Annotated in this window: 105 protein-coding genes, 3 pseudogenes and 2 riboswitches (1 of these 110 running past the window's edge); of the genes and pseudogenes, 44 read left to right on the forward strand and 64 right to left on the reverse strand. The window is 44.3% G+C overall.

Translation table 11 applies throughout. The annotated features are described in order from the left end of the window. Nucleotides 1-257 precede the first annotated feature (257 nt). The 9 genes from NFS43_RS00005 to gloA2 form a co-directional block, all read right to left on the reverse strand. Entirely contained in the window at nt 258-1508 is a 1251-nt protein-coding gene (locus tag NFS43_RS00005; RefSeq protein WP_251548569.1) for an exo-beta-N-acetylmuramidase NamZ family protein, read from the reverse strand. A 63-nt stretch (nt 1509-1571) separates the two neighbouring features. After that, nucleotides 1572-3644 carry a glycoside hydrolase family 3 protein gene (locus tag NFS43_RS00010; protein WP_251548571.1) on the reverse strand — a complete coding sequence of 691 codons (2073 nt, stop codon included), beginning with the start codon at nt 3642-3644 and terminating at the stop codon, nt 1572-1574. A gap of 44 nt (nt 3645-3688) precedes the next feature. After that, nucleotides 3689-5362 carry a serine hydrolase domain-containing protein gene (locus NFS43_RS00015; RefSeq protein ID WP_251548573.1) on the reverse strand — a complete coding sequence of 558 codons (1674 nt, stop codon included), beginning with the start codon at nt 5360-5362 and terminating at the stop codon, nt 3689-3691. Nucleotides 5363-5825: 463 nt separating this feature from the next. After that, nucleotides 5826-5972, reverse strand: coding sequence for a hypothetical protein (locus NFS43_RS00020; protein ID WP_251548575.1), 147 nt, complete (start codon nt 5970-5972; stop codon nt 5826-5828). 98 nt (nt 5973-6070) lie between these two features. Continuing rightward, nucleotides 6071-6235: a hypothetical protein gene (locus tag NFS43_RS00025; protein ID WP_251548577.1), complete on the reverse strand. Its 165-nt coding sequence runs from the start codon at nt 6233-6235 to the stop codon at nt 6071-6073. 55 nt (nt 6236-6290) lie between these two features. Then, nucleotides 6291-6375, reverse strand: a riboswitch (cyclic di-GMP riboswitch). 193 nt (nt 6376-6568) lie between these two features. Next, a complete protein-coding gene (locus tag NFS43_RS00030) occupies nt 6569-7744 on the reverse strand; it encodes a toxic anion resistance protein (protein WP_251548579.1) in 1176 nt (391 codons plus the stop codon). Next, a complete protein-coding gene (locus NFS43_RS00035) occupies nt 7741-8397 on the reverse strand; it encodes a 5-bromo-4-chloroindolyl phosphate hydrolysis family protein (RefSeq protein WP_251548581.1) in 657 nt (218 codons plus the stop codon). The genes NFS43_RS00030 and NFS43_RS00035 overlap by 4 nt, the downstream gene beginning before the upstream one ends. A 250-nt stretch (nt 8398-8647) precedes the next feature. Continuing rightward, nucleotides 8648-9154: a TM2 domain-containing protein gene (locus NFS43_RS00040; protein ID WP_251548583.1), complete on the reverse strand. Its 507-nt coding sequence runs from the start codon at nt 9152-9154 to the stop codon at nt 8648-8650. A gap of 141 nt (nt 9155-9295) precedes the next feature. Continuing rightward, nucleotides 9296-9682, reverse strand: a complete 387-nt coding sequence (gloA2, locus tag NFS43_RS00045; RefSeq protein ID WP_251548585.1) for an SMU1112c/YaeR family gloxylase I-like metalloprotein — start codon at nt 9680-9682, stop codon at nt 9296-9298. Nucleotides 9683-10015: 333 nt separating this feature from the next. On the opposite strand from gloA2, the gene zupT reads away from it, so the two are divergent. Continuing rightward, nucleotides 10016-10825 carry a zinc transporter ZupT gene (gene zupT / locus NFS43_RS00050; protein WP_251548587.1) on the forward strand — a complete coding sequence of 270 codons (810 nt, stop codon included), beginning with the start codon at nt 10016-10018 and terminating at the stop codon, nt 10823-10825. A 17-nt stretch (nt 10826-10842) separates the two neighbouring features. On the opposite strand, the gene NFS43_RS24570 is transcribed toward zupT, so the two are convergent. From NFS43_RS24570 to NFS43_RS00060, 3 genes and pseudogenes are all read right to left on the reverse strand, one after another. Further along, nucleotides 10843-11124: a magnesium chelatase subunit ChlI family protein gene (locus tag NFS43_RS24570; RefSeq protein ID WP_420910283.1), complete on the reverse strand. Its 282-nt coding sequence runs from the start codon at nt 11122-11124 to the stop codon at nt 10843-10845. Between the two features lie 117 nt (nt 11125-11241). Continuing rightward, nucleotides 11242-12356, reverse strand: a pseudogene (locus tag NFS43_RS24500) (YifB family Mg chelatase-like AAA ATPase); the annotation flags it as partial. A gap of 628 nt (nt 12357-12984) precedes the next feature. Next, nucleotides 12985-13425: a ferritin-like domain-containing protein gene (locus NFS43_RS00060; RefSeq protein WP_251548589.1), complete on the reverse strand. Its 441-nt coding sequence runs from the start codon at nt 13423-13425 to the stop codon at nt 12985-12987. A gap of 36 nt (nt 13426-13461) precedes the next feature. On the opposite strand from NFS43_RS00060, the gene NFS43_RS00065 reads away from it, so the two are divergent. After that, nucleotides 13462-13635, forward strand: coding sequence for a hypothetical protein (locus NFS43_RS00065; RefSeq protein WP_251548590.1), 174 nt, complete (start codon nt 13462-13464; stop codon nt 13633-13635). A gap of 4 nt (nt 13636-13639) precedes the next feature. Here NFS43_RS00065 and NFS43_RS00070 read toward each other — a convergent pair whose 3' ends face one another. Further along, nucleotides 13640-14185, reverse strand: a complete 546-nt coding sequence (locus NFS43_RS00070; RefSeq protein WP_251548592.1) for a GbsR/MarR family transcriptional regulator — start codon at nt 14183-14185, stop codon at nt 13640-13642. 352 nt (nt 14186-14537) lie between these two features. Between NFS43_RS00070 and NFS43_RS00075 the strand changes: the two genes are divergently transcribed. From NFS43_RS00075 to NFS43_RS00085, 3 genes are read left to right on the forward strand one after another with little or no spacing between them, the layout of a single operon-like run. Continuing rightward, entirely contained in the window at nt 14538-15806 is a 1269-nt protein-coding gene (locus NFS43_RS00075; RefSeq protein WP_251548594.1) for a quaternary amine ABC transporter ATP-binding protein, read from the forward strand. A gap of 1 nt (nt 15807) precedes the next feature. Next, the gene (locus tag NFS43_RS00080; RefSeq protein ID WP_251548596.1) at nt 15808-16659 is read left to right on the forward strand and encodes an ABC transporter permease; all 852 of its coding nucleotides are present in this window, start codon (nt 15808-15810) and stop codon (nt 16657-16659) included. Further along, complete coding sequence (locus NFS43_RS00085) at nt 16659-17561, forward strand: glycine betaine ABC transporter substrate-binding protein (protein ID WP_251548598.1); 903 nt, start codon at nt 16659-16661, stop codon at nt 17559-17561. The genes NFS43_RS00080 and NFS43_RS00085 overlap by 1 nt, the downstream gene beginning before the upstream one ends. Before the next feature lie 42 nt (nt 17562-17603). Here the strand turns inward: NFS43_RS00085 and NFS43_RS00090 are convergent, their stop codons facing one another. The 3 genes and pseudogenes from NFS43_RS00090 to NFS43_RS00100 form a co-directional block, all read right to left on the reverse strand. Beyond that, nucleotides 17604-19559: a bifunctional 2',3'-cyclic-nucleotide 2'-phosphodiesterase/3'-nucleotidase gene (locus NFS43_RS00090; RefSeq protein ID WP_251548971.1), complete on the reverse strand. Its 1956-nt coding sequence runs from the start codon at nt 19557-19559 to the stop codon at nt 17604-17606. A gap of 121 nt (nt 19560-19680) precedes the next feature. Further along, nucleotides 19681-20372: pseudogene (locus NFS43_RS00095) on the reverse strand (efflux RND transporter permease subunit); the annotation flags it as partial. Between the two features lie 81 nt (nt 20373-20453). Beyond that, a pseudogene (locus tag NFS43_RS00100) lies at nt 20454-20600 on the reverse strand (hypothetical protein); the annotation flags it as partial. Nucleotides 20601-20934: 334 nt separating this feature from the next. On the opposite strand from NFS43_RS00100, the gene NFS43_RS00105 reads away from it, so the two are divergent. Then, nucleotides 20935-22233 carry an NCS2 family permease gene (locus tag NFS43_RS00105; protein ID WP_251548601.1) on the forward strand — a complete coding sequence of 433 codons (1299 nt, stop codon included), beginning with the start codon at nt 20935-20937 and terminating at the stop codon, nt 22231-22233. A 36-nt stretch (nt 22234-22269) separates the two neighbouring features. On the opposite strand, the gene NFS43_RS00110 is transcribed toward NFS43_RS00105, so the two are convergent. From NFS43_RS00110 to NFS43_RS00120, 3 genes are all read right to left on the reverse strand, one after another. Next, complete coding sequence (locus NFS43_RS00110) at nt 22270-22731, reverse strand: hypothetical protein (RefSeq protein ID WP_251548603.1); 462 nt, start codon at nt 22729-22731, stop codon at nt 22270-22272. A 200-nt stretch (nt 22732-22931) separates the two neighbouring features. After that, nucleotides 22932-24476 (reverse strand): MFS transporter, encoded by a 1545-nt coding sequence (locus NFS43_RS00115; protein ID WP_251548605.1) that lies wholly within the window; start codon nt 24474-24476, stop codon nt 22932-22934. A 1-nt stretch (nt 24477) separates the two neighbouring features. Further along, nucleotides 24478-25779, reverse strand: a complete 1302-nt coding sequence (locus tag NFS43_RS00120; protein ID WP_251548607.1) for a glycoside hydrolase family 28 protein — start codon at nt 25777-25779, stop codon at nt 24478-24480. Between the two features lie 104 nt (nt 25780-25883). Here NFS43_RS00120 and NFS43_RS00125 point away from each other — a divergent pair, with 104 nt between their 5' ends. Beyond that, nucleotides 25884-26873 carry an AraC family transcriptional regulator gene (locus NFS43_RS00125; RefSeq protein ID WP_251548609.1) on the forward strand — a complete coding sequence of 330 codons (990 nt, stop codon included), beginning with the start codon at nt 25884-25886 and terminating at the stop codon, nt 26871-26873. A gap of 49 nt (nt 26874-26922) precedes the next feature. Here NFS43_RS00125 and galE read toward each other — a convergent pair whose 3' ends face one another. Further along, nucleotides 26923-27894: a UDP-glucose 4-epimerase GalE gene (gene galE / locus NFS43_RS00130; protein WP_251548611.1), complete on the reverse strand. Its 972-nt coding sequence runs from the start codon at nt 27892-27894 to the stop codon at nt 26923-26925. Nucleotides 27895-28147: 253 nt separating this feature from the next. Between galE and NFS43_RS00135 the strand changes: the two genes are divergently transcribed. Both NFS43_RS00135 and NFS43_RS00140 read left to right on the forward strand, forming a co-directional pair. Further along, entirely contained in the window at nt 28148-29725 is a 1578-nt protein-coding gene (locus tag NFS43_RS00135) for an N-acetylmuramoyl-L-alanine amidase (RefSeq protein ID WP_251548613.1), read from the forward strand. A gap of 152 nt (nt 29726-29877) precedes the next feature. Beyond that, nucleotides 29878-30705: an N-acetylmuramoyl-L-alanine amidase gene (locus tag NFS43_RS00140; RefSeq protein ID WP_251548615.1), complete on the forward strand. Its 828-nt coding sequence runs from the start codon at nt 29878-29880 to the stop codon at nt 30703-30705. Nucleotides 30706-30847: 142 nt separating this feature from the next. Here NFS43_RS00140 and NFS43_RS00145 read toward each other — a convergent pair whose 3' ends face one another. Continuing rightward, nucleotides 30848-30973, reverse strand: a complete 126-nt coding sequence (locus NFS43_RS00145; RefSeq protein WP_251548617.1) for an anti-repressor SinI family protein — start codon at nt 30971-30973, stop codon at nt 30848-30850. A gap of 416 nt (nt 30974-31389) precedes the next feature. Between NFS43_RS00145 and NFS43_RS00150 the strand changes: the two genes are divergently transcribed. Continuing rightward, nucleotides 31390-31893 (forward strand): Lrp/AsnC family transcriptional regulator, encoded by a 504-nt coding sequence (locus NFS43_RS00150; RefSeq protein ID WP_251548619.1) that lies wholly within the window; start codon nt 31390-31392, stop codon nt 31891-31893. After that, nucleotides 31890-33071: an aminotransferase gene (locus NFS43_RS00155; protein WP_251548620.1), complete on the forward strand. Its 1182-nt coding sequence runs from the start codon at nt 31890-31892 to the stop codon at nt 33069-33071. Before NFS43_RS00150 ends, NFS43_RS00155 begins: the two co-directional genes overlap by 4 nt. 117 nt (nt 33072-33188) lie before the next feature. On the opposite strand, the gene NFS43_RS00160 is transcribed toward NFS43_RS00155, so the two are convergent. The 3 genes from NFS43_RS00160 to NFS43_RS00170 all read right to left on the reverse strand — a co-directional run bounded on the left by NFS43_RS00160 (nt 33189) and on the right by NFS43_RS00170 (nt 34604). Further along, the gene (locus NFS43_RS00160) at nt 33189-33404 is read right to left on the reverse strand and encodes a hypothetical protein (protein ID WP_251548622.1); all 216 of its coding nucleotides are present in this window, start codon (nt 33402-33404) and stop codon (nt 33189-33191) included. A gap of 157 nt (nt 33405-33561) precedes the next feature. After that, nucleotides 33562-33780 carry a hypothetical protein gene (locus tag NFS43_RS00165; protein ID WP_251548624.1) on the reverse strand — a complete coding sequence of 73 codons (219 nt, stop codon included), beginning with the start codon at nt 33778-33780 and terminating at the stop codon, nt 33562-33564. A 398-nt stretch (nt 33781-34178) separates the two neighbouring features. Then, entirely contained in the window at nt 34179-34604 is a 426-nt protein-coding gene (locus NFS43_RS00170) for a VanZ family protein (RefSeq protein ID WP_251548626.1), read from the reverse strand. A gap of 190 nt (nt 34605-34794) precedes the next feature. Here NFS43_RS00170 and NFS43_RS00175 point away from each other — a divergent pair, with 190 nt between their 5' ends. Next, the gene (locus tag NFS43_RS00175) at nt 34795-35367 is read left to right on the forward strand and encodes a DUF6241 domain-containing protein (RefSeq protein ID WP_251548628.1); all 573 of its coding nucleotides are present in this window, start codon (nt 34795-34797) and stop codon (nt 35365-35367) included. Between the two features lie 87 nt (nt 35368-35454). On the opposite strand, the gene NFS43_RS00180 is transcribed toward NFS43_RS00175, so the two are convergent. Further along, the gene (locus NFS43_RS00180) at nt 35455-36399 is read right to left on the reverse strand and encodes an SDR family NAD(P)-dependent oxidoreductase (protein WP_251548630.1); all 945 of its coding nucleotides are present in this window, start codon (nt 36397-36399) and stop codon (nt 35455-35457) included. Nucleotides 36400-36454: 55 nt separating this feature from the next. Then, nucleotides 36455-37024, reverse strand: coding sequence for a TetR/AcrR family transcriptional regulator (locus NFS43_RS00185; RefSeq protein WP_251548632.1), 570 nt, complete (start codon nt 37022-37024; stop codon nt 36455-36457). A 228-nt stretch (nt 37025-37252) separates the two neighbouring features. Between NFS43_RS00185 and NFS43_RS00190 the strand changes: the two genes are divergently transcribed. From NFS43_RS00190 to NFS43_RS00200, 3 genes are all read left to right on the forward strand, one after another. After that, entirely contained in the window at nt 37253-37687 is a 435-nt protein-coding gene (locus NFS43_RS00190) for a PaaI family thioesterase (RefSeq protein WP_251548634.1), read from the forward strand. 38 nt (nt 37688-37725) lie between these two features. Beyond that, nucleotides 37726-38307, forward strand: a complete 582-nt coding sequence (locus NFS43_RS00195) for a lysophospholipid acyltransferase family protein (RefSeq protein WP_251548637.1) — start codon at nt 37726-37728, stop codon at nt 38305-38307. A 120-nt stretch (nt 38308-38427) separates the two neighbouring features. Next, nucleotides 38428-39324 (forward strand): DMT family transporter, encoded by an 897-nt coding sequence (locus NFS43_RS00200; RefSeq protein ID WP_251548639.1) that lies wholly within the window; start codon nt 38428-38430, stop codon nt 39322-39324. Between the two features lie 138 nt (nt 39325-39462). Here the strand turns inward: NFS43_RS00200 and NFS43_RS00205 are convergent, their stop codons facing one another. Together NFS43_RS00205 and NFS43_RS00210 are read right to left on the reverse strand one after the other, a co-directional pair. Then, the gene (locus NFS43_RS00205) at nt 39463-40809 is read right to left on the reverse strand and encodes a S8 family peptidase (RefSeq protein WP_251548641.1); all 1347 of its coding nucleotides are present in this window, start codon (nt 40807-40809) and stop codon (nt 39463-39465) included. Nucleotides 40810-40973: 164 nt separating this feature from the next. Further along, complete coding sequence (locus tag NFS43_RS00210) at nt 40974-46811, reverse strand: lamin tail domain-containing metallophosphoesterase family protein (RefSeq protein WP_251548644.1); 5838 nt, start codon at nt 46809-46811, stop codon at nt 40974-40976. A gap of 188 nt (nt 46812-46999) precedes the next feature. Between NFS43_RS00210 and NFS43_RS00215 the strand changes: the two genes are divergently transcribed. From NFS43_RS00215 to NFS43_RS00225, 3 genes are all read left to right on the forward strand, one after another. Continuing rightward, nucleotides 47000-48136, forward strand: a complete 1137-nt coding sequence (locus NFS43_RS00215; RefSeq protein WP_251548647.1) for a HupE/UreJ family protein — start codon at nt 47000-47002, stop codon at nt 48134-48136. 217 nt (nt 48137-48353) lie between these two features. Further along, nucleotides 48354-49697 carry a UDP-glucose dehydrogenase family protein gene (locus NFS43_RS00220; protein ID WP_251548650.1) on the forward strand — a complete coding sequence of 448 codons (1344 nt, stop codon included), beginning with the start codon at nt 48354-48356 and terminating at the stop codon, nt 49695-49697. Between the two features lie 10 nt (nt 49698-49707). Next, a complete protein-coding gene (locus NFS43_RS00225) occupies nt 49708-50850 on the forward strand; it encodes a glycosyltransferase family 4 protein (protein ID WP_251548654.1) in 1143 nt (380 codons plus the stop codon). A 99-nt stretch (nt 50851-50949) separates the two neighbouring features. Here the strand turns inward: NFS43_RS00225 and NFS43_RS00230 are convergent, their stop codons facing one another. The 4 genes from NFS43_RS00230 to NFS43_RS00245 form a co-directional block, all read right to left on the reverse strand. Continuing rightward, nucleotides 50950-51627, reverse strand: a complete 678-nt coding sequence (locus NFS43_RS00230) for a uracil-DNA glycosylase (protein WP_251548656.1) — start codon at nt 51625-51627, stop codon at nt 50950-50952. A gap of 108 nt (nt 51628-51735) precedes the next feature. Beyond that, the gene (locus NFS43_RS00235) at nt 51736-52173 is read right to left on the reverse strand and encodes a CBO0543 family protein (RefSeq protein ID WP_251548657.1); all 438 of its coding nucleotides are present in this window, start codon (nt 52171-52173) and stop codon (nt 51736-51738) included. 339 nt (nt 52174-52512) lie between these two features. After that, a complete protein-coding gene (locus NFS43_RS00240) occupies nt 52513-53082 on the reverse strand; it encodes a transposase (RefSeq protein WP_251548659.1) in 570 nt (189 codons plus the stop codon). A gap of 196 nt (nt 53083-53278) precedes the next feature. Next, complete coding sequence (locus tag NFS43_RS00245) at nt 53279-54169, reverse strand: LysR family transcriptional regulator (RefSeq protein WP_338150582.1); 891 nt, start codon at nt 54167-54169, stop codon at nt 53279-53281. Between the two features lie 205 nt (nt 54170-54374). Between NFS43_RS00245 and NFS43_RS00250 the strand changes: the two genes are divergently transcribed. Both NFS43_RS00250 and NFS43_RS00255 read left to right on the forward strand, forming a co-directional pair. Further along, nucleotides 54375-54998, forward strand: coding sequence for a chromate transporter (locus tag NFS43_RS00250; RefSeq protein ID WP_251548663.1), 624 nt, complete (start codon nt 54375-54377; stop codon nt 54996-54998). Nucleotides 54999-55013: 15 nt separating this feature from the next. Then, complete coding sequence (locus NFS43_RS00255) at nt 55014-55556, forward strand: chromate transporter (protein ID WP_251548666.1); 543 nt, start codon at nt 55014-55016, stop codon at nt 55554-55556. Between the two features lie 325 nt (nt 55557-55881). Here the strand turns inward: NFS43_RS00255 and NFS43_RS00260 are convergent, their stop codons facing one another. From NFS43_RS00260 to NFS43_RS00280, 5 genes are all read right to left on the reverse strand, one after another. Beyond that, entirely contained in the window at nt 55882-56052 is a 171-nt protein-coding gene (locus NFS43_RS00260; protein ID WP_251548668.1) for a hypothetical protein, read from the reverse strand. Nucleotides 56053-56289: 237 nt separating this feature from the next. Beyond that, the gene (locus NFS43_RS00265; RefSeq protein WP_251548670.1) at nt 56290-56676 is read right to left on the reverse strand and encodes an FxsA family protein; all 387 of its coding nucleotides are present in this window, start codon (nt 56674-56676) and stop codon (nt 56290-56292) included. 89 nt (nt 56677-56765) lie between these two features. Then, complete coding sequence (locus NFS43_RS00270) at nt 56766-58058, reverse strand: WD40/YVTN/BNR-like repeat-containing protein (RefSeq protein WP_251548672.1); 1293 nt, start codon at nt 58056-58058, stop codon at nt 56766-56768. A 130-nt stretch (nt 58059-58188) separates the two neighbouring features. Beyond that, nucleotides 58189-59550 carry a PFL family protein gene (locus NFS43_RS00275; protein WP_251548674.1) on the reverse strand — a complete coding sequence of 454 codons (1362 nt, stop codon included), beginning with the start codon at nt 59548-59550 and terminating at the stop codon, nt 58189-58191. A 17-nt stretch (nt 59551-59567) separates the two neighbouring features. Further along, nucleotides 59568-59843, reverse strand: coding sequence for an ACT domain-containing protein (locus NFS43_RS00280; protein ID WP_251548675.1), 276 nt, complete (start codon nt 59841-59843; stop codon nt 59568-59570). Between the two features lie 87 nt (nt 59844-59930). Next, nucleotides 59931-60012, reverse strand: a riboswitch (glycine riboswitch). Nucleotides 60013-60536: 524 nt separating this feature from the next. Here NFS43_RS00280 and NFS43_RS00285 point away from each other — a divergent pair. The 5 genes from NFS43_RS00285 (at nt 60537) to NFS43_RS00305 (ending at nt 65595) form a co-directional block, all read left to right on the forward strand. Then, on the forward strand, nt 60537-61736 hold the full coding sequence (locus tag NFS43_RS00285; RefSeq protein WP_251548677.1) for a branched-chain amino acid ABC transporter substrate-binding protein: 1200 nt from the start codon (nt 60537-60539) through the stop codon (nt 61734-61736). A gap of 70 nt (nt 61737-61806) precedes the next feature. After that, nucleotides 61807-62793: a branched-chain amino acid ABC transporter permease gene (locus NFS43_RS00290; RefSeq protein WP_251548679.1), complete on the forward strand. Its 987-nt coding sequence runs from the start codon at nt 61807-61809 to the stop codon at nt 62791-62793. A 9-nt stretch (nt 62794-62802) separates the two neighbouring features. Further along, nucleotides 62803-64083 carry a branched-chain amino acid ABC transporter permease gene (locus NFS43_RS00295; RefSeq protein ID WP_251548972.1) on the forward strand — a complete coding sequence of 427 codons (1281 nt, stop codon included), beginning with the start codon at nt 62803-62805 and terminating at the stop codon, nt 64081-64083. A gap of 11 nt (nt 64084-64094) precedes the next feature. Next, entirely contained in the window at nt 64095-64871 is a 777-nt protein-coding gene (locus NFS43_RS00300; protein ID WP_251548681.1) for an ABC transporter ATP-binding protein, read from the forward strand. A 16-nt stretch (nt 64872-64887) separates the two neighbouring features. Then, entirely contained in the window at nt 64888-65595 is a 708-nt protein-coding gene (locus NFS43_RS00305) for an ABC transporter ATP-binding protein (RefSeq protein WP_251548683.1), read from the forward strand. A gap of 84 nt (nt 65596-65679) precedes the next feature. On the opposite strand, the gene NFS43_RS00310 is transcribed toward NFS43_RS00305, so the two are convergent. From NFS43_RS00310 to NFS43_RS00330, 5 genes are all read right to left on the reverse strand, one after another. After that, a complete protein-coding gene (locus NFS43_RS00310; RefSeq protein ID WP_251548685.1) occupies nt 65680-67740 on the reverse strand; it encodes a beta-galactosidase in 2061 nt (686 codons plus the stop codon). Between the two features lie 159 nt (nt 67741-67899). Next, entirely contained in the window at nt 67900-68736 is an 837-nt protein-coding gene (locus tag NFS43_RS00315) for a carbohydrate ABC transporter permease (RefSeq protein ID WP_251548687.1), read from the reverse strand. 1 nt (nt 68737) lies between these two features. Beyond that, a complete protein-coding gene (locus NFS43_RS00320; RefSeq protein ID WP_251548688.1) occupies nt 68738-69586 on the reverse strand; it encodes a carbohydrate ABC transporter permease in 849 nt (282 codons plus the stop codon). A gap of 97 nt (nt 69587-69683) precedes the next feature. Next, entirely contained in the window at nt 69684-70958 is a 1275-nt protein-coding gene (locus NFS43_RS00325) for an ABC transporter substrate-binding protein (RefSeq protein WP_251548690.1), read from the reverse strand. A gap of 131 nt (nt 70959-71089) precedes the next feature. Further along, complete coding sequence (locus NFS43_RS00330) at nt 71090-72082, reverse strand: LacI family DNA-binding transcriptional regulator (protein ID WP_251548692.1); 993 nt, start codon at nt 72080-72082, stop codon at nt 71090-71092. Nucleotides 72083-72335: 253 nt separating this feature from the next. On the opposite strand from NFS43_RS00330, the gene NFS43_RS00335 reads away from it, so the two are divergent. Further along, a complete protein-coding gene (locus NFS43_RS00335; protein WP_251548694.1) occupies nt 72336-72755 on the forward strand; it encodes a hypothetical protein in 420 nt (139 codons plus the stop codon). A 292-nt stretch (nt 72756-73047) separates the two neighbouring features. Further along, nucleotides 73048-73236, forward strand: a complete 189-nt coding sequence (locus NFS43_RS00340) for a hypothetical protein (protein ID WP_251548696.1) — start codon at nt 73048-73050, stop codon at nt 73234-73236. A gap of 59 nt (nt 73237-73295) precedes the next feature. On the opposite strand, the gene NFS43_RS00345 is transcribed toward NFS43_RS00340, so the two are convergent. The 4 genes from NFS43_RS00345 to NFS43_RS00360 form a co-directional block, all read right to left on the reverse strand. Beyond that, nucleotides 73296-73850 carry a DUF2812 domain-containing protein gene (locus tag NFS43_RS00345; RefSeq protein ID WP_251548698.1) on the reverse strand — a complete coding sequence of 185 codons (555 nt, stop codon included), beginning with the start codon at nt 73848-73850 and terminating at the stop codon, nt 73296-73298. Between the two features lie 5 nt (nt 73851-73855). Further along, nucleotides 73856-74176, reverse strand: a complete 321-nt coding sequence (locus NFS43_RS00350; protein WP_251548700.1) for a PadR family transcriptional regulator — start codon at nt 74174-74176, stop codon at nt 73856-73858. Between the two features lie 258 nt (nt 74177-74434). Next, complete coding sequence (locus NFS43_RS00355; RefSeq protein ID WP_251548702.1) at nt 74435-74923, reverse strand: GNAT family N-acetyltransferase; 489 nt, start codon at nt 74921-74923, stop codon at nt 74435-74437. A gap of 63 nt (nt 74924-74986) precedes the next feature. Further along, nucleotides 74987-76153, reverse strand: coding sequence for a TraB/GumN family protein (locus NFS43_RS00360; RefSeq protein WP_251548704.1), 1167 nt, complete (start codon nt 76151-76153; stop codon nt 74987-74989). 372 nt (nt 76154-76525) lie between these two features. On the opposite strand from NFS43_RS00360, the gene NFS43_RS00365 reads away from it, so the two are divergent. The 14 genes from NFS43_RS00365 (at nt 76526) to NFS43_RS00430 (ending at nt 90301) form a co-directional block, all read left to right on the forward strand. Then, the gene (locus tag NFS43_RS00365; RefSeq protein ID WP_251548706.1) at nt 76526-77317 is read left to right on the forward strand and encodes an ABC transporter ATP-binding protein; all 792 of its coding nucleotides are present in this window, start codon (nt 76526-76528) and stop codon (nt 77315-77317) included. Beyond that, nucleotides 77317-78153, forward strand: a complete 837-nt coding sequence (locus tag NFS43_RS00370) for an ABC transporter permease (protein ID WP_251548708.1) — start codon at nt 77317-77319, stop codon at nt 78151-78153. The genes NFS43_RS00365 and NFS43_RS00370 overlap by 1 nt, the downstream gene beginning before the upstream one ends. Nucleotides 78154-78183: 30 nt before the next feature. After that, nucleotides 78184-79185: an ABC transporter substrate-binding protein gene (locus NFS43_RS00375; RefSeq protein WP_251548710.1), complete on the forward strand. Its 1002-nt coding sequence runs from the start codon at nt 78184-78186 to the stop codon at nt 79183-79185. Between the two features lie 218 nt (nt 79186-79403). Continuing rightward, nucleotides 79404-80105: a 5-oxoprolinase subunit PxpB gene (pxpB, locus tag NFS43_RS00380; protein WP_338150583.1), complete on the forward strand. Its 702-nt coding sequence runs from the start codon at nt 79404-79406 to the stop codon at nt 80103-80105. After that, nucleotides 80102-81133: a 5-oxoprolinase subunit C family protein gene (locus NFS43_RS00385; protein WP_277613882.1), complete on the forward strand. Its 1032-nt coding sequence runs from the start codon at nt 80102-80104 to the stop codon at nt 81131-81133. Before pxpB ends, NFS43_RS00385 begins: the two co-directional genes overlap by 4 nt. Beyond that, nucleotides 81120-81887 (forward strand): LamB/YcsF family protein, encoded by a 768-nt coding sequence (locus NFS43_RS00390; protein ID WP_251548714.1) that lies wholly within the window; start codon nt 81120-81122, stop codon nt 81885-81887. The genes NFS43_RS00385 and NFS43_RS00390 overlap by 14 nt, the downstream gene beginning before the upstream one ends. A 23-nt stretch (nt 81888-81910) precedes the next feature. Further along, nucleotides 81911-83605, forward strand: coding sequence for an FAD-binding protein (locus tag NFS43_RS00395; RefSeq protein ID WP_251548716.1), 1695 nt, complete (start codon nt 81911-81913; stop codon nt 83603-83605). Between the two features lie 27 nt (nt 83606-83632). Then, nucleotides 83633-83944 (forward strand): 2Fe-2S iron-sulfur cluster-binding protein, encoded by a 312-nt coding sequence (locus NFS43_RS00400; RefSeq protein WP_251548718.1) that lies wholly within the window; start codon nt 83633-83635, stop codon nt 83942-83944. A gap of 12 nt (nt 83945-83956) precedes the next feature. Then, the gene (locus NFS43_RS00405; protein WP_251548720.1) at nt 83957-84811 is read left to right on the forward strand and encodes an FAD binding domain-containing protein; all 855 of its coding nucleotides are present in this window, start codon (nt 83957-83959) and stop codon (nt 84809-84811) included. Between the two features lie 24 nt (nt 84812-84835). Continuing rightward, nucleotides 84836-85795 (forward strand): substrate-binding domain-containing protein, encoded by a 960-nt coding sequence (locus NFS43_RS00410; protein ID WP_251548722.1) that lies wholly within the window; start codon nt 84836-84838, stop codon nt 85793-85795. Nucleotides 85796-85818: 23 nt separating this feature from the next. After that, nucleotides 85819-86292, forward strand: a complete 474-nt coding sequence (locus NFS43_RS00415) for a (2Fe-2S)-binding protein (protein ID WP_251548724.1) — start codon at nt 85819-85821, stop codon at nt 86290-86292. A 2-nt stretch (nt 86293-86294) separates the two neighbouring features. Continuing rightward, a complete protein-coding gene (locus NFS43_RS00420) occupies nt 86295-88508 on the forward strand; it encodes a xanthine dehydrogenase family protein molybdopterin-binding subunit (RefSeq protein ID WP_251548726.1) in 2214 nt (737 codons plus the stop codon). A 102-nt stretch (nt 88509-88610) separates the two neighbouring features. After that, nucleotides 88611-89675 (forward strand): XdhC family protein, encoded by a 1065-nt coding sequence (locus NFS43_RS00425; protein ID WP_251548728.1) that lies wholly within the window; start codon nt 88611-88613, stop codon nt 89673-89675. Beyond that, on the forward strand, nt 89651-90301 hold the full coding sequence (locus NFS43_RS00430) for a nucleotidyltransferase family protein (protein WP_251548730.1): 651 nt from the start codon (nt 89651-89653) through the stop codon (nt 90299-90301). Before NFS43_RS00425 ends, NFS43_RS00430 begins: the two co-directional genes overlap by 25 nt. Before the next feature lie 82 nt (nt 90302-90383). Here NFS43_RS00430 and NFS43_RS00435 read toward each other — a convergent pair whose 3' ends face one another. From NFS43_RS00435 to NFS43_RS24330, 7 genes are all read right to left on the reverse strand, one after another. After that, nucleotides 90384-90716, reverse strand: a complete 333-nt coding sequence (locus NFS43_RS00435; RefSeq protein WP_251548732.1) for a hypothetical protein — start codon at nt 90714-90716, stop codon at nt 90384-90386. Nucleotides 90717-90958: 242 nt separating this feature from the next. After that, nucleotides 90959-91798: a pentapeptide repeat-containing protein gene (locus NFS43_RS00440; protein WP_251548734.1), complete on the reverse strand. Its 840-nt coding sequence runs from the start codon at nt 91796-91798 to the stop codon at nt 90959-90961. A 93-nt stretch (nt 91799-91891) separates the two neighbouring features. Next, on the reverse strand, nt 91892-92341 hold the full coding sequence (locus NFS43_RS00445) for a DinB family protein (RefSeq protein WP_251548736.1): 450 nt from the start codon (nt 92339-92341) through the stop codon (nt 91892-91894). A gap of 145 nt (nt 92342-92486) precedes the next feature. Continuing rightward, nucleotides 92487-93941, reverse strand: coding sequence for a M20 family peptidase (locus tag NFS43_RS00450; protein ID WP_251548737.1), 1455 nt, complete (start codon nt 93939-93941; stop codon nt 92487-92489). A 151-nt stretch (nt 93942-94092) separates the two neighbouring features. Further along, the gene (locus tag NFS43_RS00455) at nt 94093-94854 is read right to left on the reverse strand and encodes an SDR family oxidoreductase (RefSeq protein WP_251548739.1); all 762 of its coding nucleotides are present in this window, start codon (nt 94852-94854) and stop codon (nt 94093-94095) included. Nucleotides 94855-94971: 117 nt separating this feature from the next. After that, the gene (locus NFS43_RS00460) at nt 94972-97476 is read right to left on the reverse strand and encodes a sensor domain-containing protein (RefSeq protein ID WP_251548741.1); all 2505 of its coding nucleotides are present in this window, start codon (nt 97474-97476) and stop codon (nt 94972-94974) included. 33 nt (nt 97477-97509) lie between these two features. Continuing rightward, nucleotides 97510-97644 carry a hypothetical protein gene (locus NFS43_RS24330; protein WP_277613883.1) on the reverse strand — a complete coding sequence of 45 codons (135 nt, stop codon included), beginning with the start codon at nt 97642-97644 and terminating at the stop codon, nt 97510-97512. Between the two features lie 136 nt (nt 97645-97780). On the opposite strand from NFS43_RS24330, the gene NFS43_RS00465 reads away from it, so the two are divergent. After that, nucleotides 97781-97936: a response regulator gene (locus NFS43_RS00465; RefSeq protein ID WP_251548744.1), complete on the forward strand. Its 156-nt coding sequence runs from the start codon at nt 97781-97783 to the stop codon at nt 97934-97936. A gap of 3 nt (nt 97937-97939) precedes the next feature. Here NFS43_RS00465 and NFS43_RS00470 read toward each other — a convergent pair whose 3' ends face one another. Both NFS43_RS00470 and NFS43_RS00475 read right to left on the reverse strand, forming a co-directional pair. Beyond that, nucleotides 97940-98434: an ABC transporter ATP-binding protein gene (locus NFS43_RS00470; protein WP_251548746.1), complete on the reverse strand. Its 495-nt coding sequence runs from the start codon at nt 98432-98434 to the stop codon at nt 97940-97942. A gap of 194 nt (nt 98435-98628) precedes the next feature. Further along, a complete protein-coding gene (locus NFS43_RS00475; RefSeq protein ID WP_251548747.1) occupies nt 98629-99261 on the reverse strand; it encodes an FMN-dependent NADH-azoreductase in 633 nt (210 codons plus the stop codon). Nucleotides 99262-99600: 339 nt separating this feature from the next. Between NFS43_RS00475 and NFS43_RS00480 the strand changes: the two genes are divergently transcribed. Together NFS43_RS00480 and NFS43_RS00485 are read left to right on the forward strand one after the other, a co-directional pair. Next, complete coding sequence (locus NFS43_RS00480; protein WP_277613884.1) at nt 99601-100074, forward strand: NUDIX hydrolase; 474 nt, start codon at nt 99601-99603, stop codon at nt 100072-100074. A gap of 179 nt (nt 100075-100253) precedes the next feature. After that, on the forward strand, nt 100254-101720 hold the full coding sequence (locus NFS43_RS00485; protein ID WP_251548749.1) for a sensor domain-containing diguanylate cyclase: 1467 nt from the start codon (nt 100254-100256) through the stop codon (nt 101718-101720). A 116-nt stretch (nt 101721-101836) separates the two neighbouring features. Here NFS43_RS00485 and NFS43_RS00490 read toward each other — a convergent pair whose 3' ends face one another. From NFS43_RS00490 to NFS43_RS00530, 9 genes are all read right to left on the reverse strand, one after another. Then, nucleotides 101837-103117: an FHA domain-containing protein gene (locus NFS43_RS00490; RefSeq protein WP_251548751.1), complete on the reverse strand. Its 1281-nt coding sequence runs from the start codon at nt 103115-103117 to the stop codon at nt 101837-101839. 115 nt (nt 103118-103232) lie between these two features. Next, on the reverse strand, nt 103233-103535 hold the full coding sequence (locus tag NFS43_RS00495) for a pore-forming ESAT-6 family protein (protein ID WP_251548753.1): 303 nt from the start codon (nt 103533-103535) through the stop codon (nt 103233-103235). 25 nt (nt 103536-103560) lie between these two features. After that, nucleotides 103561-103863 (reverse strand): WXG100 family type VII secretion target, encoded by a 303-nt coding sequence (locus tag NFS43_RS00500; RefSeq protein WP_251548755.1) that lies wholly within the window; start codon nt 103861-103863, stop codon nt 103561-103563. Between the two features lie 33 nt (nt 103864-103896). Beyond that, nucleotides 103897-104088 (reverse strand): hypothetical protein, encoded by a 192-nt coding sequence (locus NFS43_RS00505; RefSeq protein WP_251548757.1) that lies wholly within the window; start codon nt 104086-104088, stop codon nt 103897-103899. A gap of 17 nt (nt 104089-104105) precedes the next feature. Then, nucleotides 104106-105485, reverse strand: coding sequence for an Mbeg1-like protein (locus tag NFS43_RS00510; RefSeq protein WP_251548759.1), 1380 nt, complete (start codon nt 105483-105485; stop codon nt 104106-104108). A gap of 7 nt (nt 105486-105492) precedes the next feature. Beyond that, a complete protein-coding gene (locus NFS43_RS00515) occupies nt 105493-106248 on the reverse strand; it encodes a hypothetical protein (RefSeq protein ID WP_251548761.1) in 756 nt (251 codons plus the stop codon). A 58-nt stretch (nt 106249-106306) separates the two neighbouring features. After that, nucleotides 106307-106558, reverse strand: coding sequence for a ubiquitin family protein (locus tag NFS43_RS00520; protein ID WP_251548763.1), 252 nt, complete (start codon nt 106556-106558; stop codon nt 106307-106309). After that, nucleotides 106551-111176 carry a type VII secretion protein EssC gene (essC, locus tag NFS43_RS00525; RefSeq protein ID WP_251548764.1) on the reverse strand — a complete coding sequence of 1542 codons (4626 nt, stop codon included), beginning with the start codon at nt 111174-111176 and terminating at the stop codon, nt 106551-106553. The genes NFS43_RS00520 and essC overlap by 8 nt, the downstream gene beginning before the upstream one ends. 433 nt (nt 111177-111609) lie before the next feature. Continuing rightward, nucleotides 111610-115343, reverse strand: the 3' portion of a protein-coding gene (locus tag NFS43_RS00530) for an Ig-like domain-containing protein (protein ID WP_251548765.1). The gene runs 2188 nt beyond the window's last position; 3734 of the gene's 5922 nt are visible here — the last part of the coding sequence; its start codon lies off the right edge, out of view — the gene reads right to left on this strand; it ends in the stop codon at nt 111610-111612.

Genomic DNA, 115343 nt, shown 5'->3' on the forward strand with positions numbered 1-115343 from the left:
GCGCCTTGGACGCTTCATGACGACAGAACTTGGCCTCCGGCTCTGGTTTTTGGCGCCTTGGACGCTTCATGACGACAGAACTTGGCCTCCGGCTCTGGTTTTTGGCCTCTTGAACGCTTCATAACGACAGTACTTAAGCACGGGCACTGTTTTTTGTCCTCATAAAAATCTTTTTGAGACAGTTACCTTATAAAAAAACTCTAGAACAACAAAAAAGGCCCTCCATAAAACGAGAGCCCCCTGATTCTTCATCTGACTTAATAAAGCAAATAGCGTTCGCGGACATTCATAAATTCATCCAATGCTGGCTGCCATTCCTTTTTCATATCCTCAATTGGTTTGCCTGCTTCGATGCTGGCCCTAATCGAGCCATTGCCCACAAGGTTATCAAAAAAGGAGATACCAGCACTGTGTGGTTTACGGAACTCGAATTTGTCTGGATACATGTCATAGATGGTCTTCACAATGTAAAGCCCGGTTTCAAACGGCTTATAGGAAAGACGGTCCGTCACATGGATTTGAATCCCATGGCTTAATTGATTCATATACTTAGAGGCAGTCGGAGTAAATGAGGCAGCCCGGAAGGTGACACCCGGCAGTTTGCAGGAATTAAGTTTTGCCGCCAACTCATCACCATTAATGAACGGTGCACCAACCAATTCAAACGGTCTCGTCGTTCCTCGCCCTTCTGAAATATTTGTCCCTTCAATCAGAGCTGTTCCAGTATAAGCAATCACTGCATCCAATGTTGGCATATTAGGTGACAGCATCACGAAAGGCAAAGGAGTTTCATCGTAAAACATGCCGCGCTTCCATCCTACCATCTTGACTACCATCAAATCTGCACCGATTCCAAATTCCTGATTAAATAACAGTGCCAATTCCCCAACCGTCATTCCGTGACGAACCGGAATCGGATATTTCCCTACAAAAGAAGCATATTTCCCTTCCATCATCGGCCCTTCCACTTTCGTACCGCTGATCGGGTTCGGACGATCCAGCACGATAATCGGAATATGGTTTTCTTTCGCTGCTTCCATAGCCAGTGCCATCGTATAGATATAGGTGTAAAAGCGGGCACCCACATCTTGAATATCAAATAACAAGACATCCACATTAGCCAGCATATCTCGAGTTGGTTTTTTCGTGCTGCCATAGAGGCTGTATACCGGAAGTCCGGTTTTTTCATCGATATAGGACTCTACATCGGAACCAGCCGGGGCATCGCCGCGGACCCCGTGTTCCGGTCCGTATAGTGCTGTCAACTTTATATCCGGGTGATTATACAATGTATCTACAATACTATTCAGCTCTTGGTCAACACCCGTTGGATTGGTAATCAATCCGACCCGTTTGCCGTTGATCAATTCAAACTGGTCCTCAAGCAGGACCTCTATCCCCAATCGGAACTTCGTTTTCTTTTTCTCCTTATTATTAGCAGAAATGACTGCTGTGACAGCTGAAAGAAAAAGAAGCATTGCCATGATGCAGGAAAGCCACTTCTTCATCCACACGCCCCCCTTTTTATAAGGGCACGTTTCCCAAAAGCCTTGGATCCCCAAAAAAGCACCTTAATACCCTAATCCATGGCCAAATCCATATAGGACGCTGTGATCCTGATTGTAGATGGTAACCGGGAGTTTTCCTGATGGATTATTTTTTCCGAAAATCGTGTCCGCCGTTGCCTCGAAACTTGCCGGACGATAACTGTACTGCAAGAGCGCTGCATCCACAGTTGGATATGACATGACGTCATAAGGATTTCGGATGCCAACCGCAATGACGGGTGCATTCAGCTGAGAGATGAGCTGGTTGGTCATCAGCATTTGGCCGGCTCTCGGAGCTCTGCCATCCACACTGGAGGTATACGTCCCCACAATGATATATTTTGCATCACTTATCGAATCCAATTGTGCAGCTGATAGTTTGTTCTGGGTGTTGATATAGGTGACATTCCCATGATGTTTTTTCACTTCCTTTAGAAGTAAGTTAACGTAAAAACTGGAGCTGCCTACTACAGCGATTTTATCTCCCTTCGCAGCTTTCAGCGGAAGAACTGCGCTGTTTTTTACAAGCGTAATCGATTTTGCCGCTGCTTCTTTTTCGACCTTTTTATGTTCTTCCGATCCTACAACCTTCAAAGCGTTAGCAACCTTTTCAGCTATGCTTGGTTCGACTTCTTGTTTTACAATCGAACGGTTGAGCTTCAGCGTTAAGATGCGTGCAACCGATTCCTCGATTCTTTTTATGGAAATATCACCGCCGTTTACAGCATCATAGAGTCCCTTGGCCACCGCCTCAATCCCTACAGGCATCAGCAAAATATCGGCACCCGCTTGGACAGCCCGGATCGCAGCATCAACCGGGCCGAAGTGGGTTGTGATTGCCCCCATCTCCAGCGCGTCAGTCACGATGACCCCATTATAGCCCATCTCCTTACGCATCAGTTCGGTTAGCACCTTATAGGATAAAGTCGCAGGTATCGTAATTTCAGATCCGTCCGCTTTGGAAATTGCCTTAGTATCATCTACTTTGGGGAAGGTGACATGTGCCGTCATAATCGCGTCAATTCCTGCATCCATCGCCTTTTGGAATGGATACAATTCGACTTGTTTCAGGCGTTCCATATTGTGTGGAACCTCTGAAAGGCCGATGTGGGAATCAACAGCCGTGTCGCCATGTCCCGGAAAATGCTTGGCTGTTGCAGCCGTTCCAGCAGCATGAAGCCCTCTTATATAGGCGTTGCCTAAGTCGGCCACAAGCTGAGGGTTCTCGCTAAAGGAGCGGACAGCAATCACGGGGTTATCTGGATTGTTGTTGACATCTAGAACCGGACCAAAGTTCATGTTAATGCCAAGGGCATTGAGTTCTTCCCCGATTGCCTTCCCTGCCCGTTCAGCCATTTCTTCTGAGCGGGCCGCGCCTAAAGCCATGCTGCCGGGAAAATCAGTGCCGGTTTTCAGCCGGGTGACGATGCCTCCTTCTTGGTCAATCGAAACCAAAAGCGCGTATGTTTCCGCGGCATCCTGAAAGGCGCTGGCAAGTCTGGCTGTTTGGGCTGTGTCAATGGTATTTTCACTGAATAAAATCACGCCGCCTAAATGGTAGTCCTTGACCAGTCGGGCAATATCGTCATTCATGGCGGTCACATTTTCACCATTCCAGGTTCGGAAATCAGGCATCAGCATTTGGCCTACCTTTTCTTCTATTGTCATGTTTTTGATAGCTTTGCCAATTACGTCATAGCGGTTTCCGTGCTGTTTTTCAATAAGGATTTTATCTTGTTTTCCCTTAAATCGGAGAGTTATCTGGTCGGAGCACCGGCCGTCGCTTACAGAAATGAACACTCTCCCGCTATGGCCGGAAAGTGTCACTTTTCCATTCTTGACAGATGCGACTTTTCTGTTGGAGGACTCCCATTTCAAGTCACCAGATACCAGCATAAACTGCCCGTCATTACCGACATGCAGGGCGTTCAATTGAAGCTGATGGTCTTCCGCTTCTCTCATCACATGAGGAATGTTAAGGTCAATCACTAATTCTTTGGTATCCATTTGGGCCGCCTCCCCCGAAATCGGGATTACCGGGATGAACAATAATGCAGCTATTAGTGATGTCTTAATGGCTCTTAAAAGTTTCTTCATAATTCCCCTCCTCCTTTGCCCAAAAGTCATATAGGCGCCAATTGCTAATCTTCCCGAAGCTGCCAGTCGTTTTGGCTGAAGACTAATTTTTTGGCACCAAGCTTTGGATTTAATACATACCAACCGCGCTTATTGATCGAACCGTCCGTTTTATAGGCAAACCTTATTTTTTCTGCCTGTTTCGGGACTGATATTTGCCGGTTTTCCCAGCCGTTGCTTGTTCCGCTGAGCTCGGCAAGCCTTTTCCATTCGCCTTCTTGAAAAATTTCCACATAGCCATAATCCCATCCGTCTTCCATCATATGCCAAGTGGAAAAGGTTAATGTGGTATCCTCTTTTAAGGTTAAGCCGGCTTCCATGGTCAAGTTTACCTTGTCTCCATAGCCGGCAAACCAGGCCGAGGCCCCGCCTGGGATGGAAACCGGCAGCGCATCGGCCGCCTGGCGGGCAAACAGTCTTCTTGGCTTATTAATCGATCCCATGCTTCTGCTTGGATGAACCCGATTGGTCAGCAAGATAGCGATGGTTTTATTGTTCGGGTTGATCACAATTGAAGTACCCGTATACCCAGTATGACCAAATGAATAGGTTCCTTCTGATAGTGCATCCATGTACCAGCCTTGCCGCAGCTCCCAGCCAAGTCCGTGGTCATCTCCCCTAAAGCCTTCATTCTGATTTTCAACCAGCAATTTCACCGTTTCCGATTTCAGGATTCTTTTCCCGCCATACTTTCCTCCATTGATAAACACATGTGCCAGTCTCGCTAAATCTTCTGCGGTGGAAAATACACCCGCATGGCCCGCGACACCGCCCAGCGCCCAGGCATTTTCATCATGAACCTCGCCCCAGACAAGGCCTCTTTTCGGAACCGCTTGATATTCCGTTGCAGCAATCCGATTTTTCAAGGCTGCCGGCGGATTATACATAGTGTCCCTCATACCTAAGGGATCCGTAATATGTTCTTTGACAAACACGTCCTGCCGCTGGCCCGAGAATTTTTCAATCAGGGCGCCAATGGTAATCATATTTAAGTCGCTATATACATAGGCAGTGCCTGGCCGGTTTTTTAGTGGCTGTTGAAAAATCAGCTGCAACCGTTCTTCCCTTGTTCTGCCTTGTGAGTAGAGCGGGATCCATGAGGCAAATCCGGATGTATGGGTCAATAGCTGGCGGATAGTGACCTTGCCCTTTCCATTGGCTGCAAATTCGGGAATATAGTTGGCAATGGGGTCATCGAGCTGGAAAAGTCCTTGCTCATAAAGCTGCATAATCGCTACAGAGGTAAAAATTTTGCTAAGGGATGCCAAGTCAAAAATCGTGTCTTCCTTCATTTTAATCGGCTGGTCCATCTCCGTAAAATGGCGGTCCGTATACTGGGCGGAGAAACCGTAGGCCGTTTGTTTGACAATTTTCCCTCCTCTTGCCACAAAGGCCACGGCACCAGGAAAAAACTTTTGCGTAATGTATTGGTTTATGATGAGGTCAATTTGCTGGAGCGGTGCTTCCATCATGCCTGCGCTCCGAGCCGAGCTGGGATAAAGCATGCTGGATACTGGTATATCAGTGGAATTCCAAGTAATTACAGAATCTGGCCTCTCACTTTTGTTTTCTTTTGCTTCAATCGTTAGACGATTAGGTGAATGGACGACAGCCAACGTGCTTGAAGCTCCTATCATGGCCAGGCAAACCGTTAAGACAATAATTGCTCTGTTTCTCATAAATCCTCCTTCAACTACCTGTTTAAAGTACATGAGGTGTGAGTTTATGGCAGTGCTTTGACTTTACCAAAAGCCTAAATGGTTTACGTATAGTTGTATATTCATAAAGGAAATATTTTTAAATGCGTAGGAGCATATTGGAAAAATTCCTTATATACTTTATGGATCCACATTCCATGTCGTCATCAAGAAGTCCCAATTTCTATTCACACCGTTTTCCCCAGTTCAAGCCTGGTTATCAACAGTATTTGGCACATATCCACAAGATTATCCACATGATAACGTTTAACTGTTGAAAAATTCCGATTCGGTTAACTGTTCTGTAACTTTTATCCACTGATTTATTGTGTTTATTCACAATTTATAGTAATTTATCCCCAACACTCAGTCTTTTATCCACATTTTTTCCACACTCCAACGAAAATGGACCTGGTTTGTGGCCTAGGTCCATTGGAACAGAGGGTCATTCAGTTGGGTTTTCTTGCTGCTGCACAGAATCCTCACCGTATTGTTCCATGATCTGCTCTAGCTCACCGGTATCGCCTTTTGCATTAATGATTTCAAAGATTTGATTTAACCCTTCGCTCGTTTCATCTTGTTTGTTTTTCAAAAAAAACCCCTCCTTTACCTGCTATTAGATTGACCATTTTCCACAAAAAAATAACCTGATGTAAAAAACCACACCGGATTAACATCCGGCGTGGTTTTTTACAATCGCGAACCGATTTCTACGACTTTGCTATTATGATAGATTGCTTTTACCATTAATTTTTTCCTTAGTTCTTCACATAAACAATCTTGCTGCAGCAGTTCATGGTGGCGCTGCTGAAAGACATGATAATAATACTTGCCCTTTAATATCAATCTTAACACATGAAGCCCCTCCTCAATTGTTTGTGGTATACATAAATCGCGGAAGTTGGTCGTGTTCGGTAACTGGCTGGCGTTGTCCTTAGACAGTAGCCCCTTTAGCTTTGCGTCACCACTTTTCAATGGGTTTGCCGTTTCGTACGATTTATGTGTTTGTTAAGTCCCAATATACATAAATGAGATGAATAAGGAAAGTGCCATGCTTCCTATATTTTGACATAAATTCCATAACTATAAATGACCAAGAGACTGGGCGGATTTTTCTAACGTAATAGCCATGCGGCAGTCCTACGAAAAAAAGCCCCTCGGTGCTTTTAGTACCCGAGAGGCTTTTAATTACTTTCCTTTGATTTCCAATAATTTTAATTTTAAATCGTTTTCCATCGCAGCCAGTTCTTGTTCCGCAATCCGGCGTTTATTGCGGCCTTCCTCTTGAATCCGCAGTGTTTCTTCCAGTGTGCTGATCAGGTTTTCCTGAGTTTTCTTTAATGTTTCGATATCGACTAGGCCGCGCTCATTTTCTTTGGCGGTTTCAATTGTATTGGTTTTTAACATTTCTGCATTCTTAAGCAGCAGTTCATTTGTCGTCTTGGAAACTTGTTTTTGCGCTTCTACCGCATGGCGCTGCCGAATGAGTGTGAGCGCAATTGCCACTTGATTTTTCCATAATGGAATGGCGGTGACAATGGAGGATTGAATTTTTTCCACGAGCGCCTGGTTCGTATTTTGAATCAGGCGGATTTGAGGCGCGCTTTGGATCGTGATTTCCCGGCTCAGCTTCAAATCATGTAAACGTTTATCCAAACGGTCGGCAAATTGAATCATATCGTTCACTTCTTGAAATTTCATCTGGTCATTAGTCAATTCTGCCTGCCGTTTCAGCTCAGGAATTGTTTTTTGATACATTTCTTCGAGCTTGAGTTCCCCTGCTGCGATATACACATTCAAGGCATGGAAATATTCTTTATTGTTATCATAGAGCTGGTCAAGTAGTTTGATGTCGGATAACAGGACATTTTTGCTGCGCTCCAGCTTCACACTAATCCGGTCGATTTGCGCCCCGGTTTTTTGGTATTTCGATAGCACTTCCTGCATGGAACTGGAAATTTTTCCGAATAAACGGCCAAAAAAGGATGGTTTCTCATCCCTTAGTTCATCCGGATTCACTTCGTTCAATTTCCTCATTAAGTCACTTATGATCTCCCCGATTTCGCCGACGTCTTTTTTCTGCACATGCTCTAACATGGAATGGGAAAAAGATAATAGCTTTCCTTGGGCCTGGCTGCCATATTGGATCATTGCCTGGCGGTTGGTCGGGTCAATTTGTTCTGCCAGCTGGTAGGCCTTGGCCCGGTGCTCCTCAGGTATCACATCAATTAATTTGACTGGCTTAGCGTCTTGGCTTTGCGCAGCCTCCATCTTAGCCGGCTGAAGGCCTTCCCCGAATGGGTCGGCCAGAATATCATCTAAAAGGTTGTCTTTTTTATTCAATATTGGATTGTTTTCGCTCATTTTAACCACCTGTTCTTATCGGGAAATTTCGAATCCTTATATCTGTTAATCGAATGCTTGGCTACATCTATTTCAAAGTTTAAATGGTCGACATCGTTGGAAACGACTTGATATAAATCCTCTTCCAGCACTTTGGTCAATTCATTTAATGTTTGCTTCGTTTCGATGAGAGACTGGTTGATTTCAATGCTTTTTTTTGGTTGGGAAGCCAGGAAGCTATATTTTTCCGTTAGTTCCACAACGGAATCCAAGTGAGAAAAATAAAACGGCTCGGCCTGGTAAAACCGTTTCGGTTCCTTGGCGGCCATTTTTTGAATTTTTTTAGTAATCCGCATGATATCCATTCTCTGCTTGACAGAGGAAAGGTCACGAAAATCGAATAAGGACTTGTTTAAGCGGCGGATTTTCTTGTTGGCTTCCGCTAAGTTTTTCCGAATGTAGCGATATTCCTTCCTTGATAACTGATGTTTTTTTAAAAATTGATGGTTCATCACCATCGATAAAATCACATGGACCATTACGCCCCCAAGAATGGCATAGCCTACGGAAGGCAGAAAGTTGACGTCAAACCAAACAAAGCTGACAAACCCTGTAACGATGGTAACAGGTACTGCAACGAATGACCGAATGATAAATGCTAAAAACGGGTTCATAACAATCGACTCCTGATTCATATTCCTTTATTTCATACGAATGAACGTGATGAATGTTTCATCGATGACAGTGAAAGGAAAGAATTCCCTTTACTACTTCCACAATACACGAAAAAACTCCTGCTTACCATAGACTGCAAACGGAAAGTTTTCTAGGTCCTAAGACGTATTTACTTTTATAACAGAAAAAGGCGAGGAGCCGCAAAGTGCGGCCCTCACCCGTTTGATTTTAAAGGCTGGTTTTCCGATTTTAATAAGGCTGGTACCCGGGGTCATGTTTTCTGGCGAAATCATCCGGGTTAGAAACTAGATAGACAATTCCTTCAATGAGGCCGACAAGTCCTGGAATATAGGTCCAGCAGAATAATAAATAAATAAGCCCCCAGCCCCATCTGCCAAGATAAAATTTATGCACCCCGATACCGCCAAGCAAAATAGCAAGAATCCCTGCTGTTGTTTTACTTTTGGTGAACCTTGGGGCAAACCCGCGGCCGCCTGCGCTGGAGGAACTGGAGGAACTGGATGAGCTTGAAGCTCCCCCTCCACCTCCTGCATTCATAAACACCATGGGCTGACTCTGTTTATTGTCCTCTAACTTCTCGAGTTTCCGTTTATTTTCATCAAATAATTCATCCAAGCAGTTTTTACAATAATTTTTTCCTTTCAGTTCAGTGTTGCAGGTACTGCAAATGAATTTCCCACAGCCAACGCAAATGCCAACGGCTTCCATATCATTATGTACATAACAGGTACTCACGCGATTCCCCCCAAGGATAATAGGTATAAAAAAAAGCTAACTTACTATAATTTTACACCTAAGGGAAGCATGATTTTTTCAACAATTTGACAATATTTCAAATTTTTCCGCTCAGAACTCACCTTAGAACAATTCAGATTATTACCGTTCATACAGTTCAATCGGCAGTCCATCCGGATCACTGAAGAAAGTGAATTTTTTATTTGTGACAGGATCGATTCGAATCGGCTCGACGGCGATTCCATGTGTCGTTATTTCATCTGCCGCTTCCTGTATTTCCTCTACCTCAAAGGCTAAATGCCGCATGCCTGCCGCTTCCGGATAACTTGGACGCTTTGGCGGCTCTGGAAAAGAAAACAGCTCAATCTGATACTGCCCGTTCACTTCTAAATCAAGCTTGTAGGAATCCCTCTCAGCCCGGTAAATCTCATGGATGGGCTTTAATCCTAAAACATTGACATAGAAATCCTTAGACCTTTCGTAATCGGAACAAATAATCGCAATATGGTGGATTTTATTTAGTTTCATTGACAGCAACCTTTCCTTTAAATTTCCTCCACTATCATAACAGACTATCTCCTATGCCTGAAATATAAAGAAAAACTCCTTGCCTGTATCTTCTAAATTTCTAGACTCATTTGACTGCGAAAAAACGCTCAGGGCATCCCTGCCGTTAAAAAGAGACGTAATTTTTGCTGCATCCCTTTTTGTTTTTGATAAAATAGAAGAAAGATAAGTTTTGGTAAAATATGTTTCTCGGATGAAACTTTTCTGAACTCGAGCATATAAAAAGTATAACGTAAAAGTATTCTTAAATTGCCAATTGCATAAAAACAGGATCGCCAGAAAGGGGATACGAAGGTGTCGGAAAACCTTTTATTAGCTTTTGGACTAACGCTGTTTGCGGGCCTTGCAACCGGAATTGGCAGCCTTCTTGCGTTTTTTACGCACCATACCAATACAAAGTTTCTCTCCATCACCCTGGGATTCTCGGCCGGAGTCATGATCTATGTGTCGATGATCGAGATTTTTGTAAAAGCAAAAGTCGCATTGGTGGATGCTTTGGGTGTGGTGCCGGGCAACTGGCTGACTGTTGGCGGCTTTTTTGCGGGAATGTTTTTGATTGCAGCCATCGACAAATTTATTCCGAAGCAAACGAACCCTCATGAGCTTCGCACCGTGGAGGATATGGACGGGAATGACAGCAAGGGGAAGCAGCCCGATTTATTAAAAATGGGCACGTTTACGGCGCTGGCCATCGGTATTCATAACTTTCCTGAGGGAATTGCCACCTTCGCTTCTGCCCTGCAGGACCCAAAGCTCGGGATTGCGATTGCAGTGGCGATTGCGATTCACAATATCCCAGAGGGGATTGCCGTGTCGGTTCCGGTTTATTTTGCGACTGGCGATAAACGGAAAGCCTTTAAGCTCTCCTTTCTATCCGGCCTATCCGAACCTATCGGCGCTTTTGCTGCTTATCTGTTCTTGATGCCCTTTCTAAATGAAATTGCGTTTGGAATTATTTTTGCAGCCGTTGCCGGGATTATGGTGTTCATTTCCCTTGATGAATTGCTCCCCGCGGCGAAAAGATATGATGAAGCCCATTTATCTATTTATGGATTAATCGGCGGCATGGCCGTCATGGCGATCAGCTTGCTGCTGTTTATTTAACCAGGCTGCGAGCGGTTTCACCAAAGTTTAAGATCTGGCACTCCATTTAATTTCATCGCTTCCATAATGCTTTGATCGGTAATGTCGGGGTTTCCTTGGAGATCGGAGATGGTTCGGGCAAGGCGAATGATTTTAATTTGAGTACGATTACTGATGTCATTTTTCAGAAGGTATTGATGTAAGATTTGCTGCTGTGAATCGGTTAGAGGGCTTGTCCTCAGCAAGATTTCATAGGGAATCCTTCCATTACATATTTCCATCCCATATCGTCGATACTGCAGCTTTCGTGCCTTTTCCACCCTTCTTCTGACAATATGAGAGGGTTCAGCTTTACCTTCTGTTTGGGCTGTATCAAAATCAACTGGTTGCAGTTTAAGATGGATATCAAACCTATCCCTTAGTGGTCCTGAAAGCTTATTTTGGTAAAAATGAATCTGTTTAGGCGTACATGTGCAGTAGTGTCTATTAGAGCCTGCATATCCGCAAGGACACGGATTCATTGCCGCAATTAAAATAAAAGAGGCTGGATAGGTAATGACAGCATGAGTTCGGCTAATGGTAATCTGTCCGTTTTCTATAGGCTGCCTGAGCATATCTAATGTTTTTTGGAAAATTCCCCAATCTCGTCCAGAAATAATACGCCTCTATGGGCTAATGAGATTTCTCCCGGTTTCGGGTATTGACCACCTCCAATAATGGAGACGCCAGAGGCAGAATGGTGAGGATTTCGAAATGGAGGCAGTGTTGTCCGCTGGAAGGTGGTATGACTCAACTGATATAAACTGATAACTTCGAGTTGCTCCTGTTGTGATAAGGACGGCATAATGGATGAAAAACTCCATGCCAACAAGCTCTTTCCGCAGCCAGGTGGTCCTGACATTAATACATGATGTTCACCAGCAGCTGCGACTTCTAAGGCATGTTTCGCATCAAAATGCCCAATTATTTGTTGAAAATCTAAGGAGTCCACATAAGCCGCATCATCTTCCTCATGCTTCATCAAATATTGTTGAGGCTCCCATTGACCTGATATATGTCCAATCACATCCTGTAAGGATGAAACATAGATAATTTGCATTCTCTGAAAACTTAAAACTGGTAGTTGATAATCCATCGGAATATATAGTCGTTTAATACCCATTTTTTCTGCCGCAAGCACTGCTGGCAGCAGCCCTTCAACAGGTTGAACAGACCCATCTAATGATAACGCACCAATAAAGCCAACATCAGCGGAAAGGGATACTTCCAGCTCATGTAAACTGGACAAAACCCCAATAGCCATTGGCAGGTCAAACATTGAGCCCATTTTCTTTTGGTCGGCAGGAGACAGGTTAATAACAACTTTCTGCCCAGAAAGGGTATATCCTAATGACCTTAGTGCAGCAATAATGCGTTCTTTCGATTCTTTTACCGCAGCATCTGGCAGCCCAACAATTTTAAACGAGTCATTCCCTACATAAGTGCTCACTTCCACATTGATTCGATATCCTTCCATTCCTTTTAAGCCAATACTAGTTACTCTTGCCCACATGGTACTCCTTCTTTCACATAAAATAATCGCAATGGCATTTTGAAATTATTGAAGGTTGGAAATTTTATAAATTCGGGTATAGTTAGCTGGAGCTTTTTTCGGAGAAAGCAAATGATGGCAAGATTAATTATACAAGGGATTTTGGATTATTTATGCTTATTCTACAAGATTTAACAAAAAATTCATTCTTCTTTTTAGTCAGGCACAACAAAACAGGCGAAAAACGTATAAAAAACCTACTATCATAATAATTATTTTATATGGGAATTTCATTTTTTCATTTGCATCTAAGGGGGACTGACACTGAGAGTCATCAGATGGATTCAACGGCTAATTGGCATTGTCATGATCATTTACGGAATCTATCTCATTTTTGGAACCCAACAATTCTTTGGAGCTTTGCTAATTATCCTTGCCCTGCTCATCCTTCCTAATCTAAGCGACAAAAGCAAGAATACCCAAGCTGCTAATCAGCCTAAAAGCTCCAATAGCGAGAAAATAGAGGAAAAAAGAAAGACTAACAGTACCAGCAAATAGACTTTCGAAACATTCAAGATCCATTCCGTGTCCATGGATGTCTCAAAAAGAGGATTAATCTCTTTGCATTTGAGACACCCGTCTGACACTTTTATTTTGTTTTAGCATAATAAAAAAGAAACCAAACAGCGTGATTTTGTTCATCTAGTGCTGCTCTTTTGAACACCTCTTTTATCATCGGATCCGTAACATAATCTGAGATGTCCAGGTAAAAATCAACTGTTTTTTGCTCATCCTGAAGAGCGAATTCAAGACCTTCCAAATAAGTGCTGGGGCAATCTTCGGTAATTTTCGGCTGCGGCTGACTTCCGGTCAGGTTCTGATAAATTTGGACGAAATGTTGGTAATGTTTGATTTCATCCTGGCGAATCTCAAGAATTTGCTCCCGTTCCTTTTGATTTCCCGCTAAATTGGCCAATTTGGCGTAACAGTCAATCGCACTGTATTCCCCGTTGATCGCATGTTGAATATCCGTTATCAACTGATGATTTTGTCTATTTATAGCGTCCAAATAATTGGTAAAAGGAAACATGGCTGCACCTCCGAATACTTTTATATATAATACTTAATGAACGGCCGCGGCGTGCGCGCTAATCTGGAAGCAGGCAAAGCTATCTTTGGTGACCTATTCTCGTTCCCTATTGCCGGATTCAAAGAGTCGATTAATATAGAACATAAAAACAGCTTAGCATTTGGGACATCCCCATTTGCTAAGCTGTTTTTCTTTCCCCATCGCATCTAGTCTTTTACTTTTTTTCTTTAGGCAGCTTAGGAATAAAATCAAAAATCTCTTTCGATTCAAAGCTGTCTACCAGCCTGTTCAGCCAATCATAATATTCAAGTGCATCCGTCAGCTTTTCAATGTCATTTATGGCCTGATGCTTTACCTGCTCATCCACCACTGGATCGTTTACTAATGCCTCCAACTCTGAGCGAGACTTTTCCATTGCCGAAACATTAATCGAGATGCCATTTCTCCATTTAATGGTAAAAAAATCGATAAAGGTCTGATACCAATCCAATTCAGCTTGATAGAGATCCTTCCTAATCCCTTTTATCCAAACCTTATCTACCATTTTTAGGTCTTGTAGAATTCGAACAGAAGTGCTCATACTCGTTTTGCTCATTCCGAGCTCTTCCTTCATTTCATCAAGTGTTAAAGGGCCACCTTGGAAATACAAAGCTCCATACAACCGGCCAACGGATTCCGTAACCCCATATAAATTCATGTTTTGGGAGATCGCTTCGATTACCCGCTCCCGGGCCTGCACCAGCCTCTTTTCACCTTCCATGATAATACCCACCCATTCCTAATACGTATCTTTAATTAGACTAACATGTTTATGCTAAAAGTAAAGAAATCACTTTGGACGGAAACGGGAGCATTTGGGAGGATTTCTAAGTATTTCGTAAATTTATTTTATACAGTTTTTTCTGTACGTACTATACGAACGAATTTACCCGATTACCACATTTGCCAATTGCATCCAAGTAACAATACAATTAAAAAGTATAAGTTGTTTCTTTTTCTAAAAACATCTATTAAAAAGGGGAAGGACATTCTGCAGACTGCCTGGGCATATTGTATCAGGCACCAAAGATAGAACTGACACTTTTTATACGGATAGGAAAGATGGTGACCAAATGAAAAAGATCGTCGTACGAAACGTGACGAAGATTTTTGGCAAGCCGAAATTGGCTTTGAAGCTGCTAAATGATGGGGAAACAAAGCAAACCATTTTAAAGAAAGCAGGAGCAACCGTCGGGGTAAGCCAAGCCAGCTTTGAAGTAGAAGCAGGAGAAATCTTTGTTATTATGGGTCTTTCTGGAAGTGGTAAGTCAACATTAGTGCGAATGTTAAACCGGTTGATTGATCCGACCGCAGGTGAAATATACGTAGATGGCGAGGATATCGTCAAGATGAACAAGGAACAGCTGATTAACCTGCGAAGAAAAAAAATCAGCATGGTGTTCCAAAAATTTGCCCTTCTCCCCCATCGGACCGTTCTGGAAAATACGGAATATGGGTTAGAGATTCAGGGCATCGAAAAAGAAGTGCGGCAGTCCAAGGCAATGAATGCCTTGAAGCTCGTGGGTCTTGAAGGATATGAGCAGCAATATCCCAGCCAATTGAGCGGCGGAATGCAGCAGCGGGTCGGCCTGGCACGCGCATTAGCCAATGATGCCGATATTTTACTAATGGATGAAGCCTTTAGTGCCCTCGATCCATTGATTCGAAAGGATATGCAGGATGAATTGCTTGATCTGCAATCTACTATGAAAAAAACGATTGTGTTTATCACACATGATTTGGACGAGGCTCTCCGAATCGGAGACCGGATAGCCTTAATGAAGGATGGCGTTATTGTCCAAATTGGCACCCCTGAGGAAATTCTTATGAACCCATCCAATGACTATGTTGAGAGATTCGTAGAAGATGTTGACCTTTCCAAAGTATTAACAGCTGGTCACGTCATGAAACGTGCTGAATCCATTTCAATCGAAAAAGGACCGAGGGTGGCACTGCAAAATATGAGAGACCTAGGAATCTCAAGCATTTATGTCGTGGATAAAAAGAAAACCTTACTTGGGGCAATCACAGCTTCTGACGCCAAAGAGGCGCTGGAACGAAATGAAGGGCTGTCCTCGATTTTACAAGAGAATGTTCCGACCGTATTTCCGGATACAGTTTTAACCGATTTATTTGAAAAAGTCTCGACAGCTGTCATTCCCGTTGCAGTGGTCGATGAGAAAAAACGCCTCCAGGGCATTTTGGTCAGAGGCGCTGTGATTGGCGCTTTAGCCGGCCGGACAGAGGAATGGAAACTGGTGCAAACCACGAAAACGGAAGTGGCTTCAGGACAGTCAGAATGGACGGATATGCCGCTAGGTTCCGTTGAGGAGGTGAACTAATATGGAAAACTGGTTACCTAAGCTTCCCCTCTCAGAATGGATTGATTCTCTAGTAACCTGGCTGACGATCAATTTAGAAGCCGCTTTTGATGGAATCACAAGTGTCCTAGAAGCCGTTGTGGATGGACTAGTGGCCGGATTTGAATTTATTCCTTCCTATGTATTTATGATTCTTTTAACCTTGATTGCCTGGAAAGTTTCTAATAGGGGAATGGCTTTATTTACATTGATCGGTTTATTTTTAATTGACAATTTAGGTTATTGGGAGCCGATGCTCGAAACACTTTCGCTGGTTTTAACAGCCGTCATTATTTCTATTTTACTAGGAGTTCCCATCGGGATATGGGCTTCGCAAAAACTAGCCGTTCGGCAGATCATTACACCGGTGTTGGATTTTATGCAAACGATGCCGGCATTTGTTTACTTAATACCAGCGATTTTCTTTTTTAATATTGGTGTTGTTCCAGGAGTTGTCGCTTCCGTCATCTTTGCCATGCCGCCAACGATCCGGCTGACCATACTGGGAATTCAACAAGTTCCGGCTGATATTATTGAAGCAACGGAAGCCTTTGGATCGACCACCCGTCAGAAACTGGTCAAAGTGCAGCTTCCGCTTGCCATGCCGACGATTATGGCTGGGATCAACCAAAGCATCATGCTCGCCCTCTCCATGGTCGTGATTTCATCCATGGTTGGGGCGCCAGGACTTGGCGCCGATGTATACCGTGCCGTTACCCAGATTCAAATTGGGAAAGGTTTTGAAGCCGGATTGTCGATTGTGGTCATTGCCATCGTTCTCGACCGGATTACTCAAAATATAGGAAAAAATAAAAAGCAAGGGGGAGTTATATAATGAAAAAGAAGTGGATACTCATGCTTTCGGCCGCCCTATTAACATTAGGGCTTGCGGCCTGCGGGTCCGACAAGACCAGCGGGGACAATGGAGAAGAGGCTTCAGGGTCTGGATCGATTGGTGAATCAGTCGATTTTAAAATTATCGGAATCGACCCTGGTGCCGGATTAATGAAAGCTAGCGCAGAAGCTATTGAGGAATATGGCTTAGATGACTGGACACTCGTGGAAGGATCTAGTGCGGCCATGACCGCCGCCTTGAAAAAGGCCTATGACAAAAAAGAACCAATCATTGTAACCGGGTGGACACCACACTGGATGTTTGCCAGCTTTGACCTAAAATACTTAGAAGACCCTAAGGGTGTTTTTGGACAAGATGAAAATATTAATACGATTGTACGCACAGGGTTAAAAACTGATGCCCCGGAAGCTTATCAGGTACTTGATAATTTCAATTGGACCGCAGATGATATGGCTGTTGTGATGGACGATATCCAGGGCGGAACTTCACCTGAAGATGCTGCAGCAAGCTGGGTAAAAGATAACGCTGAAAAAGTCAGTGAATGGACGGATGGAGTAAGCAAAGTATCCGGTGATAAACTGACACTGGGCTATGTGGCATGGGACAGTGAAATTGCCAGCACCAATGTGGTCGGCAAAGTATTAACTGACCTTGGCTATAAGGTAACGCTCCGCCAGGTGGAAGCTGGCCCTATGTGGACGGGTGTTGCGGACGGAAGCTTAGATGGCATTGTGGCCGCGTGGCTGCCATCGACCCATGCGGACTATTATGAAAAATATAAAGGCAAATTTGAAGATTTAGGAGAAAACCTAAAGGGCACGAAACTCGGGTTAGTCGTTCCTGCTTACATGGATATTGACTCTATTGAAGATTTAAAATAAAAAGATCAAAAGGTCAGTGGCAGCTAAACCGTCACTGACCTTTTATTGTACCGTTAAATCCATTAGATACTTAAAGAATCCTCGATTGGATGGCCCAAGAATTTTTATGTCTGCGAATTGCCTGGCAAATTGCTGGGCATTTGGCGACGATTCGAACACAACGGTCGCACTTCCATTAAATTTCGCAATCGACCAGTTGCCGTCAGCCGCAGGGTCGATCGTTTGATTCTCTTGAATATAGTTTGTCAGGATCCGGCGCGTTTCGTCTGGGCCATTAAAAATGGTCTCTCCTTGGCTGACCCCTGGGTAGGTTTTGCTTCCAGCCCGGTAATGATTCGTTGCGACAATAAATTTCTGGTCCGGCATCACTGGTCTGCCTTGATAGGTGAGATTCACAATCCGGCTTGCGTTAGGATGAATGAGCTTATCATTATGATCATATTTGGCTGGCTTTGTCACATCAATCTGATAGTTTACCCCGTCGATCACATCAAAATTATAGGAACGGAATTCCAGATTGATCAGCGGCTGTTCCCCAGGCTGTGCCGGGTTAATCTGATTGAATAATCCCGCACTCATTTCGAGCCACTCCTTTAACTGGGAACCATTGATTAGGACAGCCTGAAGAGTATTGGGATAAACATATAAATCAGCGATATTTTTTATAGCTAATGTTCCGGCGGGGATATTGGTATAATAACCAGGGCCGCCGCGTCCGCCTGCTTTAAATGGAGCTGCTGCAGAGAGAACGGGTATGCCGGCAAATTTGCTGTAGGCTGGGTCTTTTAATTTCTCCATTAAGTATTTTGTTTGGGCATTATTAATAATTTGCACGGAAGGGTCATCCTGAACCAGGGCAAAATAGCTAAAAATCGGTGCTATTGTTTCGCCAACCGGCTGATTGACATAGTCGATGGCTGCCTGATGCTCAGGTAATATTTCTTTCAGGATATCCCTGTCTGCTGGAATTTCTGATTCGCCTTTTTCATCCACAATCGGCCAGACCATGCTTTTTCCGTCCACAACAGTCCATCTGCCCTGTTTTTTTTGCAGATTTAAATCAACAATTCCAAGATGGCTGCCAAATGATCCTGCCATGACAACCAGCTTCCCATTGATGGTTCCCTTTTTAAGATTGGAATGGGGCAAATTTTTGTATAACGGTCCTGGGAATAAATTGTGGGAGTGGCCGGATAAAATCGCATCGATTCCGTCGAGCTGCGCCAAATAATAGGCGGCATTTTCCATGCCGGGCTCATACGGTTCGCTGCTGATTCCGGTATGGGCAAGGGCCACTATTACATCTGCCCCCTTCTTTTTCATAATCGGGATATATTTTTTCGCCGTCTCTACGATCGGTTTGACTGTAATTTTTCCTTCTAGGTTGGCCTTATCCCATTCCATGATTTGCGGCGGAACAAAGCCTATGACACCTATTTTTAACGTATGGTTTTGCCCATGGCTGTCGACCACTGTTTTATTCAAGATGACATAGGGGACAAAATAGGGCTCGTCTTGCTGTGCCTGATAAACATTCGCGTTAACCACCGGCATTTTCGCCCCTTCAATGGCACGATTTAAAAAATCAAGACCATAATTAAATTCATGGTTGCCGACGGTTACAGCATCGTAGGCTAATCGGTCCAATGCACGAAACACCGGATGGGTTTCGCCCTTTTTTATGCCTTTCACCTTGGCCACATAGTCTCCCAGTGGATTTCCCTGAATATTGTCACCATTATCAAATAGAAGTGAATTTAGGACTTCTTCCCGTGCGTGCTTGATCAGTGTGGCAGTTCTGGCGAGCCCTACTCCAGGATCTTCCTTCGTTTGATAATAATCATAATCGGCCAGGTGGCAATGGATATCGGTAGTTTCCAGTAAACGTAATTGAATCACAGGTTCCCCCTCTTCCGCTGCAACTCGCAATGGTCTCCCTATTCCCGCGATAACGGCAGACATTACCATTAATAAGACAAATAGATTATGAACTTTCACCAAACCTCATATCCTCCCTTATCCGCGGCCATGAAACAGGTATATTATCTGCAGAAAAACTGATAATATGAGCTGTTTTGGGAAAAATACATCGGTTTTGTGATGGATTTTTGGTTATGTATCATGAATTTGTTTTACCTGCCTTCTTAGTGTCAAACAGGCAATAGATGATAGGTATGATGTATAAAGTAAGTAAGGTGCTGCTGATGAGACCGCCAATTACAGTGATCGCCATAGGCTGATTAATTTCAGTGCCTTCTCGATCCCCAGTGCAAGGGGGATTAATTCAAGGTTTGTTGTTAACGAGGTCATCAAAATCGGCCTTGCCCTATCCTTTACAAATACCACAATGGCTTCTATCTTGTCCATACCGCTCTCCTTCTTCTGATTCATATAATCGACAATCACAATCGCATTGTTCACCACGATTCCTGCCAGGACAATCGCTCCAATAAGAACCGTTATACTTATAGGAGTTTGGGTGATAGTTAAACCAGCTGATACACCTATCACCATCAAAGGAACAGTAAACATGATGACAAAGGGATATTTCAACGATTCAAACTGGGCCGCCATGACCAAATAGACAAAAACAATAGCTAATCCGAAGGCTAAAATCAAATCGTCTTTCGAGGAATCAAGCAGTTCTCGTTCCCCGCTAAACACCACTTCGGACTCTTCAGGCAAATCCAGCTTGGCAACTTCTTTATCTACCCGCTTTGCCATATCCCCTAAATTAGTTGTGGATGGGTATTTCACTATAAATTGAACCGCTGCCTGTTGGTTAATCCTGCTGATATCCACCGGTCCGCTGTTTTGCCCAATAGTGGTTACCTCCTTAAGGGTTTCGATGGAATCTATGGTTGAAATAATCCGGGTGGTTAGCTCTTTTCCATCTGTTTGAATTGTATCGCCTGGCAATGAGATTTTGTTGGCCTTTATGATATCAACGATGTCGGCTTGACTGAGCTGATATTTCCGCAATTTCTCTTGGCCTAGCTCGACCCGGACTTCTTGAACGGAGGTTCCCGAAAGGTTCACGCTTGATATGCCCTCTACCTTAGTCAGCTCCAGTTTTAGCTGTTCCGCCAGTTTCCTTAAGCTTTCCTCCTCTTAGGTGGATTGGAGCGAAAGCTGGATGATTGGAAACTGGGAAGGGTCAAATTTTAAAAACCTCGGCTTGCCGGTGTCTTCAGGCAGCATCGTATATGTTGCTTGTTTTGGCGTCTTGAGCCCTCCATGGCGACAAAAACTAAATGCCCATTCATGACCATCAGCAAAATGGATAAAATAAAATTACCTATTGAAATTTTATTCAATAACGAATATTATTATTTAGTTGAAATTATAACGTTCGTGTTTTGGAGGAACTATTATGTTTAAACTTCAAGAAAATCAAACTAATATGAAAACCGAAGTAATGGCAGGGATAACAACCTTTTTTACGATGGTCTATATTGTTGTCGTTAACCCGGTGATTCTTTCGGGTGCCGGTGTCCCTTTTAATCAAGTGTTCACCGCTACCATTATCGCATCTGTGGTGGGAACCCTGTGGATGGCCTTGTTTGCCAACTACCCCATCGCCATCGCACCAGGGATGGGCCTCAATGCTTATTTTGCTTACTCGGTGGTTGGCGCCCATCAAGGGATTGGTTATCAAACTGCATTTGCTGCTGTATTTGTAGCCGGTCTTATCTTTGTGATTTTGTCATTAACCCCTCTTAGAGAAAAATTAATCGAAGCCATTCCGGAAAATCTGAAATATGGGATTACCGCCGGAATTGGCCTATTTATCGCGTTTATCAGTTTGCGGCTGACAAAAATTATTGTCGCAGATCCAAGCAACCTTGTGAAGTTGGGAAACCTTCATGAGAAGTCTGTCGTTTTAACAGTAGTTGGCTTGGCAGTCACGTTAATTCTGATGTCGTTTAGGATTAACGGAGCATTATTTTTTGGAATGATTATTACCGGAATTATTGCCTTTTTCACGGGACAAATCCAGTTTAAAGAAGGTTTTGTCGCTCTTCCGTCACTGCCTGAAGGGCTCATGATTGCCAACCCATTTGCAGCTTTGACCGACGTGGTCCATTATAGCTTGTATGCCGTGGTATTTTCTTTCATTCTGGTAACGATTTTTGACACGACTGGAACAATGGTAGGTGTCGCTAACCAGGCCGGCCTAATGAAAGGAGATAAGCTGCCGCGTGCCCGCCACGCCTTGCTTTCCGATTCGATCGCAACAGCAGTCGGTGCCATTTTTGGGACTAGCCCGACCACGGCCTATATTGAGTCGACTTCCGGAGTAGCTGCAGGCGGCCGTACGGGCCTGACTTCACTAACGGTTGCCATTTTATTTATCGTTTCTGCCTTTTTTGGACCGCTGGTGAGTGCTGTTTCCGGCATTTCTGCCATTACCGCACCTGCTCTGATTATTGTCGGCAGCATGATGATGGGCAGCATTGCCAAAATCCGCTGGAATGAGCTTGATGAAGCTTTTCCTGCCTTTTTAACAATCTTGAGTATGCCGCTTACTTCCAGCATTTCTACAGGGATAGCTCTTGGCTTTATCAGCTACCCGCTTTTGAAAGCAGCTAAAGGAAAATGGCGTGAAGTCCATCCGCTTGTTTGGGTATTTGCGGTTCTATTCTTTATTCAATTGGCGTTTTTACAGTGATAAAATAGAAGAGCCAGGGCTAGCCGCCTGGCTCTTCTATTTATTATAATCCCACATTATTTTCCAGTCGCCATTTTCTTTCGCAAGGTAGATTTCCTGCTCCAAGTCAAAACGACCGTATCTGCCTTTATAGGTTTGCTTCACCAATACTTTATAGACATTTTTTAACACCGGTGCCGTTTTTTCCATTCTCCATGATTTCAATTTTTCCGGTTTGCCTAGTGTGTAGGAAAAGGTTTTTACACCAAAATGATTCACAAACACGTGCGCCCGGTCTTGAATATAATTGCCTTTGGTAAATTTCTTTTTCATGGAGGAATGAAAGAGCTCCCAAGAATTCGAAAAATCGCCTTCCTGTTCATACTGATAAAATTGGTCGACGACCGATTTAGCATTCTTGCCCGGAGAGACAACCATCCACCTTACAGCCATTAAAATCATGATTAGCACGAATAATCCAATAAGCAGCCGTTTAAATAGAGCTGTTTTTTTCCGCATGGGCATCCCCTTCAACTTTATGTATACCATAAGAATATGAAGGCACTTGTCTAAATAGTCGTACAAGAAGGAAAATGGATGAGCAATGAGTTCAAGTCCAAATGAATGAGTGTTGCCAGTCTATCAATTCCATTTCACTTACCCGTCCTGCTCCAAATAAAACTTCCGGTTTTTGATATATTCATGCATTTATTAACTCGCTAGTTAGCTGGATTCCAAATGTCTTTATAATTATAGCCAGTCAAGTCTTCAACAATAGCCTTCGTTTTTGGGTCCACATCCTCTTTTGAGCCGCCCGCTTGAAGCCGGTTAATTTCTGCTTTGATAATTTGATGTGTGTCTTGGTTAAGGTTGAACGTGCGAATCAAATACATGGAATAAGCTAAACAAACTAGTGGAATAATCGCAAATGAAATCATAATCGCCCATTTAGCAGGATCTGCTTGTTCGGCCAAAGTTTTATCAAAACCGCCAAATGCTAAAACCCAGCCGATGAGAGCAGACCCTATTGCACCTGTTACCTTGCGGGTGAAAGTTTGGCATGCCGCAAAGGTTCCAGCTCTTAGTTTGGTCGATACAAGCGTGTCCACATCCGGTACAAAAGGAATTACGTTCCAAACTGTATATTCCATTGTTTGGCGGCCAATTTGCCAAAGTGCTGACAATACAAGAATGACTACAAACGCCGTCTTGGCATCAAGGTGCACTCCAGAAAAGTATAGTCCAAGATAAATCAATAGAACCAGAATCTGAGCTGAAAACGCGGAAGTCCAAAGGAATTTCGGCCCTTTTTTATACATGCCAATGGTTGCAATTGGCACAACAATCATCCCAAGTATAGAAAGGCTGGAGGCCGTTTGTGCTGTTGATTGACCAAGGCCAAGCAAGAACATGACATAGAAGAAAAAGGCTGTGTTAAAGCAATCTTTTGCAAAATAGGAAACAAAGTAAATTGTGCAAGTCCGTCTGCAAGCTTTTGTTTTCAATACGTGGCCGTAATCTTTAACAGCCTCCAGGAAGCCTTTTTTATCTTTGTTTTTGTTTACTGCCTCGAAATTTGCAACGTGTTCAGGTGAAAATTCCCAAGTTGAAAAATAGGTAATCAATGTCCCAATACAAAGAGCGATGCCAAAAACAATTCCAGAAATCGTGTAAGCACTTGCATTATTTTCACCAAGAGCACTTAAAAGAATCGCAGGCAGGCCTGTTACAGCAAAAGTCCCAAACGCGGAAACAAACATCCGAACCGAACTGAGTTTTACACGTTCTTCAGCTTTGTCCGTCATTTCTGTTGCCAAAGTTTCATAAGCGATATTGTCAAATGACTGCGCAGTTTCTAGGAATAGCAGAACAAGGAAATACCAAAGGTAAGAGCCTGGATGAATAGTAAATAACAGCGGGAAACAGATTGCTGTTAAAATAGCACCTACTAAGAACAGAGCATGACGGCGGCCAAGTTTACGGCCAAGAGCTGTTGAAAACAAATGGTCACTAACTCCGCCAATCACGCCGCAAATGACCATATCAAGAAGTTTTAACACAAAAAGCATTGTCCCAACAATACCAGCGTTTAAGTCAGCATATGTTGTCAAGAACACCATCAAATAAGAGCCAACTAACGTTCCCCACGCCGACCCATTTAAATCATTCATTCCATAACCTAAGCTTCTAAAAAAGGTGATTTTTTTAGGTGTATAAACCCAAGGTTGCTTTATTGCTTCCCATTTTGGCTGCTTCATTGCCATTTTACATTTCCTCCCCGTTAATCGTTAAGTTGCTTATATTGATCGTTTTAATGCCTCGGTTCTCATCATGGAATAATCCTTTGGTCGGCTCACTATTCCACGTTTCAAGCAGTTCTTCGGCTGGTGCTAAACTCCAATGAAACTTGTCAATTTCAACATTTTCAATCGGGCTTTCTGGCAGGCCTACGATAAAAGCTGCTGTTGACTTAATATTTATTGCGTTGATGTTTTTGATTTTAATGTTTTTAATATGAGGTGTCGTTGCTGCCACTGCTTGAGCTTCAACGCTTAGCAGAGCTGCTTCCTCATGCGGTAAAATTCCTGGGGCAAAATACATCCCCAAAACAATCGGACACCAACAACCGTCCATTTCCAAGTTTTCAAGGTTGATATTCTCAATTGTGCCGCCGCGGCCACGCCTGCTTTTCAGGCGAATTCCCCGCTGTGTTCCAAGAAACTGGCAATCTTTCACATCCACGTCCTTAATGCCGCCTGCTGTCTCGCTGCCGATCGCTATCCCGCCATGACTAGCTAAAATCTTGCAATCACGAACTGTAACATTTTCTGTTGGAATATTTACTCTTAAGCCATCGACGCCGCTACCTGATTTTAGTGTAATCGCATCATCGCCAACATCAAACAAACATTCCTGAATCACTACATTTTTACAGGAGTCGATATCAATTGCATCTGTGTTAATGGCGTTCGCTGGATTTTTAATCGTCAGTTTTTGGATGGTAATATTTTCACTATATACTGTGTGCAGCGTCCAAAACGGCGAGTTCTGCAAAGTGAAGTTCTCAAAAGTGATGTTTTTGCACTTCCAAAACTGAATGAGCGGAGGACGAAGGAATTGCGTGCAAGGTCTTGCACCGCCGCCTGTGCGCTCTTTATAATCAGGATTAAGCTTGGCTAACTGCCATTCGTAGTCTTCACGTGGTTCCAATCGGTCTTCTTGTTCAATTTGAGCAAATTTCTCCCACCAAGCTTGTCCGCTTCCATCAATAGTGCCTAAACCGGTAATCGTCACATTTTCACAATCACTTGCGTATAACAGCGGATGCATCGCATAGCACTCAATTCCTTCCCAACGTGTCCAAATCGGCCCATATACGCTTGGGTCATCCACAAATTTTAGAACGGCACCCTCTTCAAGATTCAGCGTTAAGTTTGAAATTAAGCTTAGCGCACCAGTCTCAAATACACCTGCTGGAATCACCAGTTCCCGCTGTTCATCTTGTTCGCTAAGGAAATCAATTGCTGCTTGAACACTCGCAAAATCACTTGCGCTAACTTTTGACATTGTCTGCCTCCCTATCTATTTTTCTAAATTTTATAAATAAATGTCAGCGTTTACAATGACATTATGTTAGAATAAAAGTAACAAAATTACAGGTGGTTTTATCTATGCAAAAAAACGTGGAAGAACTATTGTTTAATATAAGTTTAGACGAAATAGATAACCTTAAAAATGCAAGAAAAGTAACCAAAGTTAATAAAGAGACCTACGCCAATATTGACCGCAAAATGATTATTAAAAAAGATTATTTTTTAAAAAATCGCAAGGTTTATATTAGCAAACACTCCCGTTTTGCCGACTTTCCTGAACATAGCCATAATTTTTTGGAACTAAACTATATGTTGTCAGGGACAGTCACGCAAGTTATTAATGGCAATGAAGAAGTTTTGCATACAGGCGACATTTTGCTAATGGATAAAGATGCTGTACATTTTGTGAAAGCCCCAGGGGTAAATGATTTGCTCATTAACCTGATGATCCCCGTTGAAAACCTTGATTTTGAAAGCCTTACCAGTATTATGAATAAAAATCACTTTATTTTTAGTTTTTTGCTTGAAAATAACACCTGTGAAAACCACTCAACTTATGTTATTTTCCGCAGCTCAAAGCATGTTGTCATCCAACAATTATTAGATCAGATTATTGATAAATATTATTCAAATAGTCCCTTTGCTAATGAAATCATCCGCCTTAACATTTCCATCCTGTTTATGGAGCTGCTTGAAAATGTGCCCTATGAGGTTCATGGAAATACACATCAACAAACCGAAAATAATCTAGCATTTGAAGTCCTTCGGATCATCCACCAAGAGTTTCGGACTATCACCCTTAGCCAACTGGCCAAACAACTAAACTACAACAAAAACTACCTTAGCAATCTAATAAAAAACAAAACCGGCAAATCATTTAAGCAGCTGCAAACAAAAGAGCGCTTAGAGCGGGCAAAACTTTTGATTGAAAACACTGATTTAACGATCGAGGAAGTTATATATGAGGTTGGCTGGCTGAATAAAAGCCATTTTTACCGCAAATACAAGGAAGTTTATGGAGAGCCGGCAAAAAACCCAAAAATCAAACGCCAGCAACAATTCATGTGAAAAAGGGAGCAAAAAAAAACACCCTTGTTTGGGTGTTCCTATGTGTAAACTAGTACCTTTGGTTTTGATGCCAATTCCAGGCGTCGACAATGATTTTTTCCAAATTCCGCTGGGCTTTCCAGCCTAGTTCAGAATCAATTTTAGCGGAGGATGCAACCAGTCTTGCAGGGTCTCCGGCACGGCGGTCAGCCATTTCCACGTTTGCCTGCTTTCCAGTCACTTTTTCGCAGGTTTCAATTACCTCTTTAACGGAGAAGCCGAGTCCGTTGCCAAGATTGTATACCTCAGCTGTTTTCTTTCCTTCAAGCAATGCTTCAAGGGCAAGAATATGGGCGGCTGCTAAATCGGTAACATGAATGTAATCCCGGATGCAGGTACCGTCTTTCGTATCATAATCCGAACCGAATACCGAAATCTTTTCCCGCTGCCCCAAGAGCTGCTGCAGAATAATCGGAATTAAATGCGTTTCAGGATCATGGCTTTCCCCGATCACGCCCGACTCATGCGCCCCTGCTGCATTAAAGTAACGGAGAACCACATAATGCAAACCATAGGCTTTTGAAAAATCAGCAAGAATTTGTTCCACCATGAGCTTTGAGTGCCCATAGGGATTAATCGGAGCCGTTGGCGTCGTTTCATCGATCATCTCCACGGTTGGGATCCCATAGGCAGCCGCTGTCGATGAGAAAATAAAGTTCTTCACTTTAAATTTTGTCATAACCTTTAGTAGCGTTAACGTCGCCGCTACATTGTTTTCATAATACTTTAACGGATCCGTTACCGACTCCCCAACAAGGCTGTTGGCGGCAAAGTGCATGACTGCTTTAATCGGATAACTTTTAAAGATCATATCCAGGTCTTCCTCGTTACCGAGATCACCTTTGACGAATATCGCCCGGCTGTCAACGGATTCCCGATGGCCAGTAGACAGATTGTCCAATACGACTACTTCTTCTTTTTCGACTAATTCCTTAACAAGATGGCTGCCAATATAGCCGGCACCGCCGACAACTAGAATCATGCTTCATTTCCCCTTAGTTAAGATTCACTTTCCTACAGTATTATAACACTTTCATAACCTAGCTGTTTACTATAATACAATGTAAAAAATCCCTTTTTCGAATGAATGTAGTTTTTATGCCTATTTTCTTGTTTTCCCAAAAAAGCAGAATCGAAAGGCCTAGAACAAGTTTGACAACTGCTGAATAACATGACAGTGATGATCCCCTATCTCTCTACTTGCTGCTTGTAAATAAAAATTTGGAGGAGATGCAATGAAGATTTATTTAGATCCAGGTCATGGAGGCGCGGATCCAGGTGCCCAAGGTAATGGACTAAATGAAAAAGATATTACACTGGATATTGCGCTGCGTTTACAGGCAATTTTAGTCAACAATTATCAAAATGTACAAGTGCGAATGAGCCGTACCACCGATACTACCGTCAGCTTAGGCCAACGCACCAACGATGCCAATGCATGGGGAGCAGACTTTTTCTTGTCGATTCACATCAATTCGGCGGGCAGCACGGCTAGAGGGTATGAGGACTACATCTACAACGGTTTATCTGACTCATCTCAAACGGCAAGAATTCAACAGATCATTCATGAAGAAGTCATGAAAACGAATCAGCTCCCGGACCGCGGCAGAAGGAAAGCAAACTTCCATGTATTAAGAGAAACAAAAATGAATGCCATATTGACGGAAAATGGCTTTATCAGCAATGCCGCTGATGCCGGATTGCTGAATCAGCCAGCATGGCGCCAAAGTGTCGCTCAAGGGCACGCCAATGGGTTAGCCAGAGCCTTTAATCTTCAGCCAAAAGCAAATCCAGCCCCAGCTCCCAATAACCCGCCTGCAGCAAGCAGCCCGCAGCAGCCATCAACAACAGGTACCCTGTATAAAGTCATATCAGGTTCTTTTAAATCAAGAGATAATGCCGACGAAAGGGTGGCCTTTCTCCATTCAAAAGGCATTAACTCCTTTGTTGATACAACGGTCATCAATGGAGTCACTTGGTACCGGGTTCAAACAGGAGCCTACGCCAATCGGGCAAATGCAGAAAATAGATTGACAGAACTCAAAAATGCTGGCATACAAGATGCCTTTATTATCGCCGACCAGGGAAGCGTGAGTGCACCTGCAAGCACCCCTCAACCTGAAGCACCAGCACCAGCACCAGCGCCAGCTGCTCCAAATCCAGCTCCTGACGCACCAACTACCCCTATGCCAGAAACACCAGCCACACCAGTTCCTGATTCAACTGTTCCTGAGGTACCCGTTAGCCCGTCTCCAGATGCAGGCGGCAGCACTCCTAGCAACGGACTGCCTGTCAATACGATTCTAGGGCCAACCATCCTGTCCCCTATGCAAATGGACCAGTTTGTTAAACAGATTAATCCGAATGCGCCGGAACTAGGCATTTATTATGTAACCATTGGCCGATATTATGGTATTCGAGGGGATATCGCCTTTGCACAGGCCTTGCACGAGACAGACTTCTTCCGATTTACAGGAACCGTCCAGCCTGGGCAAAACAACTTTGCCGGGATTGGGGCAACTGGCGGCAGCACTCAAGGAGCTATGTTTGCCACACCGGAAGAAGGGGTGATTGCCCAGATGCAGCATTTGTACGCATACGCGACAACGAATCCACTGCCAAACCAATATCCGCTTCTGGACCCGCGCTTTCACCTAGTAGCACGAGGCTCCGCACCAACATGGACTGACCTTAACGGTAAATGGGCTGTCCCCGGAACTACTTACGGGCAATCCATTCTCAATCTTTATGGAAGAATGCTGGATTCAGCAATTGGCAATATACAAGCAGTACGAAATAGTATCACAAGCTAAACGATTATGCCTAAAACCCTTCATCCAAGGGTTTTTCTTTTTATAAAAAACTGCCTGTCCTTTGCTCTTGTTTTTTTATAAATAATAGATGCAATCAGCCCGTTCCAAATTAAGCTCTTTTTCATAACCTAATAGGTAAGGAGATGAAAGGTATGAAACTATATGTAGATCCCGGGCATGGGGGAAATGATCCTGGGGCACAAGGAAATGGCCTGAACGAAAAAGATATTACATTAGATATCGCGCAAAGAATTCGGTCCATCCTATTGAATGACTATGAGGACGCAGAAGTGATGATGAGCAGGACAGATGACGCAGCAAAGAGCTTAAGCCAACGGACCAATGAGGCCAATGCATGGGGAGCACAATTTTATTTGTCCATTCATATTAACTCTGGCCCAAGCTCCGCCTTAGGATATGAGGACTATATTTACAGCGGCCTGCCAGACTCCGCCGCCACAGCAAAATACCAGGATTTCCTTCACGAGGAAATTGCTAAACTCAACCAGTTGGCCGACCGCGGGCAAAAAAGAGCAAATTTTCATGTGCTCCGAGAATCCGCGATGCCGGCGCTCTTATCTGAAAATGGTTTTATCAGCAATGCTCACGATAGTGAGCTAATGAAACAGCCATCATGGCGGCAAAATGTGGCACAAGGCCATGCCAACGGTTTAGCCAGAGCATTTGGCCTCAGCCGCAAGGCAGCCCCAGCACCCGCTCCGGCACCAAATCCTGCCCCCGGCCCTGGCAAACTATATAAATTAATCGCCGGGTCGTTTACTTCCATAGAAAATGCAAACAATCGTGCCGCTTCTCTCCATTCACAAGGCATCGAAGCCTTCGTGAAAGCAGTCACCATCTCAGGGAAAACCTGGTACCGCGTCCAAGCTGGCGCCTTCAGCAGCCCAGAAAATGCCCAAGCCCATTTAGGCCAAATCAGGCAAGCTGGTTATTCTGATGCTTTCCTGATCGCCGAATAGCTGATTGGAGACTGACATTTAGCGGCTGCCATATTTTCAAAAAACAGGCTGACCTTAAGAAGCCCAGCCCCTCTAAGAATCCCCGGGGAGAAGACCGCTTCTTAACGTCAGCCATCTTATGTATGTGAAACATCAATGACACTCAACCTTTATTCTGGTCGAAGAATTGCCTGACCATTTCAATAGAAAGTCCCAGCTCTTTTGCCTCTAAAATAAGCGCTACCCATTCTTCATCTAATATTTGCGTTTCCACATCAGAAATAACCATCATCTCACCCCTAAAATGCAATCCATTGGCGTCTGAACTGCTTTACTCTTTTATAACCCCAGGCTAATGCAAAGGATTAAGCACGACCATTTCACTATTTTTCTCTATTTTTATAGGACTGTTTTCTTAATTAAACATGATGTCCCTATTATATATAGTACTTTTATATTAGGGTGTTGTAATTTGTCGACCTTCCAAAAATTTCCCAATATTTTTTATAACATTTTTTTACAATTTCTCGTACAATCTGATAGACTTATTCGGTTAAAAATTGCTGCCGGCATGAGCCTGAATATCCCTCTTGCCAAAACCAGTAATCTAATAATTCTTATTTTTAGGAATGTTTTCTAGTGACAGCCATGAAAAATAATTTTACAATCAACAATAGAACACTTTTACCCAAAGGAGAAAAACGGATGAAACTAACTGGTGAGGAAATTGAGATTTTAAAAATCATGGAGGAAAATCATAGAATTCCTGTTGAAACTATTGCTTTAATGGCAATGTGCAGCGAGGAAACTGTCAGGGAGACACTTAAGAAGCTAGAGGACGGAAAAATTATTATAAGCTATCCTACCTTGATTGATTGGAGTAAGGTGGAGGGCCAGGAAAATATCGTTGCCATGATTGATGTAAAGGTAACGCCAAAGCGGGGAGTGGGGTTTGATGAGGTCGCCGAACGGATTGCCCGATTTCCAGAAGTGTCTTCTTTATACTTAATGTCGGGTGCCTATGATTTGTCGATCACCATAGAAGGAAAAACGATGCAGGAAATTGCGGCGTTTGTCTCAGAAAAATTATCACCGATTGAAAATGTGGTTTCCACCACTACTCATTTCATGTTAAAAAAATACAAGCATGATGGCGTATTATTTGAAGATGGCGGAGACAAAGACCGAAGAATGGTGGTTTCACCATGAGAAAAGAGTATTCTCATTATTTGTCGGAGACCGTAAAGGATTTGCAGCCTTCCGGGATTCGCAAATTTTTTGACCTGGCTTCCAGCATGGAAGGGGTGATTTCCTTAGGAGTCGGTGAACCGGACTTTATTACGCCATGGAATGTCCGTGAGGCAGCGATTTTATCATTGGAACAGGGATTTACGTCCTATACGGCCAACCCCGGGCTTTTGGAGCTGCGCGAGGAAATCTCGAAGTATTTAAGCACCCGATTTTCGGTTAATTATAACCCGGCCAATCAAATTATTGTGACGATTGGTGCCAGCCAAGGGTTGGATTTGGCGTTCCGGACAATTTTAAACCAAGGCGACGAAGTATTGATTGTGGAGCCTGCCTTTGTAGCCTATGCCCCTTTGGTTGCTATTGCTGGAGGGAAACCTGTGGCGATTTCCACTTCGCCGGAAAACGGCTTTAAGGTAACCCCTGAGCAGATTGAACAAAAAATAACCAACAGAACTAAAGCTATTTTACTTAGTTCACCCAACAATCCGACAGGCAGTACATTAAATAAGAAAGATTTGGAGAAAATTGCCGAGATTGTTGAAAAATACGATTTGCTGGTCGTTTCCGATGAAATTTATGCGGAATTGGTTTATGAGGATGAACCCTATACGAGTTTTGCGGCAATTGACGGGATGTATGAACGGACGATTTTACTAAACGGTTTTTCCAAGAGCTTTGCGATGACCGGCTGGAGGTTAGGTATGCTGGCGGCCCCGAAGGCATTAGTGGAGGTCATGCTGAAAATTTATCAGTATACAACCATGTGTGCCCCCCATATGCTGCAGCACGGTGCCATAGAGGCGCTTCGAAATGGCTACCATGAAGTGGAGGCGATGCGGTCGAGCTATCGGCGCAGACGGAATTATATGGTGCAGACATTGAATCAAATCGGTTTGCCATGCCATAATCCAGGCGGAGCATTTTATGTGTTTCCTTCTATTAAAACGACTGGTTTTACGTCGGAGCAGTTTGCCGAGGAGCTGCTTCGCGAAGAAAAGGTAGCGGTTGTGCCCGGCCATGTTTTCGGGGAGAGCGGAGAAGGCTATGTCCGCTGTTCTTATGCCGCCTCGATGCCCCAGCTGCAGGAAGCTCTAAAACGAATGCAAAGATTTGTTAAGGCGAGAAATTTAGTCTAATGAAGCAAGAGGCTGGCACGCTGCAGCCTCTTTTTTGTTCGCTTTGGTTGTTATGTAGTTGAGGATAGGGCTGGCACCTTATCCCCCTCAAATAATTGGCTCTTTTTTCTTTTGCGCTTAACGCCCATGATGCCCATAATGTCCATAATGGTGGTGGCCATATGGGAAACCATGACCGCCATAACCACCATAGCCGCCGAAACCGCCATAGCCGCCAAATCCATACCCAAATGGAGGATAGCCATACCCATATCCATAGCCGCCAGGGAATCCATAGCCCCCAAGGGACCCAGCCCCGCCAGGAAAACCGTATCCACCGTAAAACGGAAACATTTCCACACCCACTTTCGTTTATTTCCCTTACACTCTAGACATATGTAATAAGAAGGATAAAGGAGCTATTCTCACTCAAAAATGGGCACTTGGTGGAATCAGCACAACAAACCGAGGGGAAATCCTTCGGGGCAGTTAGGCAGTTTTCGACTGCTTTTTAAGCCTCCCGGTAAAAATCATTCTTTTCCTCTGCCGATGTCAGATGCTGCCTTCCTATATTTCTGGTATTTTTTAATATTTTTTTAGTCATTTCAATCATATCTATAGAATCCCCATCGGTTATACTTGTCGATAGATTTCCAAATTTATCTGTCAACCTTCCACTATTTCTGCAATCATTTTTTGATAATGTTAAGACAAGACCATTAAACTCCAAGACCCTTTTAAAATATACGCAAAGTCCCGAACTGGAAGGACATAGAGGCTTTACTAAAAATTTTAAGGAGCGGATGCTATGGAGGAACAAGGGAGTTTGTTCGTTGGATTATTGTGGGGAGCTTCTTTAAGCATTCCTTTATGGATTGCCTTATTTGGCTGGATCAAAATTATCCGTTATTTCATCCAATAGGAATCCTTTTATATTGATACTCTTTCCCCCTTTTGAAAGGTGCGTTAAATTGTGATTCCACCTTGAACCTCCTATATATCTGCCTTGCGCAGCAAGTCTGTTATTTAAATGGAGGGGCAAGAAATATTCAATCTGCCTCTACTTTTCCCATATAAGGATCGCCTATCCCCGGGTTTCATATGTTCCGGGGATGTTTTATGGCAGTTTTAATCGTATTGGCTATTTATATCAACTTGTCTGGATTTAGATGCCCATAGGCTGAAACATAGTGCCAAGGTAATGCCGGCAAGGTCGAAACCAATATCAAACAAACGGCCGTTTCTGGCAAAGAACAATTGGATGATTTCAGTAAATGCTGCATAAGTGAAGGCCGCTATAAAGTGGTGACGCTTATATGGCATTTTCCTTTGAAGAAGCATGGTAAATAGGAAGAATGCAAGGATATGCCCCACTTTTTGTTTGATAAAACCGTTACTTAATTCTTCTGGCAAAGGAGTAAATAGATCAGTTAAGTCGGGCCGGGCCTCAAAGCGAAACCGAATTTCACCAAATGCCATCAGCTCGGAAAAGCTTGCCGTGCACGTAAGAATGAAAATAAACAACATCCAAATGAATATGGCTAAACCTTTCATCATCCTTCCCCCCTTCCTATCTCCATACTCGTCTAGAAACACTGGAAATATACCCTGTTGCCCCGCGGGGACTGTCCCCCGCCACGGTGATGCTTTACCATAGCGGGGGACTGTCCCCATTTTACTGGTGAAATTTAGGAATTATTGGTAAAGTGAATGTAAAGGGAACTGGCTTAATGGGGGAGTGTTTGTGAAAAGGATATTGCTGATTACGGTTATCGTTTTGGCGGTTTTGGCAGGTGGCATTTTTGGATTTTTTAAGATTTTGGATAATGCATCTGGATATGAGGAGAAGCAGGAGGCTTCACAGAATGATGCTGGTTCCGTTGAGGATGCGGCGACGAAGCAGGAAGAAATAGAGAAACAGCAGACGGAAAAAATTGGCGGGGTTCAATATGATATTGGAATTGATCAGACAAGCTCACAGGAGGCGGTCCTGGAGGCCATGAACAAAATGACGCATCAGAAAGTGAAGGCGGAAGATAAGTGGGGGGCTATCCCCATGATCCCCGATACCATTAACCAAGTATATGAGATTGTCAGCAACAGCCATTTCGAATTAAAAACGGATTTGCTGGAAATCCTGGATAAATGGAAGAATCGCGATTTCTCTCAAGTGGATGCCGATCACAATTATATTTGGAATCAGCAAGGGGGAACCGTCGGAAGAGCCTATGGGATTATGAGCCAATCAGAGGAAAAAACTTTTGTTCTTAATAATTTCGGACAAGAGTACTTAGCTGCCATGGGCATTCCAGAATAAATCAAACTGTCCGTTAAAACATCCGGCGCCTTTTCAACCAGCGCCAGATGTTTTTGGTACATATATCGTTCCACTTTTTCAATCCTCTCACGAACTTGCTTCTGTATCCTGAGCCATAAACTCCAGTGTTCTCATTAATCCCTGTTTATAAGGAGTACGCGGCAGGGGACCAATCCATTTTTCATATTTTCCTCCATCCAGCACAACCGGTTCTTCATTCAAATAAAACATCTCAACCACTTCACGCATACCTGCATTGAACAAACCAAGGAGCCGGATCATGTTTTTGCTGATCACGGACACTTTTTTATCATAACCGCTAATTTCTCGGAGCTTTTCGACTAATTCGTCACCCGTAACGACACCAGAGCTGGGAATATTCCAAACCTGCCCATAAGCTTCTTCATGAAACGCCAAATTGACCAGCGCCTTGGCTGCATCCGGCGTAAAAATGAATTCTTTGGCTATTTTGGGGTCCCCAACGTAGGCCGCTTTTTTATGTTTGGCGACATTTTTAAGGGTATAATGGAGCAAAGTGTTTTCGGCATTTGGTCCATAAAAGTCTGGAAAGTGGGCCAGAATAAACGGAACCCCGGATCCCTTTACTTTTTCTTCCATTTGAAGACGAATTTTCCCCTTTTTGGTATGCGGATTTTTTGGTGTGGTTTCCACTACACACTTTCCTGCTCTTCCATACGCATAGACATTGTCTGCCATAGCCAGCCTTACTGAATTCTCTTTGACTACAGTCAATATGTTCGTAACCAACCCCTGCAGTTTCGTTTCCCATTGCTCATAGGGAATGTTCGCCGCATGAAAAATAACATCAACCCCAGTTGCCGCTTCCCGTAAATCATGAAGCTGAAAAAGGTCGCCTGCAAAAATCGAAACGCTGGGGTCAGCCGCAAATAATTTTTCCAGCCTAGATTTCGTTCTGGCAAAGGCTGTCACTTGAACGCCTCTTGAGGATAATTCCTTCACAATTGAATAGCCGATACCACCTGACGCCCCCAAAACCAATGCTTTCTTCATAAAAAATTCTCCCTTCCGCCCTTGTTGACCACTGGTCAATTAATCCTAAAAAAAATTAATGTATCGATTTTAATAAAAAATTGGCATGTGCTTCCGCAAGATCTTTAACCTCTTCATAGCCATTTACATATCGGCAATAATGGGTGACAAACCCATGCAGAGCCAAAAACAGCAGCCAAATCTCTTGGACCTTTAACTTCTTGCCGCTCAAACGGGCAACACTTTGGGCAAAGTTTTCGTAGCTTCTGTTCGGCCCTTGGCTGACTAGATTTCTGACTTCCTCATCTTTGGTTAAAAACATGATTTCATAATGGCTTTGATGATTGAGCCCGAATTCGATATAAGCCAAAAAAATCCGCTTCAGCTTTTGGGCTTCATCGAAGTCCTCTTTAAGTACATCTTGAAGCTTTTGGTCAAGCATGGCAAAATGATCCTCCACTAAGGCGTAAAAAAGCTCCGCCTTATTTTTATAATGGTAATAAATGGACCCATGGCTGCATCCAAGCTCTTGCGCAATTTGCCGCATGGAAACATGCTGATAGCCTTTTCTGACAAATAAATCTCTTGCTGCATCCATAATCATTTCTCGTGTTAATTCCTGCTGGACAGGTTTTCGCGGTGACATTTGCTGGATCCTCCTTATTGACCACTGGTCAATAGAATAATACCTCATTTTCCTTTTAATGTAAAGTATTTCCACCAGAAGAATTCTTAGCATCCTCTTGATTGCAAATGCTAAATATTTCTTGCACCGTTCCTCCCTTCGTAGTAGTATAGTTGGCAGATTACTAGTATTATTGTTAAATTATTGGAGATTTTTGTGAATTTTTATATGCAAACGGGGTGTATTGGGATGGCTTATCTGGAAAACTTGCAGAAAATGATGGAAGGGGAAGTTCCTCCCCCACCGAACAGCCAATTTCTCGGGATCAGCTTAGTCGAAGCCGGCGAAGGTTTGGCCGTATTTGAAATGGAGGCATCTGATGTGATGCCTAATCCAATGGACACTCTCCATGGGGGAATCCTTTGTGACATTTCCGATGCGGCGATGGGGTGTGCATTTGCCTCCACGCTGCCTGACAACGCATCTTATACAACCGTGGAATTGAAACTTAATTTCATAAAGCCAGTTTGGAATTCAAAGTTACGTGCTGTAGGTAAAGTCATAAAAAAAGGAAATGCAACGGGTCTCGTGGAATGCCAGGTGTACGATTCAAAAGACGGTCTCGTTGCATATGCCACCAGCACCTGCATAATTTTAACAGATGAAAAAAGTGTCGGGAGGTAACTCATCCCTCTCACTTTCAACAACAGGAGGGGGTAAATTTGTATCAGTTTATCGGAGTGCTAGTAAAGGGCATTCTCCGTCTATTTGGAAAAATAAAGGTAGAAAACGACCATCATCTCCCCCTGTCAGGACCTTATGTGATTGCCTGTACACATACCGGGTGGGTTGATGTCCTTTATCTCGGGGTAACCATGCTCCCTGTGCAAATCCATTATATGGCGAAAAAGGAGTTATTCCAAAAAAAATTTATGGCCTGGTTTTTAAAAAAGTTGAATGCCTTTCCTGTTGATCGGGCAAATCCTGGACCAAGCGTATTAAAAATCCCTCACCGGCTTTTAGCCAAGGGGGAAGTCGTAGGGATTTTTCCAAGCGGAACGAGAACGACGGAGGAGACTGCTCTCAAACAAGGGGCGATTACGATTGCCCAGCGTGCGAAGGTGCCGATTATCCCGGCTGCCTATAGCGGACCCAATCATTTCAAAGATCTGCTTTTACGTAAAAAAGCGAAACTGGTCTTCGGTGAGCCAATCATGATAACCGAAGTTTCCAAGGAAGCCAGAGACTATTATAATCAGCTGCTGGAGGAAAGATTGAATGCCCTTATGAAAATCTCCTCCTAACGGTCCTCCCGTTTATTTACAAAAGCACGCTTTTTTAACTTGTATGGTATCATAAATTTCGTTTTTTATCTTGGCAAAATGATTTAATGACAGCTTGAGACACAAGGAAAGGGAGGAACCATGAAACAGGAAGAACGTTCCGTATCCATTGGGCTGCCGCTGGCAATCTCGATTATTGCCATATCGTTTTCGGCCATTTTCGTGAAATGGTCAGATGCGCCGGCATCCATTTTAAGTATGTACCGAATGGCGATGGCAAGCATATTGCTGCTGCCTATGGTGATAAAAAAACGCCATGAATTTAAAAAAATCAGCAAACGCAACTGGCTGTTCTTATTTTTTTCCGGGATCTTTTTAGCCATGCATTTTGTTCTTTGGTTTGGAAGTTTAAAATTGACAACGGTGGCCAGTTCAACGATTATTCTTGCCTTGCAGCCTGTTGTTTCCTTAATTGGGGGTTTTTTCTTATTTAAAGAACGAACAAACAGTGCGGTATTGGGGACAATGGGAATTGCGATTATTGGTGCTGCCATGATTGGCTGGGGAGACCTTGCCTTAAGCAAAAATGCTATCCTCGGCGACTTGTTATCGTTTTTTAGCGTGATTTCTGTGGTGGGGTACCTATTGATCGGCCAAAGTGTCGTCAAAAAATTATCACACTGGATTTACAGCTTTTGTGTCTTTTTCTTTGCTTCCGTTATCCTTTTTCTCTATAACCTGATGACAGGTGTAGAATTTACCGGCTACCCTGCTAAAGAGTGGGGAATTTTCTTGTTATTAGCTATTGTCCCGACGATGAGCCATGTCATTAATAACTGGCTGTTAAACTATGTCAATGCGACCACGATTTCCATGAGCATTCTTGGCGAGCCCGTAGGAGCCTCCACCCTGGCATTCTTTTTGCTAAGTGAAAAGCTGTCCATATGGCAGATTGCCGGGGGCCTGCTTGTATTAGTTGGTGTCTTTGCCTTTATTAATCAGCAGCAGAAAACAGCCGCGCTTAAGGAAGCTGTTTAACGTTATACTTAAAGCCCTCTTTGTTCAAAGTTTCCGGGCTGTTAGCAGGGGTACCCTTTTTAGGGTGCCCCTCTTTAAATGAAGGTACCTATTTTTTTTGTATTCCTAAAGCTTGCGGCCCCTATATTTAGCTAATCTTCATTTTCTCCTATTCACTTCCTGCAAGGATGCCACATTATTGATGATTCCGCTTCCGTAAAATTGGTTAGATCCTGGCTCCGTTTTTTGCGCAGTTTTCCTCATAACGTCCATCACTTCTGTATTTTTTAGTGATGGATTAATGGAACGGATAAGTCCAGCCAGGGCTGTGACATGCGGTGCAGCCATCGAGGTCCCTGAAAGGGCAGCATACTCACCTTGTAAATAGGTACTCGCGATATCAACCCCGGGAGCCGCAATATCAATGTAATCCCCGTAATTTGAGAATTCGGCTCTTTTTCCATTCGAGTCGACCGCCGCGACCCCAAGCACTCCTGGATAGGCTGCCGGATAACTGGACTGGTTGGTATTATCATTTCCAGCGGCGGCAATCACGACAACATCCTTGCTGAGCGCATAGCTGATGGCATCTTCCAGCAAGGTGGATGATTGGTAATTTCCCAGGCTTAGGTTAATGACATTCGCCCCGTGATCCACCGCCCAGCGGATTCCTTCAGCCACATCGAACGAACCACCAGACCCATCCGAATTCATGACTTTTACAGGCATGATCGGATTATACCAAGTGATCCCGGCGACCCCTTCGCCATTGTTGGTCTTTGAGGCAATGATGCCAGCGACATGTGTGCCATGTCCGTTATCATCATCAGGATTGTTATTGTCGTCTACTGCGTTGTAGCCCTCGATTAATCTTCCGGCCAAATCGGGGTGGTCAAGGTCCACTCCCGTATCAACCACGGCAATTTTGACGTTTTTTGACCCACGCGTGATGTTCCAGCCGTCCTCCGTGCCAATGGCCGGCAGGTTCCATTGGTAGCCGCTGTAATACGTATCGTTTACTTCGTTTGGCAGGTAGATAAAATGGGGCTCGGTGAACTCTACGGTTTCTAAATGATTGAAATAATCCATTAGTTTTTCTGGTGATTGGCTGTTGGATTTGAATATAATGGCAAAGTCATGTTTCTCTTTTACGATCCCGTCGATATCGGCAAGGATTTTTTGCAGTTCCCTGCCGCTTGGCGCTGTTATAAAATGGACAATGACTTCCTTGTCATAATAATGGCTTTTATCCTGTTGATTATGATGAATAATTTTTACGGCAGGCGTGCTGTTTAGCTTCATTTTCAAGTTATCATTGGCCGCGATACTATCGACTTTCCGAATTGATCCCGGGTTCTGCTGCAGGTTCCGTACCTGGATAAGTTTGTTCTCTGTTACGCTCCGGGTTCGAATGCGGTCATCCGAATTCTGGTATGGCCTGATGACTAAGACGGCTGTCAAGATTAGCGCAATGGCCGCTGCGCCTATTTTCCATTTATGCTTCATAATTACACCTCGTAATTTTCATTCGATTCTACTCCCCTGCCTCGTATTCTTACAATGGCCGTTTTCAGCCTAGATAATGTATGGAAAGTATGTCTTTCCGAGAAAAAACAGGGACAGTCCCCCGGTGCTTTAACGCAGTAAACCGGTGGGGGACTGTCCCCAGATTATGCTTGTTTCCGTTTTTTGTTTAGGGTGTATGCCGCTGTACCAATTATTAGGAGAAGCAGCCCCGCTAATAATAGGTTGTAGGTGTTCGTGGCTGTGATTGGCAGGCCAGCACCTGCTTGTTTGATTTGTTTTTTTGGCTGTTCAGCAGGGATTGTCTGCTGTTCTGATTCAAGTCCCCCCTGAACGCCTTGGTTATTTTGGTTTTCTGGATTACCGTTACCGCCTGGATCTCCTTGATTACCTGAGTTACCTTGATCACCTTGGCCATCTTGGTCATCTGAAGGATCCGGCTGCACAGCTTTCCCTTTTGTAAACGTCCAAATGTCTGAAACAGCACCTCCGGTAAAATCGTCTTCTGCTGTCGCATACCAGAAGTAGCGATTGTTTTCTGCTAGGCCTTCCCATTTAGCAGCAGCCATTTGACCGCTTTTTACCTTTTGCTGTTCGTCAATTTTATGATCGGTATAGATGTTTACAGCAAAATAATCAGTTGCCACCTGCTTTTCCTGTACCTGCAGGTCGGTATTAATTACCATTTCATCCTTGCCTGGGTAGGTTTCCGGATCATAGAAATTATAATCATCCATATATGGTGAATACGTATTGACGATAATCCGATTATTGTCCTGATCAAAATGGAGCAGTTTCATATAGCCTTGTCCGCCCTCAGGACCTCCCTGATAATCGCCGAGCATTTGATAGACCTGGCGATCCGGTGTTCCGTCGCCATTATCATCAACAGGGTCCACCAATGTTTCCGAGTCATGGTAGTGGCCGCTCAAGACTGCGATGACATTTTTGTTTGGCAGCACGATTTCGTTAAAAATCCGGTTGCCTAATGGGCTGCGATTTCCGGAAACCAGCAGATATTCATGGAAGCTCAAGATCGCTTTACGGTCCGGATACTGCTTTAGCACATCCTTCATCCATTCCAGGTCTTCATCCTGAATTCCCCAGCCCATGTACAGCATGATAAAATCATTTCCATTAGCTGAGATCAAGTCATAGTGGCCACGGTTATTTTTATAAGAGCCGCCGTAATAGGATTTACCTTTAAAACGATCCTCGCCAAACCATTTTGAGAATTGGGTATAGTCGCTTGTTTTGTGGTCTACATCATGATTCCCTGCTAATACTCCATATGGAACCATACTGTTTTCCAGGATTTTCATATACTGGTCGGCATAATTCCATTGGTATTCCTTGTCAGCTTCGTCCACGACGTCCCCTGTATGGAATACATATTTAATTTTTAAACGGTCCTTATTTTCAGCAATCCAGTTCGTCTGCCGTTCGAAAATATAGGGATAGCTTTCCGCATAGTATTGGGTGTCAGACATCCATACAAAGGTATAGTCATATTCATCCGGTGACTTCGGAATCTCATCCTGGATCAGCACATTGATTTTTGAATCCTTCACATACTCATTTACGGCGACATTGCCTTTTAATTCAAAGTCTTCAGATCCTGCCACTTTAAAGGCAATCATCGACCATTTGCCTTGCAGGTGGTTCCAGGCATACATGGATACTTTCCGCCCTGGCAATGATTTTCCGTTCCACACAAGCTCCACTTTATCGCTTTCGTCAACAGAGGGATCGACCGTCACATCGAATCGGTGATAAGGGAATTGGGTACCGGAATTCATCGTTAAATAGCTGCCGTCTTTTTCGGATACAAGAGAAATATCCTCAGCAGAAAAGCCCTCTTCTCCCGGAGGTGTCATTGATTGCGGCGGTTCTACATCGGTTGCATTTTTATAGGCTTTCACTTCATCTGTATTGCTGGCCTCATATTTGAAGCCCTGATAAAAATTAACATTCAAGTCATCGTTAGTTGGATCGGTTACCTTTACCTTTAACTCTGGGTCACCATCTATTGGTGCAGTACTGTCATCAGCTGGGGAAACCAGTTCAGGCTTATTCGGGTTTTCATTGACTACAGAGAAATGAACAGCGGCCTCTGCAATATTCCCCACTTTATCATTCGCTGTAATCAACAGCTTGTGCGTGCCTGGTGCCAGCTGTGATGAAGAGGTTTCATATGGCGCCTTAATTTCCTGATCATCCAGCAGGACTTTAACAGCCTCTGCTCCAGCGAGCTCATCGGTTACATCCGCCTCGATAGTAAACTTGCCTTTGTACTCTTTACCTTCGATCATATTGGTATGGATTGCCGGCGCCGTGTTATCGACTACCACCGTTCGGCTGATTTCTTCGTCTATATCTTGTGCTTTAATCGTATGCACGCCATCCGCAACTGCTGTTGTATCCCACTTGTAGGTTTTGGACGGGGAGTATCCTTCGTCAATGGTAAACTTGAAATCTTCGAATGGACGGTATGTCCCATCATCCCCCATATCATACGTTTTTCCAGGATCATTATGGGCAGGGTCAACCAAGATGGTCCCATCCGGCAACACAAGACGGACATTGCGGATATTATAGTCATCCCGGTTTTCTTCCGATTCATCCAATTGGAATGGTGATGCTTTGTTGCCGGCACGAATCGTAATGATGTTGTCCCCTAATTGGAGACGATCAGCATCGATTGGTACCGTAATGGTCGTCCAATCGTTAATTGCGTCATCAAAAATCCTTAAAATGTCGTCACCCATGGTTACCCCGTTCTGGAAGAACGTATTCACACCACTGGCTTCGAAGGCAAAGTAGGCTGTATTCTCTACTGATTTATAGGTGTTTTCGTTCAGCTCCGAGCCGTCAATAAACAGCTTGACCTGGTCAGGAGCGTCTTCTTTTGATGTCCCTTTTAAAATCTTTTCCCCTTTAAGAATGTCGCCATCCTTAACATTTAACCGAAGGCTGGAATCATCCAGATCACTAGTTACAGTCACCTTGTATGTGTCGCTTGTTACTTCGTTCGCTCCATCAGAGGCCACGAAGTAGTATTCGACATATTCTTTGCCGATGATCTCAGGAGAATAAATGGTATAGTGGTACATCGTATCATCAAAATTTTCTGGTAAAATAGCCTCTTTATAATCGCTTTGTGTATTCGGGCGGTAGTATAACCGAACGGATTTCACTTCTGTATCGTCTTCTACATCAGCAACAATTTGAATATCCTCTTTTTGATCGACCTTCGAGACGGCTGTCTCATTTTCAATCACAGGCGGATTGGTATCCTCTGCAATATGAACAGGTTTCACCGGCACTTGAAAGGCATCCACTTTACCAGGCGTAGCCGGATTCAGGCCAGGGCTGACTTTTATTAGTTTCGTAGATCCGTCCACTGGATATCTGTAGACAATGCCCATATTCGCTTGGGTATCATCCACATTGGCTTGATCAAAATAATAAGAGACGGAAATTTCCTTTTTCGTATTGGAGGCCACGACAAGACCGCGCATATCTCCATTGGCCATACCAGCACTGTAAATCCTGACAATGTCTTTGTTTTCTACTAGATTTGTACCGTAATTTTTATTAAAATCAGCAACGGTTTTGCTGTCATTCTGACCGTTGATAATCCAAAATACGAGAGTGCCTTTTGCTGGGATGACCACATCATCCGGGATAGAAGGCCAGATAACATCGGTTGTTGGATCCTCTCCATAACGGTATTGAATCTTATAATCTTTGAAATTAATATCTTTGTCACTGTTATTATAGATTTCTATAAATTCATATCCATCCGCTGATCCCACATTTGTAGAGTCTGGCACTACTTCTGTGACAAGAAATTGCGGGACTTTATTGAAATCTACATAAGGTTTGTTGATTTTAATTACATATTCTTCTGTATTTGCATTGTTTGCGCCATCTGAAGCTTCTATATAGTAAGTAATATCTGATTCTACGGTTAAACCAGGAATGTCTGCAGAGTAAGTTCCTGCATCCTCAGCACTTGCATTCATCGAAACAGAAGAAAAGCTTTCTTCCCCCGATTTCTTATAGTAGAGTGTTGCAAATGGCACCGCCTGATTATCGGTAATCGCTGCTTGTATGTTGATCGATGCAAAGGCTTCGCTTTCGGTTACAGGCGTATGGGTGATAACAGGTGCTTCTGTGTCAGCTGGAGCTTCATCCAAATCAACAGGTTTGGCTGGAACTTGAATGGATTCAATCGTCCCCGGTGTCGGTGCTGCCTTGCCAAGATATTTTTCCATCACCGTTCCCTCTGATGGGAAATTGTATTGAATGCCATTGCCATCATTATCATTGTCAACATCTGAATATGTTGCGGAAACAACTTCTGTTCCTGAATGATCTTTTAAAATAAGGGCGCGGTTTCCGCCATTTGCAAAACCAGGGAATGCATCTTTAAATTCCACTACTTGACTGCTGCTTAGCTGCAATCCATAGTTGTTGTTAAAATCAGCCAGTGTCTGTCCGCCAGTATTGTACCAAAATACTTTTGTTTCTTGCGGCTCAAGGGTTGCCTCTGGAAGCTGGAATGGCAAGTCAGGCTTGCTGCCATCTGTGTAACGGTAAATAAATGAGTAATTGGTTAAAGAAATCGATTTGTTTGTATTGTTATACAGCTCAAAGAACTCATAATAATCAGTACCAGTGCCGGCTGAATTCGGAGACATTTCCGTAATTAACAGCGGCAGGCTGCTATATGTATCCTCCGGCATATGAACCGCTATTTGATATTCCTCTGTTTTCTTCGTGTTGAAGCCATCGGTTGCTTCAATATAATAATGAATCGTTCCTTTGACATTCGTGCCCGGAATTTCCGCTTCAAAGACTGCAGGGTTTTCCGCGCTCGCCTTCATGGTTACAGCTGTAAATCCTTCAGCGCCTTCCTCTTGATAATACAGAGTGGCAAGAGCTACAGCTTGATCGTCTGTTATATTCGCTTGGATGTGAACCGGCTGTAATGGGCTGCTTTCCGTTATGGCTGTATGAACAATTTCTGGAGCCGTTGTATCTTTAGGAACATCCGGCAAAGATACGGGTGTGCTTGGAACTTGTCCAGCTTCAATCGCCCCTGGTGTCGGATTCGCTAAAACTTGAAGTTTTGTCATCTCCGTACCTGCGGCCGGATATTGATATTGAACGACTTTTCCTTCATTATTTGTTTCACCCGGCAGGTATCCTGCAGAAATGACCTCTTTCCCTTCTTGGTCTTTCAGTACGAGTGCACGATTTCCACCGTTCGCAAATCCAGGGAATATGTCTTTAAATTCCACTACCTGATCGCTTGTTAACTGGGTTCCGAATTTGGCGTTAAAGTCAGCTAACGGTAAGCCATTATTGTTAAACCAGAATACGAGAGTTTCCTGTGAATCAATAGTAACAGGAGATACCTGGAATATTTTATCTGGATAACTGCTATCTGTATAATGGTACACAAATTGATAATTGGTTAAGGGAATAGACTGGTTCGTGTTGTTATATAGCTCAAAAAATTCAAAGCTATCGGTGCCTTTTGAATCAGGTGAAATTTCTGGAATTAATAGTGCAGGTAAACGATTAAAGTCTTCTTCTGCTGATTCTGATTGAGAGGCAGGATTCATCTCTTGTGTTGTCTGCCCTTCTGTAACCTGCTCAGCCGGCTGATCACTAGTTTGCGGTGGTTCAGCGCCTTGCACAGCTGCCTCGCTTTGACTAGCCGCCGGCTCTTGGGATGACGGTAAATGACTTGTTTCTTCTTCCGGCTGCTGGGTTTGTTCCGGCAAATTTAATCCGCTGTTGCTCTTCTGTTCCACTTCTGCTGCATTCGTTACTACCGTGCCGCCAGCTTCCGTATCAGCAGCTAGTTTGTGTGACGGAAGGGCTAAACTAATGTTTGATAGTAGGATGGATAAGATACAAATATAGACTAGGAGCTTGTCTTGCATTTTTGTTCTTCTGCGTTTACTCATAATTTCCCCCTCAAATTTTTTATTACAGGTAAATTATAGTGGTAGACTGTTAACGGATTTTAAAGTAAATGTAAAAAGTTCTGATTATTTGTAATTCTTTTGTAAAAAATCACCTGATGGCCAAACTTCTCGATTAAACTAAACTTGTTTCGTTCGTACTACAAGTTTAAGAGGAGGTACTTCATCATATGAAGCGCTACATAACAGTAAGAATTTGTTTCCTATTACTCTTAGCATCCGGCATTTTACAATTCAGGCCGCCGCTGGCTTTTGCCCATTCAGGCTCACACGGTTATTCTGATGTGACAATCAATGATCATACAATGACCTATGATTTATTTTTGTTGGGAGATCTGCTCGGCGGTTTACTCAATATTGATAAAAATCAAGACGGGTATATGAAAGAAGATGAAATCAGCCAATCTAAACCAGAGATCGAACAGTTCGTGTTGAAAAATTTGTCTGTTATCAATAACGGAATCAAGGGGCAGGCGCAGATAAAAACGATCAGCATGACGGAACGGGCAAATTATCAAATGTTTCGGATTTCCATGGAGTTTTCCTTTGATGAGCCGATTGAAGAATATGAGATCGATTATAATCTCTTCTTTAACGATGTGGATAAGAACCATCAAAACTTTATGACCATTAAGAATGGGCAGGAGGTCATTGAGCACTTGTTTACGAAAGGCCATATTGTGTTTCAAGGACATGCCAAAATGGATACACCTCAGGAAACATCCGGAGTCCAGCCTTCCAGCAAAACAGAAGGCCAAGATTCGACGGGGACATTAGGTTTTGGGGATTATTTGCTAATGGGGATGAAGCATATTTGGTCTGGAATTGACCATTTGCTCTTTTTATTTGGCCTGCTGTTAATGAAGGGGTCATACAAGGACTATCTGAAAATTTTAACGGCGTTCACGGTCGGTCACAGCATTACCTTAGCGCTGGCATCACTAGAAATTCTCATCATCCCCGGCAGCATCATTGAACCATTGATCGCGCTCAGCATCATTTATGTGGCTGCTGAAAATATTTTTGCCAAATCGATTAAATGGCGCTGGCTCATCACCTTATTCTTCGGTATGATCCATGGATTTGGCTTCGCAGAAGTTTTGATCGGAAAGCTGGACGCAAACCTGTTTGCCCCGCTCCTATCCTTTAATTTGGGAGTAGAAATAGGACAAATTGTCGTCCTAATCATCCTCTTCCCGCTCATTTGGCACCTGCGCAAAATCCGCTGGCAAACCATAGCCGTCCACAGCGCCTCCGCCATCATAAGCCTAATTGGACTCTATTGGTTCATTGAAAGAGTCATATAAAAATGAAAACGGGAAAATGGGGACAGTCCCCCGGTACGTTAACACGGTAAACCGGCGGGGGACTGTCCCCCAGTACGTTAATGCGGCAGCTAGGCGGTGCATCCGAACACGCAATCCGATTTCTATACAAAGTCTTTACAGTCTGTTTACAGAAGGTTTAGAAAAAATCAGTATTTTCCCCATAAAATGAAAGTATCAATGTCATTGGAGGGATTGGATGAAAATAACGGTTGCCGGAGCAGGGTATGTAGGACTTATCACAAGTATTGGTTTAGCGGAAATGGGACAGCAGGTTACCTGTATTGACGTTCAGGAGGAAAAAATTGCTGACCTGCAGCAGGGAAAGCCTTCCATATATGAACCGGGATTAGAATCACTGCTACAAAAAAACATTAGGAATGGAAACTTGACATTTACCGTGAATCCAAGCCAAGCGTATTCAGGAGCAGACATCATTTTCATTGCAGTGGGCACACCTGAATTGCCAGATGGATCTGCCGATTTAAAGTATATATTTGTAGCCGCCCATACGATTGCTCATCACCTCAACCAAGATGCACTCATTTGCACAAAAAGCACGGTGCCAGTAGGTACAAACCATTTAATTCATGACATTATTTCTGGCCGTATTCCTCCTTCCATCAAAATAGATGTTGTGTCTAATCCGGAATTCCTCCGCGAAGGCGCAGGACTATTCGATTTTTTCCACGGAGACCGAATTGTCCTTGGCACTGACAATCCCGAAGCAGCATCCATCATGGAGCAATTGTATCTGCCATTGAAAATCCCGATAATTAAAACCGATATAAAAAGTGCAGAACTGATTAAATATGCCGCTAACGCATTTCTAGCAGCAAAAATCAGCTTTATTAATGAAATTGCTAACATTTGCGAAAAAGTAGGCGCAAATGTCGATGAAGTAGCTTATGCCATCGGTCAGGATAAACGGATTGGCAGCCCCTTTCTCCAAGCAGGAATTGGCTATGGCGGTTCCTGTTTTCCAAAAGACACAAAAGCACTTGTCCAGATTGCAGGCAACCTGGAACATCCCTTTGAACTATTGGAGGCCGTGATAAAAGTAAATAACCGCCAGCATCATCTTCCTGTTTTAAAAGCAAAAGAGATTGCTGGCCCATTAAGAGGCAAAAAAACGGCCGTTCTTGGTTTGGCATTTAAGCCTGATACGGATGACATCCGGGAAGCGGCGTCTTTAACGATCATTAGAGAATTACAGCTCGAAGGCGCGCGAATCATTGCTTATGATCCGGCGGGTGTGCCCAATACCCGAAAAATCTTTGGGGATTCGATCAAATATACCGAGGACTTGAAGGAGGCTCTCCAAGACGCTGATTTGGCTATCATTGCAACGGAATGGGATCAAATCAAGCATGCCCCGCTAAATATCTTTACAGACTATATGAAGCAGCCCGTCATCATAGATGGACGAAACTGCTACTCTCTGAGTGACATCGAAAAACACGGGATTACGTATCTTTCCGTAGGAAGGCCTCCCGTCTTTGCAAGTGCAGCCATTCAAAAGCCGTGGAAACTATTTGGCTAGGAGGGATTTTATGAAGATTGCCATTTTCACAGATACCTTTTATCCAGACATCAATGGGGTCGCCAAAACACTGAAGCGGCTGACCGATTACTTAGAAGAACATCGTATTGAGTACAAACTATTCGCTCCTTCCTCTTATTCCGATGAATATGTCTCAAGCCATATTCATCGGTTTAAAAGCCTTTCATTTTTCTTATACCCTGAATGCCGGCTGGCTTTTCCCAGCTTACGGCAAATGAAGGCCAAATTGCAAAAATTCAACCCGGATTTAATTCATGTGGCTACCCCTTTCAATATCGGACTGTGCGGCTTGTATTTTGCAAAAAAACTTGCGATACCGCTGGCAGGATCCTATCACACCAATTTTGACCAATACCTGCAGTACTATGACCTCCCATTTTTATCGAAAATCCTCTGGAAATACATGTACTGGTTTCACCAGCCCTGCCAAAAATTATTTGTTCCTTCCAGTGAAACCCTGCAGCAGCTGAGTAATCATGGTTTTACAAATCTAGAAATTTGGCCGAGAGGAGTAGATTGCCAGCTTTTTCACCCGAATTATGATAAGAAGGCGATTAAAAAGAAGTATGGCTGTCCTGATCAATACTTGATTACGTATGTAGGCAGGCTGGCACCGGAAAAAGACATTGATACGCTTCTAGCGATTATTCATTTAATTCCTGAGGAAGTGAATCAGAAGATCCACTGGGCCATTGTAGGGGATGGACCGCTTCGCCAGAGTATGGAAGACCAAGGAATAGCTAATCTGACTTTTACCGGATTCTTGAATGGGGTAAGTTTGGCAGAGATTTATTCCGCCTCCGATTTATTTGTTTTCCCCTCCCCTACTGAGACTTTCGGCAATGTGGTTTTAGAGTCTCTTGCCAGCGGTACGCCTGTGATTGGAGCGGACTCCGGCGGGGTAAGGACCATTGTGAAATCAGGTGTGACGGGCTATTTATGCCAGCCTGGTGAGGCAGAGGAATTTACAAAAGCCATGATTCACCTGCTCCAAAATGATTGGCTTCGAGCCCAAATGGGGAATGCCGGAAGAAATTATGCCTTAACTCAAAGATGGGAACAAATATTTGAAAACTTACTTATCCACTATCAGGACATCACTAACGCCCCAAAAACACAAAAATTCGCTTAACCAAATAATAATCCGTGACCATTGCACATTAACGCATTAAACCGCCGGGGGACTGTCCCCCAGTTCGCTAACACTTTAAACCAGCGAAGGACAGTCCCTTTATTCTATGTTTGGTATTTGCCAGTCAATTTCTTGTCTGCCGATTTTCCGGAGGAAGGCGTTTGTCCGGGAAAAGGGCTTGCTGCCGAAGAAGCCGCTGTTAGCGGAGAAAGGGCTTGGATGGGCAGATTTTATGATGTAATGCTGAGGTGAGGTAATCAGCTGCTGTTTTTGCTGGGCAAATTTCCCCCAAAGGATAAACACCACCGGGGTCTCCCTCAGATTCAACGTTTCAATAATCTTGTCGGTAAACTGCTCCCACCCCAAGCCTTTATGGGAGTTGGGCGTGCCGTCCTGTACCGTCAGCACCGCATTCAGCAGCAGTACCCCCTGCTGAGTCCACTTCACCAATGAGCCATGATTTGGGATGTAGCATCCTACGTCATCCTGCAGCTCTTTATAAATATTTTTCAATGATGGCGGGATGGTAACACCAGGTTTCACCGAAAAACTCAATCCCTGGGCTTGTCCCGCCCCATGGTATGGATCCTGGCCGATAATCACCACTTTCGTATCCTGATAGGATGTATAGTGAAGGGCATTAAAAATATCATACATATCGGGATAGATTACTTTTGTTTGGTATTCTTCCTTTAAAATGCTTCTTAATTGTTGATAATAGGGCTGTTCGAACTCGCTTTTCAAGAGTGGTGCCCAGTCATTTTTTAAAATCTCCATTTTTCGCCACACTCATTTCCTTCCTAATTGAATAACATAATTATAGAAATGAATGCCCTATCTATCAATAGAATGGTCCATTGCCCATTTGCGATTACAATCATCCTGTCAGGTGTTCTGCTGTAATTTTGCGATTCTTTCCACTAACCATTTATTCATGATTCCCATACCTAAATAAATCGGAAATGAATAATAAAACTCCCAATTAAGCGGCAGATAAATGTGCATCCATGTAAACAGAGGCTCCGATAGGCATGATGCGCCGAAAGCTAAAATGACTTGCCCCAATAGGAAATGCTTCCACTTTTTCAAAAATTGATAAACGAACATATAGGTGACCGGCATGATCGTTAAGTCAATCGGGTTGAGACGAGGCGTGATTGGCAATACCTGAGATTCATAAATCCATAAAACAAAGTAGGAACCAATATCATCCAATAATACGGAATATATAGAGATCAGACTTCCATAAAAAAAGATTTCAAACATCCGTTTCCGATCCACCAATTTCCACCATAAAATCCATGGGAGAACGGCAAGAATCAACAGGAACCACCAATTAAAAGAAAATACAACCTCATTCCACCAATAATTATTTCGAACATCTCTTATCTTTTCACTCAGTTCTATTAATTGGCTTATATCCCCATCCCATCAACCCCTACTTTTCTCATTAGTTGAAATATTACGGGATTCCAATCCAAAAATGAATAACTTTTTTTCAAATTAAATATAACGGACTACCATTTTAATACTAATTGTCTATTGTCCTTTTTTGATTGGATACTACAAAATAATTATTATCCTAAGAAAATAAAAAGGGGACTGTCCCCCACTCCTGTAATGCATTAAAGCAGCGGATTCTTCCCCTTCTTATTACTTCGCTTAGACAAATAACTCGATTTCTTCTTCTGTACCATATGGCGGTAATCCCAAGACAAACCTTTGGTAGTTCTTTATTTGAGGTTCGGGAAAGTTGGATAATAGTTTGGCGGTGGTAACATGAGGATCGGAGTTGGAGTTAAATGCCCGGTAACTGCTCCAAGGATAGATTTCTGGGGAGTCGACCATGCTCGCTTCGACAGGGTTCATATGAATATACCGGCTGCTAACAACGAAATGGTGTAAATCGTCTATTAGCCTTGCACCATATCTGTCCTGGAAGACATGTCCAACAAGTTCATGGCGTTTATTGAAATAAATGGCATAATGGAAGTTTAACATTTTCATGATTTCTGTCAAGGGATGGTCAACAGTCTCCAAGAGGAGATGCACATGATTCGTCATGAGGCAGTAAGAGTGAAGATGGAACAGATAAACACTGCGGACTTCTTCTAACATGTTCAAATAGGTACGAAAATCTTCGTCATCCAAAAAAATATCAGACTTTCGATTTCCACGGCTTGTTACATGATACATCGCCCCCGGAAACCAAACACGACGCCTTCTAGCCAAGAAAAACACACCTCTTTCATAAATTATTTAACTACAATCAACATTATTCAACAGAATAATCCATATTCCTCCCATCCATAGGAAAATATTATTGTTGCGAGTTGTCGTCAGCGAGGTAAAGCGTTAATAAGCTGGGGGACTGTCCCCCGATATAGTAAAGCGTTAGTGCGCTGGGGGACTGTCCCCATTATGTTGGTCACTTGTTCTTGATGAAGTCCAGGAAGTGGATGACTCCGTTTTTGTAGAAACGTTGGTTTTTTTGGACAAGCCATAGGTTTCGGTTGATATGGATTCCGTTGATTCTGATTTCCCGAAGGATTCCTTGTTCGAGTTCTCTGGCTACGGTTAGTCTTGGGAGGATGCTGATTCCCAGTCCTGCTTCTACTGCGCTTTTTATGGCTTGAGTGCTGCCTAATTCCATGTAGTTTTCGATTTTTTCTAAGATCCCATGGTCTCTTAACATATTTTCGACGATGATCCTCGTTCCGGAGAGCGCCTCACGCAGAATCATTCTTTCGTTGGCCAGCTCCCCAATCTCGATTTCTTCTTTCCACTCGTGGTCATTTGAACAAACGAGAATCAGTTCGTCCTCCGCAAATTTCCGGACGATAAACTCCGTATTCTTTTCAAATATTCCTTCCACCAAAGCCAGATCGATGACATCATTCGCTAAATCCTCGATTACTCCCGGTGTATTTTTTATGGTCAGTGACACTTTTATTTCAGGATGCTGTTTTTTGTAACGCCCCAGCAAACGGGGCAGCAAATATTCTCCAATCGTTAACGAGGCGCCGACATGGAGGTTGGCATGGTACTCCCCCATCGCCTGCTTAATGACTTCCTTGGAACGATTAAAATCACGTACGATTGTTTTGGCAAAGGGATACAACAGCTTACCAGCCTCAGTTACCCTCATTTTTCCATCCGTCCGGTCGAACAATAAGGTTCCATAAAAGTTTTCCAATTGATGGATTTGTCTTGTTACAGCAGGCTGGGATACATAGTTTAATCGGGCTGCTTGGCTTATGCTTCCTTCATCCACAACCAAACAAAACATTTTTAAGCTCTCTAAGTTCAATGTCAACACCCCTCCTCATGTACATCCTTTCATGAATATAGTACCATACAATCGATAGGGGAGGCCTCAAGGATATAAGGTTTTGTTATACCCTATAAGATTGTTGCAATTTACCCCTTCAAGCTTATCTGATAACTTAGTAGATAGAAAAGGTATTATTGGAACTCTAGATTTTTATGAAAATAACATAACAATGATTGAAAGAAGGAAAAACATGAGCGGAGAATGGACGAAGTTATGGCAACTATTTTGGACCTTTTTTAAAATCAGTCCGGTCACCTTTGGCGGGGGTTTTGCAATGATCCCATTAATTGAGAGGGAAATCGTTGAAAAAAGAAAATGGCTGGACAATGATGACGTAACCGAGGTGTTTGCCCTATCTCAATCTGTTCCAGGAGCGGTTGCCATTAACTCCGCTTCCTTTATTGGCCACCGTGTTGGAGGAGTCAGGGGAGCGCTGGCTGCGATGTTTGGTGTATCGCTTCCCACCTTTATTATTGTGCTTGCATTAGGCATTTCATATTTTTTCATTCATGGAAATCCGAAGTTGGAAGCAGCCTTTGTCTCCATCAGGATTACGATTGTGGCTATCATTGTTTATGCGGCCATCCAAACAGCCCGAACAGCCATTTTTGACAAAACGACCTTCCTGATTATGCTGGCTGGAGTTCTGGTCTTGTTCTTCATCCATCCCGTAGTGGCTATTGCTCTAGGCGCAATCGCTGGGGTGATTTCAATCTTTTTAAAAAGGAAATTAGGCTATGATGTTCAGTTGAAACATGATAAGGCAAAGGATTCGGCTAATAACCCTGATTATTTTATGGGAGCGGGAATTTAAAACGGAGGACTTCAAATGGTACTGTGGGAACTGTTTCATACATTTTTTATGTTAGGATTTGTCTCATTTGGCGGGGGATATGCGATGATACCGCTTATTGAAACGGCTGCCACGAAATATGGCTGGATGACAACAGAACAGTTGACAAATATGGTTGCCATCGCCGGGATGTCGCCAGGGCCTATTGCGGCCAACAGTGCCATTCTGGTTGGCTATTCCGCAGCAGGGGTTGCGGGCGCCCTTACGTCCGCCGTTGCTATTTTGCTTCCTGCTATCCTTCTAGTCATCTTAGTGGCTTCTTTTTTTATGAAGTTGCATCATCACCCAATAGTAGAAGCTATGTTTTACGGATTAAAACCGCTTGTTACTAGTTTAATTATTTTTGCTGCCATAAAATTTGCCCAATCCAATGGCTTAGCAAACTTTGATTTCACGTTCCATTCCATCAGTTTGCTTCTGATCTTTGGTCTATCGTTATTTGCTTTAATGAAGCTTCGGTGGAACCCTGTTTATGTCATCATTATCTCAGGTTTAGTGGGCATTGCCCTATATTCTTAAAATCTTCGAGAATATACTAGTGTGAAGCTGACTAAATGCTGGAGGGAACAGAATGGCTATTCTCAATTTGTTTCACAATAAATGTGAAATATGCAAGCGGAAGCTCAAACCGCTTAGAAAATACGTTAACGACAAAGGAAAAACAATAAAAGTGTGCATCCCCTGTTCAGAATACGCTGAACGCAGAGCCTATCGGCTGGAAAGATAGGGGGACTGTCCCCCACTTGGGTAAAGCGTTAATGTGCGGGCGTAAATTGAGGCAATGGAGTAATTCCACTGCCAGATACACATTGGACTAATGGGGGAGCACACCCTTTTGGTTCGGTTAATCTTGAAGGATCGTTATTTCATTTTCGGCTTCTACCATCCGGCCAAACCGATATCCTTCAATCAGGACATTCCGCTCATGGTCAGTCAGCGGGCGGTCCCATTTTTGTTCCAAATATAATATCACTTCATTATAGAATGGCTGGGCATATTCAAAAGGCTGTCTCATTAATAAAAACCTCCTTCTCATCCAATATCCCCAATTATCTCCTGCTAAACTAACTTTATACTTCCCTATAAAAACAATATGCAAAACGCTTTCAATGCGTGACTGGGCATACCTTGCAAAATGATAGGAGCTTCCCTGCACTTCAGTAAAGCATTAACGCGCCGGGGGCCTGTCCCCCAGCTGAGTAAAGCGTTAGCGCAGCAGGGGACTGTCCCTTGACAGTCCCCTGCTGCTTGATTATTTGATTATTTTAATATTGCCGCGATGCATTCTGTTCTTTAGCATCTTCAGTATGGATCGCTTAAAATATCTTCTCGTTGGAGGAAACAGCATGAGAAATCCAGTGATATCGGTTATAAAACCTGGCGTTAGCAAAAGAGTGCCGCCAATTAGAACACATATGCCATCGAGAACGGCATCACCAGGTATCTGTCCATTCTGCAGCTGATTCTGGACGGTTTGAAGTGTCTGGAGCCCTTCTTTTTTAGCCAGATACGCCCCGAGAACACCTGTTAAAATGATCAGCATGATAGTGAGCCACACGCCGATTATTTTGCCGGAAACCAGTAACAAGCCTATTTCTGCCGCGGGTATCACTATGATGAAGAAAAATAAATTGCGCATCGATAATCTCCTTTAGTTGGCTAACTTGTTTGTTATCCCCTAAACTAATTCAGCGGGCCGCTTTTTTCATAATCGCCCTAATATTAGGATCACTTTTCCATAACATTATCCGGATCTACTAAATTGGCAAATGACCAAGTCGCTCCCTTATCTATGGAAATGTACTTCGCCATAACCTGGCCTCCTTGGTAGTCTCCATTTGGCCCTTGATTGACGAGCAGCGTTCCTTGAGAACCATCAAAGGCAGGCATCTCAGCCTCAACAAAAATGCCTTTATATTCAGCCGGTATGGGGATTTCCACTTCTGCCCATGTTTTTCCGCCATCGGCCGTCCGGTACAAGGAAGGGCGTGGAGGCTGATCCATCACATTGAGAGCGCCAAAGGATACAAACCCGAGCTGTTCATTGACAAAACCACCATCAGTGATCAATCTTTGCTCCTCCACTCGGCCTGCCTCAAACCAGCTTTTTCCTCCATCATTTGTCCGAAAAATCGCATTCGCTTCCCAGCTCATCGTTTTATCGCCCGTTAAAATCAAATAGCCATTCTGATCTGATGTAAAGCCGAGCAGCCGCATGCGGATTCCCGGCAAAGTACTTGGTACCGGCACTTCACTCCAATTTTCCCCTTTATCGGTGGAGAGAAGAATTCGAACATTTTCATTGTTGCCAATGACAAACGCCGTTCTTTCTGGAGAGATGACATAGCTTCCTTCCATCAGTTCCTGTTTGGAACCATTGTAGGAGCCTTCAAAAAATGGATTGATAGGGACGGGAACAGTGCTCCAATGCTTTCCATTATCATAGGTAACCCTTAATTTTTCATTAACAATTTCGTAGCGATTATCGGGATCAGGAAGTTTAATGCCTGCCTGTTTTTGATACGTATCCTTCACCGGCTTTAGATCTGCAATTGCCTGTGATGTCTCTTCGATTCTTACTAAGGTATAGGCTTTCTTTCCGGTTTTCTTGATTCGAAGTGTCCAATGGACGTCTTTAGCTGTACCATCTTTTTCTACTTTTCCCCATTGACGATGTGCCGACCATTTTCCTGTTTCCAGCTTAGCATCAAAAGTGATGTCTGCAGCAAATTGCTCCTCGTCCCCAGCGAGCAGCTGAATCTTATGAAAATCGACATTAGAAATCCTTTTCCAAGAACTTGTGGCAGTCTGTTGATACTGCTGTAAATACTGAGACCAGAGATCCCGGCCAATATCTTCAAGTTCCATATCCTCCGCTTTCTCAGTAACCGTTAGCGGCAAGGACTTATTTAAATCTTCCTTATAAAACTTCGAATAATACAGCGCAGCCCCTGCTAAAATTAGGAGGACCAGCACAATAAACCCAAACACCAATTTCCGCTTCCCGGCATCCACCATCATTTAACAATCTCCCATTAATCTTCTAAATTAGGGGACTGTCCCTCACTTAGATAATGCGTTAATGTGGCGGGGGCCTGTCCCCCGATCAGGTAACGCGTTAATCCACTGGGGGACTGTCCCCTTTCCAGTTTTAATTGATTAAGGCCTGGAGCGGGGCAGGGATGCGGCCGCCGCGGTTGATCATTTTTTCTGGGCTGTAAGGGTTGACGCCGATGACGGGTGCCCTTCCTAGGAGACCGCCGAATTCGATCATGTCGCCTTCCTTGCTGCCGGGGACAGGGATTACCCGAACGGCTGTTGTCTTTTTGTTGATCATTCCGATTGCTGCTTCATCGGCAATCATTCCGGAAAGTGCCGCTGGTGTTACATCGCCGCTTACAGCGATCATATCAAGACCGACCGAGCAGACACATGTCATCGCTTCCAGCTTCGATAAGGTCAGGGCCCCATCCACAATACCCCGGATCATGCCGTTGTCCTCACTGACCGGAATAAATGCTCCGCTCAATCCGCCCACATACGAGCTCGCCATGGCACCGCCTTTTTTCACAGCATCATTCATAAGCGCAAGAGCCGCAATCGTCCCGTGGGTACCAACCCGCTCTAATCCGATTTCCTCCAGTATCTCTGCGACACTGTCATTCAACGCATTGGTTGGAGCCAAAGACAAGTCCATGATTCCAAACGGAACGCCAAGGCGTTTCGCCACCTCACGGCCAATGAACTCACCAGCCCGCGTAATTTTAAAGACGGTTTTTTTAATAATATCGGAAACCTCGCCCAAGTCCACATTAGGATGGCGCTTGAGGGCATTCAAGACCACGCCAGGTCCGCTGACACCTACATTTATGACCGCTTCCCCTTCGCCGGCCCCATGGAACGCACCTGCCATAAATGGGTTGTCCTCAACAGGGTTACAAAAAACCACCAGCTTGGCACAAGCAATCCCATTCTGCTCCCGAGTCCGTTCCGCCGCATCTTTGATAATAAAACCAAGCTGTCTGACCGCATCCATATTGATGCCTGTCCGGGTGGTCCCAACCGAAACAGAAGCACACACCCGCTCAGTCACACTCAACGCTTCAGGGAGCGCCTTAAGCAGGGTCTCGTCCCCTTTTGACATGCCTTTATGAACCAGAGCAGAGAAGCCGCCAATAAAGTCAACACCCAGTTCCTTAGCAGTCCTGTCAAGGGTCTTTGCTAATTCCACTGTTTGCTCCACAGTCGCATTTCCAAGGATTTCGGCAATCGGTGTGATCGAAATCCGCTTGTTGATAATCGGGACCCCAAATTCTTTTTCCGTTTGTTCAGCGGTAGCTTTTAAATTTTTCGCATAGCTCATGATTTTCTCAAAGACACGCTGATTCATTTTTTCAAAATCAGAATCGGCACAGTCAAGCAGGCTGATGCCCATCGTTACCGTACGAATGTCCAGATTTTCCATTTGGACCATTCGAATTGTTTGCAGTATTTCATCCATTCCAATATTCATTTTTTCCCACACACTCCTCAAATTCTGTGCATCGCCTGAAAAATTTCCTCTAACTGGATATGAATTTTTAAATCCAGCTCTGCACCGACATGATTCAATTCGTCCTGCAATTTATTTAGATCATCAGTTTGAGAGACATCGACTATCATCATCATCGTAAAAAAGTCCTGTAAAATCGTTTGGCTGATATCCAAAATGTTCATCTTATTTTCTGCCAAAACGGTTGTTACCCTGGCAATGATGCCTACTTTATCTTTCCCAATTACACTTACAACTGCACGTCTGCTTGCCATTGCTTCCACCTCGTCTTAAAAAATAAAAAAAGATTGGGCTCTTGCTCCAATCTCAGGGAAAAAACGCATGCAGCAACCTTGCTGCACCACATTTCTTCTGTCCTTTTGCCTGAGATTATGAATCCTTCGGCGCCGCACAAACCTATGCGGTCTCTCCAGAAGCTGCTCCAGCTATAGTATGATCCATAGCATTCATCGCGCTTTATCGAATTAAACCAATAGTAGCAATTTATTGAGTCTCAGTCAATGAAAAGCGTTTATCTTCCATCCCTAAATTTCGCTCCCCCTGCTTGAATCCTGGAATTTCAATATTTATGCTGATATCCTTCTAAACCCCCAAATAGGGAGAATTGAAAATGGAGACTTTATTTACTATTAGTGCCGGCTTCATCATGACCACTTGCTCTATTCATTTATAATACATCGCTTGTTTCCTATCCCCCTCACTGACACACCCCCGCACCCATCCACTACATCTATTATTTATGGATAATATTAGAATAAATAACTATTTTTTCAAAAAAATCTTGTAAACTATTCTTCCAACTTCAAAGACAGAAAAATTTACAAACCTTATACTTTTTAACCATAGAGAGCTCTTATGAAAATAGTCATGAGGAGGGGATTGCACCTTAGCAGCCAATAACACTTTCCTTCTTAGTTCCTGCCGAAAAATATATTAGGGGGTCTATTATGTTGAATAAAAAAGCTGTATCACTTTTTATCACTGCTGGATTAGTAATGGGAATCCTCAGTGGCTGTGCCTCATCCAGCGACTCAGCTAATTCCAGCGGAGAATCAGAAGGAAAGACCGTCATTAAAATTGCTACACAATCTCCTCTTTCCGGCGGCAGCGCCACTTTAGGCGAGGCAATCAAACTGGGAGCACAATTAGCCTTAGAAGACCAGAAGGAAGAATTCGCCAAAAAAGGATTCGAGCTGCAGCTGGTTCCTTACGATGACCAAGGGGATCCGAAAAAAGGGGTCGCCAATGCCCAACTAATTGCTTCTGACAAAGAAATACTGGGTGTCGTCGGCCACTTGAACTCAGGAGTTGCCATCCCTTCCTCAGAAACGTATGAAAAATACAACATCGTCATGGTATCACCAGCGAATACAGCAACAGAGATCACCGACCGCGGCTTGAAAGTAACCAATCGGATTGTCGCCCGCGATGATTTCCAAGGACCAGCTGGGGCAGAATATGCCGTTGAAACGTTAAAAGCCAAAAAAATCTTTGTCATTCAAGACAAAACAGCCTATGGAACAGGTTTAGCAGATGCCTTTAAAGCGGCTGCTGAAGAACTGGGGGCAGAAATTGTCGGCTACGAAGGGATTACCGTCGGCGAAAAGGACTTTAATGGTGTACTCAACCAAGTTGCCTCGAAAAAGCCAGATCTCATTTACTTCGGCGGGATGTACTCTGAAGGCGGATTGATTCTTAAACAAGCTGTTGATAAGGGAATTAACGTACCGTTTATGGGCGGAGATGCCCTTGACTCTTCCGCATTCGTAGATATTGCCGGTGAGACGGTCACAAATGCCTTTATCACCTCAGTAGCCGGGGATACAACCAAGACAGAGGAAGGCAAAAAATTCGCTGACGACTACAAAAAGAAGTTTAACAAAAACATAGAATCCTATTCTGCTTATGCATATGACAGCATGGGCGTGGTCCTGAAAGGCTTATCCGATGCCATTGAAAAAAATGACGGGAAACTGCCGACACGCGAGCAAGTCCGTGACGCAGTCCGGGCGATTCAAGATTATAAAGGTGTAGTAACCCAAGTCAGCTTTGATGAAAAAGGCGACAATAAATATGGAAAAATCTTTATCTATAAGTTTAATGAAGCCAGTTATCCTGCAACGATGGAAGGGGAGGTAAGCAAATAACCGCAAAGCTTCAAAGAAAGGGCAGCGGCTTCGTTCCCTTTCTTTATTCTTTTGAAAGTGTGGTGAGAGGATGCTGACAGACGTTATACAAACACTTCCACAAGTCATCGTGGATGGGCTGACATTAGGAGCGGTTTATGCCGTGATCGCCATCGGATACACGATGGTTTACGGAATTTTGGAGTTAATCAATTTTGCTCATGGAGAAATTTTTATGACAGGAGCTTTTATCGGGACAGCCATCCTGCTGACATTTAGCGGAATCGGCTGGCTCTCAGCGATGCCTGCCATCATCGTTCTCATTATTGTCCTGATTGCCACCAGCATTTTAACCGGCTTTTTGGGGATGGGGATCGAACGGGTGGCCTACCGTCCGCTCCGGAATGCACCGAAACTCATCACCCTGATTACCGCAATCGGGATCTCCTTTCTGCTTCAAGATATTATTCGCTTTATAGCAGAGGTGAAAAAAGGAAACTATATTATCACAGGACCATCGCTATTCACAGGGAAAATGAAATTAGAAGCTTCCTCTTTATGGCCGCAATTTCATGATGCTTCTTTTAAAAGCACCTTTCTTGTGGTCTTGATTACGGCCATCATCATGATGTTGGTTCTGGACCTGTTTGTCAACCACACCAAATGGGGAATGGCGATTCGCGCTGTCGCCCAGGACCGCGACACCGCTGCACTGATGACGATCAATGTCAACAAGGTTATTTCGGTCACATTTTTTGTCGGATCAGCGCTCGGCGGTGCAACAGGTGTGCTCTTTGCCGTGCAATATGGAACGATTGATCCGTACATCGGCTTTATTCTCGGCATCAAAGCCTTCACAGCTGCCGTCCTTGGCGGGATTGGAAACATCCGTGGTGCGATGGTTGGCGGGATGGTCATCGGCATGCTGGAGATGTTTGCCGCTGCCAATTTATCCGGTTTGACCGGCGGCGTTTTTGGAGCAGAGTACAAGGATGTGTTTGCGTTTATTATTTTAATTGTAGTCCTCATTTTCAAACCAGAAGGGCTGTTTGGAAAAGCAGCCGTTGAGAAAGTGTAGGTGAACTTGGTGAAAGCCCTCATTTCTTCCCTATCAGAAAATCGGTTGGCCCAAATTTTGTTATTTTCGGTTTACGTTCTCATTACTTCAGCCAGCCTGTTTTTAGCTGAAAAATCGGTTGTCGCCTTTTTGCTATTGTTACTTTCCATTCTTATCTTATATTTTTTAAACTTAAAAACGGTCTGGAAATGGATCATCGGTTTTGTCATTCTTGGCGTGCTGCTGCCGGTTTCCGCAAGCCAGGGGCCTTCCTATCAATCATACATGGAAGTGGCGACATTAGTTGGCATTTACGTTGCCATGGCATTGGGACTAAATATTGTCGTTGGTCTTGCCGGGCTTCTGGATCTGGGGTTTGTCGCCTTTTTTGCAGTTGGTGCCTATACGTATGGAATTTTCGCCACGCCGCAGGCCGCTAATTTTATGCCATTTGGAAGCTATCCGCTTTCCGGGGGAAGCTTTTGGATCTTCCTGTTAATCGGCTGTTTTGCGGCGGCCTTGTTTGGCATCTTGCTCGGGATCCCGGTGCTTAGGGTCAAAGGGGATTATTTGGCGATTGTCACCTTGGGGTTCGGGGAAATCATTCGGATTGTGTTCAATAATATGGATAAGCCTGTCAACATTACGAACGGGTCCATGGGGATCGCTTCGATTACCCCGCCGAGCATTTTCGGCATCGACCTTCTCTATCCGAACCAATTTTACTATGTGGTCTTCGGCATTGTTCTATTCACGATCTATGTGGTGCGAAAATTGGAATACTCCAAAGTCGGCCGTGCCTGGAAAGCGGTAAGAGAAAATGAAATTGCTGCCCAGGCCATGGGGATCCCTCTTGTGAAAACAAAGCTGACGGCCTTTGCGATCGGGGCTTCTTTTTCAGGAATGATGGGGGTGGTATTTGCCGCCAAGCAAACCTTTGTTGATCCAACCAGCTTTACTTTGCTGGAATCGACGACCATCCTTGTCATGGTTCTGCTCGGCGGGATGGGCAGTGTCCCCGGAGTCATTTTAGGGGCAGCCGTTGTTACCATTTTAAATCTTCAGGTCCTGACGGAATTAACCAACTGGATGAATCAGCTGAGTTTAAGCGGCGTAATAGCCATCCCTGAAGCGCTGTCTCCCGTAAAAATGCAGCGGTTTATTTTTGGAGCCCTGCTGATCGCTTTCGCCCTATACCGCTCTCAAGGATTGCTCCCGGCGAAAAACCGCAAGTATAATCCTGAAGAGTTGAAAAATAAAACGGAGAAATCGAGCATTTTGCTTTTATCAAAAGAAAAAAGACAGGCTTAGGAGGGAAACAGGTGAATGTGTTAGAGGTTACCGAGCTGTCAAAAAGCTTTGGCGGGCTGGCCGCCAATTCCAACATCACCATGGGAATAAAGAAAAACTCGATCACGGCTGTGATTGGACCGAATGGAGCCGGGAAAACAACATTTTTTAATATGATTACAGGTGTCTACAAACCGACATCCGGAGATATCCGGCTGAACGGTAAAACCCTGGTTGGGCTTAGGCCGGATGCGGTGGCCAAGCAAGGGATTGCCCGGACATTTCAAAACATTCGGCTGTTTAAGGATATACCCGTTCTGGAAAATGTCATGGCCGGCATGCACACCCATATCACTTCCAACTGGTTGGGGATTTTGCTGAACCTCCCTAAAGCTAGGCATGAGGAAGATGAGGCAAAAAAAGAAGCCTACCGGCTGCTTGAGTATGTGGGGCTGGAGCATTTACTGAATGAAGCGGCTGGCAGCCTCTCCTATGGGGCCCAGCGCCGGCTGGAGATTGCCAGGGCGCTGGCCACGAAGCCAAGTGTGCTGCTGCTGGATGAACCGGCAGCCGGGATGAATCCAAAAGAAACCAAGGAATTGACAGATTTGGTCCAGACGATACGGACACAGTTGAACATTACAATTATTTTAATTGAACATGATATGAAGCTGGTGATGGGGATTTCCGATTATATTTTTGTGTTAGACCATGGGGAAAAGATTGCCGAGGGGAAGCCGCATGAAATTCGAAATAACCCGCGGGTGATTGAAGCCTATTTAGGAAAAGGGGCATTGTCTCTCGCATAAAGGAGGAAAATCCGGAATGCATGTATTGGAATTGACCAATGTGGCAGCCAATTACGGGGCCATTCAAGCGTTAAGGGATATCCATTTATTTGTGGATGAAGGGGAAATCGTCACGTTAATTGGCAGTAACGGTGCCGGAAAATCGACGACTTTAAAATCGATAAACGGACAAGTGAAGGTTAAGGCTGGATCGATCACTTATAGGGGGAACGATATTACTAATCTCCCTGCCCACCAAACATCACTAATGGGGATTGCCCAGGTTCCGGAGGGACGAAGAATTTTTCCAAAACTGTCTGTAAAGGAAAACCTGCTGATAGGGGCCTTTTCAGTCAAAGATAAAAACACCGTTGAAGACCGGATGGAGCGCATTTTCGGGTATTTTCCAAAATTAAAGGAAAGGCTTGAGCAAAAAGGCGGGACGATGAGCGGCGGCGAGCAGCAAATGCTGGCCATGGGCCGTGCCTTAATGATGAATCCCCAGCTGTTAATGCTGGATGAACCATCGATGGGCCTCGCTCCCATCATTGTCGAGCAAATCTTTGAAATCATCAAAGAGCTCAACAAAGAAGGCGTCACCATCCTGCTCGTGGAACAAAACGCCTTCCAATCCCTGCAAATCGCCCACCGAGGCTACGTCATCCAAACCGGAGAAATCGTCCTCGAAGGCCGAGGCCCCGACCTCATCCGCAACGAACAAGTCCAAGAAGCCTACCTCGCGTAGCGGGGACTGTCCCCCACTGTGTTAAAGCACTAAAAGGGGACAGTCACCACCGCTTTAAAGCAGCGGGGGACTGTCCCCTTCGGATTATTTCTGTTTCTCTACAATTCTTACTTCGTATTTCTCTAATAGGAGGTCTCCTGTGAGCTGTTCCCCTGTGAGTGCGTCGGTTACGGCCGAACCAAGTGATACTGGCTGGCTTTGTTCTGTGAAGTTCATGAGGAAGAGATAGTCTTTTTCTGATGCGTGTCTGGCTTGGACTGAAACGCCTCTGCCATGTTTTACATCAGATGCCGATTCAAGAACCAATTCGTCTATTAATTCTTGATAGAAATCTCTTTGGAAATCATCCTCTAAGCGCCCGCCAATGTAGTACGCTTTTCCTTGACCGTACGAATGGCTGGTAAGTGCTGGAGTGTTTGCATAGAAATCATCCTCATAAACACCTTCCACATTGGCCCCGTTTACCTCAATGACCGTAGCATAGTCTTTTAACTCATAAGATTTCTGACGGAACATTACCGCATTCCGATCCTTTGGATATAACGTATCCGTTTCCACTGGCTTAATGCCAAAAATCTCCTGAAGGTCCTTGTGCCAACCGCCTAAATACGTTAAATCATGTTCATTTACAAGGCCGCTGATATAGGTCATCACCAGGGTGCCGCCTTCTGCCGCATACGTCTTTAACTGTGAAATCGTGTCTTCACTCATTAAATACAGCATCGGCACGATTAATAGCTTATACTTCGAAAAATCCTGATCCTTCGTAATCACATCGACAGGAATATCTTTCTCCCAGAATGTCCGATAATGCTGCTGCAGGGTCTGTGGATAACGCTTCGATTCTAATCCAAACCCCTGTGCATCGTTAATTGCCCAATTGCTGTCCCAATCATACAAAATCGCCACATCAGATGGACGGTTAGTTCCGACCACATCCGCTAATTTCTCTAACGTTACTCCAACCTTGGCGACCTCTTGGAACACCCGGTTTTCCGGACTATTATCATGGTCAACCACAGCCCCGTGGAATTTTTCAGAGGAGCCGCGGGATTTGCGCCATTGGAAATACAGCACACTGTCTGATCCATGCGCCACCATCTGCATGGCAGACAGCAAATGCATGCCCGGCCGTTTTGCTTTATTGACCTGATGCCAGTTCACCGCACTCGGCGTCATTTCCATAGTTAAAAATGGCTGCTGCTTGAGGCTGCGATACAAATCATTAATGAACCCCACCTTCATCGCTAAATCAGCCGTGCTTTCCCAATCATTGTGCCAGGCTGGGTAAGCGTCCCAGCTGACCACATCCACATGCTTAGCAAACTTGCTGTAATCCAGCCCTTGGAATGGAATCAAATCAAACGTATCCGCCATAAAATTCGTGGTAATCGGCACATCCGGTGTGATTTTCTTTAACGGAACGATTTCATTTTCAAAAAAATCTATCGTTTGATCGGTAACGAACCGGCGCCAATCCAGGTTCAGCCCGTGAACCATACTTTCCCCATTAGGTGAAGGCGATTCAATCTGGGACCAATCCGAGTATGTGTGGCTCCAGAACGGTCCCCACCATGCATCATTAACGGCCTTCAAATCATGGTTATACTTCACCTTCACCCATTCTCTAAAGGCATTTTGGCACAAGTCACAATGGCAGTCGCCGCCATATTCATTGGAAATATGCCACATTAACAAAGCCGGATGCCCGCCGTATCTTTCCGCCAGCAGCCCATTGATGGTCTGTGTTTTTTCACGATAAACCGGAGAAGTAAAACAGTGATTATGACGTCCGCCATGCAGCTGCTTCACTCTTGCCGCATTCACCCGCAGCACTTCCGGATATTTTTGCGACATCCAGGCAGGACGCGCTCCGCTCGGCGTGGCCAAAATGACACGTCCGCCAATTCGGTAAATATCCTCGAAAATTTTATCTAACCATTCAAAGTTGTATACCCCTTCTTCAGGCTCCAGTGCACTCCAGGCAAAGATCCCGACAGAAAAAGTATTGGTATGGGAGAGCTGCATTAATTTGATATCATCCGCCAATATATCAGGGCGGTCCAGCCACTGGTCAGGATTATAGTCTCCTCCATGCAGCATGAAGTTAGCATTGGTGATATAGGTTTTCTCATTCTTAGGCATTGTTGTCTCCTTCTATACCGTCATTTTTATAAAAAAACAGGAAGATGAATTTCAGCCATAAGCGTTCATCTTCCCCCTGTTCGTTGAAAATCCCGATAGGAGAATGGCAATGGGAAAACGGCCAAGGCCAGCAAAAGGTTCCCATTCATCCTGCCTATGCTACTTAACAGAACTGCCCAGCATTCCGGCAATGAAGTGCTTTTGTAAAAGTAAAAAGAAAATAATAATTGGAATGGTAGCAATGGTAATCCCCGTCATGACTTGTCCATAGTCGATAATCGAAATCCCAATTAAGCTGGATAAAGCGACAGGGAACGTATACATATCATTAGACGTTGTCGCAACAAGCGGCCACATAAAGTTATTCCATTGCGCCATGAACAAGTAAATTGCTGTCGCAGCTAACGCCGGCTTCATGGATGGCAAAACAATCCTTAGAAAAATCCGGATTTCACCTGCACCATCTATTCGGGCTGCTTCAATTAAAGCCGTTGGGAAGGCCAGCAAATTCTGCCGCATTAAGAAAATCGCAAACGGCAGGCAGAGCGATGGCACAATCAAGGCAAAATACGTGTTTAAGAAATTGAAATTGGCCATTAATTTAAACAAGGGAATCATCGTTGCTTGATACGGAATCATCATAGAAACGATCAGTATCATAAAAATCGTTTTTTGCCCCTTAAATTCGAATTTAGACAGCGCATAGGCAGCCATCGTATTCACGATTAAAGCAAGCAGGACATAGACCAATGAAACAAACAAGGAGTTAAACAAAACCCGATAAATTCCAATCGAATCATTCAAGTTCGTTAAGTTCGTTAAAAATTGGCCGCCAAACGTTAATGTCGGCGGATTGGTAAACATTTTACTGGTGTGGTTCGTCGACCCAACAAACATCCAGTAAAACGGGAAAATCGATATAACCAACCCAGCCAATAAAGTTATATATAATACTAATTTGCTAGTTAACTTTCGCTGTTTAAGACTATTGCTCATCTTACTCATCTCCTGTCACTTTCATCTGAATAAACGACAGTATGGCTACAATAATAACAACTACATAGGCAATAGCTGATGCATAACCAAAATCATAATATTCAAAGCCGTTTTTAAAGATATACAACCCTAATGTCATTGTCGCATCTGATGGACCGCCATTTGTCAGGTTATAAGGCTCATCGAATAGCTGCAAGGTTGAAATGGTTGAAATGATGGCAGTAAACAAGATTACCGGCTTTAATTGCGGAACGGTAATATAGAAAAATTGCTTGATTTTACCTGCTCCATCTAGTGAGGCAGCTTCATATAATTCTTCAGAAATATTTTGCATGGCGGCTAAATAAATGACCATATTGTATCCCGTCCATCTCCATGTCATGGCGAGAATAATGGATACTTTTGCCCAAAAGGCATCTGAAAGCCAGCGAATCTGGTCGACGCCTAAAAATCCTAAGAACCGATTGATTACCCCAGTATCCTGCAGCATGACGGAGAACAAGATGGAGTAAGCAACAAGTGATGTGACAGCCGGCATAAAAAATCCGACCCTAAAGATGCCGCGCAGCTTTAGTAATTGACTGTTAAGGGCACTTGCTAATAGAAGCGCCAAGAATAGCATAATAGGAACTTGAATAATTAAGATAATGAATGTATTAGATAAAGCTTTTAGAAAAATGGTATCTTTCATTAACCGGATATAGTTGTCCAATCCCGTAAAGACATACTGCCCCGCTTCCTGGGTCTGGAAGCTAAGGATGAGGGAAGAAATGACAGGATAAACGGTGAAACAAATAAATAACAAAAGAGCTGGTCCTAGAAAAAAGTAAGGGATTAATTTTTTCGACATAGCTTTCTCCCCTTATCGAGTTGAGATTTCTTTAATCAAATGGGTTAACAAGAGCTAATTCCTCTCCCTTGTTAACCCATGATTAGCTTCCTACTTTTTATTTTTCACGATTTTTCAAACGTTCGCTTGCATCGTCAAGTGATTTCTTAACATCTTTTCCTGTCGTGATCTCCGATTGCACTTTGATGATTTCATCACGAGCTAAGTTATCATTGGTTGTATAGAACACAGATGGGATTTTTTCCATTTGATTCGCAAAGAATGTCCATACTGGCTCATTGTTGAAATACTCTAATGGTTTAGAGAATAAATCAGATTCGTATACAGGCAGGTAGCTTGGGAATAAACCGCCGTCCATGGCCAATTCCTGCATCTTAAAGTCAGTGCTGAAGAATTTCAAGAAGTCATAGGCTTCGTCTACGTTCGGGCTGTTTTTCGAGATAGCAAAGGAACTTCCGCCCTGGTTAGCTGATTGGCTGCCGCCTGGTTCGAATGCAGGCAGTTCCATTACGCCCCATTTGCCTTTTTGATCAGGCAATTGCTGCTGAATGGTCCCCACTAACCAGCCGCCTGCGATGGCAGTAGCTGTTTGGCTGTCAGATAAAGAGGTTACCCACGCATTCCATCCTGGTGTGCCAAGCAGTGTTTTATTGTCTGCAAGCTGTTTGAAGACGTTCGCAGCATTTTGCGATTCTTTTGTTCCAATGGTCGTCTTGCCATCCTTGCTGTAATAGCCAAAGCCTTGCTGGCTCAAAAGGATCGTGAAGACGGTTGAATCATTGGAGTCGTAACTTAACATGTTCGTGCCAGTTTTTTCTTTGATCACTTTACCAGCAGCAATGTAGTCATCCCAAGTTTTGATGGCGGCCGGGTCAACGCCGGCTTTTTCAAAGATATCTTTGCGGTAGAATACACCTACTGGGCCTGCATCAAACGGGAAAGCGTATACATCTCCATCTTTTGAAATACTGTCAATCTTATATTTAGGGAAATCCTTTGTAATATCAGTAAATCCTTCTTTTTCGGATAGGTTTACAAAAGAGTTAGGAAAACTTTCTAGCCATCCAGTTAAGCCATCGTCTACTAACAACGCTGCATCTGGAAGACCTTTTCCGCCAGCTTGAAGGCCTGTAACCATTTTGGAACGAATGTCATCGTTCGCCATTTCCACTACTTTTACCTTAAAGTCTTTATGATCTTTTTGGTATTCCTTGGCTGCCTGTTCTAAAACAGGAACGTTGATGTTGGTTGCCCAAATGGTCACTTCACCATTTCCTTTTTTCTCAGCGCCATTAGAACCGCCGGAACCACATGCCGTAAGAAGTAAAACTCCTATTAAAACTATACTTAATAAGGATGTAAGTTTTTTCATGTCTTTTCCTCCGTGAATTTTAGTAAAACGCTTACAGTCATATCTTATAATTTTACTGAAGATTTGTAAACAATTTTAGTAAAAATATTTTAGTAAAAGAGAAATATTTTTTAGTAATTATTTTTTCGCGGTTAATTAGCACTTTTCCTGATCACTAATTCGGCTCCCAGGTATAGTGTTTTCACAATTTTTCTTTTGCCTAAGATTTGCTCGAGCAACAATTCCATCGCATTTCTACAAAGTTCTTTTGTATCAATATGGAAGGTTGTGAGCGGCGGTGATACGTATTTGGCCACGCTAATATTATTAACGCTTACCACGCTGACGCGGCCTGGAATGGCTATCCCCTTTTCGTTCAAGGCTTGAAGGCAGCCTACCGCTATCGGGTCAGCTGCAATAAAAAAGGCGGTAGGAAGATTGTCTCCCAGCTTATCGATGGCCCGTGACATCAAGTCATAACCAGTATCTACGGAGAACCCCCTGCGGCTAAAAATACATTGTTCTTTTAAAAGGCCTTTTTCCTTCATATAAGACCGAAATGTTTGTTCGCGCAAGTCCATTTCATCCTGATCCGTATTGGGATTATGATACGTTCCCCCAATAAACCCGATTTGTTTATGGCCTCTTTCCAGAAAAAAGTCCACGGTCCGTTTAGTCAATTGCGCTAAATCTGGCCTTACAGAATCATACTGGTTGGGGTCTGGAGTCGTTTCAATAAAGACCCCATTGGCAGTAAGGCTTTTCAGGTGCTTCAATTCCTTCTCGGAGAAGGCTCCTACTGCGATAAAGCCTTCGATATTTCCAGGTATTTGATGAATCCCATCCGAAATTTTATAGGTCGTCAGCTCAACGTTATATTTTTCAGCTAATTTTTCGAGCTCCAGCCTCATGGATTTAAAATAAACGTCTTCGAGTTCCTCCTGGTCCGTCAGCCAATACAACAAGGCGATGTTCTTGACTAACGGTCTTACCGTTTTCCTTCTATAGTTTAATCTATCCGCCACCTCAAAAATCTTTTCACGCGTTTCATCCGGAACAGAAAGCCCCGGATCATTATTTAGCACACGAGAAACGGTAGAAATAGAAAAGCCCGATTCTTTCGCAATATCCTTAATCGTCGCCATTCCCTGCAACCTCCCAAAATAAAAATCCACCCATAAAAAACAAAAAACACCCAAGTAAACTTTTTTACTTACATTTTACTTGAATATTTTCAGAAGTCAAGGTCAGTTGGGGTCAGTCCCCCAGCACGTTAAAGCGGTACTTGGGCGGGGGACTGTCCCCATACATAAATGCCCGAGTTTAGGGGAAATTAATGAATTGAGTTCTAAGAGGGCGTAACGGCTGTGCCCAATTTATTAAGGAGGATGAAGCGGCATGGATTTAAATTATTTGGCCCCAACTAAATTGCTTGAAGATATTTATTTGACGCTTTGTTCTGTCTATGAGGATGAGCAGCATTACAGTGAGGAGGAGAAGAAGGCTATTCAAGTGACGAAGGAGCATTTAACGAAGAAGGTAATGAATGAATTTGTTGTGGATGAGGAGTATTTTTTAACTATGGATCCAAACGCTTTTGAGAAAGGCTATGGAATGCTGCAGCATGATTTTATTCATTTAATTAAAGGCTGCAGTGAAAATAATCTTGACTATGACAGTTTTTTGCAAATCATGGACCAACTGATCAGCTGCGCCAAAATGCGGATGAACGCCTATGAACTGCTGGATGAGAAAATCCAGGAAACGAAAGTACAAGAGGCAGAAGAGAATGAAACCGAGGGGGAAGATGAAGAATGAATGAATTTTATAATGTGGTGCACGGACAATTATTCAGTAAACCTATCATTCTGAAATGCCGAAATTATTTTACTTTTTCAGATAAAATTATGACAAAATAACATGTCCTAACCAAATTCAACACTATTTCTTGGTTTCTTCCAGGCCAGAATCCAGAAATTATTTTTTTGCTATCATTTAGGATTTTTTTGAAAATTGTTATTTTCCTCTGGTACATTCCGTTTAAAAATAAGCCATGGTACGATAAGAAAAGTTTATTTTCAACCTACAAAAATGCTCTAAGAGGTGTACCATGGAGACCAACGAAAATCATCCAAACGAAAACATCAAATTATTAAAGGAAATAGCCACCACCAAAACACAACTATTAGACTTATACATTCAGCACGGGCCAGGCAGCCCTGACTATATTTCCCTATCACTAAAACAAAACCTCCTCATCAACCAATACATCGAAGAAAAAATAACAGCATTGCTTTAGCGAACCGGGGGACAGTCCCCCACTCTGCTAAAGCATTAATGCGCTGGGGGACTGTCCCCCTATTCATGAATTTCCTTTTCGGTTTTTAGGCCTTTTATTTTTTTGTTTAAAGGTATGATTAGGAATAGCAGAATTAAGATGAATATGGAAAATGAGATAAGGGATACGTAGCTGTTGATTGGCGGTCTGCTTATTGATGCAGTGAAAGCGCCTAAGAGCAAGTTGATGAGTCCGACAAAGAGATTAAGTCCAGCGGCTGCCCAGAAAAGGATTAGGATTCTGTTATAGTGGTTTAATTTGGAATCAATGTCTGAGTAGATGGCAAATTCACCGTCTGCTGCTTTCCTCCTAAAATAAATCCAGCGTTTATTATAGGAGGTAACCAGTTCTGCCCCCGTTTCCTCCATAAATTGAAGATAATCTCGGCTTTCCTGATGGTCCATCGGGTGTCCAAGCAATTCAATCCTGTAAATGTATTCATCCTTTGGAGCATCCTCAAATATATATTTGCACCACGAATAATCGGTTAAAGCGAATCCGTTCGCTGACATTTCATTTAAAAACTTTTCTTCCTTCTCGAAATCAAAAAACGCTTTTCTGATAATATGCTTCATATCAGTCAACCTCCAGCAATCTCAATGCCATTTTTAATAAGCTCGTTTAACCTTTGAAGTTCCCATTTAACGATGGATTTGCCCAAATCAGTGATGACATACTCTTTTTTTCGCGAATTTTCTTCTCCCGGAACAGGCTCTATCCACCCTTTATCCAGCAGAGTATTAATAGCTCCGTACAATGTGCCAGCTCCAAGCACTACCCGTCCGCCGCTCAGTTCCTTTATATTTTGCATAATGCCATAACCATGCATCGGCTCGTGGAGGGATAAAAGAATATAATAAACTGCTTCCGTCAATGCAGCATGTTCGGTTGTGTCCTTCATTCTTCAGCACCTCTTAACTATTACGGATGACGATATATCGTCTACAGTTATATTATATCGACAGCTGATATAACAATCAATAGGGAGTCTCCCTGTTTTCCGTCTTTTTAAAAATAAAAAGAGAAAATCATTTGATGTGATCTTCTCTTAAAAAATGTCTATTGTTTTATCAAAAATGCAAATGGAAGTTTGCCTCCTATTACCAATTGGCGCTTACGGCCCTTGTCCAGGATCCGCCAAAATACCGCTAGTTCATTATCACGAAAGCCATTTTACCATATTGAACCAGGCGGCGCCGCCATGGTTGGAACTGGATACACCTTTGTTCACATAACCATGCTTTTCATAAAATCCAACTAGATTCTTCTTGCATGTAAGCGTAACGGTTTCACGTCCTTTCGCACTTGCCTGTGCCTCCAAATGAGCCAACAGCGCTGCAGCGATTCCTTTGTTTTGGCAGGCCGGCAGCACAGCCAACCCTAATATGCTTTGATGGCCTCCTGATGCTGGATTGGGTTTTATTTTGCTAAATACGTCATCCGTTATGTATTCCGTTTCAAGGACTGGTCCATTGACCAGACCGACAATTTCATCGCCCTCCTCAGCCACAAAAAAACTATCCGAAATAAGTTGAATCCTTTCTTCAAACGCCCTTTCCGTGGCGGCCTCCTCTTTTTCAAAACAAAGCTGCTCAATGGCGATTAGTTCAGGCAAGTCTTCTTTATGTACCATTCTTATTTTTCCCATAGTCTTAGTGCCCTCCATTTCCTTCAAAAAAAAGGATGAAAACGAGTTTTCATCCTTTCAATCTTATAAATTCTCTAAAAATGTTTTGATGACGTCTGTTCCGCCGATGAATAATCCAATGGTTGTGCCCAAGTTGCACAAAACGACAATCAGTAAAATCCGGCTGACCTTGTTCCGCCAGAATCCTTTTACGGTAAAAACATCCTTTGACAGAGTTTCAAAGTCCTGTACACTTGGCCTGCGAATATACGCTTGGGCTAATCCGGCAAACCAGCCGGCTGCCAAAAGCGGGTGCAAGGTGGTAATCGGTGCCGCCACAAAGGCGGTCAAGATGGTGAGCGGATGGCCCAATGCGATGGCCGCCCCCAAAGCAGCAAATGATCCGTTCCATAAAATCCAGCTGATGGTCTGGTCGAAGCCTGCGGATGGGCTCGCAATAAAGATATACACAATCATGGCGATAATCAGAATGGGCAGGCTCCAGCCAATAATTTTCGGAACAACAGATTTAGGCGGCAGCGCCGTCAATCGTTGCAAATCCTGTTCCTTTTTAATTTCTTCCGTAATGCCAGGAACGTGGGCTGCTCCTAAAACCGCCACAATTTTTTCACCAGGGGCTTCCTTAATTTTTTGTGCAAGATACTGGTCCCGTTCATTGATTAACGGCGTCTTCAACCGAGGAAAACTTTCGGTAAATTCATTCAGCATTGCGTTAATCGTATCCTGTTCCTTCATCTTTTCCAGCTCTTCTTCTGTGATGCTTTCTTTGCTGAAGATGCCGGCGATGACTGAGGTAAGAAGGTTTGCTTTCCCCCAGAAGCCAAGATTGCCCCAAATTCTCGAAAAAGTGATTTGGATGTTCCGGTCAGCCAGCACCAGATGGGCGCCAATTTCCTTTGCGGATTGGATTCCTTGAATCATTTCCGACCCTGCCCTGATATTGAGCTGATTGGCCATGCGGTTTTGAAAAGAGGAGATGGCCAGATTCATCAGCAAAAGCGAGGCCTTCTTTTCCTTAATCACCTGAATGATATCCATTTCTTTCCATTTACTTCCCTCAGAAATAGCCTGGTAACGCTGCTCGTCCAATTCGATACAGACCGAATCCGGCTGTTCTGCCTCAATCACCTGCTTCACCTGCTCCGCGCTGTTCTTCGAAACATGTGCCGTCCCTATCAAAATATATTCCTTGCCATCTAAGTGAATCCTCGTAATATTCTCCTCGCCCATACATACCTTCCTTTAACAAGCCAGATACAAAAGATTTATTGTCTATTATATCACTAACCCCGAACCAAAAAACAGCAAAATAGTGATCCCCTTTAACACATCACCGTGCCGGGGGCCTGTCCCCCGCCGCTTTAACGCATTGCCCATCCAAAGGAATTCCTTTTTGGGTTCTTTTGCAAAAGCTAGCATGATTCGTTATTTATATTGCAAAATAAGGATAGGTGGTTATTGATGCTTTTTATTGTTTTAAAGCAATAAAATTTTTTTATTGACAACATGGGAGTGGCTTGGTACATTTTTCATATATCCGACAAAAAAACTAGGAATAATGCTATTTTTGTTACGAGTTCCTCTACTAAGGAGAAAGACAGAATGAGTGAAAATTTGAAACTTAAATTATCTGACTTGTCTGTCAGGTATTCAACCAAAGGCCAAAGTACTCTGGCCGTATCAAAAGTCAATTTAACAGTAAAGAACGGGGAATTTGTATCTGTCGTGGGCCCAAGCGGATGTGGAAAATCCACCTTATTAAAGGTGGTTTCAGGATTGCTCAAGCCATCCGAAGGGCAAGCCTTGCTTGATGGCAAGGAAATCAAGGATGTGCCGGAAAGCATCGGAATGGTTTTTCAAAATGATGCTTTGCTTCCTTGGAAATCCGTCTTTGACAATGTCCGCCTTCCACTCGCAATTGCCAATAAGTCCACTCAGGAACAAGAAGAGCGGGCAAAAGACCTAATCCAAATGGTGGGTCTCGAAGGCTTTGAACAATTTTATCCCAAACAGCTATCAGGGGGAATGCGAAAAAGGGTTGCATTAGCCCGGGCATTTGCCCACGATCCTTCCCTCTATCTGATGGATGAGCCGTTCGGTCCGCTTGATGCCCAAACAAGAGTAACGATCGGAGAAGAATTTATTAAAATGTGGGAACGGGTAGGCAAAAGTGTTTTATTCATTACACATGATATCGAAGAAGCCATCGCCTTGTCCGACCGTGTAGTGGTCATGTCTGGAAGGCCAGGAACCATTAAAGCAGAATTTAAAGTGCCTTTGGAAAGGCCCCGCCCATTCTACGATATCCGCTTTGATTCCCGCTTTAAAGAAATCCAGCGGGAAATTTGGGAATCATTAGCTGACATCCACAAGGAAAGCGAGGTTAGCAGGTAATGAGCGCATCCAATTCAGCAAAAGTGAATCCATCTGTTTCAGATTATTCAGATGATATTGCACAAAAGCAATATAAAGGGTATCTCCGAAAAGAAAAATTATCCACAGCCATCGGAAGAATAATAGTAGGGATCATCATCCTTGGGCTTTGGGAGGGGCTATCCGGCAGGCTGTTCAATGAATTTTGGCTGAGCAAGCCTTCTGCCATTATTAAACGGATCTATGAATTGGCCGTATCAGGAGATTTATGGTTTCATGTGAGCTTTACCCTCCAGGAAGCTTTAATCGGACTGGCGATTGGAATGGTCATTGGAACCTTGGCAGGGATCTTATTAGCGCTAAGCGGAAAAATTGATAAATGGCTTTCACCCTATATCATGGCCCTTTACAGTCTTCCGCGTGTAGCGTTAGCGCCGCTTTTTGTTGTATGGTTCGGCATTGGGATGACATCAAAAATCATAATGGTTATTGCCATGGTCGTATTCGTGGCTCTCTATAACGCTTATGAGGGCATAAAAAATATGGACCATGACTTGATTGATATGATGAAGACCTATAAGGCAGGCAAAATGAAGGTCCTGACTTGGGTCATCCTCCCTTCGATTACCGTTTGGATCTTAAACAGCCTTCGGCTCAATATCGGGATGGCATTAATTGGAGCGGTCATTGCGGAACTAGTTGGTTCTAACCAAGGGCTCGGCTATTACATCACCTACTCATCAAGCCTGCTTGACATTACCGGGGTATTTACCGGATTAGTATTAATCATGATAATTGCCGTGATTTTGGAGCAATTTATCATACAGTTAGAAAAAAGGTTATTAAAACACCGATAAGCAAAGTACAGCATATGGAGGTTGACTGTTTTGAAACGATTCAAGGAAAAAAAATTATGGTTTATCACCTTATTAAGTGCATTCATGCTGATTTTGTCAGCTTGCGGAAACAATAATGCACAAGATGACGACAGCAAAACCGACGATCAGCAAGGCGGAAAAGAAAAAACAACCATTAAGCTTGGCATGGTTTGCGGCGGCATCACCCCATTGCTTGGCCAAATGGGCATTAATGACGGCTCTTTTCAAGAAGCCGGATTAAACGTTGAAAAAGTTTGCTTTACAGCAGGATCTGATGCAGTACAAGCTCTTGTTGGCGGCAGCATCGATGTTAACCTTGCTTCAATGGAGCATGTGTTAAAACTTCGCAATAATAATTTAAAAGTAAAAGCCTATGGTGCCCTGCAAAACGGCTTTGGCTATTCATTAGTGGTTAAAAATGATGCCGGTTTTGACAGCTTAAAAGATGTAAAAGGCTCAACACTTGCGGTAACAAAGCCTGGCACGCTGTCTGATACAGGCTTGCGGATGGGATTAGAAAAAGAAGGATTAGATCCTGAAAAAGATGTAAAAATTGTCGCCGGAGGAAGCGGCTCCAGTATGCTTGCTTCCATCGAAGGCGGACAGGTGGCTGGCGGTATGATAGCAGAACCTGCCCTATCTGAAATGGTCTCTGGAGGAAAATACCGTGTTCTTTACGAACCAAAATTTGATTACCCGGGAATTATCGTGATGGCAAAAGAGGATTGGGTCGGCAAAAATAAAGACGCTATGAAAACTTTCCTAAAGGTTCTTGAGGAAAAAGGGAAAGAAGATCCAAAAACAGCTGTGGATGTTATGCAAAGTGAATTTAAGGAATACTCGCCAGAAATTTTAGAAAAGGCGATTTCCAGCCAGCTTTCTACTGTACCAGATGGTCTAAAAATTACCGAAGATGGGGTCGATTTAGTTAATAAGGCCTCCATGCAATTAGGAATCATCAATAAAGAAGTTTCCTTTAAGGATGCAGTCGATTTATCCCTGCTGCCTTAAAGAGGCTGGCGAATCAATATTGTTTCGTTAGAACGATCGGCCCTGGATTCATTTCCAGGCCAATCGTTCTAATTCCATTTTTAGAGCTTAACGGTTTCTAGGATGATTATTTTTTAAGAAAGAAAGACTAAGAACAGTTGTTCACAGTGAATCAATGAAGGTGCAGCCTTTCTTTTAACGACATCACGTGGGGATGTGATTATATGGAGTACACAAGCATGGAACCATTAGGGGATTCCGCCATTATGGTCCGGTTTGGCAGCGAAGTGAACGTGGAAACACACGAAAAGGTCCAGGAACTTTCCCGATACATAGAAAACGATCCGCCTCCTGGGGTGGTTGAATTTGTCCCGGCATTTACGAATGTAACCATTTATTACGATATCGTTCAAGCCGCAACAATGGCGGATGACAGCTTAAGCCCCTATGAATTCATGGCAAACCAACTGGATAAAATCATCAAGGGGCTCGAGACTTCAGCTGGCCAACAACCAGAAGTCGTAGAGATTCCCGTATGCTATGGCGGGGAATTTGGACCCGATCTTGATTTTGTTGCAGAGCATAATCAGCTTACACCTGAAGAGGTGATCCAGATCCATTCCGCAGGGTCTTATTTAACCTACATGATTGGTTTTGCCCCTGGTTTCCCTTATTTAGGCGGGTTATCAGAAAAAATAGCCGCTCCTAGACGGGAAACACCCAGACTCGAAATTCCCGAGGGCACGGTTGGCATTGCCGGCATGCAAACTGGGGTCTACCCCATTTCAACCCCTGGAGGCTGGCAGTTAATCGGCCGAACCCCCATCCGGTTGTTTCGGCCGGAGCAAAACCCGCCGACACTGTTGAAAACGGGAAATGTCATCAAGTTTAAACCGATTTCGCTTGAGGAGTATCAGGAGCTGCTGGAGGTAGAGAGATGAGTATCAAAATAATCAAACCTGGCATGCTCTTAACCATTCAAGACCTTGGACGAAAGGGCTATCAGAAATATGGCATTATTGAGAGCGGTTCAATGGATCCTTTGTCATTGAGACTGGCCAATATCCTGGCGGGCAATGCACAGGATGAGGCAGCACTTGAAATGACCCTATTAGGGCCGACCATCTACTTTGAGTCCAACACCTTAATCGCGATTTGCGGCGGGGATTTTTCTGCATCTATCGATGGTTATGAGGTGCCGTTATGGAGACCTGTTTTGATTCAGGCCGGGAGCATTCTTAAAATGGGACCGGCAAAGTCCGGTGCCAGGGCATATCTTGCTGTGGCCGGAGGCTTTGGCATCGACAAGCAGATGGGCAGCCGCTCCACCTACCTGCGCGCAGGAATTGGCGGTTTCGAAGGACGGGCATTAAAGGCAGGTGATGTTTTAGAATTAAGAAGGTCCACATCCTTAAGCCAATCGATTTTGCACTATCCGTTTAAAAATGAACAAAAACCATTTGTTTCTGCTTCACAAACAATCGCTGCACAGATGCGGCCAAATTTTGCAAAAAATCCGGTCATTCGGGTAACCAAAGGGACTAATTTTCACTTATTTACGAAGGAAAGCCAGGATTTATTTTTCAGCGCTCCCTTTAAAGTATTGCCGCAGTCGGACAGGATGGGCTACCGATTAGAAGGTCCTCCCATTGTTTTAAGCGAACAGCAGGAAATGCTGTCCGAAGCCGTGTCGTTTGGAACCGTCCAGGTCCCTGCAAACGGCCAGCCGATCGTCCTAATGGCTGATCACCAAACAACGGGCGGGTACCCCAAAATTGCCCATGTCGTTTCTGTTGACCTGCCAATTATGGCTCAATTAAGCCTGGGAAGTGAAGTTTACTTTGAAGAAATTTCCCTTAAGAAGGCACAGGAACTCTACATAAACCGAGAACGAGATATGAGAATTATCCAATATGGCATTAACCAATTATTAAAAAAAATGGAGGTTGTTTCAAATGACAGTCATTGATATTAACTGTGATATGGGTGAAAGCTTTGGTGCTTATGTATTAGGAACAGATGCAGAAATTTTAAAATATGTGACCTCTGCCAATATCGCTTGCGGTTTCCATGCAGGGGATCCTGCCACAATGCGCAAAACCGTCCGCCTTGCTTTGGAAAATGGCGTTGGGATTGGTGTCCATCCCGGGCTGCAAGACTTAATCGGTTTTGGAAGAAGAAATATGGACATCTCCCCACAAGAAGCCTATGACATTGTCGTCTATCAAATCGGCGCCTTGTCCGCTTTTGTTAAAGCGGAGGGCGGGAAAATCCAGCATGTCAAAGCACATGGCGCCCTGTATAATATGGCCGCCAAAAACAGAGAATTATCGGAGGCCATCGCACATGCCGTATACAAGGTTGACCCTGAATTAATTCTATTTGGCCTGGCCAATAGCGAATTGATTAAAGCCGGAGAAAAAGCGGGGCTGCGCACTGCCAGCGAGGTTTTTGCAGACCGCACCTACCAGCAGGACGGTTCGCTGACTTCCAGACGCCAGCCGGATTCCATGATTACCAATGATGATGATGCCACTGGGCAGGTGGTCCGGATGGTGAATGAGCGGAAGGTCATGACTAGACAAGGTGCCGATATTGAAATCCTGGCAGAAACAGTCTGCATTCACGGCGATGGCCCCCATGCCCTTACATTTGCTCAAAAAATCAGAAAGACACTGGAAGAATCAGGAATCTCCGTACGTTCAATAGGTGAAACAAAATAACAGAGATTGGGAGCGAAAAAATGATGGAACAACAAAATTACAGCACTGATGTATTGGTAATAGGCTCAGGCGCTGCAGGAATGATGGCAGCAAGAGCAGCCGCTGATAAAGGTGCCAATGTCATCATCGCAGACAAAAGCTTAATCGGTCGTGGCGGTGCGACCATTCTTGCGCAAATGACCGTTGCCGTTGCCCTAGGTGAGCAGGAGGAGGACAATCCGGAAATTCATTTTAACGATACGATGGAAGGCAGCCGCGGCTTGGGCGATCCGGAAATTGTCAGAGTCATTGTCGAACGGGGCCCTGATGTCATCCGCGAAGTCGAAGGCTATGGCGTCCGCTGGGCCAGAACTCCTGACGGAAAACGGTCCCAGGTCGTATCCCCTGGCCATTCCCGTAAACGCTGCGTGTATGTCGATATCCTGAACACAGGCGGCGCTACCTCCAATGGATTAAGAAAAGCCATTTGGAAAGATGAAAAAATTAACCGGTTGAAAAATGTCATGATCACACGGCTCGTCCGCCATCAAGGGAAGGTCATCGGCGCAGTAGGTTTTTCTATGGAAGAAATGGTGCCGGTCAGCATTTCTGCTTCCAGTGTCATTCTGGCAACCGGCGGCTTGACCGAAATATATGAACGGAACAGTGCTTCCGCCAACATGACCGGCGATGGCTTTATCTTGGCTGCAGAAGCAGGAGCTGAACTGCGCGACATGGAAATGGTGCAGTTTTTCCCAATCGCCCACCTCTTCCCTCCTCTTGTCGGTATTGACCCCATCATGTGGGACCCATTCCGCTATAAGCTTGGAGGAAGATTGTTAAATGGGGAACAGGAAGAATTCATGAACCGGTATGCCGGCGAGGTTGCTGGCAAGTATACGGCCACAAGAGATATGACCAGCTATGCCATTTTTAAAGAAGTGGAAGCAGGCCGTGGAACTCCTCATGGCGGCGCTTATTTAGATTTCACCATGGTTCCTGAAGAAAAGCTGCGCGAAGGATTCGGTCCGGTCATCGATATTCTGCGCTCACAGGGCGTGGATTTAACGAAGGAAATGGTAGAGGTCGCCCCAATGGCCCATTTCATGCTGGGCGGTGTCCGCGTGGACAAAGAGATGAATACATCGGTTGAAGGACTGCTTGCCTGCGGCGAATTGATCTATGGAATGCACGGTGCCAACAGGCTGTCGGGTAACGCCATTACCGAGGCCCTCGTAACAGGACGAATTGCCGGAGAAACAGCGGGAGCTTCTTCTAATGAAAAATTTGATGATCTGGTAAAACAAGAGCTTGAAACAGAATGGGAAAAGCTTCAGCAATTCTGGCATCCAAAACAAGTGGCAAAAGACGAAACAGCGACACTGGAATTCCGGCGCCGGATCCAGAAGTTAATGTGGGATGAGGCCGGTCCATTGCGGTCAGAGGAATTATTAGCCGATGCCCAATCCAAAATTAAGGACCTGCAAAAGGAATGCAAAGAATTCGCGTTGGCCAAACAAGGAAAATACGCCCTTGCTGCCGTGGAAAAATTAGAAGCTTACAACATGACTCTTCTTGGGGATGCCATTATTAAAGGGGCGATTGCCCGAAAAGAATCACGCGGAGCCCATACAAGACTGGATTATCCTGAACAGCAGGAAGCTGCAGTAAGCTCAAGCTTTACATTGAACCAAGACCACGAGTGGGAATTCAGCCAAATTGAACTCAACGGAAAATAAGCGAGCAATGAAAGGAGTGTCTCAAAAATGGCTAAAATTAAATTAAATGTGGTACGGGGCGATTCGGAAACAAATCGGGACTTAGTGGAATATGAGGTTCCATTTGTGGAAGGAATGAGCCTGCTTGACGGAATTTTTTGGATTCGGGAACATATTGACCCCTCTCTGTCTGTCCGCTATTCCTGCCGGTCGGCAAACGCCTGTAAGGAATGTATGGCCCAGGTGGATGGAAAAGTAGCCTTTTTGTGCAGTACAAGAGCCGAAGATGAATCTGTTGTAACGATAGAGCCGTTAAAAACTAAAGCATGGGTAAAAGATTTAACAACAGTGATGGAATAGGCGGTGCAAAAAATGGGTTGGTATCGGCCACAGAGCGTAGAAGAAGCCATAAAAATCCTAGAAGAAAAAAGCCCCAAGATTGTTTGTGGCGGTACAGATTTATTTGTTCAATTAACAACAAGACAAACCGAATTCAGCCAGTCTGATCACTGGCTGGATATTCAAAACCTTTCTGAATTGAAGAAGATTGAAAGAACCGATGAAGGCATCGAAGTCGGGGCGGCTGTGACAGCGGCAGAAATCTGGCAAAGCCCGGTTCTTCAGCCATTGCCTGCCCTTCAGAAGGCGGCACGGGTAGTTGGCGGATGGCAGATTCAAAACCGCGCATCGATCGGCGGAAATATTGCCAATGCTTCACCAGCCGGGGACATGATTGTCCCGCTTGCTGCCTATCAGGCAAGAATCAAGATTGCCAGCCCGAACGGAGTTAGAATCCTGCCCTTTGACGAAATAATTACGGGTCCAAAGAAAACCCAATTAGCCCAAAATGAAATGATCCTTTCCGTACTCATTCCTAAGGAGTCCCTTGGCGTGCCGCAAACCTTTTTGCGGCATGACCAGCGCGGCGGAACGGATATCTCTCTTGTTTCCGTTGCTGCCTTGGTGAAAGGGACAACCAGCAAAATCGAACTTGCCCAAATTGCGATTGGAGCCGCCCATTACAAACCGATGGTTCTGAAGGACTTGACGGATAGATTGGATGGAACACTGACCACTGATCAGCTGGATCGCATCGCTGAATGGTACGCAGAAAACTGCCAGCCGATTTCCGATATACGGGCAAGTGCCGAATACCGGCGTGCCATGGTGAAGGTGTTTGTGAAAAAAGCCATAACAGAAGTATTATCTTTAAATGAATCCTTGTAACAAGGGAAATTGGAGGTTTTAATCTTGAGCAATCATCTGACAATTGCAATGTCCCATAGTGACCGGACAAATCCTATCTTAACTGGACAAGCCTCTCTCCCATCCTTTGACCTTGAAGTGAAAAGCACGATGGTAGAAGAAATTTTCGCCAACCAGGCGGCGCATGCCAGCTATGATATAGCAGAAATGTCGCTGGCTTCCTACTTAATCGGCTTAGACCGAGGCGAGACGAGACTAACGGCCATTCCCGTATTTTTATCAAGGTCCTTCCGGCATAATGCCCTGTATGTCCGCTCAGACAGCGAGTTTACACATCCGGAGCAGCTGCGGAACCGTACCATCGGTGTGCCTGAATATCAAATGACGGCTGCGGTCTGGATCAGGGCTTATTTTAGACATGAATGGAATGTCCCTGCGGAGGAAATAAACTGGGTAACCTTCAGGCCGGAGCGGATTCCCGTGGAAACTCCAGCTAAACGATCCCAATCGGATGATCTTTTTGAAGCCCTTCTATCAGGAGAAGTCGATGCGATTATGTCGGCCAGGCGCCCTCCGGAAACGTATTTTCCAAGGTCAGGAAAAGGCGGCTCCATTCGCCGTTTGCTGCCTGATGTTTGGCAGGATGAACGGGAATATTATCAAAAAAACGGCGTGTTCCCCATTATGCACCTTGTGTCATTGAAACAGGAAACGGTTGAAAAATATCCAGACCTACCGAAAAATTTATATGATTTAATGGATAAGGTTAAAACGGACTCGGTCCAAAACTTATTCGAGACAGTAAAAAATGCCGCCTCTATCCCATGGTTATGGGAAGCAGCGGAGCAATCCGCAGAACTGTTGGGACCGGATGTTTGGCCATATGGCATCGAAAAAAATTGGAAGCAAATTGAAAGTTTTATGCAGTATCTACAGGAGGATGGGTTGATTTCAAAGCGTTTTTCTCCAGAGCAGATATTTGCAGCTGGCGTTTTAACCACCTAGCGTCAGAAAAGGAGGATAACATCATGGACGAACAGGATACGCTCACAATACGAATCAATGACCGGGAATATCAAGTAAATGGCAGTCCCACCAGGCCGCTTGTTGATTACATAAGAGAAGAATTGCAGCTGACCGGGACTAAAATCGGCTGCGGATCAGGAGAATGCGGCGCTTGCACAGTCATTTTGGATGGCAAGCCGGTCAATTCATGCCTGATTCCGGTGGCCAGCGCTGCCGGAAAAGAGATCCAAACGATTGAGGGGCTGCGTGAAACGGAGGATTATCAGGCGCTTGCAGAAGCGATGGTCGAAACTGGCGGTGTACAGTGCGGATTTTGCACACCGGGAATCATGGCGACTCTCTATGCTTGGAAGCAGCAGCCTGATTTGTATGAAGGCAGTGTCAAAAAGGCTTTAAAAAATAATCTTTGCCGCTGCACTGGATACCAAAGCATCGTCCAAGCTGCCGAAAAAGTGGTTAACGGGGAGGAACGATAACCGTGACAAAACGCTCTCCACATGACCCGATTTCAAAAATCAATGGCGAAACCAAATATATTCATGATATGAATCTGCCTGGACAGCTGGCCGGTGCCATCCTGCGCAGCCCGCACCCCCATGCCCGAATAGTCCGCATTGACACTACCGCTGCTAAACAGATTCAAGGTGTTAAGGCGGTGATCACCGCCCGCGATTTGCCCAACTATACCTTTGGACCGACAAAGATAAAAGATTGGAACATTCTAGCGGAAAACCGTGTGCTGTTTATTGGGGATGAAGTTGCAGCGGTTGCAGCAGAATCAAAGGAAGCAGCTGAAGCTGCCTTAAAGGCGATTCAAGTGGACTATGAAGTGCTCCCTGCCGTATTTGAGTCAGAGGAAGCTCTAAAACCCGGTGCTCCTGTTTTGCATCCGGAAACAGAGACCAATCAGCCCATGCTCCTCAACGTGGAACGCGGGGATGTCAATCAGGCAGCTAAACAAGCCCACATTGTCCGCGGCGGTCGGTTTGTCATTAATCCTATTTACCAAGGGCATTTGGAGCCGATTGCTGCATTGGCAAACTGGGCTGATGACGGGATTACAATCTGGGCGGGCTCCCATATTCCTTATCGCGCCCGGGAAACCTATGCCGCAGCATTTGGGCTGCCAGAGGACCAAGTCAGGATCATCATCCCTCCAATCGGAGGATCGTTTGGTGCCAAATATGTGCTAAAGGTCCATTTGATTGCAGCCGCCTTAAGCAAAGCGGCAAACCGGCCAATCAAAATCGTCTTGGACCGCAAGGAAGATATGATGACGGCCCATCCTCGTGTGCCGCTGATTATGGATGTGCAGATTGGGGCAGACAAGGACGGAAACTTCGTGTTTAAGGATGCGGTTGTCTACGCCAATGCAGGGGCAAGGGTTTATTGGAGCCCCAACATTGTCGCTACCGCCTGCACCCGGCCTGATTCGGTCTACCATTTTCAGAACATCAAAGCGGTCGGGCATTTATGCTATACCAATATTAGCCCAACGACCTGCATGAGGGGCTTTGGAAATGCCGAAATGCTTTTTGCCGTCGAAAGCATCATTGATGAACTGGCAGAAGGCCTTTCCATGGACCCAGCTGAACTAAGAATGAAGAACATTGTCCGTGAAGGCGAAACGACGATCCACGGGTATAAATTGGCTACATGCAAGCTGGATCAATGCATTGAGCGGGTAAAAGAACTTTCCGGCTGGAACCGCCGCGAGAGTCTTCCAGCCAATAAAGGTCTGGGAATCGCCCTCGCCAACCACGTTTCCGGCTTCCGCGCGATTGATCCCCGTTTCGACGGATCGACAGCAACGGCCCGTTTAAAAGCCAGTGGGGAAATTGAAGTGGAAACTGGGGAAATCGATCTGGGGCAAGGGATGACACAAACCTACACTGAAATTTTTAAAAAAGTGCTGGATTTGGATGGCTTGGTTATCGTGAAATCAGGTGACACCGGCCGCTATCCGTTTGGAATCGGCACGCTGGCTTCAAGAAGTACGGTGATGGGCGGCAATGCTGTCAAGTTAGCCGCAGAACAGCTAAAAAACAAATTGCTGGAATTTGCTTCTACGCACTATCATGGTGAAGCATCCATTTCGAATGGAAGGGTGCAGGTCGGTAATCAAATCTTTTCAGCCGAGGAGTTAGCCATTCAATATCGTTCCGCCAATGCGGGGGATGAGTTGGCGGTCCGGGCAACGTATGTCCCAAATACAGAGCTTCCGGACCAAACCAGTTATGGCGACCCGTCTCCAAACTATCCGTTTGCTGCCCATGTGGCTGAAGTGGAAGTAGACCCGGATACAGGAAAAACGACAGTTACCGGATATTGGGCCGTTCATGATTCTGGCATCATCATCAACCGTGTCAGAGCAAAAAGCCAGGTTGTGGGGGCTGTCGCCCAAGGGATTGGCTGGGTGACGATGGAGGAGCTCAAAGTCAAAGAAGGAAAAGTAATGAATCCTTCGATTTTGGATTATCGCATGCCGGGACCTTTAGATATACCGCCGATTGAAGTCGATTTTATCGAGGAGCCGGACCCAAATGGGCCGCTTGGGGCAAAGTCGGTTGGAGAAATTGCCCTTGATCCTGTTCCAGGCGCTATCTCTAATGCAATTAAACATGCAACCGGCATACGAGGATATGAATTGCCGATTACTGCCGAAAAAATGTGGAACTTAACAAATCAGTAAGGAAATAAAATAAATGGTGGTGACCTTTTCTCCGGATTCGCTGCAGAGAAGGCCCGCCTTTTGTTCATTTTATAAAGTCAGGCACTAGGAGGTGGACGAAAGATGAAGGATATTCACAACGGACTCGCCCGCTGCTTTCAGGAATCGGTTCGCGCTGTTTTAGCCACGATTGTCAAGGTTGAAGGGTCCTCTTACCGGAGAGAAGGCGCACGCTGCCTAATCTATGAAACCGGTGAGATTGAAGGCATGCTGAGCGGCGGCTGTGTCGAGGCAGATCTTTTGGAGCATTCTCGGGAAGTATTGTCTTCCAATACACCCAAATTGATTGAATATGATTTCCGCTGGGAAAACGATTTGCTGTGGGGCCTTGGAGTAGGGTGCAATGGTTTGATCACCGTTTGGCTTGAGCCCTTTGACCCGATTAACTATAGAGAAGATGCCAGCTGGCTTCTTGCCGAGTGGCAAAATCGATTAACCTGCGACGAGCCGTATCTCTTTTTTTCCGTTATTCATTCAGCCAATCATGAGGTGCTGCAGCCCGGTTATAAGTGGACTGAGGACTATAACCGCCAATCTGGAGGGACGGCACCAAAAGATCTTATAAAACCAGGATTGATTGAAACCTTTGTTAACGGAATCGAGGCCGTTGTTTTTGCGGAGCTGATCGAGCCGCTGCCAAAGCTGTTTATTATCGGTTCTGGCCCTGATGCGGCATTACTTGCTAAACGGGCCAGCGATCTGCCATGGCGTGTCAAAGTGATAGATCATCGGGAGACTTATCTCACCGCCTATTTTAAAGATATTGACACGGTTCTGATAAAGAAAGGTGATTATGCGTCCATTCCGATTCCTGCAGGGTCCTACGCTGTGATTATGACGCACAATTTGGAGTTGGACCAAGCAGCTTTAGCTTACTTTTTAAAAGCAGATTTAAACTATATTGGCTTGCTTGGCTCACGGCAGCGTTTTTCCAAGCTGACGGACCTGATCAGCCAGGAAACAGGGATGGCTGACAGCGAGCTGCGGGAAAGGATCCATTCGCCGATAGGGCTGGATATTGGGGCCGAATCGCCAGAGGAAATTATCCTCAGCATCCTTGCGGAATTAACTGCTTTTAAAAATGGGCGGACAGGAGGTTCCCTGTGCCAAAAAGCAAAGGTGATATGACCCCTTCTGGCATCTGGATCGTGATTCTTGCAGCAGGCTTTTCACGAAGGATGGGCACACCAAAACTTTTGCTGCCAATTGGTGAAGAAACGCTTATACGCCATGTGGCCAAACAGGCGCTGCTCAGTGAAGCAGCAGGAATTGCCGTGGTCACAAATGCAGCATACCCGGAGGTAAAAGGAGAAATAGCTGATCTGCCTGTCGTAATCCTTGAGAATGGGCATGCAGAGGCAGGGATGAGTTCTTCTCTGAGACTGGGAATTGAGTTTTTAATAAAACAGAATGCGGATGCCGGCATGATCCTATTAGCCGATCAGCCGGATATTTCTCCCGTTTTCATCAACCAATTATGCCAGCGATTTAAAGTTACCAGCCATCCGATCATTCAGCCAAAGTATAACGGGATTCCGTCACATCCGGTTTTATTTTCTAACACAGTTTTCGACGGCCTCCTTCAAATCAGCGGCGACCAAGGCGCCCGTAAACTATTAAAAGCCAGAAGCACCGACATAGACTGGATCGAACTCCCCCATACAGTCCCAAAAGACATCGACACCCCGGATGACTTCAAGGCCTACAAAACCGCAAAGAACCAAACAACCAAAAACAGCAGTCCCTTCAACTAAAAAAAAGACCGCTCACCACAGCAAAGCAGGGCGCTTTTACACATTAATGTGCCGGGGGACAGTCCCCCAGGGTATTAACGCATTACTGGGGCGGGGCATTATTATTGGGCGGCTGCTTTTTCTGGTATTTTCCGGCTCTTCTAAAGGCGCGGATTTGGGTTTTTAGTGACGAGTACATGCCTGAAGCGGCATTGCCGTAAAAAAACCCCATAAAGATGCCAGCCCAGAGGCTTTTGGGATGGGCAAAGAAGACGGCGATGAGCAACCCGATAATGTTGGCAAGCATTGGGACGTATGGCTTTGATATTGGCAGGATCTTTTTAAGTATCTCTGTCAGGATGACAACCAACGGGACAGCCACAATGCTGTCCCAAAAGTTGGTATAGACAACAGGAAAACTCTCTATATTCTCCATTTGGTACGCCTCGTTCCTAGATGAACTATTTGGTCATAGGATTATAGTGCCCATATTATGGCTGGATAACTATGCTTTCATGGATAAGCGATTAGCATGTTGCACAATGAAAAACCAAGACTCCATAGTCCGCAAAGGACTTGAATCTTGGCTAGTCTTCCCGTAATTCTAAATGGATAAGGTTGATTTGAAAATTTTGGTCTTCCCCTCTCTAGTCTAGTCCGCAGCTGTTTCCCATCCCATTAAGCCCGCCAATGCTTAGGGCGGTATAGCGATTCCGGCAATCGGGTTCTTCCATCTCCCTTCGCCGAGTTTATCTGAACTTGAGTTAAAAAAATACTGCCGCTAAGGTCGGCTCCGCTTAGATCAGCATCCCGCAAATCAGCCCCGATGAGGTCAGCCCTTCTTAAATCTGCCCCTCTTAAGTCAGCGGCAATCAGGCAGGCTCCTCTTAAGTTGGCCCCATTGAAATTAGCCCTGCTTAGTTTTCTCCCCATAAAGTCGGCTCTCCGGAGATCCGGTTTCTTATTTTCCCTGTTTCCTTTGCGTTTGCCTATGGACTTTGCCCTTATTAATTCACTTGTTCTCATAAGCAGCACGTTAACATCAGATCGATATGCCGGGATGTCCAGGTTAAGAAGAAAATCGGGAGCAAACCGGGTAAGCTGCTCTGTCTCCTTGAGCTTCATGCGGAGTTCCTCGTGGATGGAACGAGCCGCTTCGAAGGAAAGGGCTTCAGTCAAGTACCAAAGCATTTCATGAAGCTGCTGCATAATCGGAAACACATCAAACATTTTCTTGGCGGTTTCCTGACCGCTGCGCCAATCCTTTCCCCCAAAAGTAACTTGGGATACCTTTTGTCCGGCACCAAAGCAATCAAAAACCGTACAGCCCTTAAAACCTTGCTGCCTAAGGTTTTGATGAATGCCACAGCGGAAATCCGAATCCAGATTAGGGCAGGGCGTACCACCAGCTTTATTAATCGCAAAATCCGCTGAAGCCGCAAAAGCAAGTGCCACACAGCACAAGCCAAAACAACTCTCACAATCTGCCCGCAGACTGCTGCAACTCCTATTAGACATATCTCTTGCACTTCCTTTTTCATCAATACAGGGGACAGTCCCCCACTCTAGTAACACTTTACTGCGCCGGGGGACTGTCCCCACTCGACTTATTTATCTCACGTAGGTGATGTAGTCGATGTTGATGGGTTCAAGGTTTTTTTGCCTGAGGCGGCGGTTGATTTGGCCTCGGTGGTATTGGCCGTGCAAAGCGACATGGGTTAGGATGTCTGCAATGGAGGTGGAGAATTCTTTGCCCGTGCTATTTTTATAGCTGATGATATCCTCGCTTTTTTCATCCGATAACCCTGTGAGAAATTCGGTAAAGTTTTTATAATTGGCTTCCGCAAGTTTCGAACATTCCTCTATACTCAGCTCTGTCCATAGCGCTTGAGGTCCGCTCGGCAAGCCCTTCATGCGGTTCAGCCATACCTCTTCGGCTATCAGGATATGGGAAAACAACTGTTTTGCCTGATGGTCCTGATTCCCGCTAGTTTTTAAGGTTTCTAGAATCCGTAAATTCGCCCAATGCAGGTGTTCAAACATTTTTTTAATCGTCTTCATCCAACCGGCCTCCCCTTAAACTCCTCAAATACAAGACAGTATCCATTTACGCGCCTATCAACCCTAGCAAAAATTTTACAATCAATCGCATTTGTCCCCCTTCAGCCTAAGCAGCTTACTATTTATCTGCTGCAGCTACTGGGTTTTAAACCCCCTTCATGATTTCATAATAAAACTTGATTGCCTTGATATAGTTGTCAATCGAGACCCGTTCGTTTGTTCCATGCATCCGGTTCAGATCCTCTGCATTGATTTGGACTGGAAGGAACCGGTAGGTATTCTCCGAAACTGCATCATAATGCTTGGCATCTGAGCCGGCGAACATGAGATATGGCGCGATGACAGCCTGGCCATACACGTTTCTGGCCGCCTGCTGCACGGCTTTAAATTCCCACCCATCTATGGAAGAAACCTTTGTGGCTTCACTTCCTGTCAAAGTTACTTGAATATCCTGATCCTCTATGATGTCCTCGATGGAGGCCTTTACTTCTTCCAATGAATCTCCCGGCATTAAACGGAGATTGATGATAGCTGCCGCTTTTTCAGGCAGCGCATTATATTGCTCGCCAGCCTGGAAAATGGTCGGTGCAATGGTGGTTCGGATTAAGGCTGCAGATGCCGGCTCGGCCAATAATATTTTTTCAATGATTGGTTCAAAAATGAATTTGTTGGCGAAAACATACTTCATGCCAAAGCTCATTTCCGGTGCTGTGAATTGGAATAAATCCTCCCCAGGACCTCTGAGATCTCCTTTAAACTGGGTTTCTTCCAGCTTCGCAATGGCTGATGAGATTCTTCCTATGTTGGTATGGTCTTTTGGCTGGGAAGAATGGCCGCCGCTCCCTTCAATGGAAAGTTCAGCAGTTGCGGATCCCTTCTCAGAGATCCCCACGACTCCCACAGGCTGAACGACTCCTGGTACCATGTTTTCCACAATCGCCCCGCCTTCATCCAGCACAAATTCAAATTCAATCCCCCGGTCTCTTAACGTTTTAGCCACGGCGTTCGCCCCCTCGTCGCCGCCAATTTCTTCATCAAAACCAAACATGAGATAGATGTCCCGATTTGGAGCAAAGCCCTCCTTTAGCAGCTGCTCAGCTGCTTCTAAAATGCCAAGCACGCCAATTTTGTCATCCAGTGTGCCCCTCCCCCAAATCTTTCCGTTGTCAACCGCGCCGCTGAAAGGGTCCTGCTCCCAGTTGGATTCGGTTCCTGTTAAAACAGGAACCACATCATAATGGCTCGTCAAACCGATTGGCTTTTTAGCAGAATTGGTTCCTGTCCATTTATAAACGAGCGCATAATCATTGATTCTTTCAAGCTCCAGCTGCCGGTGGACCGTTGGATAGCTTTTTTGCAAAAAGGCGATGAACCGTTCGAACTCACGAAAGTCAAACTTGCTGCGGTCTTGATAAGAAATGGTTTTGTAGGTGATGGCTTCTGACAAATGCGCGACAGCAGCATCCTCGTAAATAACCGCTTGTGTCGGTTTAGGTGCAGGCTGTTTGGATTTTACGGTCACCGTCCTGAATACGGTTACAATAACAAAGACAAGCAAAAAACTGGCCATAATCAAGAACGCAAGCTTCCATTTTTTCATATGCTGGTCCCCAATCCCTCTATTCTATTTCTCTATTATAAATTAAAAATAATTTTCGGAATAGTATGTATAATAAAAGAATTGCCGGATAGCGGGGAAGCAAAGGATCTTTTTGCAAAAAAAGAGATAGCGGCCGCTATCTCTTTTGCTCTTAAAAATCAGGATTGTTTTTCAAAAAGCCTTCCCATGCTCGCTTGGTCCCTTCGGCGATTTCTGCTCTTGATGCATTCAGCCTCTCCTCAGTGCCTCCATAGCCAATTTCCAGTTGATTCGCTTTCAGACCCTTAAAAATCGAGTCGGCAAAGTGGTCCAATGGAGCTCCAAAGGTATGCAGTCCAACGCCGCCCAAATCGGTATTAACGGCAGGCGGGAAAACCTCGATCACCTCAATGCTCGTGCCAGCCAGCTGGTGCCTTAAAGAAGTAGAAAATGAATGAATCGCTGCTTTCGTGGAGCTGTAAATGGGGACCCAGACTCCCGGCATAATCGCTAAACCGGAAGATACATTCATGATGGCCGCTTTGCTTTGTTGCTTGAGGTGCGGAATCAATAGCATCGACAAGTGAATAGGTCCCTCTACATTGATAGCAATTTCATTTTGATAATAGTCCCAATCCTTTTCGGCACGCAGCAAGTTTACCCGCTGCTGGATTCCCGCATTATTGACCAAAACGTTCAGCTTTGGAAACTCGCTTGTCACCCATTCAACTAAGCTCTTCCGATCATCCGCCTTAGACACATCACAAGTGCGGACATGCAGCTGCGGAAACTTTTCCTTTACCTCATTCAGCCTCTCCAGACGCCGTCCCACAACAATGACCTCATTCCCTCTCTCTAAAAACCGCTCCGCAAACGCCAGCCCAATACCGGACGCGCCGCCCGTTATCAATATCGTATTCCCTGATAAATTCATCAATAATCCTCCTGCCTATTACTTCACTATTCATTATCCCCATCACAAACCATAAAATCCACTGCAACAGCTTCACCACTGCAGTAACGCTTTAATTGAGCGGGGGACTGGCCCCAGTTAAAGCGGCAGTGCTCCCAGTTTGTCCACCAGGAGTTGGATGAATTGTTTGGGCGGGACTGGTTTGCTGAATAGGTAGCCTTGGAGGTAGTCGCAGTTTAGACGTTTTAGGGTTTTCCATTGTTTTTCTGTTTCGACGCCTTCTGCGACAATGTCGAGATCCAATCCTTTTGCGAGCAGGATGATCGCTTGGACAATGGCTGAATCTTCACTATTTTCATGGATATGTTGTATATAGGAACGATCGATTTTTATCGTATCCACTTTGATTTTTTTCAAATATCCGATCGAAGAATAGCCTGTTCCAAAGTCATCAATCGCAATCCTGATGCCTATTTCCCGTAATTGTTGAATGGTTAATAATGCTGCACTGCCCGTTTTAATTAAAATGTCTTCGGTAATTTCAATCTCAATAAGCCTCGGTGGAATCTTGTAGGCTCTTAAACACTCCCGGACTTTTCGAACAAGGTCCGCTTTCATCAAAGCTTTTACCGAGAGGTTTATGGAAATCGGAATAAGAGGATATCCTCGCCTTCTCCACTCCCTTAGCTGCTTGCATACCTTTATCGTGACCCACCTGCTGATCTCATTTATCAACCCGGTTTCCTCCGCTAAGGGAATAAACTCTGCAGGGGACACCAGCCCCAAATGAGGATGATTCCAGCGGATAAGGGCTTCTGCTCCAACGATCTCACCTGTCATTGCATTTACTTTAGGCTGATAATGGAGAGTAAACTCCTCCCTTTGAATGGCTCTTCGTAAGTCATTTTCCAAGTTATATTGGTTATAGGCTTCGATCTTTAACGATTTGGTAAAAAGCTGCACATTATTTTTTCCTAATTCTTTGGCGCGATATAAGGCTGTGTCTGAACATGTAATCAAATCTTTGATCGTTTTCCCGTTGTCAGGATACATACTGATCCCAATACTGGTTGTAATGTAAATCTCATACCCCTCAATCAGGAACGGCTTTTCAATTTCCTTTATGATTTTCCTTCCAAAAGGAACAGGGTCTCTATCTCTGATTTTCCGGTGAATAATGGTGAATTCATCCCCGCCCATTCTAAAAACACAATGGTGATCTGCTAACGAGCAAAGTCGTTTTGAAACCTCACAGAGCAGTTTGTCGCCAACCTCATGCCCTAACGTATCATTGACAAATTTAAACCGGTCCAAATCCAAGTAAAACAAGGAAATTTTATTCTTTTCATCTTGATTGTTTAAAATGAATTCTTTTAGCTTTTTATCAAACATTCTACGGTTAGGCAATTCGGTCAAGTAATCGTGAAAAGCGTAAAAATTCATTTTCTCTTCGTTGCGTTTTCGGTCGCTGATGTCCTGGACTATGCCATCCAGCCTAATTAATTGTCCCTCTGAATTTAATACAGGAAACGTCTTATCCTCAACCCAAATCACTTCTCCATCGGCATGCAGGATCCGATATTGGTGATGGATTCTCTCTCCGCCCAAAAGTTTTTCCTGATTTTTCCAGTATGTTTGAAGATCATCGGGATGGATAATATCCTGCCAATTTTTTAGTCCTGCTAAAAATATTTCCGTTGAATATCCCGTAAGCTTCATTAACCCAGGGGAACAAAATATGATTTTATTTTCCAATACATCCTGGGACCATAAGCCCGCATCAATATTCTCAGCAATGGTTTTAAATCTCTGCTCCGTATCTCTTAATCGGTTTTCGATGAATACTTGTTCCGAAATATCATATAACACTCCAATAATTCGATGGATCTTTCCATCAGAGTCCTTTTTAGCCACGCCTCGCGAATGAAGGGTAATAATCGAATCATCAGGACGGCGAAACTTAAATTCCAAATCCAGATCAGCACCCGTCTGTTTGGCACGGTTGAAATGAAAGTCAATTCTGTCCCGATCCTCCGGACAAACCATTTGAAGAAGCATTTCAAAAGTAGGAACCTGCTGATGCTTTAGGTTTAGCCCAAAAATGTTAACCAACGAATCTGAGCAATAGACGTACCCGGTCTCTGTATCATAATCCCAGCTGCCAATCCTGGCTACTTCTTGGGCTAAATTCAAACTGTTGGTGATTTTTAGCAATTCGGCTTCTTTTTCATATAAATCCGTTAGATTCTTGGCAAAACAATATAGTCCAATGACTTCTCCATCAACTTTGAGGGGGATCGCCGTTATATAGATGTGGACGCCATGTCCCTGTTTATGAATAACCTCACAGTGGAAGTTTTGCGGCTCTCCCTTTATCGCATTCTCAAAATGGCAAAGTACTTTAGCTAATTGCTCTTCGTTAAATAAATGGTGGAAGTTTCCAGTCAATTCTTCTGGTTTATATCCAATAATATCTTCCACTTTTTCATTAATACTGATAAAATTCCCTTCCGTATCCATCGTAAAAATGGCATCTGGGTAATTTTGAAAAATGAGCGAATAAAAGTCCTTATCCGTTCCCGAGTCATCAACTGAATTCGGATCGGGTTTTAGCATTAACCTTTTGATAGAATCCTCAATCACCAGCAGTCCCCCTCTGAAAGAACAAACAATATATTATGTATGAAAATAAAGCCCGAAATAGATCCCCAATAGTTTGTAATGGAAGCCAGCCCTAAACAAGAAGTCGGCCATCAGCTGTGAAAAATCATACGTTTGAATATAATATAACCAATCTAAAACTGTTTTCATTATGAAAAAAATGGAGAAAAATTAAAATCCCCAGACCTTCCTATCGCTTATGATGGCATTAAAGCGGGGGACTGTCCCCCGTTCCGTTAATAGTTTAAAGCAGTGGGGGACTGTCCCCGCAATAGAAGGTGATTAGATGTTCCGGGTTATGATTGTAGAGGATGATGAGAAGATTAGAAGGATGGCGGCTGGCACTTTGTCTAAGTGGCTGTACGAGGTGGTGGAGGTCACTCAGTTTGATCAGGTGTTTGCCGAGTTTGAGAGGACTGAGCCGCATCGGGATCATGGGTAATCATCAGGATGATGGTTTGGAAGGCTTGATATAATTCTCCCAGCTGCTCCACAATTGGGCAGCGGAACGAGAATCAAGCGCTCCTGTCGGCTCGTCGGCAAACACAATCGCTGGTTTGGTAATAATGGCACGAGCGGAAGCCGCACGCTGCTTTTGCCCGCCCGATACTTCTGTCGGATATTTTTCCAGTATGTCTTCAATATTTAGGGCCATGACAATAGGCTGTAACCGCTGTTCCATTTCTGCTGTCGGAAATCTGCGCAGCGAGAGCGGAAGCAGAATATTTTCCTTTATAGTCAGCGTGTCCAAGAGGTTATAATCTTGAAAAATAAACCCCATATGTTCCTGGCGGAATCTTCTTAGTTCCCGATTATTTAAATCCAGCAGTGACTGCCCTTCCAGCCATACTTCGCCGCCGGAAATTTTATCAATCGTTGACAGCACATTCATCAACATCGTCTTACCAGAGCCAGACGGCCCCATAATCGCTGTAAACACCAGCATCCCCCTCCAACCATCGAACTAACACAACCCAACGTGACAATTTAGTCACAAACCCCAAACAAAGCAAAAAACCGAGGGATTCCCTCGGCTAATTACCTTGCTCCTGCATTCTTTTTGGGGCCTTTTTGGGGCCTGTCCCCCATTGCGTTACTAATTTAAAGCGCCGGGGGACAGGCCCCAGCACTTCACTAAATAGGTGCGGCAGAAAGTCTTTTGGCTGTTTCTGCTGCTTTGGCCAATCCCTTCGCAATGATTTCATCCGCCTGGTCAGGTGCTGCGTTATGTCCTTCTATAATGACTTCATCTATAATTTCCATTCCAAAGATACCGCCAACGACGTTTTTGATATAGTTTACGGACATTTCCAGCGGCTCTGTTTCCGGGGTGGAATAAATGCCGCCCCTCGCGCTTAATATGATTGCTTTTTTGTCAGGCATTAGGCCCATTAATTGGCCATTTTCATCATATTTGAATGTGAATCCAGCTTGATATACATAGTCGATAAAGGTTTGCAATTTGGCAGGGATGGTTAAATTCCACAGTGGGAATGCAAAAACAACGATATCAGCGGCAGCCAATGCATCCATGGCCTTTTGTTTGGCCGCTAAAATTCGTTGTTCCAGCTCCGACAATTTATCTCCTGCTTGGACCTTCGCAAACGCATTGAATAGGTCTTGCCCGAAGTATGGCATATCTTCAGCAAATACATCATATGTCGATACATGTACCGTTCCTAAGTTTTCCATAAAAGTTTCGTACATCTTGCTTGAAACTGCTTCCGAAGCAGGACGATTATTTGCTTTTACTACTAATACATTCATTTTTTATTATGTCTCCTTTACAAATCGTAAATCTCGAAGTCATAATATATGAATTTAAAACAAACGGTCAACCAAACTGCAGTCATTTTATACAATTTGAACCGAAGGACCCACGATCACGGCCTTATTCCAGCCCAAAAAGTACTATAAAAAACATTCCTTTAAGGCCATTCGTAGGTAAAAAAATGGCCATCCTCTTTTCTCCATAACTCGTGAAATCCACGTTTCCTGCAGCAGTTTTCGACTTATTTCCCCAGAAATATCCATAAACTAGTGACACATGGAAAAAACTGACCTATACTTATCTATAAAAAAATGGCAGAAAAGGTGTGAATCGTGTTGGAATACACACTTTGTTTTCTAGTAAAAGCAGAGGAAATATTAATGTTATTACGGGCAAAGGAGCCCAACAAAGGAAAGTGGAACGGCGTCGGCGGAAAAATTGAACCAGATGAGACTCCGGCCCACTGCTGCAAAAGAGAGGTATTCGAAGAAACGGGGTTGCAGGTATCCGATCTCTCCTATAGAGGCATCATCTCCCTGGATGGCATCGATCACATATATGTCTATGTAGGAAGAAACTTTGAAGGCACTCTTATCGATTCCCCAGAAGGAAAACTCGAATGGAAAACAATCGACTGGATATTACAAAGCCAGGAAGTCGTCAGCAACATCCCATTGTTTCTGGAGGAAATCCTAGATCCCAACTCCGAACCAAAACATTTTGAATGCCGCTACTCCGACAGCGACGAACTGATCTCATTTGAAATAAAGAAGCTAGAGGGACAGTCCCCCACCCCGTTAACACTTTAAAGCACCGGGGGACAGGCCCCACAAACCTATCAAACTAGAATTATATGGTAAAAAAGCTAGTAATCTGTTAAATTATAGTAGGAGTGTACTCTTCTGCATTTTTTTGCAGGATTCCATAATGACAGGTTCAGTCTTGTTGTGCTAGACTACTTGGGATAAGTAGTAAAGGATGATTTTTTATGTCTTTCTTGAAGGATTTTGTTAAAAGGCCTGATTCAGTTGATGCGGGGTTTCTGCTTTATAATGCCAAGGTTTCTTTTGAAAGATTACGATATGTATCATTTATGTTGGTCATCACTTATCCAGCCTTTTTCATTTTCGATTTTTTTATTTTATCCAATCTTCAACATCCAGCCTATCGTTGGGTGCTTTCTGTCATCCATTTAACCGGGCTTGTCTCCTCTCTGCTCCTGTTGTCCCTATACAGCCGCTATAAAAAGCCGCCGAACGAGTTGATCATCCATACCTATATTTTTCTGTATTTATCCTTAGGGGTAATCGCTTCCATTAACAGTCAGGACTTTACGGGGAATATCTATGCTTATTTAATCATCGTATTTGCTGTTGCTGTTATATTTCCGATTCGGCCCAAATACCTGTTTAGCCATTTTCTAGCAGCCCATCTATTTTTCATCATTGGAATCAGCCTCGTCCACCCCGTTGACCTGGCCTATACCGTAAAGCTGGTAAATTCCACTGGCTGTGTAGTCATATCCTATACCATCGCACTATCCTTCCAACGCTATCGCCGAAGTGAATTTTCTATCAGGCAGAAGCTGCAGCGTAACGAGAATAGCTTTCGAAGGTTGTTTCATATGAACCCTTCTCCGCTAATTTTAGCAAAAATCGATGGTGAGATTTTGCTGATCAATCAGCAGGCCATCCATTACTACCATTTAGATGAAAAAACGATATTCTCCTCTCATCCGGGCAGTTTCCTATTTACACAGCCTGAGGAAATGGAAAGCATCGTGAACAGGCTTTTAAAGGAAAAGAGCATCAAAAATTATATAACCGAGCAGCAAATGGCACCGAAAAAAACAAAATGGTCGATGCTGCATTTTGAATTGGTCGATTACCTAGATGATACGTGCATCCTCATTGATACAATGGACATCACCGCCATGAAGGAAAAAGAGCAAGAACTGCTGGAACATGCCACGATTGATATGCTGACAGGAGTCAGAAACCGCCGAAGCGGTCTCGAACTCCTGCAAAAAGAAATAGAGGGCGATTTGCCTTCGCAAGGATTTGTCCTGTGCTACATTGATATCAACAATTTAAAAATGGTGAACGACCAATACGGGCATCCGGCTGGTGATGATTTAATTAAAACTTGCTGCACCACGATAAACCAAAATATCTGTCAAACTGACATCCTGTTTCGTTTGGGCGGAGATGAATTTATCGTCATCTTTTTCAAAAAACACCTTAGGGACGTCGAACAGATTTGGCAAATCATCAACTTGGCCTTCCAAACTATCCAAAAGCCATACCCCATCTCTGTCAGCCATGGCCTTTACGAGTACACACCAGGAACCACTGCCACCCTGGAAGAAATTCTTGAACTGGCAGACCAAGAAATGTATCAGTACAAAAAACAAAGCAAGGAAAACGCCGGCAGGCCTCTTGTAGATCAAAAATAAGAAGCAATAGAGGGTGCTTGCGCTAGCCAATTCTCAAAGTTAAAACTTTAAAACTTTCTATCTAAAAAAAGGCGGCCCTTTTACGGGGCCTGCCTTTAAATAGAAACAATGCAGGATCAAAACAGCTTAAAGACCATTTCTTCGTTGGCAATCCTGATTTTGTCTTGATGTTTAAGCTTATTTTTTTGGTTAGGCTGGAGTTTTTTTCCGTTTAGGAAACTGCCATTGGTGGAGTGTTTGTCGATAAAGTAATAATCCCCGCCTTCCATGACCACTTCTGCGTGGACGCGTCCGACTGCCCGATTTTCCGACACATAATCCGCCTGCTCCGGGTCCCTGCCCAGCTTAAACACCCCTTTTTCAATCACGACTTTTTCACTGGAGGCGCCAAGCAGCAAAAAAGGTTTAGGCATTTCCAAGCTGGCTGCTCCCGCTCCCAACACAGTCGTTCCTTCCTCCTGAACCCCATGAAAAGCATCTAACACCGTGGTGCCGCCATTATCTTCGTGAAAGCTGCCGTGATTCGGAACAATATTAATCGATGCCCCGCCAATCGAGGATGCCCCCTTTAACAGCGAGTCCCCCTCGCCAAGCTCCGTGCGGGTAATCCGTTTATATTGCACCTCTTCTTCAATTTCCAATTTTTGTCCTTTTTTCTTGTCAGCCATGCGGCTTTTGTACTCCGAGGTCAACACACCATGTTCATACGATGCTGCCGCTTCGGCCGATCCCTTCCCGGGACTGTAAAAATGGGACTGGGAATCATCAGCAGCAGCTGCCTTAAAGGAGAGTTGTTCCACCGCCGCTTCTGCGGCAACGCCCTTATCCGCCGCCGCAGAAAACGCTGCAAGATGTTCCTTAAAGTCCAATAAATCCATTTCTGACTCACTTGATAAATAATTATGGAGTTTGATGAAAAATGATAAATCACCCTGCTCATCGTAGGGAGCAGCCGCAACCAAGTCCCGGAAAAATTCTTTCATTGATACCTTTTCAAAAACATCATTCTTTATCGGAACATAGATAAAAACTAATCTATTTGAAAAGTGATCAAGAAAAATATAGTTTTTATCAAGCAAAATATGGTCAAGCTTTATTGCTGGGTTCTTCTGCAAATCGGTTAAGCAGTCTGCCAAGTTTACTAGATAGGCTGCGAGATGTTCCTTTTTAAGCAGCCGGGAAAACAGCCTTCCGACCGTAAAATCAGATAGTTCATCATAACGGATGTACATCTCGTCTTCTTTTTTTAAGACGGCACAGGGCAATATTCCCAAGACCTGTTGATTGGTTAAGGACTCTAGCGAATCACTGTCGATTTCCGCATCAGCCGGCACCTGATAAAAAAAGAACCTCGAAATCCCATAGCTCTCTGTTTTAAGATTAAGATGTTTGATCATTTCGCATCGTCTCCATTAAAGGCGTCACACTGCCCATTTTTCGTTCAAAAGTTAGGCGGCTATGCCGGACTCTCCCTCGTTCGCGAAAAGGGAGAGCCCAAATAGCCAGCACTCGTTATTTAAATGCGCTCGCATTATTATTGATCGCATCCTCAGCTTGATTATAAGAATTCACAGTTTGGTCCAGGAACGCAGCGTAGCTATTTACGACCTCTCGGAAACTCTCAAACTTTGGTTGAAGTGCATTAAAATTGCTTCTAATTGTGTTCGATGCATCAGAATTCCAAGTGCTTGCCAATGCATTCATTTCACGCTTAATGTCATCAAGCCTTGCAGCCAAATTGTTGTTTAATGTACGGATTTGATTTGCCGTGCTCGAGACCTCATTAAGAGATATTTTGATTCCTTCAACAGCCACCTTATGTCACCTCACTCGTTATCGATTAATTTGTTAAACGTTTCGCAGCGTTTACGACTTCGCCTTGTGTATCGCGGTAGGTCTTCGCACTTACTTTCAAGAACTCCGAATACTGCTTCATTAATTGGGTCATCTTTTGCAAATCATCCTGGAAGCCCTCAATTTGGGTCGTGTAAGCGACATTGTCCTGCCCAGCCCAAGCAGCCTTCATCGCGTTGACTTCACTGAAAAGCTGTTTGTAGATTCTTTCATAATCAGCTGCCTGCTGGTCAATCTTTGCGGATGCAGTCTCTAATTTCGCTGGATCTACTGTAATCGATCTTGCCATTGATATCACCTCCTTTAAAGTTCTTCCAAAAATTTAAATCTTTCTTAGCTCGTTAATCACACTTTGATACTTATTGGCCGCCATTTGGAGGCTTGAAGCGCTCTTGGCGGCACCGATTCCTTTGAACTCCTTGCCGATTCCTTCCGAAATTTCCTCCAGTTCCCTGGCAATCGCAGCAATATCGACAATTAAACTATTAATCTTGATTTGCAATTCCTTCTCCATGCCGTCCCCCCAACTGGTTAATGCAAAGCCCTTGCTTTGGCCAATAATTTAGACTCTGCACCATCCAAAAGACTAAGAGCCGTATTCAAATAATTGATATTTTGATTGAGCGTAAAATGGAAGGTCGTCAAAATATCAGCCTTCAATAAATTATCAAACCCCATAATCCCGACTTCCATATACAACGAATCAATCCGGTCATTAATGTCAGCTGTCAGCCGCTTAATCGCTTGCAGACGGTGGGCATAGTATGCCAAACGGTGAAGATTGACCTGGATATATGGCTCCACTGTTATGTGCCCCCCGAAAAGGGCATGGCCGTTCCGCTTTAAAACCAGGTTCACCCTTTGTTGGAGCTTGGAAAAGACATTTCTGACATCATGAATAACCTTCGAGGTGACATTCTTTAATCCCTTATAGACTGCCACACAGCCATCGATTACCTGCTCAGCCGCTTCCTTCATTCCCTTCCAGGATGCTTGGATCACCACCAAGGCCGCATCACGCAGAGCAAGCGCAGCTTGATAGATTTCCCGTGCCCCATGAATCACATAGACAAGCTCAAATCTGATGATTTCTCCCATAAGATGGCCAGGAGAATGAATCCCCCCCGGCCTGACCTTTTCAAAGCGGCCGTTTATAAATTCAACACTCGTTTCATAATGTGGATAAAATGGGTCTAAGTAGAAATTTTTATTAATCTCCACCACTTTATCCACATAGGGGGCAAAGCCTAAATCATGGACAAAATCCCCCTCATAGGCAATAAAATCAAACCGCTCACCCTTCAAAGCGTCCTGCTGCCTGCGGGTCAATGCCGGCCAGAAGATCGGAGCCCCATTAATGACATAGCCGCTCAAGCCATCGTCTAAATTGTGGACAAATACATAGGATGCCAGATTTCCGCCTTTTGAATGGCCGAAAACATATTTTTCACCCACAGCTTGGTGGATAAACTGTTGATAAAATCGGTCGGCTTCTTCCTGCTGTTGGATCTCGTTCCCGATTCCAGCAGAGCCATTCGATACCCAGTCCGTCTTGAAGTGCTCCCAATCAAGCGGGTTTTCACTGCCTCTAAACACAGCCGCTGCGTTCCCATCTCCGTCTCCCCAAGCATAGCCGACAAAGCCGGACTCCGACCTGCCGCCCATATTGGGGTTGTTATTTTGATAACCATTTAACGTCACATTGGCCAGGCTGGAATCCTCAAAGCGGTCAGAATGGAAATACTCCTCCAATGCTTCTCTCCTTGCATCGCCCCCGTTATCGGGAATCCGTTTCACTTTTTGCCAGATTTCTTCGACAGTCAGTCCCTTATACCGCCCTTCCGGCAAATCGAAGTATGACAATTGCAAGAGGATATTTTTTTCTTCATCATTCAGGTTATCAAGTGACACGGATTTCTCACTCCTCAAACGGCTCGTAATACGCTTCGATTTGGCCAGGCTCCGTTATTTTTGCAAGATTATCCACCATAATTGTTCCAAACACCTTGGCATCTAAATTGGACCATGGCACATTATTGACATTGGAGGTTCGGATATAATCGGCCGCATCAACAGAATCATCGACAAACCCGAGGGAAACGCCATAGGCTTCCACCCCTAGCGGCTCCAATAGCTGCAGCAAGCGATAAACCGGTTCATAGTACTCCTCTGGGTTCGGTGCCTCAGACGTTTTCACCGCAACTTTCAGCACGACTTCAGCGTCCTGATTCTTTTTTGAAAAATAGTCCATGGCAGACATGCTTTTCATCGAGCTATCGTATTTACCGTCTTCCACATACAACAGAACCCGATAGTCATAGTCCCCTGGCACAATCGCTTGGATCTCCTGTTTGTACTTGCCAGTCAGTTCCTCTCCCCACTTGGACAACATATATGTATCGTAATACTTGTCTTCATGATCTCGTTTTGTGCCGGCCAAAAACACCTGCTCCGGCTTTCCTTCCGGGTGGACAATGACTTTGTCGTCCCCATACATATTTTTAAAAATAGAATGGCCTTCCTTAAAGGTCTCCACCTCAAACTTTTCTCCATACGTTTCCTCTAAATGATTCACAATCGCTTCCTCCGAAGCTTTCTCACTCATACAGCCGGTTCCTCCTAGTAATAGAATGATGGGAAGAAGTATGCCGAGCATTCGTTTTTTCCGTTTCATCATGCACCTTCCTTTAGGAACAATAGGAATCCAGCCGGGCCAAAGTGCGCTCAGCCATTTACAGCAGCATCAGCTTCGACCCATTTTTCAAACCAAGTTCTTCAATCGTCAATTGATGATCCAGCACCTGACCGGTCACCCGGTCGCAGAGAACAGTCTGCTCTGTCGCCTTGTAGTAGCCCTTTGACAATTCAGAGGCTGTATTCGACAGCAGATAGGCCACCTCATAGACCTTGCTTTTTAAGGGAATAAACACGTCATAACTGTGATGGGAGGCCGGATTATAAATCTCGACGAGGATTTTAGGCATATTCCAAAACCTCCTCCTCTTGAACAGATGTGGACAGCAGTTTGACCAGCTTCACTTTCCCTTTGCTGATTACATAGCCAAAGTCTTCAGGTATTTCCTTGTACATATCGTTCGTGATTTTATTGATTTTCAAAGCAAATTGGTCGGTGATGCCGTTGCCTGCCCATATCGCATCATTAAGGGAGGCTTGCTTTTGAAACCAGCTCTCATAGGAATACGAACTTAGCCTGTCTGCTGCATCCGTCAAAATCATCGTCACGTTTAAGCCATTTCCCCGCTCTAAAAAGACCTTCAATTTATCTTTTCCGTCCTCTGACAGGCAGCCCTGCAATTCACTGAATGAGTGAACAATGCAAGTGATATTTTCAAAAACCGGAGCCTCCTTGCCTTCTGCGAGCCTATCCTTCGTTGTGTTATTGCGATAGACCAACGTATTAAACAAATAGACAATCATCTCTTCTAATTGGACAGGCTCGCTCACATATTGATACGGCTGGCTGGCTGCGTTCTTAATATAGCTTCCCGGGTCGATCATGATCACTTCACTGTCCGGTTGTTTGGCCGCCAAAACTTCTGCCAGCCCTTCCACGAAGCGGGAGCTATTTTCCACCGTCGCCGCCGCAGCCAGATTAACAAACGAACTGTGAAAATCATAGGCCGTGATTCGTAAGGAAGCTTTTTCAACCCCTATCGGCACCAGTTCGGAATGGCTGAACTGAATTTCCTCCTGCAGGTACTCGAGGTCGACCTTTTCTGGCAGAATCGGGATCCTTCTTGCCCCATTCTTATGCCATTTTTGCTGGCAGTCACGGCAATAGCCCGTTATAAACTGGTACCTGTCTGCCGCTTCCTTCGAAATTTGGGCAACCTGGAATTCATAAACGGCATCCGTTTTAAAAATTCCTCTGCCTTTAAACTTGGACGGATAAACGCCATCCACATTTCCCAACACGCCGGAGTATTCTGATGTGTCATTCAGCTGCAGAACGTACATCTGCTTAAAGTTCTGCAAGAGCTTGTAGCGGATCGCTCCGGTATTCAAGGCCGTTACAACAAAGTAGATGCCGTATTTCGTTCCTTCCCGGGTCAGATAGGAAATGGTTTCCTCATACTGCTCATACGTTTCAGAAAACGCTGAATAGTTATGGATCATAATCATCATCGATGGCACCGTGCGGCCCGACATTTGATTGTAATTTCTGAAGTCCCCTCCAAAGTTGGCAAACAGCTTTTTCCTTGTGGCAATCTCGCTGTTTAACAGCTTAAACAGATTGTCAATTTTCTCTCCTTCATGTGACAGCATCACATCACCGACATGCGGTGCTTCACGATACCAGCTGAGCGTCTCTGACCCAAAGTCGAGCAAATACAGGTTGACCTCATCCGGCGTATGCTCTTCCATTAAGGAATAGATCAGGGTGGTCAAGAAGGTGGTTTTGCCGCTGCCGGCGGCACCGTAGATGACCGTATTCCCCTCATGGGAAATTGGCAGTCGCATCACTAATTGGCGCTGGTTGGCCGGATCGTCATACTCTCCTATCACCGGATTTAATTCGAAGCGGTCTGATGTCCGGTCCGTCCGGTACTTCTGTTTCAGTTCATTCACGTAAATCAGCTCTGGGATGGGATCCAGCCAAAGCGGCTTCACCTTAATATTTTCCTGTTCTGCCAGATTCGCCAAGTACTTTGTTACCTCATCGATTTGGCTGGACGGATTTTTAACGGTTTTTTTCCGTTTATCGATTCTGGCAGACTTTAATACCCGGCCTAAATTATCAATCACCGCAATCCCATCATCCTTGGTAGTTTCTACTTTATCGGATGGATAGTATGGCGCTCCCGCCCAAGCGGATTGGCCAAGTTCAAACAGCTCGTTGTAGCCGACCTGCAGGAAGAACCGGCCGGTTTGCTTGATTTCAGCCGCATCTGGACGCTTGATCACTTCCATGCTGTCGGCTTTTTCCTGCACCTTTAAACTGATGCGGAATTTACTGTTGCTCCATATTTGGTCATCGACCACCCCTGATGGCTTTTGTGTCGCCAATATCAAATGGACCCCAAGGCTCCGGCCGATCCGTGCCGCACTGACCAGCTGATCCATAAATTCCGGCTGCTGCGTTTTTAATTCGGCAAACTCGTCTGAAATCATAAACAGGTGCTGCAATGGTTCCTTCACGACGCCTTCCCTGTAGAGTTTTTGATATTTATAGATATCGATATTGCTTTCATTTAACCGCCGGCTCGTTTCACTGAAAATCGCCTGGCGCCGTTTTAATTCACTTTGAATCGAAACGAGCGAACGTTTAACGGCAGCCCCATCGAGGTTGGTAATCGTCCCGGCCAAATGCGGCAGGTTCAAAAACGCATTGGCCATGCCGCCGCCCTTATAGTCGATTAAAATAAACGCCACCTCATCGGGATGATAGTTGACTGCTAATGACAGGATGAAGGTCATGATAAATTCACTTTTTCCTGAACCGGTCATCCCGGCAATCAAGCCATGCGGCCCATGATATTTTTCATGAAGGTCGAGTTTAAACGGCTCCCCCGACTGGTTGACGCCAATCGGCGTTTCAATCGTCAGCGTCGGGTTATTTTCCTTCCATCTGGTCGGAGAATTCAGATGCTCTACTTTTCCGACCCCAAACATCTCTAAGAACGTCAGCATATCTGGCAGTGTATAGGCTTCAACAGAAGAGGCCAGCTGGATATTCGCTAATTGAACGGCAATCGGTTCCGCATCCTGATAGCAATAAACATCCGCCTTAAATGCCTGGTACCTGCCGGAAATATCATCTTTATCGTAGATTTTGCAGACTGCCTCATCCAGTTCTACCACATTCGAACATTCCTTAGGCAGCATTTCCAGATCGTTGTAAAGGGCCACCAAACTGAATCCGATGCGTTTCTTTTCTTTTAAGAGCAAATTCATCATTTCCGCCTTGCCGGCCAATTCTTTGCTCATCGAAAAAACAACGTAATGCTGGGTGATGGCATCTGCCTCACTGTCGGCGAGCTCGGCACGTGCCGCTATTTCTTTTTCAATAAAAGCGGAAAGTTCCTTTACTTCGCTTGCGGATGAGGCGATAAACCTGACATTCTGTTCATCATCCCATGTGTGCGGCAGCCATTTGGCGAACTTCCAGCTGTCTTGTTCATCCTGGTCATACATAAACACCAGTTTGAGTTCATCATAGCTATGCAATGACGCCAGCTGAAGGATGATCCCTTTCACAAAAGCGGCAACGTTCTCGCGCTTGCCAATGATTCCGGTTACCCGCTCCTCGGTCAGCGAGAGTGTGACGGGGACTTGTTTTAAGATCGGCGGCGTTTCCACCAAACGATACAATTCATCCTGCAGATTATCATCGTGAAGGGTGAACTTTTTCTCAGGATATTTAAAATCAGCTTCCAAAGGCAGGTCACCAAGCCCTACCCTCACCTTGAGGAAATCATCCTGGCCAATCACGCGTTCCCACAAGGTACGGTCCCGATTTTGGATCCGCTCGAGGCAGGCATCCAGCGTGATATGATTTTCATGCAATATTTCGCTTTGGTAGCGGCATTCATCCGCAATAGCCTGCTTCATCTCTTCTAAATACCGGCTATACTTTTCTTGGCGGATTTTCTCATCGGAAATCCGCTTTTTCTTTTCATGCCTTTTGGTCAAAATCGGCCAGAGGATTGTTCCAATCATCATGCTGATCGACATGATCAGCGTGGGAATGGCGTACATAATGTCGCCATTGTTTCTCATGACATTTTGGACGGTGAAGACTCCCGTAAACAAGGAAGCCATCCCCATGGTCATCGATGGACCTAAAAGCAGCATTAAGGGCGTTTCTTCCGCTGTATTTGGCTGCGGCGGCGGATCGATTTTGATCGTCTTTTTCTCAATATCCCGCTTAAAGCGCGGGGAACGGAAAAATAGGTCCCCGCTGCTATCCTTTGCCAAAAATTCGTCCAGATTCTCTTCCTTTTCGGCAATCGGCTGGCTCATCACAAATGGCTTAAACGCTTGGCGGTCCAAAAATACCATTTGGTGGGGATTATTTAACGAAAGCAATTTTCCGTTAAAAATAATCCGCAGGCCCATGATGGAAATGACGTCGCCGATTGCCAGCTGCTTTTCTTGGATTTTCTCCCCGTTGACATAGGTGCCATTGGAGCTGTTATGGTCCTTGATAACAGCTCGGCCTTGTGTGTCATAGTTAATTTGGCAATGGTAACTTGAAGCCAGATTGTTAGTGAAGCAAATGTGGCTGTCCTTCGAGCGTCCGATTCGAATCTCATTGTTATTCACAATATGCTTGGTAAATTCGTTTCGGTCTTCACTTAGCGGCTCCACGTAAACAAGGGCCGGCATTTCCCTATCGCGATAAATGGTATATGTATGGAATGGTTCCACTACTTGCTTTACTGCCTTCTCACCGTTAGCACCTTTTAAATAGGCTATTTTATTAGACTTCAAGTACCATTGCCCGTCTTCCGCTTCAATGGCCAATAAGTCAATGGTTCGCTGTTCGGCATCCATAGTCGTTAAGACATACCGTCCGGTTATTTTTTCAGGCAAAACAAGGTGGATGGCTTTCCCTTTATCAAATAGTGTTAAGATCAAAACGTCTCTCTCCTTAGAGATTTATCGTTATACTAAAATAGTCTTTTTAGAATTGTTAGTAATTTCCACCCCATAATGCCATTGTAATAGAATATGCAGATAGAATTAATAGGTTGAAATGACTAGTTTTTTAACATGATTATATTGCTAAAGTTGGAGTTTTTTCGGATAGCATTTGTTTTTCCTGATAAAATTGTATTTTTTACTGAAATACTTCGTTTTTTCCAGATAAAACGGATTTTCCCCTGATATATTCTATTTTTTTCCTGGTATCCCAGCATCAGAAGCGAATATTCCACATTAATTGATTCCACCGATTGGATATGAGACTTTTTTAATAAAAAGATCCCTTCTATCATTAAACCTGGTCATTTTTTATTGTCCGGTCCACATAGAAGGGATCATCTTTAAAATGAAGAAATCGTAGCTTTAATTAGCCCTCTGCTATGTCAACATCGTCTTTGCGCCTTTGTTTCCGGTAGATGACAATCGCGGCAGCGGCAATCGCCAGTCCGCCTACCCCGCCGATTGATCCGGCAAACAGCGCCGTATTGTTATACCAGCGGACAAACAGGTTCGTGGATACAAGGAAATCATCCACTCGTTTTTCCAGTTCGTTTCCTGCGGCATCCACTGCCACAATCTTCACTTCCTGCTTCGTATTGGCACTAGGGATCTCAATTTTGTAGTTCTCCCCATCCACCGTATAGTCCACTTTTTTGCCGTTCAAATAGATCTCCGCATTATCGAGCACCAGGTTATCTTTGACGGAGAAGTTGACTGGCTTCTTATCGACCGGATATTGTTCGCCGCTCTCCAAATCGACCGGAACAATCACTGGCGAGGTCTTATCAATCCCAAAAGAAATCTCCGCTTTTTTGGTTTCATCCATATTCTCATTAATGTTGCCTGCTGCATCCTCTGAATACAAGGCAACCGAGTAGCGGCCATCACCGGCAAATAGATTCTTTTTCACCACATACGTATACTGGCTCCATTTTCCGCTGCCGCCGGATTCGGTTACAGAATAATCCGCTCCTTTTGCCAAGTCAGATGGGGTGCCGTTTTTGGTCATCTTCACCTTAATCGTATCCTGCTTCAAGCTGTCCACATTGGTTTCCGTTACAATGACATCTGTTTCGTTCTTAACATACTTGCCTTCCATTTTTTTCAATGCCTCATCAAACACATAAACTGAACCGAAGCGATTGACGGAGAACTGGATCGTTTGGGTCGATGTATTTCCGGCAAAGTCGGACAGTGTGGCAGTCAGCGTATACAAGTCGTCATTTTCCTTCGTCTTCTCAAAATTTTTGAAAGCATAGACCTGGCCGTTTGCCGAATCGGCAAAGCTTCCGGTCAGCTTGACGTCACCGCGGTTTGCCCCAGATAAGCTGATCGAGACAGAGTTTTTATTAAAGTTCGTATCCGAGTAACTAATGACTGGCGCCACATCCCCATTATTGGCGGATTGGTCCTCGACCCCTGTGATGGTAAGAGCTGGGGCTGTTTGGTCAATATAGAACTCATCGGCTTTGTAATCTGCCGAATTGTTGCCGGCCATGTCCGTATACTCGATATCGAAGCTGTACTTGCCATCAGCCGAATAGTTAATTGTAGCGGTGTGAACATCGCCTCGTGTCGTCCATCCGCTGACACCTGGGAAGGCAGCTGGTCCCGTGCCATCGGCTGCGGTGCCGGTTATTTTGATTCTGCTTGTATCGAAGTTATGCTCATGGATCGTAATCGTTGCCGTTCTTGCCGCCTTGTAATAGTTTCCGTTTGCAGCTGCATTATTGCTGTAAGACACGTTAACCGCCGGAATCGTTTTATCAAGCGTAAATTTCTGCTGGGCAAATGGCGCTGCTGCATTACCGGCATTGTCCTTATACTGGATATCAAACGTATAATCACCATCTGCTGTATATCTGATCACAGCTGTATGGGTGGTTTGATCAGGGTCCGCCGCGTTATTCTTGGTGGTCCAGCCGGACAGATTTGGGATCACGCCATCTGTATTGGTGATGAGGTGCTTCACGTCTTCTGGACGGAAGTTCCGCTCGGAAATGACGATGGTTGCTGTTCGGTCTGCCTTGTAATAATCGTGATTTACAGGATCCGCGGCGTTATTATCGTACGTCACTTCGATGGTTGGCGCTGTTTTGTCAATGCTGAACGTGATTTCCTCTTCTGACGTATTGCCTGCCCGGTCCGTGATTTTTACTTTGACCTTTATCGCATTGCTGTTATTGGTCACGCGAAGGGTCTTCGTCATTTCCGTGACCAGATTCCGGTCGGTTTTGGTTTGCTGCCAGCCTTCCGATGTGCTGCCTGGCGCATAGGTTTTGTCATTGTTGATATGGAGATGGCCTGTTTGATTGTTGGCTGTATCATACGGCGCCACGACAGACCATTCAATATCGCCAATGCCGGAATAGGTATCGGTTACGGTTAATTGGACATCAACGTTTTGGTTATAAAGCTCTAAATGGTTATTGTCAGTCAACGTGGTTTTTGCTTTTTCAAATTGAATATGCTTCTCTTTTCCATGCTGTTTTTCATCCTCGATCACGGTACCGTCCGGTGTGGCAAATTCGCTGCTATTGTTTACATGGTCGGTTGCTTTTGCAAAAATTTGCCCCTTGAATGAAGCAGGAACCGTGAATGATACGGTACTTTCCGTTGGAACAGGCTCCAAGCTTCCTAATTGTGCCGCATCGATCTCTTTTAACGTGCCATTGGCAAGGAGGGCATAATACTTCCCGTTCTCATGGTCTAGAAGATAGACTGTTATCGATTTGAGTTTACTGGTCGCTTCAAAATCGTTGTCTCTTTCAGGGTCCTCTGCTGTTACCGTGACCTGAATCGGATTTTTGAAATAAAAGCCATAATCCGTTTGTTCGACCGCATGTTTCAAACTGTCGGCAGCCTTCAGGCCTGAGAACGTGAAGTCAGTAATTTCTGGACTGGTTTCATCGATAAAAATCGTTTTTTCTGCCTGGCTGGCATTTCCTGCATGATCCACAATTTCTGCGGAAATCTGATAAGAACCATCTTCTTTTCTATGAATGTTCGAATAATCGGTGTCACGGGCCGTTAAATCAGGGTTTAATTGCGCCGTGCTTTCGTTGTCAAAATAGTACTCGTCAATTAGTTCATCATTCACGTTGATATGGACCGTATTGACGCCTGAGTCGGCATCCTCTGCTTGCACATCATAGGTTACTTCGCCGCTGTAGAATTCCTTCTGGGCTTCATCCACATAACGAGAAACACCAGCTTTAGGCGTGACCGCAATCTCAGCTTCTGGTTTTGTTTTCTCAATCATTACCACACCGCTGGTTTCTGACTCAATATTCGAATTGCTGCTTGTCACCTTGTACGGCTCTGCACTCTTGTTGTTGACATTGTCGGTTATTTCCACAGAGAAGGTTCCTTTGAAATAATCCGCATCCATCGTGTACTCGGCCTCTGCCGTTAATCCATGATTGGTGAAATCGCTGCGGACTAAAGATGGGGCTGCTGATTGTCCTTCAGGAACAGCCTTCAAGGAAAGATCCTTAATTCCAGCAGCATCATCCTTTACTTTGACGGTGATTTTTATTTGTTTATTGAAGAAAGTCCCAAAAGAAAGGAAGTTTAACACTTTGGCAATGGTGTTGTCGTGTTCCACTTCAAATTGGACAGCTTCCCCATCGGCCAATGTTGGAGCATTTTCATCAATGTATACCGTTTTCCTGGCCTTTTCTTCTATGCTATTACCTGCATTATCTTTGACATCGACAGAAAAATCATAGAATCTTCCTTCTCCCGCAAGATCATCGGTATGAATAGCCTCAATCGCTGGCGTAAGTTCCTTTTCTTCTTTGGAAAAAGGATAGGTTTTGTACTTCTTGCCATTCAGGTCAATCTGGACAGTATGGACTCCGGACGCATCATCCGCCGCCTTTATATCCAATTTCACATCATCACTGTAATATTCCGTTTCCACACCAGTTGACTCATTTGCCTTCACAAATGGGGCTTCTTGTTTATCAGGTGTCACGACGATTTCCGCGGTTGGCTTTTTTCGGTCAATCATGAATAAAGGATTGCCTGCAGGTTCAATATTATCCTCTGTCACTTTATAGGTTTCATGATTGCTTACGCGGTCCGTAATCTCAACCG

Origin of the sequence: Neobacillus muris, from assembly GCF_943193175.1 — a bacterium.
Taxonomy (GTDB): domain Bacteria; phylum Bacillota; class Bacilli; order Bacillales; family Cytobacillaceae; genus Neobacillus; species Neobacillus muris.

What these genes read in the sequence shown, in the direction of transcription:
- NFS43_RS00005 (WP_251548569.1), bottom strand. Translation starts at nt 1,508, where the DNA reads ATGAAGAAGTGGCTTTCCTGCATCATGGCAATGCTTCTTTTTCTTTCA.
- NFS43_RS00010 (WP_251548571.1), bottom strand. Translation starts at nt 3,644, where the DNA reads ATGAAGAAACTTTTAAGAGCCATTAAGACATCACTAATAGCTGCATTA.
- NFS43_RS00015 (WP_251548573.1), bottom strand. Translation starts at nt 5,362, where the DNA reads ATGAGAAACAGAGCAATTATTGTCTTAACGGTTTGCCTGGCCATGATA.
- NFS43_RS00030 (WP_251548579.1), bottom strand. Translation starts at nt 7,744, where the DNA reads ATGAGCGAAAACAATCCAATATTGAATAAAAAAGACAACCTTTTAGAT.
- NFS43_RS00035 (WP_251548581.1), bottom strand. Translation starts at nt 8,397, where the DNA reads ATGAACCCGTTTTTAGCATTTATCATTCGGTCATTCGTTGCAGTACCT.
- gloA2 (WP_251548585.1), bottom strand. Translation starts at nt 9,682, where the DNA reads ATGAAACTAAATAAAATCCACCATATTGCGATTATTTGTTCCGATTAC.
- NFS43_RS00060 (WP_251548589.1), bottom strand. Translation starts at nt 13,425, where the DNA reads ATGTTTCCTTTTACCAATTATTTGGACGCTATAAATAGACAAAATCAT.
- NFS43_RS00065 (WP_251548590.1), top strand. Translation starts at nt 13,462, where the DNA reads ATGAACGGCCGCGGCGTGCGCGCTAATCTGGAAGCAGGCAAAGCTATC.
- NFS43_RS00070 (WP_251548592.1), bottom strand. Translation starts at nt 14,185, where the DNA reads ATGGAAGGTGAAAAGAGGCTGGTGCAGGCCCGGGAGCGGGTAATCGAA.
- NFS43_RS00075 (WP_251548594.1), top strand. Translation starts at nt 14,538, where the DNA reads ATGAAAAAGATCGTCGTACGAAACGTGACGAAGATTTTTGGCAAGCCG.
- NFS43_RS00080 (WP_251548596.1), top strand. Translation starts at nt 15,808, where the DNA reads ATGGAAAACTGGTTACCTAAGCTTCCCCTCTCAGAATGGATTGATTCT.
- NFS43_RS00085 (WP_251548598.1), top strand. Translation starts at nt 16,659, where the DNA reads ATGAAAAAGAAGTGGATACTCATGCTTTCGGCCGCCCTATTAACATTA.
- NFS43_RS00105 (WP_251548601.1), top strand. Translation starts at nt 20,935, where the DNA reads ATGTTTAAACTTCAAGAAAATCAAACTAATATGAAAACCGAAGTAATG.
- NFS43_RS00110 (WP_251548603.1), bottom strand. Translation starts at nt 22,731, where the DNA reads ATGCGGAAAAAAACAGCTCTATTTAAACGGCTGCTTATTGGATTATTC.
- NFS43_RS00115 (WP_251548605.1), bottom strand. Translation starts at nt 24,476, where the DNA reads ATGGCAATGAAGCAGCCAAAATGGGAAGCAATAAAGCAACCTTGGGTT.
- NFS43_RS00120 (WP_251548607.1), bottom strand. Translation starts at nt 25,779, where the DNA reads ATGTCAAAAGTTAGCGCAAGTGATTTTGCGAGTGTTCAAGCAGCAATT.
- NFS43_RS00125 (WP_251548609.1), top strand. Translation starts at nt 25,884, where the DNA reads ATGCAAAAAAACGTGGAAGAACTATTGTTTAATATAAGTTTAGACGAA.
- galE (WP_251548611.1), bottom strand. Translation starts at nt 27,894, where the DNA reads ATGATTCTAGTTGTCGGCGGTGCCGGCTATATTGGCAGCCATCTTGTT.
- NFS43_RS00135 (WP_251548613.1), top strand. Translation starts at nt 28,148, where the DNA reads ATGAAGATTTATTTAGATCCAGGTCATGGAGGCGCGGATCCAGGTGCC.
- NFS43_RS00140 (WP_251548615.1), top strand. Translation starts at nt 29,878, where the DNA reads ATGAAACTATATGTAGATCCCGGGCATGGGGGAAATGATCCTGGGGCA.
- NFS43_RS00145 (WP_251548617.1), bottom strand. Translation starts at nt 30,973, where the DNA reads ATGGTTATTTCTGATGTGGAAACGCAAATATTAGATGAAGAATGGGTA.
- NFS43_RS00150 (WP_251548619.1), top strand. Translation starts at nt 31,390, where the DNA reads ATGAAACTAACTGGTGAGGAAATTGAGATTTTAAAAATCATGGAGGAA.
- NFS43_RS00155 (WP_251548620.1), top strand. Translation starts at nt 31,890, where the DNA reads ATGAGAAAAGAGTATTCTCATTATTTGTCGGAGACCGTAAAGGATTTG.
- NFS43_RS00160 (WP_251548622.1), bottom strand. Translation starts at nt 33,404, where the DNA reads ATGTTTCCGTTTTACGGTGGATACGGTTTTCCTGGCGGGGCTGGGTCC.
- NFS43_RS00170 (WP_251548626.1), bottom strand. Translation starts at nt 34,604, where the DNA reads ATGAAAGGTTTAGCCATATTCATTTGGATGTTGTTTATTTTCATTCTT.
- NFS43_RS00180 (WP_251548630.1), bottom strand. Translation starts at nt 36,399, where the DNA reads ATGAAGAAAGCATTGGTTTTGGGGGCGTCAGGTGGTATCGGCTATTCA.
- NFS43_RS00185 (WP_251548632.1), bottom strand. Translation starts at nt 37,024, where the DNA reads ATGTCACCGCGAAAACCTGTCCAGCAGGAATTAACACGAGAAATGATT.
- NFS43_RS00190 (WP_251548634.1), top strand. Translation starts at nt 37,253, where the DNA reads ATGGCTTATCTGGAAAACTTGCAGAAAATGATGGAAGGGGAAGTTCCT.
- NFS43_RS00200 (WP_251548639.1), top strand. Translation starts at nt 38,428, where the DNA reads ATGAAACAGGAAGAACGTTCCGTATCCATTGGGCTGCCGCTGGCAATC.
- NFS43_RS00205 (WP_251548641.1), bottom strand. Translation starts at nt 40,809, where the DNA reads ATGAAGCATAAATGGAAAATAGGCGCAGCGGCCATTGCGCTAATCTTG.
- NFS43_RS00210 (WP_251548644.1), bottom strand. Translation starts at nt 46,811, where the DNA reads ATGAGTAAACGCAGAAGAACAAAAATGCAAGACAAGCTCCTAGTCTAT.
- NFS43_RS00215 (WP_251548647.1), top strand. Translation starts at nt 47,000, where the DNA reads ATGAAGCGCTACATAACAGTAAGAATTTGTTTCCTATTACTCTTAGCA.
- NFS43_RS00220 (WP_251548650.1), top strand. Translation starts at nt 48,354, where the DNA reads ATGAAAATAACGGTTGCCGGAGCAGGGTATGTAGGACTTATCACAAGT.
- NFS43_RS00225 (WP_251548654.1), top strand. Translation starts at nt 49,708, where the DNA reads ATGAAGATTGCCATTTTCACAGATACCTTTTATCCAGACATCAATGGG.
- NFS43_RS00230 (WP_251548656.1), bottom strand. Translation starts at nt 51,627, where the DNA reads ATGGAGATTTTAAAAAATGACTGGGCACCACTCTTGAAAAGCGAGTTC.
- NFS43_RS00250 (WP_251548663.1), top strand. Translation starts at nt 54,375, where the DNA reads ATGAGCGGAGAATGGACGAAGTTATGGCAACTATTTTGGACCTTTTTT.
- NFS43_RS00255 (WP_251548666.1), top strand. Translation starts at nt 55,014, where the DNA reads ATGGTACTGTGGGAACTGTTTCATACATTTTTTATGTTAGGATTTGTC.
- NFS43_RS00260 (WP_251548668.1), bottom strand. Translation starts at nt 56,052, where the DNA reads ATGAGACAGCCTTTTGAATATGCCCAGCCATTCTATAATGAAGTGATA.
- NFS43_RS00265 (WP_251548670.1), bottom strand. Translation starts at nt 56,676, where the DNA reads ATGCGCAATTTATTTTTCTTCATCATAGTGATACCCGCGGCAGAAATA.
- NFS43_RS00270 (WP_251548672.1), bottom strand. Translation starts at nt 58,058, where the DNA reads ATGATGGTGGATGCCGGGAAGCGGAAATTGGTGTTTGGGTTTATTGTG.
- NFS43_RS00275 (WP_251548674.1), bottom strand. Translation starts at nt 59,550, where the DNA reads ATGAATATTGGAATGGATGAAATACTGCAAACAATTCGAATGGTCCAA.
- NFS43_RS00280 (WP_251548675.1), bottom strand. Translation starts at nt 59,843, where the DNA reads ATGGCAAGCAGACGTGCAGTTGTAAGTGTAATTGGGAAAGATAAAGTA.
- NFS43_RS00285 (WP_251548677.1), top strand. Translation starts at nt 60,537, where the DNA reads ATGTTGAATAAAAAAGCTGTATCACTTTTTATCACTGCTGGATTAGTA.
- NFS43_RS00290 (WP_251548679.1), top strand. Translation starts at nt 61,807, where the DNA reads ATGCTGACAGACGTTATACAAACACTTCCACAAGTCATCGTGGATGGG.
- NFS43_RS00305 (WP_251548683.1), top strand. Translation starts at nt 64,888, where the DNA reads ATGCATGTATTGGAATTGACCAATGTGGCAGCCAATTACGGGGCCATT.
- NFS43_RS00310 (WP_251548685.1), bottom strand. Translation starts at nt 67,740, where the DNA reads ATGCCTAAGAATGAGAAAACCTATATCACCAATGCTAACTTCATGCTG.
- NFS43_RS00315 (WP_251548687.1), bottom strand. Translation starts at nt 68,736, where the DNA reads ATGAGCAATAGTCTTAAACAGCGAAAGTTAACTAGCAAATTAGTATTA.
- NFS43_RS00320 (WP_251548688.1), bottom strand. Translation starts at nt 69,586, where the DNA reads ATGTCGAAAAAATTAATCCCTTACTTTTTTCTAGGACCAGCTCTTTTG.
- NFS43_RS00325 (WP_251548690.1), bottom strand. Translation starts at nt 70,958, where the DNA reads ATGAAAAAACTTACATCCTTATTAAGTATAGTTTTAATAGGAGTTTTA.
- NFS43_RS00330 (WP_251548692.1), bottom strand. Translation starts at nt 72,082, where the DNA reads ATGGCGACGATTAAGGATATTGCGAAAGAATCGGGCTTTTCTATTTCT.
- NFS43_RS00335 (WP_251548694.1), top strand. Translation starts at nt 72,336, where the DNA reads ATGGATTTAAATTATTTGGCCCCAACTAAATTGCTTGAAGATATTTAT.
- NFS43_RS00340 (WP_251548696.1), top strand. Translation starts at nt 73,048, where the DNA reads ATGGAGACCAACGAAAATCATCCAAACGAAAACATCAAATTATTAAAG.
- NFS43_RS00345 (WP_251548698.1), bottom strand. Translation starts at nt 73,850, where the DNA reads ATGAAGCATATTATCAGAAAAGCGTTTTTTGATTTCGAGAAGGAAGAA.
- NFS43_RS00350 (WP_251548700.1), bottom strand. Translation starts at nt 74,176, where the DNA reads ATGAAGGACACAACCGAACATGCTGCATTGACGGAAGCAGTTTATTAT.
- NFS43_RS00355 (WP_251548702.1), bottom strand. Translation starts at nt 74,923, where the DNA reads ATGGGAAAAATAAGAATGGTACATAAAGAAGACTTGCCTGAACTAATC.
- NFS43_RS00360 (WP_251548704.1), bottom strand. Translation starts at nt 76,153, where the DNA reads ATGGGCGAGGAGAATATTACGAGGATTCACTTAGATGGCAAGGAATAT.
- NFS43_RS00365 (WP_251548706.1), top strand. Translation starts at nt 76,526, where the DNA reads ATGAGTGAAAATTTGAAACTTAAATTATCTGACTTGTCTGTCAGGTAT.
- NFS43_RS00370 (WP_251548708.1), top strand. Translation starts at nt 77,317, where the DNA reads ATGAGCGCATCCAATTCAGCAAAAGTGAATCCATCTGTTTCAGATTAT.
- pxpB (WP_338150583.1), top strand. Translation starts at nt 79,404, where the DNA reads ATGGAACCATTAGGGGATTCCGCCATTATGGTCCGGTTTGGCAGCGAA.
- NFS43_RS00385 (WP_277613882.1), top strand. Translation starts at nt 80,102, where the DNA reads ATGAGTATCAAAATAATCAAACCTGGCATGCTCTTAACCATTCAAGAC.
- NFS43_RS00390 (WP_251548714.1), top strand. Translation starts at nt 81,120, where the DNA reads ATGACAGTCATTGATATTAACTGTGATATGGGTGAAAGCTTTGGTGCT.
- NFS43_RS00395 (WP_251548716.1), top strand. Translation starts at nt 81,911, where the DNA reads ATGGAACAACAAAATTACAGCACTGATGTATTGGTAATAGGCTCAGGC.
- NFS43_RS00400 (WP_251548718.1), top strand. Translation starts at nt 83,633, where the DNA reads ATGGCTAAAATTAAATTAAATGTGGTACGGGGCGATTCGGAAACAAAT.
- NFS43_RS00405 (WP_251548720.1), top strand. Translation starts at nt 83,957, where the DNA reads ATGGGTTGGTATCGGCCACAGAGCGTAGAAGAAGCCATAAAAATCCTA.
- NFS43_RS00415 (WP_251548724.1), top strand. Translation starts at nt 85,819, where the DNA reads ATGGACGAACAGGATACGCTCACAATACGAATCAATGACCGGGAATAT.
- NFS43_RS00425 (WP_251548728.1), top strand. Translation starts at nt 88,611, where the DNA reads ATGAAGGATATTCACAACGGACTCGCCCGCTGCTTTCAGGAATCGGTT.
- NFS43_RS00435 (WP_251548732.1), bottom strand. Translation starts at nt 90,716, where the DNA reads ATGGAGAATATAGAGAGTTTTCCTGTTGTCTATACCAACTTTTGGGAC.
- NFS43_RS00440 (WP_251548734.1), bottom strand. Translation starts at nt 91,798, where the DNA reads ATGTCTAATAGGAGTTGCAGCAGTCTGCGGGCAGATTGTGAGAGTTGT.
- NFS43_RS00445 (WP_251548736.1), bottom strand. Translation starts at nt 92,341, where the DNA reads ATGAAGACGATTAAAAAAATGTTTGAACACCTGCATTGGGCGAATTTA.
- NFS43_RS00450 (WP_251548737.1), bottom strand. Translation starts at nt 93,941, where the DNA reads ATGAAAAAATGGAAGCTTGCGTTCTTGATTATGGCCAGTTTTTTGCTT.
- NFS43_RS00455 (WP_251548739.1), bottom strand. Translation starts at nt 94,854, where the DNA reads ATGAATTTATCAGGGAATACGATATTGATAACGGGCGGCGCGTCCGGT.
- NFS43_RS24330 (WP_277613883.1), bottom strand. Translation starts at nt 97,644, where the DNA reads ATGAAAACAGTTTTAGATTGGTTATATTATATTCAAACGTATGATTTT.
- NFS43_RS00465 (WP_251548744.1), top strand. Translation starts at nt 97,781, where the DNA reads ATGTTCCGGGTTATGATTGTAGAGGATGATGAGAAGATTAGAAGGATG.
- NFS43_RS00475 (WP_251548747.1), bottom strand. Translation starts at nt 99,261, where the DNA reads ATGAATGTATTAGTAGTAAAAGCAAATAATCGTCCTGCTTCGGAAGCA.
- NFS43_RS00485 (WP_251548749.1), top strand. Translation starts at nt 100,254, where the DNA reads ATGTCTTTCTTGAAGGATTTTGTTAAAAGGCCTGATTCAGTTGATGCG.
- NFS43_RS00490 (WP_251548751.1), bottom strand. Translation starts at nt 103,117, where the DNA reads ATGATCAAACATCTTAATCTTAAAACAGAGAGCTATGGGATTTCGAGG.
- NFS43_RS00500 (WP_251548755.1), bottom strand. Translation starts at nt 103,863, where the DNA reads ATGGCAAGATCGATTACAGTAGATCCAGCGAAATTAGAGACTGCATCC.
- NFS43_RS00505 (WP_251548757.1), bottom strand. Translation starts at nt 104,088, where the DNA reads ATGGAGAAGGAATTGCAAATCAAGATTAATAGTTTAATTGTCGATATT.
- NFS43_RS00515 (WP_251548761.1), bottom strand. Translation starts at nt 106,248, where the DNA reads ATGAAACGGAAAAAACGAATGCTCGGCATACTTCTTCCCATCATTCTA.
- NFS43_RS00520 (WP_251548763.1), bottom strand. Translation starts at nt 106,558, where the DNA reads ATGCCTAAAATCCTCGTCGAGATTTATAATCCGGCCTCCCATCACAGT.